Here is a 115,343-nt window from a genome sequence, read left to right as displayed (position 1 = left end):
CCTTTCCTCCCCTACTTCCCTTTCCTCCCCTTCCTCCATCCTCCATCCTCCATCCTCCCTTCCTCCCTTCCTCCCCCTCATTACCGGAAATGACTTCCTCCCGCGCTGGTTTGCAGCTGCTCGGCTGGGAAGCCTTCGGCTTTTAGCTGTTCGAAACCGCCGATGTTGTAATAGGAGTGAAAGCCGAGCGCATGTAATGTGTCGGTGGCCTTGCCGCTGCGGTTGCCGGAGCGGCAATAGAGGTACACGGGTTTGTGCTTGTCGAGCTTGGAGATCTGCGCTTTGAAATCCGGGCTGTTGAAATTGATGTTTTTGGCGTATTGCAAATGCCCGCCGTCGAATTCCTCAGGTGTGCGTACGTCCACGAGGTACGCTTTGCCGGCTTTGATTTTGGCTAATGCCTGGTCGTCGGCTTTTACGATGTTTTTGGGCGCGGTGTGCTGGGCCTGCACGGTGAGGGCCGATGCGAGCAGCAGCAATAGAAAGGTTAGTCTTTTCACAACGATATATTAATATACTATTTTGATAGAATTAATATACAAATATAGGCCACTCCAAATTGCGCCAGTGCATTTCGGGCATAGCGCAGCTGGAAATTCGGAAACCGTACCACTGGTTTCCGAAACTTCCGGCTGCGTGCTTGCTGACGTATTGATCTGGTAGACTTGGCGGAAAATACGGCGGACTATACTTTTTGGTAGTTGTTGGGGCTGCACTTTTTCTTCCTTAGAATGATCTGCTCATCCGGCCTACTACCGGCGCAATGATCGCCGCACTCCCGATTATGTCATTCAACATAGGCGCAAAACAACCGCAGCGCGTATTGGACCGGTATTTTGCAGCGGGTGCAATTCTGCCGAAAACGAATGAGTGATGAGTTTCGGCATCATGGAAGCGGTTCCTTTGCCGGTCGTTTGTACTGGCCTTTCTCATCGACCGGGCGCGCGTCGGCGTAATCCGGATTCACGTAACCGGTCGCTTTCTCCTGCTTGCCCAGCTCGGTCAATAGCTGCTTTTTCAGCTTTTCGCCGCTTTGCGACTGGTAGAGGTTCGTCGTCTCGTTGGGATCTTGGGAAAGGTCATACAGCTCCGACCAGCCTTCTTCGCCGGGATACTGGATCAGCTTGCCCGTTTCGGTGCGGATGGCTTTGATGGTGGGCGTGTTGTACGGCGTTTCGTAGAAATATTCGTAAAGGAACGAGGTCCGCCAATCTTTCGCCTTTTCCTCAATGAGCGGCACCCAGCTTTTGCCCTGGAATGAAGCCGGTGCCTGAACGCCCGCCAAATCGAGCAAGGTGGGCGCATTATCGAGGTTCAGCACAATCTTGTCGATTTTTTTGCCTTTCGGAAAACGGGCCGGGTACCGTACCAGCAATGGGATGCGGATCGATTCTTCATAAGCCGCGCGCTTGTCGCCCAGGCCGTGCTCGCCGAAGAAGAAGCCATTGTCGCTGGAAAAAATAACCACCGTATTCTGATCCAGTTTCAGTGAATCGAGCGTGCGCAGCACACGGCCTACGTTTTCGTCTACACCTTTCAATGCACCGAAATAATTCCGAATCTTCTGATCGTTGTTTTCCGTCCAGGAGGCGGATTGAGTGGCATTTTGAGGTGCATTCTGTCCTCCGTTGCCATTCTGGCGCCGCGGCGTTTCGATCTGGCCCTTGTAAGGCGAATCGAGGATTTCGGTGGCGGGTTTGGTCAGTTTTACATTCGCAAATGTATCCTTATGGCGCACCGGTGGCTGGAATGGCCCGTGCCCGGATTTGAAAGCGAGTGTTACCAGGAACGTCTCGCTTTGGTGCTGCCGGATGTATTCGATCGCGTTAGTGGTTGAAACGTCGTCCACCCAGCCTTTGCTCGGCTCCGGTTTGCCATCGATCTCGATCGGGCAATCGAAATATTGCCCCTGCCCTACGAAGCTGGCCGAATAGTCGAAACCCGGGCGCTTGCCGGTTTCTTTACCCATATGCCATTTGCCGAAAAAAGCCGTGCGGTAACCGGCATTGCGCAGCTCGGTCGCATACGTGCGGGTCGTGTCGGTGAGCCCGGTATGGTTGTTGGCAATGCCGTTCAAATGGTTGTAACGCCCGTTGAGCATCGTCGAGCGGCTGGGCGAGCACAGCGAATTGATCACAAATGCATTCCGGAACCGCACCCCTTCACTGGCGAGGCGGTCGAGGTTGGGCGTGGCGAACCACGGGAAACGTGCTTTATCGCCTTGCTCCTTCTGCACCACGCTCAATGCGTCGAAACGCTGGTCGTCGGTGTAAATGAGGATGATATTAGGCCGCCGGGCTACCTGTGTTTGCTGCGCCTCCGCGTGCCAGAACCCCTGAGCCGCCACGAGCGCCGTTAAAATCAGCTTTTTCATTGCAATTGGTTATTTAGAGTTTCAAAACGTCCTATTGTACTACCACCCCGGGTTCTGATGCCCTTGCAGCTTCGGGTTGTTATCAATCTCCTGCTGCGGGATCGGGTACAGGTAATGCTTGGGCTGGGCGTTGGTTTTTCCGGCGGCGTGCAGAGATTTGATCAGGTAAGCGTCCGGGCCCGTGAGCGGCTTGTAGCGAATGAGGTCGAACCAGCGGGAGTATTCGAAAACAAATTCCAGGCGGCGGTCTACCCGCAGCGAGTCGCGGAACTGCGCTTGCGTGAGGCCTTTGGCGAGATCGGGCAGTCCTGCGCGGTTGCGTACGGTATTGTAGGAAGCATAGGCCGCCGCAGTGGGGCCATTCTGCTCGTTTTCCGCTTCGGCGTGGATCAGCAGCACGTCCGAAAAGCGCAATATCGACACGTTGGCAGCCGATTGCGACAGGTTACCGGCCTGCGCGGGGTCCCACCATTTGTTGAAATGCGGGTTGGGTTTCGTACCGCCCGTGGCCGGGTCCTTCACGGTGAGCTGGTAAGTTTGCCCGTTTGCCGGGCTCACAATAGAGGTAATGAACGAAACATCCCGGCGCTTGTCTTTCGGTGAATACAATTCGTAAATACCCGGAAGCGGCTGCTCGGCGAAGTTGCCGTTCAGGCCCGGAATGCCCGTCGGCGCCTCTCGCATGGCCTGGTTGTTACCGTGGGAATCGGCATTGGATTCGAACTGGGCCGAGAAAATATGCTCGATACCATTTTTGTATGCAGGCAGGAACGCATGCGCGTAGTCGGCGAACAAGGCGTAGCCAAACGGCCCGTCGATCACTTCTTTCGATTTCTGGATTGCGTTGGTAAAGTCGTAGCGCGTCAGGTACACCTTCGCCAGCAGCGACCGCGCCGCGCCGCCCGAGGCCCGGCCTGCATCGCCCGCGGTATATTTCGTGCCCGATTTGGCGAACGGCTCGTTGGGCAATGCCTCGGCGTCTTTCAGATCCTGGATAATCTGCGCGTATACCTGATCCGCGGGCGCGCGCTCCACGTACAGGTCCGCAGGACTGAGCGAGGTAGTCTCGTGCAGGATCAGCGGGACATCGCCATACAAGCGCACGAGGTTGAAATAAAACAATGCACGCAGGAACTTCGCTTCCAGCACAAGCCGGCCGCGCAAAGTTTCATCCATTGGTATTTGGGGGATTTTATCAATGGCGATATTGGCACGGTTCACGGCGTCGTAATGCTGCTGCCAGATCTCGCGCACGCGCTGGCCGGTGGACGAGTGCGAGAGCACCGACTGCGAGCGCACATCCGCATTGGTAGCGCCCGGCCCCGGCTGCACGTCGTCGCTCATCATGTCCATACCGGTCGAAAACAGGACGTGGTAGGGCGTCTGGCCGGATGCGTTGAGGCGGAAATAGATCGCGCTCACGCCGGCGAGGGCATCGGCCTGGGTTTTGAAAAACTGGTCGGAGGAGACGAACGATTTCGGGGATTCGTCCAAATCCACGCAGCCGACGAGCAATGCGGTCAATGCTAGGGTGAGCAGGCTTTTTTGTAAAATATAATGCAATTTTTTCATCGTGATGTTTTCCGTTAACTGATCAGAAAGTGAGTGTCAAACCGCCCAAAAACGTCTTGCTGGCCGGGTACACGCCATTGTCGACGCCCTGCGTGAGGGTCGCCTGTTCGTTGCGGCTCACTTCGGGATCATAGCCGGTGTATTTGGTCCAGGTAACCCAGTTTTGGGCAGTTACGTGAAGCCGCAGCTGGCTGATACCCAGCTTACTCGTAACGGCTGCGGGCAACGAATAGCCGAGGCTCAGGTTTTTCAGGCGCAGGTAAGAACCATTTTCGATAAACCGGTCGGATACCGTCACCGCCGGATTTTCGATGGCGCGGTGGATTTCGTTGCTCGGGTTAGTCGGCGTCCAGCGATCGAGCATCGTTGTAGAAGCATTGATGTAGCCGGTACCCAATTCGAGGTTGGCCTGGTTGGCATTGTACACCTTGTTGCCCGACTGCCCTTGCAGCAGCACATTCAGGTCGAAGTTTTTGTAGGAGAAATTATTGGTTAAACCAAAAATAAACTTCGGCTGCGCATTACCGACGATCACCCGGTCGTAAGCCTGCGTAATGGTGCCGTCGGGCTTGCCATCCGCACCGCTCACATCCACATACCGCTGGCTGCCGGCCTTGTCGTTCGCATTGAATTTAGGCAGGTTGGCGATATCGTCCCCCGTCTGGAAGATGCCATCGGTTTTCAATACCAAAAACGAACCCAGCGGATAACCTACCTGGGCAATGGACACGCCCGAAATCACCGAGCTCACACCAGGCCCGAGGCTCAGCACCTTGTTGCGGTTGGTAGAAAATACAAAATCCGTTGTCCAGCCGAATGCGCCTTCGGTATTCACCGTATTGATAGCCAGCTCGATACCCTTGTTTTCCACGCTTCCGTAGTTCTGGAACGCATTGGGATAACCGCTCGTGTAAGGCAGAGGCACATCCAGCAGCAGGTCAGTCGTCTTCTTATAGTAGGCGTCAAACGTCACATTTACGCGGTTTTTGAACAAACCGAGGTCGATACCGGCGTCATATTGTGCGGTTTGCTCCCAGCCCAGGTTCGGGTTGGCAATGCCGTTGGGCGCATAGCCCGCCACGAGTTTGCGGCCGAACAAATAGCTGAAATAGGCCTCCTGCGCAAGCGAGGTGTAGGGCGCGATCTCCTGGTTGCCCGTCACGCCGCCGCTGACGCGGAATTTGAGATTGCTGATTTCCTGCACATTACGGATAAACTCCTCCCTGCCCAGGTTCCACGAGAACGCCGCCGACGGAAAGAAGCCCCATTTTTTATCCTTACCCAGCCTGGAAGAGCCGTCCGCACGGGCGGTGAGCGTGAGGTTGTATTTGTTGCGGAAAGTATAATTAATGCGGCCCAGGTACGAAAGCAGCGTCCATTTGAAATAATTGGAAGAAGCATTCTGGAAAGTGGTACCTCCGCCGAGGTTGTGATAGCTAAAATCGTCGGTGACAAAAGTGGCCGCACGGGCAACCGTGTTTTCGGTAGTCGAAGCCTGCTGGGTGATCCCAACCACGGCGTCGAGGGCGTGGTCTTCGCTGAATATCTTGTTGTAGCTCAATGTATTCTCGTTCAGCCAGCCGATGGTGTTTTTGTTACCCACAATACCCTGGCCATTGAGCCCGCTGCCTTCCTGCAAGGTGGCAGGCAGGTAGCGGTTCTGCTTGTTGAGCAGGATGTCGGTACCGAGCGACACCTTGGCTTTGAGGCCGTCGGCGATCTGGTACTCGCCATACGCATTGCCGAAGCCGCGGAAAATGTGCGTTTCGTTCACTTGCAGGAACAACGTTGCGATCGGGTTGGCCAGCGGGCTGTCGTAAATACTTCTGAGTGTGAATCCATTAGCAGAAGTCGGGTCGTACACCGGCATGGTAGGCGGCATTTGCAGCAGGTTAGGCACCACGTTTTCGGGCGCTACCTGGGCCGACGATTTGCTGCCCGTAAAGTTGAATCCCAGCTTGAAACGCTTGCTCATATCGCGGTCGATATTGATCCGGAAAGAATAGCGTTCGAAGTCCGTGTTATGCAATATCCCGTTCTGTTTGAAATAGTTACCACTCAATGCAAACCTCGTTTTATCATCGCCTCCCGAAAACGAAAGGCTGTGGTTCTGGATCGAGGCCTGGCGGAATGCCTCATCCTGCCAGTCGGTACCGACGCCCGGCCTCCCCAGGCTGTCGATTTCCGCCTGACTAAACGCCGGCGACTTTTTCGAGTCGGCCATTGCGTCGTTTTTGAGCAATGCCCATTGCTGCGCATTCATTAAAGGAAGCGTTTTCAGCACTTTCTGGACACCATAATAGCCGTCGTAGGTGATCACATTTTTGCCTTGCTTGCCCTTTTTGGTCGTAATAATCACTACCCCGTTCGCACCCCGGGAACCGTAAATGGCGGTGGCGGAAGCATCTTTCAGGATGTCTATCGATTCGATATCGCTCGGGTTTAGTGTGGATAATGCATTGATAGTCGGGCCGTTGGTTACGCCCGCATCGGCGTAGCTGTTGTTGTTATAAACCGGAAAACCGTCGATCACGTAGAGCGGCTCGTTGGCGCCGTTGATCGAGTTGCCACCCCGGATCTTGATGCTGACCGAGCTCCCCGGCTGCCCCGACGACTGTGTTACCTGCACACCCGCCGCACGTCCCTGCAATACACGGTCGAGCGAGCTGATAGGCACGCCTTTGAGATCGCCGGTGGAAATGGATGATACGGAGCCGGTTAAATCGCCCTTTTTCTGCGTTCCGTAGCCGATTACCACCACCTGGTCGAGTACGTTGGCTGTTTTGAGCACTACGTCGATGGGAGCCGAGGACAGTTCATACACCTCGACGTCCTGCTGCTCGTATCCTGTGAGATTAATTTGTAATGTAAATGGAAATTCTTTGCCTGCGGGAATCTCGAAGTTGCCGTCGGGGTCGGTCACGGCATATTTGGAAGTGCCTTTCTGAACGACCGTAGCCCCCGGCAGCGACTGGCCGGTGTTGTCTTTTACAAAACCTTTCACGGTTTCCTGCGCGGATGCCAGCCGGGCAGCCAGCATCAGCATTGTGAACAATAAAACTCGTTTCATGTAATGGAATTAGGTGAGTGAATTGGGTAACGCTTATGAATAAACGCCGTGCGGGCGAGTCAATGCAGAACCGGCCTTAGCGCTTGCAGGCAGTCGTCGGAATTGCTTCCGGAGTTGGGGAATGAAGCTAATGCGTGGTCAGCAACACCAATGGGTGCTCGCGAAGAAGCGGCAGGGTACCACCGTGGAAGAAGCAATAGTTATCCGTACTGAATGTGCATTCATGATAGATACGTTAAGATGCCTGGAAAATAAACCTGTCGGTGGCTGACGGTTATTCTATTAATTTGATAGACAAAGTAAGGTTATAAAAATCGAAGAAAAAAGGATTTGGGCCAGTTTTTCGACATAACCATGCGATGCATTACGCTTTCCCGATCGTCAGTCGAAATTCCGTGCCAAAATCTGCACCGGAATCGACAGCTATCCGACACGCTATCGACCGGGCCAGGTCACGGACCATATGCAAGCCGAATCCGGTTTTGCCGCTCACGACCGCGTCGCTGTTATGCAGGACCTGCAACTGATTTTCAGACAAGCCGGGGCCATTATCCCGGATAATCAACACTACCTCATCTCCCTCCCGCCTGGCCTCCCACGCGATCCGGGCGTCGGGCTGGTTTTGTAGCGCTTTCACGGCGTTACTGGTGAGATTTTGCAGGATGGTGCGCAAATAATCTTCGTCGCTGACAACCTGTAAGTCATCCTGCATTTCGAAGCTGAACTGCACGTGCGTCGCCTCGGCAAAAAACCGTTTCATGTATTCAAACAGCTTTTCAACCCGGATGACTTTGGCCGTTGGCCGGAATTGCTGCATCTGGCTCTTGCTCCATAGAAGCATCAACTCCATGGTATCGAGCAAGCCCTCGGCTGCGTCGGTGATTTTCTGCTGATGGAAACTTACCTGGTCGGAGGTGAGCAGATCGGGGCTGGTCTGTTGCAGGTGCAGGAAGTTGATGAGATTGGCGATGGGGCTCCGCAGATCGTGACTCAGGATCGCGAAAAAACGCGCTTTTACCTGGTTGGCTTCGTCAAGTTCCTGATTCAGATGCAGCAAGGTAGTATTGGTACGTTTGCGGCTGCGGCCCTGCCAATAGAGTAACCCTCCAATGACCAGCAGTAATCCCACACAGACCAGCAGCGCAAGTTGTTGTCGTCGCTGTCCGTCGATGGTCAATCGGTTGATCTGAAGTTGCTTGTCCCGCAGTTCGATTTCCCGTTTCCCTTCCAGTCCGGCAATCTTGTTTTTGGCTTCCTGCGAGTACAGCGAATCCTGCACGGCCTGGTACAACCTGAAATTCTCGTAAGCACCTTTGAAGTTTCCTGCCAGCGCCTGCAATTCAGCCAGGCTGCCCCGGAAATGTGCCTGATCACCGATTTCGCCTTTATCCGCGCTGAGCCGTATCGCCTCGGTCAGGTATTTTTCAGCCAGTTGCAGGCGGGCAGCCCGGGAGGTGGGATAAACCGGGCTCTGCTGCAGCGTATCGCTACGCACTAAATCCAGGTAAGCGATACCGAGGTTTGCCACATTGCTCACCGCAGTCAGGTGGCGCGGATTTATCTCGTCCCATATTTTTTTGGCATTCAGCGCGTACGAGATTTTTTGGCCAAAGTCCTGCTGCATTGCCACGGACAGATTCCCGTAGGTTTTTGCCAAACCGTCTTTGTTATCTATCTCTTTATGAATGCCCAGCGCCTGAAATCCGTGTTGCCGGGCTTTGGGCCAGTTTTTCATTTCGGTGTAAATAGCGGCGATGCTGGTCAGTGCAGCGGCCAGCTCCCGTCGTGCATTGATGTCGGGCGAACTCTGACGTTGCCTGAGCGCGAGCGCACGCTGCCCGAATTGGAGCGCTTTCGGGAAGTTTTTCTGGACGCGATAGATTTCCGAAACATTGTCCAGGCAAAGGCCGATCAGGTAATTATCACCCGTGACTTCGGCATAGGCCAGGCCTTCGAAATAATAGCGCATCGCCGCCGGGTAGTTCGACCGGATGTTCTGTTCCGCAACCCCCAGATTATTGGTCGTACTTGCCAGGTTCCACGTGTCGTTCAGGCTTTTGTAAATTGTGATGGCTTTTAAAAAATAATACCGGCAGGAGTCGTAATCGCCTTTGTCGCTGTGGGCCCGGCCAACATACGCGTTGAACACCCCGATACCCCTCGGCCAGTTCATCCCGGTTGTGTGCCGCAAACCCAGCCGGCTGTAATGCATCGCCTGATCCACATTGCTAAAAAACGACTCATCGGCAATTACGCGGTACAACCGGGCTTTCACCGTATCGTTGCCTTCCGCGGGCAGTCTGGCGACAAGCGAATCGATCAGCGCGCGACCTTGCTTTTGAGCACTGGACAGTACGGGGAACAACAGCAGAAATAGTAAAATACGTCCCATTTTTTGGCAGGATTTCGTCACTTTCATTTTTCGTTCCGTCCATCCGGTCGGACTGCATCCAATGCGGATCGATAACTTCGCCCGACCGGCAGCGCAAACTGACGGACATGAATTTGCTGGGTGTCGATCCGGTCGATGTAGTGCCGCTGGACGGCATAGCTGCGATGAATCCGCAAAAACGACTGAAAAGGTGCCGTCAACAACAGGTTGCCAATGGACGACAACACCGTGTACGGCTGGGTCGTCGTCACGATCCGGGTATAATCCTTCAACCCTTCCAGGTAGATCACCTCGTGCAGGCTCACTTTAATCTGCCGGTGCCCGTCCTTGATAAATATCGTGTCGGCTCCCAGGCTCAGATCAAATAGCCTGGCTTTGCGCCTCAGCTCAAAAAATTGCTGGATACGGCTCATCGTGTGACCAAACCGGTCGGCCCGAACAGGCTTGACCAGGTAATCGAACGCATCGACTGCGAAGCTATCCGCAGCATAGTCGGGATAGGCTGTAATGAATACACAAACAGGAATGTGCATCAATTGCTCCCGCAGTTCCAGTCCGTTCAGCCCGGGCATATCCACATCGAGCAGCAGCACGTCAACGGGGGCGTCTTGCAGACGGACCAATGCTTCTTCAGCCGATTCGAAGACGCCTACCACGTTCAATTCCGGATACTGCCGGGCATGCGCCAGCGCGGTAAGCCGGTCAATCTCGTTGTCATCGACAATCATACAGGAAAACGTGTGGTGCAGCATGGTGAGCCGGTCAGTTGACTCAAATGTAAATCCTTTTGCAGCAACAAATCAACCGCTCGCTCAAAGCAAATCGGATTTAATCGATTTAAACCGTCATTAATCGATTCGGGATTGTAAAAACCTGTTTCCCAGCGCAATTTAGACTTATCAAAGATCATCTTGCGCTATGAAAAAGCTTCTGTTAATGCTCCTGCTGGCAGGCTGTTCGGCCGGAGACCCGCAGCCGAATGCAAACAACCCCTCCGATCCATCCGACCCGGGCGAAACAACTCCCGGTACTACCAATCCCGGCAATGGCCAACCCGGCGTGGTAGGCCTGGCCGGTATCGATGCCTGGGACAAGCTATCTGCCGCGGAAAAGGCGCGGATCAAAAGTTGGAACACGCTTTTTCTGCACCAGTCGGTCGGTCAGGATCTGGAAGAAGGCGCCAAAGCGAACGGCATTGCGTTCGAGTATTTCGGGCCGAACGACGTGGTCCAGGGACTACGTGGCGGTATTTTCGTCGATGTGGGCGGTATCCCCAACGGCAACCCCTACGAAAAAATACGGGTGTTCAAAGAAGCCGCGCTACGCAGCAAAGCCAGCCTGAAAATCGCCGTTTTTAAATTCGGGTACGCCGACATCCTCGACGTTAACCGTGATTCGGTAAAAATGGCGTACAATACTTTTGTGTCTGAACTACGCCAGCAGATTCCCGGCCTGAGATTCGTCCACATCACGCCCCCGCTGGTTTACTCCACCAGTGCGGAAGAAGGGAATACGGCCAAAGCAAATGTGGGCCGGTGGATGAAAGATACATTCAAGGAGGAAGACGTGATATTTGATCTGCAAGCGATCGAAACCAACGATGGAGCTTGTCAGCATGCCAATGTTCCGCGCATTTGCCAGGACAACCGGGCCAGTGCCGCCGACCCGTCGGGCGTGAATGGCATAGATTCCGACGGACAGGGCCATCTGGGCACAAAAGCCAGCCAGCGTATCAGCAAAGCACTTTTATATGCTATTTATCAGGCAGGGAAATAATCAGTAACAGGAAGGAGTCCAATACGCGGCGGAAGATCAGTGGTCGCCGTAGCGCTTTTCGCCTGCCACCACGGCCAGCGCCAGCTTGTTTCGCTTCGGCGGCAGCGGGCAGGTCGCATAAGGGGAAAATGCACAAGGCGGATTGATGGCCTTGTTGAAATCGAGCCAGGCCGTGCCGTCTGCCTCGACGGACGAGTAAAGGAAGCGGCCCGCCCCGTAGGTTTCGAGCTTGTTAGTCTGATCGGCGAAGATCAGGAACAGGTTTTCCGGCTTGCCCACGGCGTCCAGGCTGTACTCCTTGCCATCGACGTCGAACACCAGTTTACCGGGCGAAACCTGCTCGTCGGTACGGCCGGTAATGTCGGTAATGCTCACCGTGCGGCCTTTGGTAGGAACGAATTTCGCCTTAACCCGCCATTTCTCTTGTACCGGATAGCGCTCTATGCCCGTAAAGCCTTTCAGGTATTCGCTTTCCAGGTCGCGCAGGCGGATCGCGTACTTCTCGCCCCGCTTGATCACAAACCAGCGCAGCGGCCCGTGCTTTAACGTTACCGGCTTGCCCACAGGCGAAATGTCGAGCTCCGTCACGGGCTGGTCGCCATTGAAAATCTGTGCGTCGGGTTTCGCTTTGAGGGTGATCTTGTCTTTTTCCAAAACAATTTCACCCAGGAACGGACTGCTTTTTTCTGCCGGGAAAAGAATGTCGTTCCCTTCCGCGCCGCCAAACGTGTTAACGCCTTCTTCGAGCCAGTATAGCCCGGCCAGGTTGAGCCAGCCCGATTCCGCTTTCAGGCCCTCGATGCGCTTTTCGTGCCATTGCCTGATCTCGTTTTCGTAGGGGCTGTCGCCGAATGTAAATGCGGCCAGGAAGAAAATCGCCACCAGCTCCAAAGTGTGATAAAGTTGCCTTTTCATGACAATGCTTGATTAAGTGAGTGAAGTCGCTCCCTGCACGTGCGGTCGCAGGAAGCGGAGTTTAATGGTGGCTGGTGTGCAAAATTAACTAAACTATTTAATCTACCAATTTAGTAGTTTAAAAATTTAAAATAACTTTACTTTGCCCATCAAACAAGTGTAGTTACTAAAAGCATCACCCATGATTCCATTTCTCCGTTCAAATCACATCCGATTGATTTGGGCCCTGTTGGGCGGCATACTGGCTTTGCAAAGCCACGCCCAGTCCGTTTCCATTCAGGGAAAAGTTACCTCCGCCACCGACCAATCGGCCCTGCCGGGCATTAATGTACTGGTCAAAAACACCTCCACCGGCACTACTACCAATGCCGACGGCAAGTTCGAGATCAACGCAGAAAGCAATGCCGTGCTCGTATTTTCGGCCATCGGCTACATTACGCAGGAGCTCGAAGTGAAAGGGCGCTCGCAGATCAACGTGCAACTGAGCGACGATACCCGGCAACTGAACGAACTCATCGTCGTCGGTTACGGCACCCAGAAAAAGCGCGACCTGACCGGCGCCGTGAACTCGCTGGATAGCAAGGACTTCAATAAAGGCGTACAAACATCTGTGGACCAACTCATTGCGGGCCGTTCCGCGGGCGTGCAGGTGACGCAATCGAGCTCGGAGCCCGGCGGCGGCGTAACGATCCGCATCCGCGGCGCCAACTCCATCAATGCCAACAACGAGCCGCTGTATGTGATCGACGGGCTGCCCGTGAACAATGCGTCGGTGGTACCAAACTCCACGCTCGTGAACGAGCAGGCGCCGCGCAACCCGCTGAATGCATTGAACCCGAATGATATCGAGTCGGTGGAGATACTGAAAGACGCCTCGGCCACAGCCATTTACGGCTCACGCGGCGCGAACGGCGTTATTTTGATCACGACTAAAAAAGGGACGAAAGGCAAGCTGAATGTCAATTATTCACTTTCCGGTGCGGTGTCGGAGGTGACCAAACGCGTGCCGATGCTGAATGCCCAGCAATACATGGCGCTGCTCAACGACCTCCGCGCCGACCAGAAACAAGCGCCCGAATTTACCGCAGAGCAGATCGCCGCCGTCGGTAAGGGTACTTACTGGCAGGATGAGATTTTCAAAAAAGGGTATTTACAAAACCATCAGCTGTCGTTCTCGGGCGGGCAGGACAAGTTCACTTACTACGCCTCGCTCAACTACCTCGACCAGAAGGGCGTCGTGATCAGTTCGGGTATTAAAAAGTATGTCGGCCGGGTGAACCTGAACTACACCGGCGACAAATTCAAATTTGGGTTAAACCTCAATTCCAGCCAGGTGAAGGACGATTTTGTACCCAATGGCGTGAGCGTGAATGAAGGTGCCGGGGTGATCAACACCGCCATTTTCCAGGACCCTACCCTGACCCTCAAAAATCCGAACGGCACCTGGACGCAGACGCAGATCGTGAACCTGGAAAACCCCGTCGGCCTGGCCAATGAAGTGAGTGACTTCGCCACGACGAACCGAACATTTGCGAGCGTTTTTGCCGAATATTACTTTCTGCCCGAGCTTTCGGCGAAGATCAATTTCGGTACCGACCGCCAGGATTCGCGCCGGGATATTTTTACCTCGCGCCTCACCAAACGTGCTGAGGGTACCAAAGGCATCGCGAGCGTGCTTACGAGCAATGCTTCCAACAACCTTGTGGAGTTTACGGCGCGTTACAGCAAGGCGCTCAACAAGGATAATCAGCTCGAAATCCTCGGGGGGTATACCTACCAGGAGTTTGTAGTGAGCTCGCTTTCGGCCGGTGCGCAGAATTTCCCGCTCGACGCCTTGGGCACCGACAACCTCGCAGCAGGCGCGCAGACGACGTTTTCACTCGGATCGGGGCGCACCAAGAACCAGCTGCTATCCTACCTCGGCCGGGTGAACTACAATTTGCTCGATAAATACCTGCTCACAGCCTCCATTCGCGCCGACGGCTCGTCGCGGTTCGGGGATAACAAAAAATACGGCATTTTCCCGTCGGTAGCCCTCGGCTGGCGCATTAAGGATGAGCTTTTCCTCAAAAACATCAACACCATTACCGACCTGAAACTCCGCGCCAGCTACGGCGTGACCGGTAACCAGGACATCGGCAGCTACAAATCGCTCGTGCTCCTCGGCCCTCAGGGACAGGCCATTTTCGACGGCGCGCCTTATGTGGGTATTTCAACAACGCAACTCCCGAACCCGGACTTGAAATGGGAAACGACTACCCAGCTGGATATTGGACTGGATTTCAGCTTGTTTGCCAACCGTCTCTCAGGTAGCATCGATTATTTCCATAAACAAACCAAAGACCTGCTGCTGCAACTGCCGATTCCCCGCACCACCGGTTTTACAACTACATTTAAAAACGTAGGCGGCCTGAAAAACACCGGTTTCGAATTTGCATTGACGTCTATCAACGTGACGGCGCCGTTTACCTGGCGGTCGAGCCTGAACTTCTCAGTCGTGAAAAACGAAGTCACCGACCTCGGCGCATTGCCTTACATTCTGGGCGGATCGGCTGGTTTTACCAATGATTTCACCATAATCCGCAAAGGCGATCCGCTGAATGCCTACTATGGCTACGTCGTGGACGGCGTGTTCCAGCAAGGCGAGGACATTGCCAAATCCGCACAACCGCTGGCGCGCCCGGGCGAATACAAATACCGCGATGTGAACAAGGACGGCACTATCAATTCTGCCGACCGGACCATTCTTGGCTCGCCGTTCCCGGACTTCACCTACGGCCTGAACAACGATTTCACTTACGGCGCGTTCAACCTCTCGTTCTTTTTCCAGGGCGTGCAGGGCAACAAGCTCTTCAACCTCAACCGGACCGAATCCGAGAACCCGATATCGTTCCGCCGCAACCGCCTCGCCGAAAGCTACACCGACCGCTGGACGCCTACCAACCCGACCAATGCGAATTCGTCGGGCGTGCCCGTGGCCGTTTCCTATACGAGCAACGTGAACAGCCGGGCCGTGGAAAATGCTTCGTACCTGCGTTTGAAATCGGTGCAGCTGACTTACAATTTCCCGTCGGCCAGATGGCGGCATATCAAAGGCTTGCAGGTGTATCTGACCGGCCAAAACCTGTTCACCATCACCAAATACACCGGCTATGACCCCGAAGTGAGTGCATTCGGCACCTCCAACGTCCGCGCCGATTACAACGCATTCCCGCTCTCGCGCACCTACACGGCGGGCGTGAGTATAAATTTCTAATTTCTTGTGAATCAATGAAAAAACTACTTTATATACTGTTAATGCTCGGCGCTGCCGCCTGCGACCAGCCGCTGGAAGAGAAAGTGTATTCTTCCTTTGGCCCTAACAATTTCTTCAAAACCGCCGACGACGCCGAGGCGTTGCTCAACGCCGCGTACGCCCTCGAACAGAAACAGGGCACCGACGGCTTCCGCAATATCCTCGTGATGGCCGAAGTGACGACCGACCTGCTCATCATCCGTGAAGGCGGGCTCCGCGGGCTCGCACAGCCGCTCGAAGATTTCACCTGGAATGCTTCCCACGAGTTTTTCGACACCGCATGGACCCGCTATTACAGCGCTATTTATCGTGCTAATCTCGTGATAGACAATGTGCCCAACATCGATTTCGATCCGGAACGCAAAAAGCAGATCATTGCAGAAGCCCGCTTCCTGCGCGCGAGCGGCTACATTTCGCTGTACGACCTTTTTGGCCCTACCCCGCTCATTACCAACAGCATCAGCAGCAGCAGCAGCGAAGACCGCCCGGCACGCGCCAGCAAGGAAGATTTTGTCAAATTCGTGACCGATGAACTCACCGCCGTGGCCGACATCCTGCCCGTCACCGCCAAGCAATACGGCCGCGCTACCAAAGGTGCCGCCCTCGCCTTTCTGACTAAATTTTACCTGAACAACAAGGACTGGCAAAAGACGAATGAAACCGCCCAGAAGGTGATCGACCTGAATGCGTACAGCCTTTTCAACTCCGCCAACCGGACCGATTTGTTCAAGCTCGCCAACGAGAAAAACAGCGAATTCATTTATGTAAGGCCACATTTGGCCCAGCCGGGGCTCGGTACTAATTACCTGCCGCACGCCGCACCGCCCAACTACAAATACAAAGGCGCCACCAAAGCCAACTACGCCACCCAGCTCAAAACGCTCTCCGGCTTCTACGATTCCTTCGACCCGAAAGACCAACGCCGAGAAGCATTCCTGACCGAATACGACGACCTGGGTGGCAAACACATCGTCCTCGGCCAGGACGACAAGCGCAGCTTCAAATTCGAAGAGGACCTCCCAGCCACCGGCGCCGACCTCGGCAACGATTTCCCCGTGGTCCGCTACGCCGACATCCTGCTGAGCAAAGCCGAGGCATTGAACGAACTCCAAGGCCCCACCGCAGCCGCTATCGACCTCATCAACCAGGTCCGCGCGAAAGCCGGCGTCGCCGCATTGTCCGTTGCCGCATTCGCCACCAAAGAAGCGCTCCGGGCACACATCCTGAAAGAGCGCGGCTGGGAATTCTTCACCGAAGAACTCCGCCGCCAGGACCTGATCCGCCACGGCAAATTCATCGAACTCGCCAAAGGACGCGGCAAAACCGCATTCGACTACCAGGTGCTCTTCCCGCTGCCACAGAGCGAGATCGACCGGAACCCGAGTTTAGTGCAGAATGAGGGGTATAAATAGTGTTCAATGCGCCGCTACCTGTTGATGTTACATGCCTACGGCATTCAAAAGCCATTTGAAATGTTCCCTGCTACCAATATTTCATCGCTACCGCGATTTGGCGTTTTGTGGTTAGTGCCGTCAGGCACGCAACGTTGGTAGCAAGATGATACCCCCTGGGAGGCCTTAAATCCCAGAGGGATGCGACAGCATTGCAAACGACATTCACGTAAAACGCTGCAATGCCGCCACAATACAACAAAAGCCAGGCAATCGAGCAGATTACCTGGCTTTTGTTTGTATACGGGGAGGGTTACCCCTTCATCCCCTCAACACGCTGGAAGAAAAACACCAGCTCCTTGAATGATGTAAAAACGTCCGCTGCGCGGGGGTTGTAACCCAACTCTTTTTGCGCAAGCATATAACCTGTATAAATGTCCCAAAGGTCATCTATCCAGTTTGACGGGCTGCTCTGGGCTAGCAGCTCTGCAACTTCCCGGCCGAATGCCAGGTGCCGCGAGTCCGGGGACTCGGCGGTGGGTGATAGTGTGGTCATAAAACTTATGTTTTTAGGTGAAAGAAAACGCCCTGTCTAAGGTGTCCTAATGCACATAAGGGCATCCGGGGGGCTTTCGCCGGTCCCGCACCATAACAGGGCAAGTCGTGTAAGATTTTTCATAGTTCTTATGGTTTTATAGGAGGCTGCATATTCGGAAGATGCTTATCCAAATCCAAACCTTTAAAAAATTCACGCCATCCGTAAATTAATTGATTTCCATGAAGCAACCTCGTGTACCTGAATACTGAATTCAAAAACAGGTAGAGCTGTCTCGCAGGGCGAGTACCTATACAATATATAAATTTGGTAATTGCTGCCGCATTTTTCAACTTGCCGCGGTTTAACCTGCGCTATATGATCACCCAAGAAGAAATTGCATTACTCCTGCCAGCATTAGAAACCGACCGGATTGAGAAAACCGTGTCCAGAAATAATACTGACAAATTTGGTGAAGCAATATGTGCGTTTTGCAACGATATGCCCGGACATGGATTGCCCGGATATCTGATCATCGGGGCAAATGACAATGGTAGCCTGAACGGCACGAAGGTTGACGAGCAATTGATGCAGACGCTGCTCGATTTTCGGACGGACGGTCGCATTGTCCCGCCACCCGCGTTAGCGGTAGCGAAATTCTCGTTCGATGAAGGAGAGATCGCAGTAGTTGAAGTTCAACCGTCAAAAGTGCCCCCAGCGAGGTACAAAGGCCGGGTTTGCATTCGAGTGGGTCAAAGGCGTGGGTTCGCGAACGAAGCCGAAGAACGGATATTAAGTGAAAGACGCTCGATCTATTCAAGGACTTTCGACACAAGGCCGGCTTATGAAAGTGATCTAAACGAGCTTAGTGTAGAGCTGTTTAAATTGACTTACCTACCAACCGCCATTGATTCGGAAACGCTCGAAGCCAATGGAAGAGAAATTACTGAGCAGCTTTCCTCACTTAAATTTTTCGATTTAAAAGCTGGTATACCGACAAACGCAGGAATACTGCTTTTCGGGAAAAATCCCCGGTTTTATCTTCCCGGCGCTTACATTCAATACGTACGATTTATCGGACCTGATGAGGTTAGCGACTTCGATTTCGAACACCGGTTTGAAGGCGATTTAACGACTCAAATACGCGTGATAAAGGACTTTATCAAGTCGCAAATCGAAAAGCGCGTTCAAAATGGACTTGGTGAGCCGTATGAGCTGGCCTATCCCGCCTCTGCCGTTGAAGAATTGATATATAATGCAATCATTCACAGGGATTACGAATCGAATGCCCCTATCAAATTCTATGAGTTCAGCGACAGAATCGAAATCACCAATCCCGGTGGTTTGTTTGGCGATGCACGACCGGAGAATTTCCCCAATAAAAATGATTATCGGAATCCAACCCTCGCCGAAGCAGCTAAAAACCTGGGCTTCATCAATGCATTTAATGTAGGAGTTAAGCGTGCAAAGGCCGCTTTGTTGAAAAATGGATCGCCAGACCCTATATTTATAGTCGACCAGCCAACCAGCTTCGGTGTGGTTATCTTCAAAAAACGATAATGAAAACGATTGCTTTTTTCAATAACAAAGGTGGGGTTGGCAAAACCACATTGGTTTATCATTTCACATACATGCTCGCCGAGTTGGGGTATCGATGCCTTGCCGTCGACTTAGATCCTCAAACCAATCTTACTTCTATGTTTCTGAGTGATGAGAGGCTGCAAGAAATATATGAAAATGAAGTAAATAGGCCGACTATTTTGGAGAGTATTAAGCCATTGAATAAAGGTATTGGGGATATAGCTCCTGCCCATATCGAAGAAATAAAGAATAATATCGGACTCCTGGCCGGCGACTTAGAGCTATCGCTTTTCGAAGACAAATTGAGTAGTGGCTGGGGCGCTTGCCTGAATCGAGATGAGGCAGCGTTTCGTGTAGTATCATCATTTTACCGAGTAATGATGGAGGCTGGGCAGAGATGGGAAGCAGATTTCAATATTATAGACATCGGTCCAAATTTTGGAGCAATTAACAGAGCTACTTTAATTGCCGCCGACTACGTTGTCGTACCTATGGCGGCTGACCTATTTTCTCTACAAGGCCTCAGAAACCTTGGAAATCGACTTGTCACATGGCAGGAGGAATGGGAGGATCGTTTGAATAGAAACCCTGAACCTTCGCTCCAACTACCACAAAGATCTATAACGCCTTTAGGATACGTCGTTATGCAACATGGCGTGAAGGAAAGCAGACCGGTAAAATCGTATCTCAAATGGGCAAATAGAATACCTAACGTATTCAGAGAATCTGTTTTAAATGATGCCCCACAAACAGACCTGACCGTCAACGACGACCCTTATTGCCTCGCGCTATTGAAACATTACCACAGCTTAATACCAATGGCGATGGAAGCCAGAAAGCCTATTTTTCTTTTGAAACCTTCCGACGGCGCTATTGGAGCTCATCTTGGGGCAGTTAAAAGCAGCTACGCTGACTTCTTCTCTTTTACACAAAAAATATTGAATCGAATCAGCGGTTAGGAAGCGGCCGATCAAAGCCCCTGAAACGCACCCATCTGATGCTGCGCAGCAGTGGACCGAAACCCAAACCACCCCACCTGCAAAGTCTCCGCATCCATATAAACAAACAAAACCTCCCCATCCACCGAAAAAGTAGTCCGACCGTTATCGGCAGTAATATCTCGCGTTCGCTGGGGATGCGGTTGGGGGAATGACGTGGGGCCCGGAGACCGAACGGTGCTTGCTATACGAATCAAAGATTCCGCTGCTTACGCACAATACTAAGCCGCACCCCGCCAAGCTCAGTCACAATCCGAACGCATTCCCCATCCCGGTAGCTATAAACACTCTCCTTGCCATTCGGCAGCTGCACTACATAGCTCCCGTTTTCAATTTTGCGGATGCGGCACATGGCGCCGAACTTTTCGGAATAGACCGCCTGCACTTGCGTCGGCTCCTGGTAGTAGAGGCCGGTGATGGTGTAGGCGATCGGTTCGGCAATGTCGCGCTTACTGGCGGGAGCGCTTTTTTCCGCCAGATCGAACCGGTAATGCTGCGAAGCAACTCGCGTCGTGACGGTGTGCTCACGCCGCTTCCCATTCACGATCTGTTCCGTGGAAGAGCTGTGTAATGCGCCATTCTCGAAGCGGTTTTCACTCACAAAACTCCCCGTATAAAACGGCACGCTAAACTCCGCCTCGATCCGCTTCCGCAACAACCGCTCCGCCCCATCGTGCTGCAAAACCTTCACAGAACCAATGGTATGGCCCGCCATAACGACGTCGAAAGTCGCGAGTTGAGCGAAGGCGGAGAATGAGGTGGAGAGGGTTAGGGAGATGGTTAATAGTAGGTGTTTCATGGCAGTTCAATTTTGAATGAGCGAATGAGTGAATGAGTGAATAGTTTTTACGCTAACTCAATCAAAGCATCAATCCGGGTCAGTTATTCAATCATTCGGTCATTCAATCATTCAAAATTCACTCATTCACTCATTCACTCATTCCCCGTTCCACGGCGGCTCATTCACTCATTCAAAAAGCTCGCTCCGCTCATCCTTCGACTTAAAAAGCGGGTACCCCAGCTGCACGTACCACGGCTCTTCGTGGTAATCTTCCAGGCCGATATGCTCCGAGAATTGGCGTGTAATTTTGGCTGTACCGAACAGCATATCCCAGATAAAGAACATGTTACCGTAATTTCCGTTGATTACCCCGATGCCGTCGGCGTCCGTAGCGGCGTGGTGGGCGTGATGGGTGGCAGGGGTGGAAATGGTTCGTTCCAACACCCACATCAATGGATGCAGCCATTTGATTTTATACAAAGGTTCGTCCCAGCGGACGCTCGAATGTGCCGATATGCCGATGAGCGCTTTGAAGAAATAGCCGATCAGGAATGCCTGGCCAAAGCCCAGGAAGATGAGGATTGTGGAAACGATGCGCGACGGGAACAGCAGCAGGTAAATCCACGAGTTGCGGCCGGTAAGGAAAACGCTCATTTCGGGCGCGCTATGGTGCACGCGATGGCCTTTCCAAAGCCATGGGTAAGTATGGGCGGCCCGGTGCCACCAATACTGCGTGAAGTCTTCGAGCAATGCGGTGATGAGCACCCCGGCCCATAGCGGCACATTTTCGAATACATTGTAATAATCCGCGAAAAAGTAATTGAGTACATAAGCCGATAGCAGGAAGCTGAGCGGGCGCGTGATGGTGCTGGACAGGAAAAGTCCGGCGAAATTAATGTACCATTCGTTGCGCGACCATTTTTCGCTTTTGTAAAGACCGGTGAATGCCTCGGCAATGCTGATAATGGCAAAAAGGATGAGGATTTCGTAGTAAATATGGCTGTCTGTGAATTTCATGCTGCAAGAAAGTCTGGACCGCTCCGCAGGAAGCGATGATGGGAAATAAACCAGTAACGGAAGCGCCGCGAAGGAAACCAGCGGCAAGAAGACTTGACTAGCAACAACAACATTGCGCCCCGACAGACATCAGGTGCAGGGTGCCGGAACGGCGGAGAAGTGGGGAATGTAGGTTAACCGAACGCATATCCGATGGTATTTGGTAAAAGCAGCTTCGGGTGGTTCTAAGCTCGATTTAGTTTAAGATCAGGACAAAGGTAATGCATGAAATGGTTAAACTCCAAGCGTTTGCATTAAAAAGCATGTAAAGTCTATGGATTTAATAGATTTTACATTAAAACATGCAGTATTAACTGTCCTGCGAAGCTTCTACCGGTTCTGTGATCAACCTTTCGGTATACAACCAGAGCTCTCGCGCCAATTTTCTGCTTCCTGCATTTGCCGACCGTTTGGCTGGTCGCGAATTGGCGAAATACTGGCCGGTAACGCCTTCAAATGCCTCCGAAGTGGCCAGTTCCACGATCTGTGCGGCGGCTTCGGAAGGCGTGCGGAAGAATGGCTTGAACATTTTCATAAACCAGGCCGTAGCCCCGTTGCCATCGCCGCCGAAACTGCTGGAAACCGTTCCCGGATGCACGGCATTGGACGCGATGTTGCAGGCCGCCAGTTGCTCGGCCAGTTCGTTGGAGAAAAGGATATTCGCCAGCTTGGAGCGCCCGTAAATGACCAGGTCGTGGTAATGCGGGGGATTGGCGAGTTTCCTCGTAGCATACCGCAGCGCGAAAAAGTGTGCTTCCGAGGCAAGGTTGACAATGCGGGCACCGTCGGCGGCTTTGAGCAACCCTACCAGCCCGGTCGTGAGGACGAACGGGCCGACGTGGTTGGTTGCAAAGGTGCGCTCGATGCCTTCCGGGGTCGTTTCGCGGCGCTGGACAATGAGCCCCGCATTGTTGATCAGCAGGTCGAGCCGCTGGTAGCGTGTCCGGATTTCATCCACGGCGCGCCTGACGGATGCAATGCTCGAAAGGTCGCATTCGACAAAATCCGTATGGACGCTGTCGCCAATCTCGTTTTGCAAGGCGATAGCTTTGGCCGCATTGCGCGCGACGAGGATCAGGTCGTAACCTTTTTCGGCCAGTTGAATGGCGGTATGGCGGCCAATGCCCGAGGTCGGGCCGGTAATCAGTGCGGTCTTGCTCATGAGCGAAATCTAATCTAAATACAGCATTAATGCTTAGCCCAGCCGAAAAAATGAATGGTCAGAGCGGGTAAAGCGACTTGTCGCCTTGCCTGATCACCTCGTTCAGCTGCGCAGCCAGCTCTTTCGCTTTGGCCGCATCGCCTTTTTTCTTGTACACCTTATACAGCCCCCACAATGCATTAGCGCTGTTGGGCCGTTTTTGGGCGAGATCTTCATACGCTTTGATTGCCAGGTCGTATTTCCCTGCTTTCGTGTAAACCTCACCGAGGCTGATCAGTACGGGCCGGGCGTACGATGGCGGCTCGCTGTAACCGAGGTCGTGCTCCTTTTTCTGGGCGGTTTTGAGGATGCGGATGGCCTCGTCGTCGTTATTTTCCAGGCTTTGGATGAGCCCCTGCAATTCCAGGGAGGCCACATTCAGGTCGCCGAGCCTTCTGATGGCGATCACGTCGTCGCGACTGGATTGCGTGCTATTGCGGTACAAATGCGCGTCGAGGGCGTCGGAGTATTTCCGGGCCTCGTCGGCTTTGCCGCGCTTCACGGCGTCCATGCCCAATGCGAAATAATACAGGCCGTCTTTATAGCCGATGGCCTTGCCGGTAAAAATGCTGTCCTTGTCGTTGATCAGTTTCAGGCGGTCGGCTGCTTTTTTGTAATACCCAAAACAAAGCTCCATTTTGGCCGGCGCAATAATGCCCTGATAGAAGAAGCGGCCTTCGTATTTAGCCTTTCGTTCCCTGGTGACGGGCATATTTTGCAGCTTTTCGGCGTAGTAGAGGGCGGTTTTGTAATGCCCGTTCTCGGCGCTGTTCGAAAGCAGGTAGTTGATATTGTGAATGTAATTCCAGGTATCGACTTCGGGAATGCCTTGTTTTTTCATGTAAACGGAGTCCACCGCCACCGCTTCCAGGAATGCCTCGTGGGCCTTTTGGTATTGGCCTAATTTATAATACACGTGCCCCGGCATATGCACCATATGCGCGGCGCCGGGTGTGAGCAGGCGGATGCGCTCGGAGCTTTTGATAGCTTCGTCCGGACAGCAGTTTTCCATCAAATGGATCCAGTAATGGTGCGCGCCGGCATTGTCGGGATCGGATTTGAGCACGTCGCGCAGCAGGTATTCGCTGTAAATCTGGCCTTCGCGGGGGTTCAGGTCCACGTCGTAGCCGCTCATTTTGCTCAATGCGAGGAAGAGTTTGGCGTCGACGTCTTCCGGGTATTTATGCACGATGATTTCGAGCTTTTGCTGGTATTGCTTCCGGCTGTTTTCGCCCGGCGCGTCGCGGAGGAGAATGGCTTCGGCGTACAGTTTTTCATGCTCGTTGGCCTTATCCCTCAATGCTTTCAGCTTTCTGACGGCCAGCTTTTTATCGTCGTCAAAATCAGGGCCTTCGGTAGCGCCGATGGCGCTGTACAGTCCCCAGTAAGGCATTACCGCCGACGAATCCAACCGAATGGCTTCTTTGAATGAACGATAGGCTTCGAAATCCCAGAAATCGTGCAGCAGCGCCACGCCCTGCGCGAAGTACTTTTGCGCCTGCTCCGATTTCGTGCTGATTTTAAATGTGGAAGTGCCGATACCTTCCAGAAACTGCGCGGGCGGCAGGTTATGCACGTAGGCGGTTTCCTTGCGGTATGCCTGAATGTGGTCCAGGTGGTTATGGGCAAATTCGTTCTCGTCCACATGATGCGCGTGGTCGTGCGCGGTGGCTGGTGCCTGCCCCTGCCTGTCGCGCTGCGCGAAAGTGGAAATGGAGATCAGACAGCATAGTATGAAGGTAATTCTCATGTTTTAATTTAAATAAAAAGCACGACTTCGCATGACACAAAGCGTGCGGGTCGCCTGCATTTACAGGTTCGGGTTATTATTAATTTCGTTGAGCGGGATCGGGAAAAGATAGTATTTGCTGTTCGGCACCAATGGCGTGCCGTCGGGAAATTTGGTAATCCAATGGCCCAGGACACTCACCGTGGCACCGCGCGTATCTACAAACTTTTCCGTCGTTTCCTTTCTGACCGGCGCGGTTTGCAGCCTCAGAATGTCGTACAACCGGAAACCCTCTCCCCAAAGCTCCTTGCGCCGTTCGAGCAGGATCTCTGCGATCAATGCGTCCTTGCCAAGGCCCGATAAATCCGTCAGCCCGCGCTGACTCCTCAGCGCATTGAGCGTCGCCGTCGCGCCGGGCACGTCGTTCAGCCGGGCTTTGCTTTCCGCTTCGATCAATAACTGCTCCGACGACCGCATCAGCACGATATGCGCATCATGGTTCGGATATTTGTTCCGGAATTTTTTGTAGCGATAACCTCTGTACAATGCCTCGGAAGGCTGTTTTGCAATTTCAAACAGCGACTTCCGGACGTCGTCCTTGTCGAACAGCGCGATGAAATTCGGGTCGGGCATAATGCTGTTATATCCGTAATAAAGGTTGGTACCGGCGGCATCGGTGGCGTAAGGCGTAGTTTCAATGTACGCCATGTACGAAGCGCCGCCCTTGTTTTGGGTAATTGTTTGGGGATGCCCCCAGATCCATTCCGGGTTGCTGACGTCGTTGAAACCTTGCGTGTACTGCGTGGCCGACATGATCGGATACCCGTCGCGGGCTTTCACGGCGTAGTCGCGGGCGAGCTCCCATTTTTCCTGCGTAAGGTATGCACGTGCGAACAATCCGTAGACTACATTCAGATTAGGCCGGTTTTTCTCCGCCCTTTCGAACCCGGCGAGCAGTTTTTCCGCCTCCGTGAGATCGGCGATCACCTGGTCGTACACTTCCTTCACGGTTGCACGCGGCTTCGGTACCGTGTTGGGCGTAGTAGGTTCTGTGTAAACCGGCACCGCTTTGGCATTGGCGTCTTTGGCATAGGTAAACTGGTATTGCCGCACCAGGTTCAGGTAATTGTGCGCCCGCAATGCATACGCCTGACCTTTGAGGTGTTTCAAACTCGCCTTGCTGGCATTATCGACCTTGACATTCGCAATGATGTTGTTCGCATGGTCGATCGACGTGTATTGCAATGTCCAGAAAAACAACGCGCGGCGGGTAGTGTTATCGAACGGGTCGCGGTAAGGATATGAGTCACGGAACCCGTACCGGCCGTCGCGGGCGAACGCGTCCTCGCCCATTACGTCATGCGTGAGGAAGATGGTAGGAAGCCCCGGATTGTCCTGGGAAGTGCTGTTTTCGAGCAAAAAACGGATCGAGCCATTGACGAATGCATCGATATTGGCTTCCGAAGAAAACACCTCGGGTGTCGTGATCTGGGTGGCAGGAGAAGTATTGAAAAACTCGTCGCCGCACGAAGTAAGCAGGGTCGCCGCAACGAATAGTAAACTGAATTTCCGTATCATGGTTGGAATGGTATTGTATTAAAATGATACATTAAGAACTGCTGAAAACGATTTCTGCGCCGGATAGCGGTAGAATGTCGATCCTGAAACGGTCTGTTCCGGGTCCATGCCCTTGTGGCCGTAGAAGGTCAGGATATTATCGCCCACGAGGCGAATCTTCACGTCGCTCAGCGTCAGCCGGGAAACCCAGGCCTGCGGCAGTGTGTAAGTAAGCGAAATGTTTTTCAGACGCGCGTAGGTGCCGTCGTACAGGAACCGCGTGGAAGGAATGGTGTTCCAGGCGTCGGAAACGTACGACAGGCGCGGGTAATCGGTATGGGTGTTATCGGGCGTCCAGCGATTGAGCGCTTCCTCCGACCACGCGCGGCCGGGCGCATTACCCAGGTGCGTGACCATCGGCTGGTCGCCGTCGAAAATTTTGCCGCCAATGCTGTACGCGAGGAGGAACGAGAATTCGAAGCTTTTGTAGGCAATGCTGTTATTGAAGCCGCCATAAAAATCGGGCAACGAGCTGCCCTGGAAGTAAGGCGTCGCTTCGGTCTGGTTTTCGGTGGTGGTCCGGCCGGTCACGTTTTTATTTTCGTCCAGCACATCCTTGTACCAGGTTGCCTTGCCGTTCTGCGGGTTTACGCCCGCCCATTCTTTTATGTAAAAGTCATAGACGGAACCACCTTCGACGAGCTTTTTGGTATTGCCGTATTGTCCTATCGAGCCGGTCAGGATTTCCTTCTGCGGCAGTTTGGTGATTTTATTGGTGTAATGCCCAAAGTTCAGCGTGGCGGTCCAGGTGAAATCCTTGCTGCGGAATGGCACGCCGGTAACCTGGCCGTCGATCCCGCGGTTGCTCAATGAGCCGACATTCGCACTGATACCGCTGTAACCGGTGGATGGCGAGAGCGGCCGGTTGAACAGCAGGTCTTTCGAGCGGCGATCGAACAGGTCGATCTGCGCAATGAGCCGGTTGTCGAACAGCGACACGTCCACCCCGAAGTTCAGGTTCAGGTTGGTTTCCCATTTCAAATCCGGTGTAGGGAGGTCGGACGGCAACAGGCCGAGCTTATCCAGACTATTGTAGATCGAATAAAACCCGCCGTAAGCATAATCGCCCACCAGCACTTTGTCATTTCCCTGCGCACCATAGCTCGCCCGCAGATTGAGGTTATCCAGGCGGGAAACGTCTTTCAGGAAGTTTTCCTGCTTGATGTTCCAGGCCGCCCCCACCGACCAGAAGTTCCCCCAGCGCGATTGCTTGCTGAACCGCGAGGAACCATCACGGCGGTAGCTGGTCGAGAAATGGTAGCGTCCCAGGTAGTCGTAATCCAGCTTGGCCAGCCCGCTCGCGAGCTTGTAGTCCGAAGAAGTGCCATTAAACACGCCGCTGACCGTTCCGGCCGAAGGCTCCGTTTTACCCAAAACCTGAAAACCCGTGCGGCTTCCCGAGAGATCGGTAACGTTGTTGACATACACTTCCGGCCCGGCCAGGAGACTGAGCGAATGCCTGCCGCCGAGGTTGACCGCGTAATTCAGGAAGCTGTTCACGGTATAATTAAGTGTGCGGCGGGCGCTTCGGGATGCGGTACCCGCGCCGTCGGTGATCACGCCGGTGCTGTAATAGGAATGCGAATAGGTATGGGACGTGACCGCACGGTAATCTACATTGGCCGTTGTTTTCAGGAACAATCCTTTTGCAAATGTGAGCGTAAAATTCGTTCCGAGCAGAACGGCGTCGGTCTGTTCGCCGGAAATGGCATTCTCGGCAGAACCCAGGATGTTGGAGCCGCTCGATGCGGTCGTGGGGCGCCAGCTGCCGTAGTCCCATTTCTTATTACCCCGTTCGTCCAGAATATAGGTCCCGTCCGGATTGCGTTCGTAAACGGGGTAGATGTCGGAGATCAGCCGCTGGAAATTGGCGAAGTTACCGGTGTTGCTATCACTTTGGTTAGGCGCTTTCTGGAAGCCGGACGACAACGAAATGTTCGCGCCCACATCGAGCCATTTATTGATCTTCGATTGCAAATTGGTACGCAGGTTATACCTTCTGAAATCCGACGTTCTGATCCAGCCTTGTTCGTTAAGATACCCCGCCGACAAGAAGTATCTGGTACTCGCACTCCCGCCGCTCACGCTGAGGTCGTACTGCTGGCGGACGCCCGGCCGGGAAATGGCCTTGCCCCAGTTGTCGTTCCAGACCGGCGTCGCGCCCGGCACCACCTTGCCGTCGAGGCCTACGGGTTTCGGGTAGTTCGGGCCGAAAATATTGACTTTCAATGCACCGTCGACCAGGTAATCGCTGGCATACTGTGCGGCTGCCTCGGCGGTTTTGCCCTGGTCGAGCTGCGTGTTGCGGATCGCCTCCCATTGCAATTCGTAATAATCTTTGGCCGACAAATACTTGTAATCCTTCACCGCACGGCCGGTGATACCATAGTTGACCGAAAAGTTGAATGCAGGCTTCGCATTCAGCGACCCGGATTTGGTGGTGATCACAATCACGCCATTAGCGCCCCGCGAACCGTAAAGCGCACTCGCCGTCGCATCTTTCAAAACCGAAATAGATTGGATATCCCTGGGATTGAGATTGTTGGCATCAGAAACAGGTATACCGTCGACCACATACAGCGGCGCCGTCGAAGCATTCACCGACCCTACACCCCTGACGTACAGGTCGGCGTCCGAGCCCGGCTGGCCTGCGGAGGCAATGGATTGCAGCCCCGGTATAGTACCCTGTAAAGCCTTGCCTACGGTAGTTATTTGCAGTGTTTCAATGTCTTTCGAATTCACCACCGCCACCGACCCCGTGTAGCTGGATCTTTTGGATGTTGTATAACCTACCACCACCGTTTCATCCAGCTGGTTGGTCGATTCGGCGAGGCGAATGCTGAGCGGCTCCTGCACGGAGGTGGCGGTAATTTCCTGGGTTTTAAACCCCAGATAACTGACAGTGATCGTGAGCGGTAGGGCTTTACCGCTGGAAATGCTGAATTTCCCGTCGGCATCGGTAACCGTCCCCGCACCCGCAGCTCTGATTGCCACCGTCGCGCCGGCTACCGGCTGATTGCCGTCGTCCAGTACGGTTCCGCGGATTACATTCTGAGCATGAGCGGTGACAGCTAAGCAAAAGACGATCAGCCATGTGTATTTCAATTTTTGCAAACAGGAGCTGGCATTCCGGCCCCAAAGAGTGAGTAGTTTAATTTTCATAAGCTTTGATTAATGAAGGATTGCCGGCCGGGCATAGCAATGCTGCCGGCCAAAAAGGCCGTTGCAAATGCGGTTTGTTGTATTTAAAAAGTTAGTCGGGGAGCGTCGTGCGGTACTTTTATCTGCTTGCCGCAGTTGCTGCGGGCGGGCCAAGCAGCTCTTCCAGTTTCTTGTGCAGCTCCTCCCCTCTCAGGTTTTTACCAATGATTTTTCCCTGCGGATCGAGCAGGAAATTGGCCGGAATTGCCCTCACGCCATAAAGCGCTGCCGGTTCGCTGTGCCAGTATTTGAGGTCGGAGATTTGCGTCCAGGCAAGCCCATCCTTCCCGATGGCCTTGATCCACGCTTCTTTACTTTTATCCAGCGACACGCCCAGCACATCGAACCCCTTGTCCTTAAATGCCTGGTATGCTTTTACCAGATTAGGATTTTCCTTGCGGCAAGGCCCGCACCAGGCAGCCCAAAAGTCGACCAACAGGTATTTGCCAAAACGGTCGGACAGCTTTACAGGCTTCCCGTCGGGCGTATGGGCCGTAAAATCGACAGCGGGCTTTCCAATGCTCACCTTATTCAGGGTCAAAATCAGGCTATGCAGCGTCTTCACATAGGGCGTCTGGTGCAGCGACGCGTCCAGCAAGCCGATATTCCGCTCTATTTCCTCCGGTGAAAGCCGGTAGGCGAAGTTGCGGTAAAGTACATATGCCGAGACGATCGATGCCGGATTGGCTTTAATGAATTCATCGATTTTCACATCCGGCTTACCCTTGTATTGTTCAAACAGATCTTGTGCAGGCGAGCCTGTCACCTTGGCCTGCCTGTAACGGGCAGCGGTATCGAGTGTGACGGTAACCCTGGACGTGTTTTGCAGAAAGAGGAACAACGGGTCCTTTTTCTTGTCGACCGTCAGTCCGTAAAGCTCCGGTAGTTTCAGTGAGGTTTTTATGCTAAACCTGCCACCCTCGATTTTAGCCGAATCGATCGGATAGAAGATCTTTTCCTGGAATTTTTCGAGATACACATACCCCGAGGAGGCGCCGGGGACGATTCCTTCCACGACTACGGGTTTGTCCTGAGCAAAAGCAGTATGCGCTACTGCAATCAGACCTGCGAGGGCAATTGCTTTGAGTTTCATTTAAGCTATTTATCCTATCTTTTAAGTAGATTTTAATACAAAGATAGAAAATTGGAAAGTCACCGGGGAGCAATAGGGATTATGTTGGCCAGTTTACCACCAACCGGGTCTTTTTTCCATTTTACTATTGGGCTACCTAAAATCCAGAAACCCGCCTACCCTGTCGAATACTTTTTGGGCTTGGCGCCGATGTGCTGCTCGAAAACCCGCGAGAAATGGCTCAGGTTGGTGAACCCCAGCCGGTAGCCGACCTCGGAAACAGAAAGATGTTTTTCACGGAGTAATCGCGCGGCTTCCACCATACGAGCCGACTGGTAATATTCGAAAACGCCCTTTCCGAACGTTTGTTTGAACAACTTTCGCAGTTTGGGCTCGCTCATACCGGCTTCCCGGGCCAGTGCGGCAATGTTGGGCGGCTCGTCCGGACGCGCTTGCAGTTGGTTCCTGATAGCGTAGATCGCCCTGATGTCATCGATATGCATTACGCCCGGCGCTACCTGCTCGCGCTGCATGAGGATAGCGAAGACCTGGCACAGGAGCTCCTCGCACTTCAATCTGTAATATTGATCTTCCAGGGCTTCCGGCAATTCCGTATCCAGCATTTGCCCTGCGGTACCGATGATGCCTGCGGAAATGCCGGTTTCGAGTACAAGATTGTCGCGCGCTTCGAGCACGCTGGCTACCACGGGATGCTGAATGTGCCCGAAAAGCTGGTTCAGATAGCGCTTTGAAACGGCGATTGTCACACTTGAAAACTTCGTATGCGAGGGCATGGCCATTACCGCCGACACCGCGTGCTTGCAGATCAGCACATTGGCCTGCTCGGGCAGCAGCTGCTCTGCCGACTGAGCAAGAGAAGGAAAGATCCCGCCCAGCATAAAAATGACATCCTCCTGCCCTTCCGAAAGCTCGTTGGTGCGCTCTACCTCGACGTCTTCCTTCAAATAATAGTTACGGATCATCATCCTCAGGTCGGTTCCCCACGAAAACCCTGTGATATACCCTGCGCCCTTGTTTTCCGGAATATAGATGAACCGCCCCGCTACCCTGGCCCCGATGGCCCTGGCAAATTTGAGGGCGATACCAGATCCGTCATCGGTAACCGAGATTTTCATTTACGACTATTTTTGTATTTAAAATAGGTATTTTAACTCTCAAAGTGCTAATAATTTTGCATTCATCAAACTTTAAACACAAACAGCACGAAAATGTTATTAACAAATAAACAAGTCGCCATCATCGGCGGCGGTCCGGGAGGGCTCACATTGGCAAGGCTTCTACAAATCCAGGGCGTCAGCGTCAAAGTGTATGAAAGGGATTACAGCGAGCACGCACGGGTGCAAGGCGCCACGCTCGACCTGCATTATGAGTCTGGATTAAAGGTAATGGAAGCGGCGGGGCTGATGGATGCATTCAGAGCTGCGTACCGTCCGGGAGCGGAAAAGGGCCGCGTGGTAGATGAATATGGAAATATACTTTTCGAAGACGGGCGCGAGGAAGCTGCCCTCGGTTTTGGCGATGAAGCTTTCAGGCCGGAAATCGACCGCGGACCGCTGCGGAATATGCTGCTCGCATCGCTGCTGCCCGGTACCGTCATCTGGAACAGCCATTTCAAAAATATGTCACGCACCGATGGGGCCTGGCTGCTGGAATTCCATAACGGCACCACGGCCACAGCCGACATCGTCGTGGGTGCGGATGGCGCCAATTCCAAAATCCGCCCCTTCATCACGCCTGAGCGACCGTTTTACTCGGGTATCACCATTTTGCAGGGTAATGTGCCGGATTCGGCGATGGCAGTGCCGGACATTCACAAGCTGCTGAACGGCGGGAAGCTTTACATACACGCAGGCGGAAAGTTTTTGCACCTATCTTCCAAAGGCGATGGCAGCCTTGATTTCTACATTACCTTCAAGAAAGACGAACATTGGGTAGCGAACGGCGGAATCGATTTTTCCGACAAAAGCCACCTCCACACATGGGCCGCACAGGAGTTCGCCGGATGGAGCCCACTCTGGCTCGACCTGTTTGAACATGCAGAAATACCCCTGTTAGAACGGCCCCAATACTGTATGCCCCTTGACCAACAATGGGAATCCCTGCCGGACCTGACCATGCTCGGCGATGCGGCCCACCCTATGCCGCCCTCGGGCGAAGGCGTAAACCTGGCCATGTTGGATGCGCTCGACCTGAGCGAATGCCTGACCAGCGCAGAATTCCCGGACATCCGGGCCGCCATCAACGCCTACGAAAGCCGAATGCAGGAAAGAGCCGCCAAAGAAGCCCGGGAATCGCTCGAAATGTCTGACTGGATGCTTTCGGAAGGCGCAGCAACCCGGATGGTTGAAATCCTAAGTCAGTGATTCGAACCAAGGCTACCTTATTTCCCTTTCGACTTTTTACTGATAACCTGTTGCTGTACAAACGCGTGTAGTTCATTCAAATCAAACCTGGAAGTATTGTGCGCCTTCGCGTAAGCCACATACGGTAATGCCTCCTCCGGCTCGTTCATTTTAAGCAGTATTACAAAAAGCATCCGCGCGCGTTCGAAACTGTTCTCCATCCTGAATGCTTTGGAAAAATAATTGACTGCCTGCCTGTTTAGTCCCAGGGCGGCACTGAGTTTTCCGGCATTGTCGAAATGCGTAACATTCAGCGGATCGTCCAATGCCAGCGCTTCGGTGACACGCAGCATTTGCGCGGTATCTTTCACTGTCGCGTAATGCTGTTGCAGCCGTGCCATAGCATCCCGCCAGGTAATTTGCTTCACCACCAATGCACCCGCCAGCTGCTCCTCTTCCGTTTTGGCGCGTTTTTCTTCCGCCGGCATGGGCTCATTGAATGGCCAGCCCTCTTTCAGGATCATCATTTCGTACCCGCCTTTCAGGGAATCCACCAATGTGACGGGCATTTGTTTTTTTAGTAAATCAAAAGACATTTCCGTTTGTGCGGCAGGCAGGAGTTTCGCTTTTTGAAGGGCTTGATAAAATGCTTCCGAAAGCAATGCATAACCCTGTAAATTGGGATGCACGTGTTCCAGCAATGTTTCGCTGCCTAGAATGCCGCCGGCAGAATGCTTTTCGAAAAGGTCGCGCGCGTCCACGAGCGTCACGCCCTTATGTGTGTGAGCGATGTCCCTGATGATCGCATTCAATGCTTCCGGCGCCCGGAAACGCAAGGCGTCAAGCTCTTTGGCCAGGACTAACTCCTTTTTAGCGCCCTTATAATCAGCCTTTTTATACAAATCAATTCCCACCTGGTAATGGGCATCGGCCGATTTCCCCTTTCCGTCCGGAATGCTGATGAAGGGCTTCAAATCCTTTTCATTGCTCACCAGGTTGCCGATCAGCAACGGTACGCCCTTTGCGCTTGTCAAGGCGGCCAGCTCGCTCATATTGGTCCTGAACTGATCCAGCCCGGCCTCATACTCCTCCGAAGCGAATGCGATCTGCTGATCGGCGGCCATCCGTTTCATGAGGTTTTCACGCAAATCGACGTTTTTGCCGGAAATTAGCGCACCAATACCGTCGGTAACGGAGGCCATCAGTTGAGTAAGCCGCAGGCCCCGCAGGTTCATCAGCAGGCGCGCCAGGGTGCGGCTGTGACCGATCCCTTTCGTAGCGGCTACGCCCATTGCCCCGTAATATTCATTGTGGCCGGTGTACACCAGCACGGCATCGGGCTCGTGATCGAGCACGGCCTTGCCGAAATCGAGCACGGTATAGGAGTTTACCGCAGTCAGCGAGAGGTTAATGAGCTCGAAATCACGTTCGGGATAGGTCTGCGAAAGCCTGTATTGCAGCCAGCGGTGGAACGAGCCGTTGTTCATGTAGGGATACCCGATGGTCGTCGATTCCCCCAGCACGAAAATACGGAGCGTGCCTGATGCCTTCCTGGCAAGAAACGGTTCGGTATTGCCGTAAGTCGCATTTTTTTGGTTGGCAAAATAGCGTTTCGAAGCATGCGGGTTCAAAACAAGGTAGCCTTTCCGCGACGGATCTTCCGTAAAAACCGCTAGGTCGTGGCCGTACGCGAATAACCGCAATGCCCCTTCCAGCACCAGCAGTACCAGAAAGGGCATTAGTATTACAATCAGTTTAAATAATGATTTGCGTTTCATTGGTTGTTACATGCCTACGGCATTCGGCATCTTTCTCGTCAACTTTGTGCTACCAATATTACATGCCTGACGGCATTTCCTACCATCGAACACTACGGACGAATGCTCGTACCGTCAAATTTACGAACCTGCCAGTTGGATTTGCTGGTGATCGGGTATTTGGCCGCTTCTTTTTCATCGATATCCACGCCAAGGCCGGGCACTTCGTTCACCGACATGTACCCGTCTTTCATTGTGGGACACCCTTTGAAAATTGCCTGCGTTTTTTCGTTGAAACTCACCGCTTCCTGGATACCGAAGTTCCAGACTGCCAGGTCGATGTGCGCATGCGCCGCGTGCCCTACCGGCGAAACGTCGCCGGGACCGTGCCAGGCCGTTTTGACATTGAACCACTCGCCCAGCCGCGCTACTTTCATGGCCGGGGTAATGCCGCCGATCTGCGAAACGTGGCAGCGGATATAGTCGAACCACTGGTTGGCCATCGGATCGCGGAACTCGTTCACATTGTTGAACAGCTCGCCCATCGCGATAGGTACTGTGGTGCTTTGCCGCAACTGACGGAACCAGCCCATGTTTTCGGGTGAAAAAGGATCTTCGATAAAAAACGGCCGGTGTTCCTCCAATGCTTTAATCATATTGATAGCATCCATCGGCTGCACGCGCTCGTGGATGTCGTGCAAAAGCTCGATTTCTTCGCCGCAACGCTTGCGCACTGCTTCAAAAAGCTTGGGTACCGATTTCAGGTAGGCCCTTTCGTTCATATAGTTGTCGGTAGCACCGCCGAAACCGGCCGCTTTGAAATCGGGTTTCTGCTCGGTAGCGCCCACCGCACCGTAGCCGCCCTGCTGGATGCGGATGTATTTAAAACCCCGCTCCATAATGCGCTGGACATCGTCCGCCACAGCTTCCGGCGTGTTGCCATTCGCATGGGTATAGCACGGGATCGCGAAACGGGCCTTGCCGCCCAGCAGCTGGTACACCGGCATACCGGCGCGTTTGCCCTTGATATCCCAAAGCGCCTCATCCAGCCCGCTCAATGCATTGTTCAGCACCGGGCCGTTGCGCCAGTAAGAGCTCACGTAGGTCGAATGCCACATGTCTTCGATATTATCCACGTCCTTCCCGACGCAGAACTCATTCAGGTAAGTGTCGATCGCCGTCACTACCGCAAAGGCCCGCTGGGTGAAAGTAGCGCAGCCAAGCCCGTAGAGCCCGGGTTCGGTAGTCTCTACTTTCACGACGATCAGGTTGGAGCCCTGGGGCGCTGTAACGATCGCCTTCACGCTTTTGATTTTGACCGGCGCCATGCCCTTCGCGTACGCGGGCTGCGAATAATGCGCCTTGCCATGCGCACGGTCGGCGGTGCCCAGGAGGCCCAGCAATCCGGCAGCAGAACCTGCTCCCAGCATTTTCAAAGCATCACGACGATTTTGGTTAGGCTCAAAGGAATTGTTGTTCATCATGTTTGGATTAGGAATGATTGGGTTAATTGTTGGGAATGGTTGGTGGTAGACGATGCGTCATGGACCGCCGACCGCTGACCACCGACCGCCGATCTCAAAAAAATTCCACATTATGGTCTATGGTCAGCCATCGGCGGTCAGCGGTCAGCCATCGGCGGTCGGCGGTCAGCGGTCGGCCGTCGGCGGTCAAATCGCCCCCTCACGGCAGCGCGAACGCAACGTACTTCCCACCCGGCTTGTGCCCGTTTTTGGCGCCGCCGGCTGCGATTACCACATATTGCTTACCGTTGACCATGTAGGTCGCGGGCGTTGCGAAGCCGCCTGCGGGGAGTTGGTATTCCCAAACGGTTTTGCCGGTTTTGCGGTCGAATGCGCGGATCTTTTCGTCCTTCGTGCCCGCGATGAACACCAGCCCGCCTGCGGTCACGATCGGACCACCGTAGTTTTCGGTGCCGGTAATGGGAACGCCCTTTTGGGTCAGTTCCGGGAACTCGCCGAGCGGTACGCGCCAGAGGTATTCGCCCGTATTCAGGTCGATCGCATTGAGTGTGCCCCAGGGTGGTTTGATGGCCGGGTAGCCGTCGGGGTCGAAAAAGCGCGTCCAGCCATTGTTAATGTAAGGCGGAATGTACGGGAAGGCGGATTTTGCCTCGGTAGGCGCTTCGCTCGAACTATGGTTTTCAGATGCCGTCACCTGCTGCTCCGAGTTGGTCAGGAATCCGATGAGCTCGCTCCGCTCCTTGTCGGAAATATGCTGAAACGAAGGCATTCGCCCGCGCCCGCTTTTGATGATATTTCCTATCTCCTCCTTCGACATCCGGTTACCGACCTGCACCAGGCTCGGGTATTCCTGCCCGCTTCCCTGGCGGTCGGCACGGTGGCAGGCGGCGCAGTTTCGCATGTACACAGCCACACCCGGTGATGTGGCAGCTTGCCGGATGCCATTCCTTCCATTGTAGTCCATCATTTTCAGGTCCCACACCATTTCGTTCGCATTTTGGTACAAAATACCTTGCGGATCGGCGGCATTACCGCCCCATTCGGCACCACCGCCAATGCCCAGGTAGAGGCTCCCCTCTTTGCTGGGTGGCATATACTTGTTGCCGGAGCGGGTCTGGGCAAACTTTTCCTTTACAAATGCATGCGCCTCGGGCGTTCGATCGGTAATATCCTTTTCAGTAAAATTCTGCCGGGCGAATGGTACCGGTTTGGTCGGAAAGGGCTGCGTGGGCCAGGGATGTTCGCCGGGCAAATGGTAGTCGGTCAATGCGGGGCGTTCCTCGACGGGGAACAGCGGCTTGCCGGTATCGCGGTCCAGCAGGAACAGGAGGCCGTCTTTGGTGGCCTGTGCTACGGCGTCTATTTTCCGTGGTTTGCCGTTGGAGCCTTTATGCGTTACCGTCAGGAGATTGGGTTGGCAGGAAATGTCCCGGTCCCAAAGGTCGTGGTGCACCGTTTGATAGTACCAGTTCATTTTCCCGGTTTCGGCATCGAGCGAGATCACGCAATTGGCATACAAATTCTTCCCTTCGCGATCGGCACCATAGAAATCGACCGACGGCGAACCGGTACCGAAATACACCGCACCGCGCTTTTCGTCGAGCACCATACCGGCCCAGTTGTTGGCCCCGCCAATGCGTTTCCAGGCATCTTTCGGCCAGGTATCGTGGCCCGGCTCTCCCGGTTCCGGTACTGTGTGAAAGGTCCATTTGAGCTTTCCCGTGCGCACGTCGAATGCACGGATGTGCCCCGGCGCGGCGTCCCCGTACTCGGACACGCGCGAGCCGATCACGAGCATATCCTTGTAAATCACGCCGGGCGAAGTCGCGTCCACCGAAAGTTTGTCATTTTCACGTCCCGGCCGGCCGGTAACCCCCGCACTCAGGTCGACTTTCCCGCCGACGCCGAAGCTTTCCACCAGTTTTCCAGTGGCCGCATCCACTGCGCAAAGGTGGTTACCGGCTGTGTAAAGGATTCTTTTATCCCCGCCGTCTTCCCAAAACATCACACCCCTGCTGGCATGGAAACGCGGCGTTCCCCCTGCAAACGGGTCGAAACGCCAGAGCTCCTCGCCTGTATCGGCTTTCAATGCGAACAGGCTCAGCAGCGGCGTCGTACCATACAAAATGCCGTTCACGACGATCGGCTGGCACTGGATTTCCATCGGGCGCCTTGCGGCAGGCGTTCCTGCGGCGGGAACGCCCTCCGGCCGCTTGTTGGCGTCGTATTCCCAGGCCACTTTCAGCCGGTTTACATTGGTCAGGTTAATCTGCGTCAGCGGCGAATAGCGGTTCCCGGCCTTGTTGCCGCCGTAAGCCAGCCAATCGGTATTGCGGTCGTCGGTTGCGCTCAAAAGCATCGACAAGAGCATTCCCGACACGGCCAGCCCGCACAGTAGTCGTGCCGGCTGGCCGATATGCTTCCGTATTTTTGGATTCATCGGTTATTCAATGGTTTGAATCAATACCCCGGGTTTTGCCGCATGTTTACGTTGGCGGTGATTTCGTTGATCGGGATCGGCTGGGCGTAGTCGGTGGGGTCCCATTGGATGGCTCCGCCACGGATGCGCTGGTAATAGGCCGCTTCCTTGTCGCCGATCTGCCAGCGCCGGACGTCGAGCCACCAGTGGCCTTCGCCGAAAAGCTCGGCCCAGCGCTCGTATTTGAGCGGGTCGTTTTTCAGGACGGCGTCGCTGGCCTTGGTGGCGTCGGTGAGGCTTTTGTAATCCAATGCCGAAGGTGTATTCACCGGCAAGCCGTATGCCCTTCGTTTCACCTTGTTGATGTATTCCAATGCACCCGCATTATCGCCCGAATGCGAGAGCGTCTCCGCGTAGAGGAGGTACACATCCGCCAGCCGGAGCCAGGGGAAATTGGCACCGCTCGACATGTTGATCTCCGCTTCTGTACCCGTCGGGTTCGTGAATTTGCGGAAGCTCCACGCCTCCATATCCAGCTCGGTGATGTCGAGATAATGCGAGATCGGGCGTTTTTTGCCGCTGACGATCATCGAGTCCACGTAAGGCTGGTAGCACGCTACCCAAAGGCGCGGGTCGACGGTCTGCTTCTTCTTCGCTTCCAGTGAGCGGGCAATATAGGCAGGGTCCACATTCGCGATGTTGGCGCTCGTGGTGCCGGGTTTGAAATAATGCCCTTCATTAAAACCGAAACGCGCGATGTTTTTGGCGTGCGGGAACACGTTGGACCAGGCCGAAGCCGCCTGCCCGCCATTGTCGCTCACATACGTAGGCGCGATCACCATCCCGATGCTCGACCCCATCGACTGGTCATCGCCACCGCGGGCGGTCATATCCACATTGAGGTTTAGTTCAAAAAGCGATTCGGAGGTGAACTCATTTTTACCATTAAACATATCCTTGTACACATCGAACGTCACGAGCGCTTTGCCGCTGTTGGTCACTACGTCGCTGAGGTAGGTTTTGGCATTCGCCCAGTCGGCCTGGTAGGTGTAAATTTTGCCCAAAAACCCTTTCACAGCCCATCCCGACACTTTGTACTTATCGGTTGCGCCGGTCCAGTTGGTGCTTTTGAGCAGGCCTTCCGCCGCTTTGAGGTCGCTGATAATAAAATCCCAGCCTTCCTTCACCGTTTTGCGCGGCACCTGCGTTTCGTCGAGGCCCGAAGCCACTTCCGTAATGATCGGCACGCCCATTTTGGCGCCGTCCGTACCTGCATTGAAGCCCTCGCCCCAAATCGACACCAGGTGGAAATAGTACCAGGCGCGCAGGAAAAGCGCCTGCCCTTTGATCAGGTCAATCGCCGCGGCGTCGTTGGGCGCTTTCTGGCGGTAAGTTTCAATGGCCGCCAACAATGTGTTGCTCCGCTGGACACCGCGCCAGAGCTCGCGCCAGTTGTCGTACAGAAAGCTGTCGTTGGGTTGCGAATTGTTCTGGCCCATTTGAATCCACGTCGGGGTACCCTGCCAGCTGAGGTCGGTGGTGTGGTCCCAGAGCCAGGTATTTTTGGCCAGCATGGTATGCCCGTACAGGCCATTGGCATGCTGCGTCGCATACACGCCGGTGAGCAACTGTTCCAGATCGGCCACCGAAGCCGGGTATTGCGAAGGAGCCAGCGCGCCGGGGTTTTCGACATTCACAAAGTCGTCGCTGCACGAAAGCAGGCCGGTCAACGCGAGCAGCAGGAGAAATTGGTTTAATATCTTCATAGCTTGATAGCTGTTAAAATCCATTAGAAATTCAGATCTATACCCATGGAAACCAGTCGCGTGCGCGGGTACGAGTAAATCGTATCGAGCCCGCGGGCGGTGGTACCATTCCTACCCAGCACTTCCGGATCGAGGCCCGAGTAGCCCGTGAAAGTGAGCAGGTTCTGCGCCTGGAAATAAACCCGCAAGCCGCTCATTTTCCATTGCTTAACCAACGCCGAAGGCAATGTGTAGCCCACTTGCAGGTTGCGCAGTTTCAGGAAAGAGCCGTTTTCCACCACGAAAGAGGAAATGCGGGTGTAGTTCGAATTCGGGTCGCGGACATAGTTGCCCGAGGCGTCCGTTGTACCCACGCGCGGCTGATCGGTGAGGCCGTTTCCATTGAAAAACGAGGTATTGAAAATATCGTTGGTCGTATTATAGTCACCGACAAAGAACTGGGTGTAATATTTGTTTGCATTAAAAACATCCACACCCTGCACACCCTGGAACATCGCCTGCACATCAATGCCTTTCCAGCCCAGATTGAGCGAAAAGCCGTAGGTGATCTTCGGCCACGGATTTCCGATGTAAGTCTTGTCGTCGATGGTAATGCGGCCGTCGCCGTTCACGTCACGGAATTTGAGATCGCCCGCGCCGGTACCGGCATTCTGGAAAAACACGCCGGTGGTAGGCTTGCCTGCGGCTGAGGCGGCTTCCTGCGCGCTCTGGTTCAATGCGGCAACTTCCGAATCGGTTTGGAAGAGCCCATCGACGATGTACCCGTAAAATTGGCTCAGCGGCCTTCCTGCCTGCGTACGCGTGACGGTACTTTCGAGGTAATCGCCCGCGGCGCCGTCGTTGATCGGGTTGTTGTTGGTACCGCTCAGCTGTTTAACCAGGTTTTTGTTAAATGCCGCATTCAAGCTTACGGAATAGGTAAAGTCCTTCGCCTTACCCCGGTAGTCGACGGCCAGCTCGATACCCTTATTGCTCATCTGGCCGATGTTCGTGTAAACGCCGCTCGTTCCGTAGAAACCCGCCGAAACCGGCACCGGTACCTGGTAGATCATGTCCTGCGTCTGGCGGCTGTACCAATCGGCGGTGATGTTCAATGCGTTACGGAACAAGCCGATATCGAGACCAATGTCGGTCTGGTTCACCTGCTCCCATTTGATATTCTGGTTGGGAAGCTGGGCCGTCAATGCATAGCCTTTCGAGCGGTCGCCGTTGGGCAGGCCGAGGATATTCGTACCGCCGGTGCCTCCGTAGGAAGCCTGGTAGGTGTATTGCGGAATGCTGCTCGTGCTGCCGAGTTTACCATAGCTCGCCCGGATTTTCAGATTGGATACCTGCGAAAAATTATCCCGCACAAATGCTTCCTCACTCACTTTCCAGCCTACCGAGAACGACGGGAATACGCCCCATTTGTTGGCCGGGCCGAAGCGGTCGGAGCCGTCGCGGCGGACATTGGCGGTAAACAGGTATTTATCCGCAAATGTGTAATTGATCCGTCCGAACTGCGAGAGCAGGCGCGTCTGCGGGAATTCTCCGCCGCTCGTTTTGTAGGTGCTCGGGTTGGTGGTCATGCCCAGGTTATAGGTAATCACCTGGAAACCCTGCGCTTCGCCACGCAAATTGCTCAGGTTAGACTGGTAAGCTTCGTAACCCACCATGGCCTTGACCTCGTGACGCCCGAATGTCTTCGCGTAGGTGAGCACGAAGTTTCCGGTAAAGTTTCGGGTATTGTTCTGCTCGCGGACCAGGAGCGCATTCAGGTTTTTAAGGGTGCCAAAATCGTAGGCTTCCGTGAATTTGTAGTTGTTCAGGGCGTAAATCGAAGCACCGAAAGTGGAGCGGAAGTTCAGGCCCTTGACGATTTCCCAATCGAGATAAACATTGCCTTCCAATGCGTACTGATTGTTCTTCGCGTGGTTGATCAGCTCGTTCGCGACGAGGTTGGGCCCGGTAAAGAAAGTACCGGTCTTCGCCCAGCCGCCCACGGGGTTGGTAGGGTCATATACCGGGATTACCGGCGCCGAACGGAACGGAAACGTAGTCGTTTGCACCGGGTTGGCGCGGGTACTCCATCCGTACAGTGTCTCGCCGACTTTCAGGCGGTTATTGATCTTGAAATCCGCATTCGAACGGATACCGTACCGCTCGAACCAGTTGTCGATCATGGTACCTCCTTCGCGCTGGTAGTTCGCCGAAAGGTAGTAATTGGTTTTCGGGGTGGCACCGGAGAGCGAAAGCGAATAGCTCTGGTCGCTGCCATTCTGGTAAACCTGGTCTGCCCAGTCGTTATCGGGCAATGTCGCCGGATCGCCCCAGCCGCCCACACTTACGCCGGAAGCTGCTTTGGCTTTCACGTAATCCGGTGTGTTCAACATTTTATAGAGGTTACGCGGCTGGCGCACACCATAATATGCATTGAAATTGATATTCATTTTATCCGAACCCACCGTGCCGCGCTTGGTGGTTACCAGCACTACGCCCCCCGCCGCCTGCGCGCCGTAAATGGCCGCTGCGCTCGCATCTTTCAGGATTTCAATGGATTCGACATCCTGCAAGTTGAAGTTGTTCCCTGCCGACATCCGGATTCCGTCCACAATGTAAAGCGGCGACATCCCGCCGATGGAACCCACGCCGCGGATCACGATGTCGGACGATGCTCCCGGCGCACCGTCATTACGCGTTACCTGTACGCCCGCCGCACGCCCCTGCAATGCCTCGTTGACGCTCCGAACCGGCAGGCTTTTGATCTCTTCCGATTTCACCGACGATACCGAGCCCGTCAGGTCCGAACGCTTTTGCGTACCGTAACCCACCACGACCACCTCTTCCAGCGCCTTGTTATCGATCCGCAACGTGACGTCGATCTGGCTCCGGCGCCCCACGATCACTTCCTGGGACAGGAAACCGACAAACGAGAATGTCAGCACCGCGTCGGCATCGGTAATGTCGATATTGAAAACGCCCTGCTCGTTGGTGGAAGTACCGCGCTGGGTGCCTTTCTGGATCACGTTCACGCCCGCGAGCGGCTCCCCTTTTTCGTCGATGACCTTGCCCGTGACGCTGATGTCGAATATCGTTTGCAGGTTGACTTTCTTACGCATCAATTCCGTCATCCGCTCCTTCAAAACCGGGTCGGAGGTGAAGGAAAATGGTTCTTTGAGGCTCGCCTCTTCCTTCGGCTTCCGGGCCGGCTCGCGCTTTTTCTTGACGATAATCGTCTTATCCACAATGTTGTAGGTCAATGGCTGGCCCGCAAAGCAGGCGTCCAGCACCTCCTTCAAAGGCGCATTGGTGACGTTGATGTTGACCTTTTCGGCCTGGTCCAGCATTTCGAGGTCGCAAATGAACAGGTAGCCCGTTTGTTTCCTGACGGTCCTTAGCACTTCCAATAAGGTTGCATCCTTCTTTTTGATCGATACCTGCTGGGCGAACGTGTCTTCGGCCAGCACCTGCAATGTACCAATCAGGAATATCAACACGGTTAATTTCATCGTCAGGAGAACTTTGCCAAAGTCGGTTCGGTGTTTGATGGCGCACAGCTCCCACAGAGAACGGATAAGTATATACGCTCCCCAAAGGACGGTTTTGCCCTTGTATACAAATTTCATAGTTTTGTATGCCTGGTTAAAAGTGAATGTATCGTTGTCCAATGATCTCAGGATTAATCAGGTCGGGCCGGGTGCGGTCGCAACGCATCCGGTCTTTTTCCTCATTATCCTTCCAAATGCTGCTCAGGAGGAGTTCAGGCGTTTCATTGTTGTTTCAGGGTTAAGTTGAAGGTAATCAATCTGTATTTTTTACGGTAATCTTTCTATCGTCGATCCGGAACTGAATGCCACCCGTCATTTCGAGCATTTTCAGCACTTCCGACACATTATTTTTGCGGGAAATGGTCCCGGCAAACGACTTTCGCTCCACATTTCCCTCGTACCTTACATCCAGGTCGTACCAGCGCGAAATCTGCCGCATAATCTCCCGGATATTGCCGTTGAATTCGAACCGTCCCTCCTTCCATGCTACCACACTCTCGGTATCCACCGTTTTTACCGCGATTTCATGCGCCGCCTCACCCATTGCCACACGCGCCTGCTGTCCCGGCGAAAGCACTTTGGTGACCTCGTCCTTCTCCACCCGCACGGAGCCTTCGAGCAGGGTCGTCTGCATGGTAGGCTCGTCGCCATAGGAACTGATATTGAAATGCGTACCCAAGACGGTGATTTCCATATCCTTACCTTTCACATTCTTATCCACCACCCGCACCAGGAACGGCCTGGTTTTATCGGGTTCTATTTCAAAATACACCTCGCCGGACATTTCCACATCGCGCCGGTTACCTGTAAATGCGGTGGGGTATTTCAAACTGGAACCTGCATTCAGCCAGGCTTTGGAACCATCCGGCAGCACGATCTTGTATTGCCCGCCTAACGGCGTCCGCAGCACATTATAGGCCGGAGAACCGTCTTTCGCGATAGTTTTGCCGTAAATGACCTCCCCTTTCGACTTGTCGATCGTAGTACCGGGCTGCACGGACAGGTTACCCTCGGTAATCGTATTCAGGTCATAGGTTTGTCCGTCCGCCAGCGTCAGGCTTGCCTTGTTGCCGCCGGCTGCCGCATCGTCGCCGTAAACGCTTTGCATCACCGCCACGGGCTGTACAGGCGGTACGCGGTTCACCCAGCGATACCCCGCATACATGAGGAACAACACCACCGAAGCCGCCGCCAGCTTAAAAAGCCACATAGGCCTGGTTGCGCCGGGCTCGCCCGGGCCGGATTCCTCCCCGGTAACACTTTCATCCCACCCGGAACCGCGCGCGCCTGCATTGTCCGAATGATGACTGGTAGCCGAAAAAATAGAACTCAGGATATCGTCTGCCGTTTCGTCCGACAACGAATGCTTCGTCCCGTCGCTGCGGATAAACTGGTCGATCAGCCCGTTGATCTGCTCACGGTTATCGTCCGCCAGCAGCAGGGTCATCAGCTCTTCCCGCTCTTCGTCGGTTATCTTTTTTTCACAATACCGGAAAAACAAGTCGTCCAGTCGTCGGTTTTGCATAAATAGTCAGGATTACGGACGGCTGTTACCGACCTTCACCCGTAAAGACTTTTGCCAAACGGTTTCGGGGGACAATGCGACAAAAAAAAGTTTAAAAATTAATTTACCAGGAAAAACAGCAGCCAGGAGATCGAGATTTCCAGCTTCAATTTGCTGTACGCACGGATGTGGCGCAATGCGCGTGCGAGATGTGTTTTCACGGTTTCGGAAGAGATACGCAGCGTTTTCGCGATTTCTTCGCGTTTCAGTTCCTGTTCCCTGCTCATGAGGTAAACCTGTTTTTGCTGTGCAGGCAAGAGCTCCACCGCCTGGTGCACGATTTCCGCTATTTCGATATCGAGCAGGCGGTTATAAGTCGTATTTTCGGCTACGGGTATTTCGAGCTGGAGGTCGTCGACGAGCGCTTGCTGCCGCGCCATTTTTTTGAGGGCGGAAAAGACGTGGTTGCGGGCCATAATGAAGAGGTAATCCTCGAAAACAGCAATCTCGGGCAATGTTTCCCTTTTGACCCACAGTTTTAAGAATACATCCTGGACAACTTCTTCTGCCAAAAAACTGGAATGGGTGAGCCGGAATGCGGCGGAATAGACTTTATCGCGGTACCAATGAAAGAGGGTGGCAAATGCCCTTTCGCTGCCTGCTGCAATATCAGTCAGCAATTCCGCTTCATTATGTAGGGCATCTATCTTCAATGGAATACCAGGCAGATTCGTACAAATGTAAACACCAAAACGGATCGAATATGAAAATACTATTAATAAATGTTTTTAAAAAGAGAAGCAGCGCTAACGCAGCATTTGGAAAAAAGACATTATTAAAACAAAATCTTTCAAACGGAGCCGGAGTATCCGCAATGCACGGGTGAGGTGATATTCTGCTGCTTTGGATGAAACATTCAAGCGGCCTGCGATTTCTTTCAGTGACAAATACTCCTGACGGCTCATTTTGAAAACGGCCTGGGCTGGTTGCGGCAGCTCATCGACTGCCTGGGCCAATCTCAGTTGAAGCTCCTGAAAATCGAGTGTTTCTTCCGTCAGATGAGTTATCTCCGAACCCTGGCTGAGAATTTCCTCATGCACGCGCCGCCGCACCTGCTGCATGTCAATGTAGTCGTATACCATGTGACGGACCGACTGGTACAGGTACGCTTGCAGGGATGTGTGGATGGTCAGCTGGTCGCGTTTCAGCCAGAGTTTGGTGAACAGCTCCTGAACCATTTCTTCGGCCACCGCCCGGTCGCGAACGTGATTGTAAGCAACCGCATACAGGGGCGACCAGAACTTTTCATAAATCTTCCTGAAAGCCGCCTCATTCTCGGCTTTCAGGCCGGCAAGTAACTCGTCGTGGTCTGGCGTTGAGGCGGAAAACTGCATGGAATGGTGGAGACAGATCTCTATAAAAAAGTCTAACAATATTAAGTATTATCCTAGTGAAGCCATCACTTGCGGGTTGGATTTAATTTTTTTAGAACGAATCAAAGATTTTTCTTGACAATAGTTTAGGGAGTGGTTCCTGTGGCCCGTCATACAATAAACCAACTCCATCACATGCATCCGAAGCAACTCCAATACCTGATCCGCTGCTACCGAGAAGGCACCGCCACCCGCGAGGAACGCGAGCTACTGGAAATGCATTGGAAGCAAATGCTCGACGCAGAGGCCGAAGATGGTCTTTCCCAAGCGCAGCGGTCGGCACAAGAGCATGATATCTTTCAGAATATCGTTCACGCCGTGCAGCAGCACGAACCGGGCTCTTTCCGCCCGGTCCGGCCACTTGGCCGGAACCGCTGGGTAATGCTGGCGGCCAGTCTGGTGGGTATTTTGCTGATAGTGGGCACCGCCCGGCTGTGGTTGTATAACCCGGGACCGCTGGAATACCGGACTGCTTATGGCGAGCGGAAGCATATCGTGCTGCCGGAAGGTTCCGAAGTGTGGCTCAATGGCCACTCGACTTTGCGCTATGCCCCCGATTCGCTCGGGAACCGCCAGGTATGGCTCGACGGGGAAGCGCAGTTCTCGGTGCGGCACACGGCCAATCACAACAAGTTCGTCGTGCATATGGCCAACCAGCTGAATGTGGAGGTGCTTGGTACGGTCTTCAACGTCGTAAACCGGCATGGCGACGTCAATGTAGTACTCCGGTCGGGTGCTGTTCGTGTGGTGGATCAATCGCGCGAAACCCCTGACATTGTTCTGAAACCTAATGAAATGATCAGCCGGAGCCGCGCAAAACCCGTATTGGCCAAAGCGGCCGTGCAAGCGCAGCCGCGGCTTGGCTGGAAAGATGGCGCGATGTACCTGGAAAACAAACCGTTGGGAGAAATCTTCGACTGGATTCGGGATACGTACGGCATTACGGTCCAATGCACGCCGGGATTCAGGAATGAAACTTTCGCCGGCACCATCCCGACCGATTCTATTGATTCTTACTTCAACATGATTGAAAAACTCTATCAGGTAAAAGCCCGTAAAGACGGCCAGACCTATGTGATAGAATAAAAATATCCACCTGCGCTTCTGTCCCCGCCAAGGTAAAAAGCAACAGGTGGCATTACGTACTTGAAACCCTAAAATTAGTATTCCAATGAAGAAAAACTTACTGTTTTGTAGTGGCTGGCTAATTTTTAGTGCCGGGGTGCTCACGCATTCCTACGCACGAGCGCAATTAGTGGCCCATGCGCACAGGTATCCTCAGGAAACACCCGCTCAGCCCGGTAAGCCTGCCAGGATAGCATTGCCGCAATTTTTGAAGAGCTTATCGTCCCGATACGGCGTTGCCTTCAATTTCAATTACAGGCAAATGAACCAGAAAACGGTAGACGCATCCATACTGGAACGCAAAACCGAGAAGCTGGAAACCATCCTGACGGAAGCCCTCGCGCCGCTGGACCTGATTTTTGAGCAGTTCGAAAAAAAGTCATACATGATTTACAGCCGCCCCGCCGCGGCCCCCTCACCTGGCTCCCCGGCAGCGCCCGAGCGGAACCAGTCATCACCGGCAGGCGCGGGCGAACAATCGCCGGTGAACAAGGCCGACCGTACTGTGCGCGGGGTAGTAAAAGATGAAAAAGGCGAAGGACTTCCCGGGGTAAGTGTGGTGGTCAAAGGCACGCAGCGCGGAACCAGCACCAATATCGACGGAACTTACGAGCTATCGGTACCGGACGGGTCGGCTACGCTGATTTTCAGCTTTGTCGGTTACGTACCGCAGGAAAAGAGCATTGAAAACGAAAGCGTGATAGAAATTACCTTGCAAACGGATACCAAGGCATTGGAGGAAGTGGTGGTAGTGGGCTATGGTACGCAAAAACGCGCCGACGTCACGGCGGCCATTTCGTCGGTACCCATGAGCGAGCTGCGCGATATGCCGGTTTCGAACGTGGCAACCGCGTTGCAGGGAAAGATACCGGGCGTGGTGGTGCAGCAAAACAGCGGCTCGCCCGGCGCGACGCCGGCGATCAAGGTGCGGGGGTTCGGATCGATCAGCGCAGGTAATGCGCCGCTCATCGTGATCGACGGTAACATCGTAAATGCCAGCATTTTCGCGAATCTCAACCCGAATGACATCGAAAGTATGGATGTGTTGAAAGATGCATCTTCGACGGCCATTTATGGTTCCAAAGGTTCGAATGGCGTTATCCTTGTCACTACCAAGCAAGGCAAAAGCGGGAAGCCCAGTGTGAACCTCGATATATTTACCGGCTTCCAGCAGGTCAGTAAAAAGCTCGACCTGATCAATTCGCAGCAGTTTGCCGAGTTCGGGAAAGATGCTTCCAACAATGCTTACCTGGACAATGTGCCCGGTGCCAAGATCAGTGACCCTAACAGCGCCCGTCCGACGGACTATCTACGCTACCGCTACCCGAGGGGCGAGGTGTTCGAGTGGTTTAATTTCGACGATCCGGCCAAGGTAGCGGCGCTTCCTTATACTGATTATCAGGACGAAATATTCCGCACGGGCAAAATGAGCAGCTACCAGCTTTCGGCCTCCGGTGGTTCCGACAAAGCCCGGTATAGCATCAGCGGCGGCTATCTTACGCAGGATGGTGTGATCCGGCGGTCGGCGATGGACCGGTACACCATGCGTGCCAATGTGGAAGTGAATGTGCTGCCGGCATTGAAAATAGGTTTGAACATCAACCCTTCCTACCGGGTCCAGCAGGAAGTGCGCGATGCGGGTCACTGGGCTGATAATGCGGTGGTCAACTCGGCGCTGTCGGTAATGCCGATGATACCTATTTACGCCGCCGAGGGGTCGTACACGTCGCAAACCGCATTTGCGGCGCCCTACAACTATCCGGGCATCACCAACCCGGTAGCCAACATTACCGAATACAACAGCCAATTCATTACAACCAACCTGCTTGGAAATACCTACGCCGAACTCAAACTTTTCAAGGATTTCACCTATCGCGTGACCGGGAACGTCAATTTCAGCGGCAACCGCCGCAATGCGTACCGTACTTCCCGGATGCCTTTGAACCAGATTTTGCCGCCATCCGTCTCGACGGGTACCGCATACTCCGACCAGGGGCTGAGCTGGCTGTTCAACCAAACGCTCAATTACAGCAAATCACTCCGCGAGGTACATAATTTCGACGTGCTGATCGGTATGGAATCGACCAAATTCCATTACCAGGACAGTCAGGGAACAGGCAGCTCCTACCCGAACGACGTGGTAGAAACTTTGAACGGCAGCGCCAGCGGCACCACCACCACGGCATCATCAGTACGATTTGAAAATGCATCCGCTTCCTATTTCGCGAGGGCCAATTATAATTACAAGGGAAAATACCTGGCGAATATCTCTGTCCGCCGCGATGGTTCTTCCATTTTTGGGTCGGAAAATCGCTGGGGTACTTTCCCGGCGGGATCTTTGGGATGGAGAATTAGTGAAGAAGATTTTGCAAAAAGCATTTCGGCAATTTCTGAGGCCAAACTCCGCGTGAGCTATGGGTTAGCGGGGAATAATGCATTTACCAACCAATATCCCTACGTCGCCACCCTGCGCTCCGAAAATTACAGCTTCAACAACTCGCTGGTGAATGGTCTGGCACCATCGTCGCTCGCCAACCCGCAATTGGGCTGGGAGCGCAGCCAGCAGCTCGACGCAGGTATCGACGTGGGATTGTTCGGCAACCGTGTTTTCCTAATCGTGGATTATTACCGTCGCATTACCAAAGACCTGCTGCTATCCGTGAACGTACCTACGCTGACCGGGTTTGGTACGGCAGTGAAGAATATTGGTAAAATGGAAAACAAAGGCTGGGAATTTGCATTGAATACCCGCAACCTGACCAAAGCATTCGTCTGGAACACCAGCCTGAACCTTTCATTGAACCGCAATAAAGTACTGGCACTCGGTCCCACGGGCGACCCGATCCGCAGCGCGAGCGGCGTGGGCGAAACCAACATCACCCAGATCGGATCGCCGATCGGAAGCTTCTTTGGTTTTAAACAGATAGGCGTATTCAAAGACCAGGCGGATGTGGATAGCCATCCGCACGACCCGACTACACGGCCGGGAGATGTGAAATATGAAGACATCAATGCAGACGGCAAGATCGACGCGAACGACCGCACGATCATCGGTAACAACCAGCCAGACTTCATTTACGGAATGACCAACACATTCACCTACAAAGGTTTTGATCTGAACATTGCGATCCAGGGTTCTCAGGGTGGCGAAATCCTGAACCTGAGCCGTCGCTTTTTTGAAAACCTGGAAGGAAATGCCAACCAGCTGAGTACGGTACTGAACAGATGGCGGTCGCCGGAAAATCCCGGTGACGGCGTAACGCCCCGCGCCAATGCACGGACTACCGGCAACAACAATGCGATTTCGACGCGCTGGGTGGAAGACGGGTCCTACCTGCGCATCCAGAATGTGAGCCTGGGTTACCAGCTGCCCGCCGCGTGGATCAGCAAGGCCCGATTGCAGCAGGTTCGTATTTACGCTTCGGCACAAAACCTTTTCACATTTACCAAATACCTCAATTATAATCCCGAGGTGAGTAACTATGAATCGGCTACCATCGCCACCGCCGGCACACCGCTTCCGGGACCGCTGGCGGCCGGGGTGGATTACGGCTCGTATCCTTTGGCTAGAACTTTCACGCTGGGTATCAACATTGGATTCTGATCGGCATCAAACAGTCCGAGCGATCGGCATTTTTTCAAAACATTGAACACAATGAAAATAGCAAGATCATACATTTTCCTGGCCGCCACCGTCCTGCTCAGCGCATGCAGCGACCAGTTCCTGGACCTGCGGCCCATTTCGACGCCGACGAGCGACAATTTTTACCAAACCGCAGACGATTTCAAAAACGCGCTCAATGGCGGGTATGCCGGCTTGCAGGCGGGAGGATTGGCTGGAAACAGCTACATCTTCGGTGAAATCGCTTCGGACAATACCGTGGCCGTTGCCTCCGGATCGGTGACCGACCAGGACGAATTCGACCGGTTTTATATCCGTACCACCAACCCGTTTATCTCCGGCAGGTGGAACGACGGATACAATGCGATCGCCCGCTACAATACCATTCTGGACAGGATCGGCGGTGTGACGATGGACGAAACTTTGAAGAACAGGTACATTGCCGAGACGAAGTTTTTGCGTGCGGTGGTGTATTTCACATTGGTACAAACTTTCGGCGACCTGCCGCTGGTCCTGAAACCGATTGCTAATCCCGACGAAGGTTACTCATTCGGCCGCAACCCGAAAGCGGAGGTTTATGCGCAGATCGAGAAAGACCTGACCGAAGCGGAAAGTGTGCTGCCACTCACCTACCCCGCTGCCGACAATGGCCGGGCCACCAAAGGCGCCGCGCGCGCATACCTGGGCAAAGTGTATCTGACACAGAAAAAATATGCGCCCGCAGCCGCCAGGCTGAAAGAGGTAATTGACCAGGGCACTTACGCATTGCTGCCTTCCTACGCGGATGTTTTCAAGGTATCGAACAAAAACAACAAGGAGTCGGTATTCGATGTGCAGTACAAATCGGGCGGTGCGGGCGAAGGAAACTCCTGGCCGAATTCCTTTGCTCCCCAGAATTCGGGTAATGCGGTGATCGCATTCGGCGGCGACGGGAATAATCAGCCTACGCTGGACATTATCAATGCTTACGAAACCGGCGATCTCCGAAAGGATGTTTCGGTGGCAGCATCATACGTCAATGCAGCGGGCCAGACAATCCCCGACCGGTTTATCAAAAAGTACTATGACGTGCCCGTCGCCAAAAACGACAATGGCAACAACATCCCGCTGGTACGCTACGCCGATGTATTGTTGATGTATGCCGAAGCATTGAATGAAACAGCCTACCAGGCCAGCGGCGAAGCATTCACTTACCTGAATATGGTACGCACCCGCGCCGGGCTTGCCACCAAAACTGCCGCCAATACCGCTACCCAGCAGGCATTTCGGTTGGCCATCGAGCAGGAAAGACGTGTGGAGCTGGCATTTGAGGGCCATCGCTGGTTCGACCTCGTCCGCACGGGCCGCGCGATACCGGTGCTGAATAGTAAAAAAGAGCAGATCAGGCTGGTGAATGAGCTGACCGAGAACAACCTCGTTTTTCCGATCCCGCAAAGCCAGATCGATATTAACCGCGATAAAATTCAGCAAAATCCCGGTTACTGATCCTATGGACTGAGTTGATAACCATATTAAATTCAGTAGTAAGCATTTTATTAAGCAAAATAAGCAAGCCCCGGATTTGAAGGTCCGGGGCTTATTTGTTTTTGCTATTCATGGCAAGCTATTGAACGTTTCAACAAAGCAGATTGGACTTTTGACCAAACCAGAGAATTAGCCAAACAGCGAATTTTGTATTCGAAAACAATGCCGGAACTACCTGGCGGACATTTTAAAATGGATACAAAAAGTATGGCAGCCAGCGTCTCCCCGCGCATTCTTTACAATCAATACCAGGGACGCGCTATCGAAGGGGAGGCATTTATCGCCGATCACATTTTCAGTTACATCGTCTCGGGTGCCCACGACGTGTGGGTAGGCGACAAACTGTATTCTTTTCAGGCAGGCGACTACCGGTTCTTTCGGAGAAATCAATTGGCCAAATCCCTCAAGAAGCCCCTCGGAGAAGGATTCTGCTCTGTTTCTGTTCATATTAATGAAATTACGTTAAGGGAGATCGGCCGGCAATATGACCTTACTTCCAAAGGCCCGCATTTATCGGAAAATGTCCTGCTCCTGAAACCGGGTCGATATCTGGAATGCTATGTTGATTCCCTCCTACCCTACGTGCATACGGAACACGCGCTTCGCGAACACATAGGCCAGCTCAAGGCGCGTGAGCTCGTCCTGATTCTGCTGGAAAGCAATCCGTCTCTCGCAAACCTGCTCTTCGATTTCAGCGAACCAGGCAAAATCGACCTGCAAGGTTTTATGAACAAACATTACCGCTACAATGTAACGCTGGACCGTCTCGCATTCCTGACCGGCAGAAGCTTGTCCGGATTCAAAAGGGACTTCGCAAAACTGTACGGCCTGACGCCCAGCCGCTGGCTCGTCCGGCAGCGGCTCCTTGAAGCGCATTACCTGATCGAGAAAAAAGGAAAACGGCCGTCGGACATCTATCTGGAAATCGGGTTCAATGACCTCTCCCATTTCTCATACGCTTACAAAAAGGCATTCGGCAACGCCCCCGGCAAACTCGGCAGAGGCTGACAGATTTTAATTATTATTTATTTACTAAAACAAAACCGAAATGGATTTACAATTGAAAGGAAAACGCGCGCTGGTGACGGGTGCGAGTTCTGGTCTGGGCAAAGCGATCGCCCTCATGCTGGCGGCCGAAGGTGCCGAGGTGGTTGTTCATGGCAGAAACGAGCACCGCGCGACGGAAGTTGCCGGGCAAATCAGGGAAGCGGGCGGCATTGCAGCAATCGCGACCGGAGACCTGGCCACCGACGAAGGTGCGGATGCCGTAGCCGAAGCCGCATTGGCAAACGGTAAGATCGATATCCTGGTCAACAATGCGGGGGTGGTCAGCCACAAAAACTGGTCGGATGCCGGTGCAGACGACTGGCTGGAAATTTACAATGCCAATGTCGTTTCCTACGTACGGATGATCCGCCGGATCGTACCGCAAATGAAAGAGCTCGGTTGGGGACGTGTAATCCACATCGGCGGCGGGCTGGCCATACAACCTATCAAAGAGCAGCCGCATTACAACGCCACGCTGGCTGCCCGTCACAATTTATCGGCTTCCCTTGCCCGGCAATTGAAAGAGACCGGCATCACGTCCAACGTCGTCTCGCCCGGCGCGATCATCAATCCGATGGTTGAACAATGGCTGATCGATGCGGCACCGAAGTTTGGATGGGGTACCGATCTGGAAGAAATCAAGTACCGTGCCGTCCAGGACCTGATCCCCAACGATACCGGAAGGTTCGGTTACCCCGAAGAAGTCGCCGGTGCGGTCCTCTACCTGACCAGTCCGCTTGCCAACTACATCAGCGGGGCAATTATCCGGGTGGATGGCGGTACGATAAAGAACGTGTAGCGGTAGTGTTCCGGGCAATGGCAGCTCGTCGCGGAGCGACCGACGAACGAAGGGATGCGACGTGCTGCACACCAGTCGCTGTCCGGCCGGCTTTTGCGTCGCACCAATAATCGATCAAAAGACTGCCAGTGTTTATCCATTTCCGCAATGCCTCCCGGCCGGTAGTTTTGGAGTTGCTCTTAGCCGCCAGTTAACATGGCGCTAATAAAACTCCATAACAATATGACTAACAGAAAATTATCCTACAAAAATCAGCGCGTCGGCGACCTTAGTCTGTTCTATCGGGAGGCTGGCGACCGGTCGAAGGACACGATCGTAATGCTGCACGGGTTTCCGGCCTCGTCGTATATGTACAGGCGGTTGTTGCTCGAACTATCTGACGATTACCACATCATCGCGCCCGACTATCCCGGTTTCGGGAACAGCGATTTCCCTTCGCCGGATACTTTCGCGTACACATTCGCGAACATCGCGCGCATCATGGACGCGTTTCTTGAAGCGATAAATGTATCGTCCTATGTGCTGATGATCCAGGATTACGGCGCTCCGATCGGTTTCAGGATCGCTACCGCCCATCCAGAGCGGGTTCGCGGGATCATTGCGCAGAATGGCAATGCCTATGAAGAAGGATTGAGCGCAGGTTTTGCCGATTCCCGGGTTTTCTGGAAAAACAGGACGCCCGAAACCGAGCAACCGATGCGGGCGCTCTTAACATTGGAAAGTATCAAATGGCAGTACACATTTGGTGCAAAAAATCCGGAGAACATCAGTCCGGATACCTGGGACCTCGACTTTGCGAAGATATCCCGGCCGGGAAACGACCAGGCCCAGCTGGATTTGCTTTTCGATTATCAGACCAATATCGCGCTGTATCCCGTGTGGCAGCAGTACCTGCGTGACAATCAGCCGCCCATGCTCATTACCTGGGGCGTAAATGATCCTTTTTTCCCGGAGACCGGGGCCAAAGCATACCTCAGGGACGTGAAGGACGCGGAGTATCATGCTTATCAAACGGGACATTTCGCGCTCGAAGAAGAAGGCGCCGACATTTCAGAAAAGATCAGGGCATTCATGAAACGCATTGCCTAGCCCCCCGGTTGAAAGCCCATGTCAGATCAGGACATGGGCTTTGGGTTTTACAGGGGCCGGAATTTCGGTTGCGCCCAACGCTTGGAGCAGGTCGATCTCAATTTCGCGACAGATATACAGCATCGGCACATCGGTATGCAGGCCGTCGAAGGGGTTTTCCGAATAATCGCCGATCATTTCCATAGCCACAAATATCCATCCGATGATCACGCCGACGGGGATCGAAAACCAGACGCCCACGCTCCCTAACTTACTGAGCTCACCCACAATACCGAAGGGTAGCATGAAAATGAACACGCAAACGAATATGAAGCTGAACGTGGCATATTTCCGTGGAAAAGGGGATTGTTTGATCCGTTCCATCCTTCCCTGGCTTTCGTTGAAACTCCGGATATTACTCTGGAATTCCATCTGCTGCACCATGTTGATCGACTTGCTTTCGAACAGTTGCTGAATAACCTGCGTCTGTACATTCAGGAGTCGCAGGGCTTTGTTTTTGTAAGCTTTCAACATCATACATTCCTCGGCAGGCAAGTATTGCTCGATTGCTATGCTATCGAGTTCCTGCTGGAAACGCATGTTGAGCTTGTCGCGCCGGTGGCTGGTGTAGCCTTTTCCCCAGAACCCTTCCAGGCTGAGATGGTCCCATTCCGGCGGTTCGAGCAATTGCTGGCGAAGCTGGTAAAGGTAGGCGATGTGACGCCGCACGATCTGTTGCCGCTCCTCGGCGTGTTCGCCGGCATCTGGCTCGCCCGACTTGTAGTTGAGCACCATCGTTACCAGCATTCTGCTCGCGATGGCAATTTCTCCCCACAGTTTTCTCGCTTCCCAAAGCCTTTCGTACGACTGGTTGTTTTTAAAACCGACATAAAATGCCACCGCCGTTCCGATCAGGGGCAGCGGAAACCAAGGGAATGCATTGATTTCCCAATCGGTGTATTGGTGCATGAGCGTTACCGACGATACCCAGGCCGTGAGCCACAGCAAATGGTGGCCGGTAAACTCATAGAGTGAGGCAATCGAAATCTTTTTGGGAACGGTCATAGGAAGGCGGTTGGGGTTAAATTTCAATGATCAGGACATGGGCTTTGGGCTTTCCGCACCCGCCAGTCCTTTCCTGATCCGGCTCAGCGATTGGGGCGTGACGTTCAGATATGTGGCGATGAAGTAGTTGGAAAACATATCCAGCAGGTATGATTCGTCTTTCAGGAACAACTGATAACGCTCCGTAGCAGAGGCGGTTAGCAAGCAAGCGATCCGGTCATAGGCAATGACCAGGCTTTTTTCATGCAGCTTTCTCAGCCACACGCCGAAGCTCCCGGACTGTTTCAGCAGCAAGTCTATCGCTTCGTTTGAAATCCTGACGGCGGTAATATCGGTCAGCGCCTGAATGGACATTCTCGACGGGACACCAGACAAAAAGCTCCGGTAATCCACCGCGAACAGGTGTTTCACCGGCGCATCCGGACGATTATAATGGAAAAACCACGTCGTGCTTTTTCCATTATAATCTGTAAAGTATGAAATGGCTTTTCCTTCATGGATAAAGTAAATATCCTTGCATACCTCTCCCGCATTGAGCAGCAACGCGCCTTTCGCGATTTTGACCGGCCTTGCATTGGCCGCGATCAGCGCCGCCGTAGGGTCGTCCAGCTCGATGTCCTTGCCCAGCAGGTCCAAAAGCGGTTGTACAAATGCAGGCATATCCGAAACCGCTCTATTTAGCCTCAACCGCCTTAAGAATCACCTGCGCTACTTTTGCAGGCTGCGACAGCATTGCCACGTGGCTGGCAGGCAAATGGAACACGGTAGCCTTAATTTTCGCCGCCATATCGGCTTCCAGCCTGGGTGAAATCACCTGGTCGAGGTCGGAGACGATGTAGAAACTTGGCTTACGCTTCCAGGCCGGATTGGAGATTTTGGCTTCCAGGGTACTTACATGAAAGCGCCCCTGCCCGGCGGCAAGCACCAGCGCGTCCTGCCTGGGCAAGTCCTGGGCAAAATGTTTCACGATCGTCTCGTCTTTGAGCCGGATATACCCATCCGAAACAACCGGATCGGCAAATCCGGGCACATTGGGTATTTTTCTCGTTTCATAGGCATCCTTACTGATGCTGCCCAGGCTCTCGCCCTCGTCGGGAGCGTATGCGGCTACATACACGAGCGACTTTACTTTTTCACTGTTTCCAGCCTGCGTGATCACAGCACCGCCCCACGAATGCCCTACCAGCACAACGCTCCCATTTACCTCCGAAATAGCCCGGTTTACAAACGCGACGTCGTCGTCCAGCGATGTCAGCGGGTTTTGTACTGCAATGGTTTGATAGCCTTTTTTCTGCAAAATGGGAATTACCTTGTTCCAGCTGGAACCGTCGGCGAATGCGCCGTGGACGAGGATAATGGTGGGTTTCACATCGGCGGCCGGCTGGTCCTTGCCAGGTCCCGCAATGGCGCTCAACGAAAGATTTACACAAAGAAATGCTGTACTGACCGCATGGGCCAGTATTGGTCTGATCACCTTCATAGGTAGGATTGTTGGTTAAAAAAAGAAATGATTAAAGAACTGTAATGCTTATACGTAACTCACTTACGGCGGCCGAAACCGGCTATTCAATCGGGCAGGAACGCCGGTAATCGGTGAAGTTGCAGCCACACCCGACCTTGAAAAATTTGCTGAAATGCGCCGTATCCTCGAAGCCCAGTTTGTAGGCTACTGCTTTCATACTGATGTTCTGGATAAGGGCTAGCCGCTTGGCCTGGATGAGCAGGCGTTTCCGGATGTTGGCGCTGGCCGTCAGCCCGGTTTCTTCCTTGATGATCTGATTGAGGTAGTTGGGGGTAACGGCCAGTTCGTCGGCATACTGGCTCACCTTTTTATTGACGTGATATTTCCGTTCAAGCAGGTCGAAAAATTTCTTTGTCAGTGTAGTGACCTCGGACCTGGAAGAGGAACTGAAATGAATGGATTTCTGCCTGATCAGATAAATCAGCATAATCCTGAGATACCCGGAAAGCACCTCTGTTTTTTGACTGTGGGTACTCAAAAGTTCGGATTGCATGCATTGAATAGCACTCATAATACTACCCGAGGTCAATGCGTCGACCTGGAACAGTCTGGATGTGCAGTAGGATAAACTGGGGTAAGTCGAGTTGTGGTCCATGGGGATCACACCGGCAGGAAAACGGATCACAATGCCTTCCGGGTCCGATAGCGACCGGAAATAAAAGGCCTGTCCGGGTGCCTGGAAAAATATCATCCCCGCGGAAACTTCGAAGGTTTCCAGGTCGACCATCGCGTGGAACTGCCCTTTCGTGAGCCAGATCATCTCGATCGAATGGTCTTTTCGCGCGGCGCGGGAGGAGAAATAATCGGTGGTAAGCGCATTAATTTCAAACAGATCACCCGCATAGGCGGCATTTTGGAACGGTTTAGGGGCATAGTTCAGGGGTGCCGAATAGTCTTGCATAACTTTGTTGTTTAGAGATTGGGATTCAGGATAATCGATCGTTTCAGGCTCAGCTTCTTTCGTTCAGCCAGCGCAGAATATCTTTGACGATCACGCTGTTGTACTTGTCGTTGAGCAGATCGTGGTAGTAGCCTTCGTACAAATCCAGCTGTTTGTCGGTCGAGGAAGCGTGATCGTGGAAGTATTTGCTTCCCGCCGGATTGGTAGCCTTGTCGGCCGTGCCGTGCAGGATCAGCAGCGGCAGGGTGATGGCGGACATTTCCTTTTGCAAATCCTCGCCCGCCAGCAGCAGCTGTTGCATGGTACGGTTTGGTTGCTTCTCGTTCCGGATCAGCGGGTCTTCGTTCATCTTGTCTACCACCAGCTGATCGCGGGAGAAATCGCTGTTGTTCAATTTCACGAGCCTGGTCCGTGGAATGAGCTTGCCAAGCCACTTCATAAGCTCCAATGCCAGCTTTGGTACCGGAAGTTGAAAGGCGAAACTTTCGGAAATCAGACCGTCCAGCTCGCCCTGGTGACGCAATGCATACACCGCGGAGAACACCCCTCCCGCGCTGTGCCCGAGCAGGAATACGGGCGTGGCCGGGTGTTCGCATTTAGCAACTTGGACCAGCCTGTCGATATCGGCGATCACGTCGTCGTACGCAGAAATGTAGTACCGTTCGCCTTCCGATTCGCCCCGGCCCTGTAAATCCAGCCCATAGCATTCGTAACCGGCTTCAAGCAATTTTTCCGCAAACCCCTGGTAATAACCGCTATGTGAATTTAACCCGTGAACAATAATGACGATCCCTTTCGGTTTGCCGCCGACGATCCAGTTCCTGTAAAAGATGTTATGCCCGCTTTCATTCCTGAAAATCGAAGTCGTTGGTTTTGACTGCATGAGGGTAGTGAGTTTGATAACGCCTTACTTTTACAGCCTTTGTTACCAAACGTATGCCTACATACGCGGGATTGTGATTAATGTAAAAATTAAAAAATAACTAATTGAAAGTCAGCTATTAAAATATTTTGTCGCAAATAAATTAAAAGTACTTTTCCCTTTACACTCCAAAAAAATTGGAGTACAGGTTCCGTCGTCCAAAATAAATGGAGGGACAGGTTTATATTTTTTTAGTAAAATCCTCCCTTTTGATGCCCAGCTTAGCCATTCTTGCTTCGAGCGTGGTGGGTTTGATATTCAGCATTTCGGCGGCTCCTTGCGCGCCCCGGATGATTCCGTTGGCCTTAATGAGAATGGAGGTGATGTAATCCCGCTCGGTTTCGTTCTGGATATGCTTTACATCGCTAAGCGTTTTAATGGTCGGTTTCCCGGTTGATGCTGGCGATCCGCCCGGCAATGCGCGTTTGAGTTCGAGCCTGGAATTCCCTTTGCCAAGGATCACGGCCTGTTCGATCACATTCACCAATTCGCGGATATTGCCCGGCCAGTCGTAGCCCGTCATTTCTTCCAGCATAGCCTCTTCGATTCCATGAAATGCCTTTCCGAACTCCTTGCAAAACTTGTCGGCAAAATAGGAAGCCAATGCTTCGATATCGCTTTTCCGCTCGCGTAATGCGGGCAGGGAAATGGGGAAAGCATTGAGGCGATAGTAGAGGTCCAGCCGGAAGGTGCCGTTGGCTACCTCCTTTTCCAGGTTACGGTTGGTAGCTGCGACGATCCGTACGTTCACTTTTCTGGTGCTGCTGCTGCCCACATATTCAAATTCTTTTTCCTGCAAAATGCGCAGCAATTTTACCTGCATTTCTAACGGCAGTTCGCCGATCTCGTCCAGGAAAATAGTCCCGCCATCCGCCTGCTCGAACTTCCCCTTTCTTTTTTCGCTGGCGCCGGTAAATGCGCCTTTCTCATGACCAAACAGCTCCGATTCAATCAGTTGTGCCGGTATGGCAGCGCAATTCACTTTCACAAACGGCTTATCTTTTCTCGGCGAAAGCGCGTGAATAGATAACGCGATATTCTCCTTGCCCGTACCACTTTCACCCAGTATCAGAACCGAAGTGTTGTACGGCGCAACCTGCATGGTCTGGTCCAGGGCGGTCAGCAAAAGCGGGTGCCTGCCGACAATGCCTTTGAATCCGGGCGCAAAAACTTCATTTGCCGGGGAAGCAGAAGTCTCAATGCCGGCTTTTGGCGCAGCCCCCGGACTGCCGGCCACCGGAGCGACGGCCGCCGGACCGCCGGCCATGTACGTTCCAACCCGTTCCAGCAATGCAATGTGCTGCCGGTGGTATGCGCCTTCCCGGCGACTCAAAAAGTAGTAATTCGCCTGCGAATCCCTTCCGGCGGCAACCGGGAAAGCCAGGTAGGAATGCAGTTTGAAAGAGTCCAGGTATAATTTGGGCAAAGCTTCGGCATTGTTATCAGGCACCGGCGGGCCGCTGTTGTGGATCGCAGGATTTGCGAAAGGCGCGCTGCTATCCATCGCCGCGGTAACGACCGCTTCTTTCAAGCCCGAAACGGTAGTCAGTTGCTGTTTGCCTATCACCTGATATTCATCAAACCCGACCCGCAGATAAGCCAAATGTGCGGAATGCGCGGCATTACCGGGCCAGCTCGCGCAAGCGATCAGATCGAACGGGATATGCGGCTGTAAAAGCCTTGCCATTTTCAGGAGTTTTTGTGCGGGGTCAGTGGCGTTACCGTGCAGTTCCTTCAACTGACTTTCCAGTAACCCTTCCTGCTTCAACCTCGACTCGACCACGTGCTTGTGCCGGTACAACGCAATGTCGATCGCAACCAGCAAGTCCCGCTTCCTGAATGGCTTCACGATAAATCCGTAGGGGTCGGTGCGTTTGGCTTCTTCCAATGTTTCCTGGTCGGAGTTGGCGGATATGTACACAAACGCCAGACTTTCCGCACGCAGCTTTCTGGCAAGGTCGATCCCCGACCTTTTCCCGTCGAGCCTGATATCCAGCAGGACGAGATTTGGCCGGACGGTCAGCAAAAGCGCATCGGCTTCCTCGGCCGACGCCGCCACGCCGCACACCTCATAGCCGGCCTGCGTTAAAATGATCCTTAAATCATTGGCCACAATGAATTCGTCCTCCACAATGAGCATTTTATACCGCATACGACGCCTGCATTAAATTGAGATGTAGTTCCAAATAAAAGGGCAAAATGCATTTTTTCAAAATGCCCCAACGACCCGCATGAGCTAACGAACTGTCTGAAAACGCAAAACAGCGGCGATAAATCGCCGCTGTAACCGGGTATTTCCACCGGAGCCGTCATGCCGGAGCACCTGTCGGCAATGTTATTGCACTTTCCTTCCCAGGAAATCCCTGATCTTGTCCGCAATCTCCTCTCCAACGCTTTCGAGCGCAAAATGGCCCGCATCGAACAAATGATATTCCAGGTCTTTGACATCCCGCTTGTAAGCTTCCGCGCCGCCTACGGGGAAGATGTAATCATTTTTGCCATAAACAATCAGCATGGGCGGGTTGCTTTCACGCAGGTATTGCTGCCATTTCGGGTACAGGACCACGTTGGTTTGGTAATCATAAAACATATCCAGCTGGATCTGGCCGTTTTCCTCGCGTTCCAAGTGCCGTAAATCCACTTCCCAGTTGTCGGGGCTTACCACGACCGGATCGGGTACCCCGTGCGTGTATTGCCATTTCAAACCATCGGGCGAGTGAAATCCCCTCAGTTTATCTTCGGAAACCTTGTCGTTCCGGTCGATCCAGTAGGCTTTAATGGGGTCCCAGAAAGTTTCCAGCCCTTCTTCATAAGCGCAACCGTTCTGGACGATGAGCGTCTGAATGCGATCCGGATTGCCCGAGGCGATCCTCCAACCTACCGGTGCGCCGTAATCCATCAGGTAAAGGCTGAATTTGCTGATACCCAGCTCGTCGAGCAATGCCTGCACGATCTTCGAATAGTTTTCGAATGTGTAGGAAAATTCGGCGATCGGCGGCTGCTCACTCCTTCCATAGCCCGGGTAGTCGGGGGCGATCAGGCGGAACCGGTCGGACAGATTGGTGATCAGGTTCCGGAACATATGCGACGACGACGGGTAGCCGTGCAGCAGCACCAGGACCGGCGCATCCTGCGGGCCAGCCTCACGGTAAAAGATATTCACGCCATTGATCTTGATAAACTGGTGTTTGGTCTTCATTGTGATTGATTGATTATTGGTGAGGTAAGAGTAAGCTGTGGAAGCCTGCGCGCCGGGTGGATTCAGGTTTTCCTCGTTCCACAATGTGTCGCCACACTCGTCGCTGGCGAACTGCGCGTCGCTGAACTGGTCGATCGGGTTCATAATTTTAAATGGTAAGAAGGTTTGTAAAATGAAGGGTAAAATGACAGGCGGGAAGTTTGATGGACAAAATTAGGCAGCCTTCAAAGTATAGCCAATGTGCGCAATACCGGCCTTGCTGTACCTATCGCAGGTAATCAATATTTAATGGCAGCAGTGAAACCCGCCATGTAGATCGGCTTGCCGAGGCCCGCCTGTTGCAGGAAGCTCCCGGTATCAAACCAGGTGAATTCCAGTTTCAGATCCAGGAAGCGGTTCGGCCCGATGCCTATATCGGTACCAAGCTGCCTGCCAATGGATTTGGAATTAATGCCCAGTCCGTTGTGAATCAATGCGCCGTTGACTGCATACAACCCATCGTTCCGGCTCATCCGCCAGAATACGTCGTAATCGACCGACCAGGTAATGCGCCGCGCCAGCCCGAGCTGAAAATAGGGATGAAAATCCGCCAGGTTATAAGGGCCGATGAGCGACGCCAGGCCAAAGTATGCCCCTCTCGGATATAAGGGATTAAACGTATTGAGCGTGCCGTCGCCGTACTGCCTGTCGCCGCTGACGAGCTCCGATTTTATCCCCAAAACAGGTGTTAACCGATTGGTATTTAACCGGTAAGATGCATTCATCGAAACGGTCCAGGCACGGATATGCGTCTCTGCTATCCGCCCGAACTGGTACACGGCTTCGAGGTCGGCCGAGACGCGGTTTTTGTTTTTCCAGATCCGGGTTCCCACGGAATGCCTTTGTTCGCGGCCTGAGACGTCGGTAAAAGTACCATGTTTGCGCACGCCGAGGTAGTAAAGGTCCAACCCCGGAAACTTGCTGATAGGTGGAATTACCATGTAGCTGCCCCAAAGCCGGCTCGAACCATCCCAGAAGCGCTCGTCGAAAATATGCTTCCGCGCATTTACATAAGTGGAATAAAATGCATCGGCCCGGATATACTCCCGCGTGAATACGAGCCTGGCCGCGTCGAACGCCTGGCGACTGTTTGGGCCCTCACGCACGGAAATCAGGCGCTGCGAACCGTAGCTAAGCTCCTGTCTTCCGATCCGTAAAAGCAACTTTTTGTCCTTTTTGGCAGACAAATCAATGTCCGTCATCAGTTGGTGGATATCCAGCGGGTTTTCGTCCACCGGGCTGGCGGCCCCGCTCATTCCGGCTGCCATACTGCTTTGCAACTGCATAAAAAGCCTCACGCGCCCGCCCACGTGGAGGTCGGCGTGGGTAAGGAACCGGCTCAGCACAAATCCGTCCGGGTCGTTCGGCTCGGCGCCCCAACCCGGATTTTTGTACCAAAAATACTGGTAGCGCACCTCGCCGCCCACGGACAGGTACGAGCGCGTGCGCCCCAATGGCCAATGCTTGATCCTGTGGTACAAACCCACGGCAGAGTCGGCTCCGGGGCTGCTGTAATCCTCTTCATACCGCAGCGTTTTGAACCCGGTTTCCTGCCCGGAACAAAACCCCGGCCCCAGGATGAGGACCGTCACCAGGAGCCAGGCTTTGCGAGGCCATTTATTCAGTCTGATAGCCGCCATAATGCTTAACCGGGCTCCATTCAGGAATAACGGGCAGCTTTTGCGGCCCGAAGGAAGCAAATGGTTCGTCCGCCCAAACGATTTTACCGTCCAGGATCGTCAGATGCGAAGTAATGGAATCGATCTGATCCTCGGGTATTGAAAAGTAATCCCGGCTAAGCAGCACAAGGTCCGCCTCGGCTCCGGGCCGGATTATGCCTTTTGCGTCCTCTTTCAGAAGTTTATAACCACCGGAGGTCAATAAACGTAATGCCGTAAAGCGATCGATGACATTGTCCTGATCAGTCACCTGAATGCCGCCGACGGTTTTACCGGTGACCAGCCATTGCAATGCAACCCAGGGATTGTACGACGCGACCCGGGTTCCGTCGGTACCCAGGCCAACGGGCAGGCCTAGTTCCAGCATTTTCTTTACCGGTGGTGCTGCCGACGCGGCTTTCTTGCCGTAGCGTCTTACAAACAGCTCTCCCTGGTACGCCATACGGTGCTGGATCGCGATACCGCCTCCCAATGCCTTGATGCGACGCATATTCGCTTCGCTGATTGTCTCGGCGTGATCGAAGAACCACGGAATCCCCTCGATGGGCACCTGCTTGCTTACCTGTTCAATCACATCCAGGTCTTTTGAAATGCTTTCGTCGTAGGTTGCATGGAGCCGGAAGGGCCATTTGTTTTTCAGCAGCAGCTCAATCACCGGGGCGAGCTGCCCCGGCATGGTAGGCGGCAGGTCCGGACGGGGAAAAAGGAAATTCTCGAAATCCGCCGCTTCCGCCACCAGGTTTTCGCCCCCGCCCGCAACGCCATAGCCTGTTCCGCTTGCATGGGCCGAATGCCCGTGACCTGCGTCGGCCATACCGATCCACCGCGTGTAGTCGGCCAGCTCCGTGCCCTTCTTTTGTGCAAAAAGGTAATGCGGAAGCCGCACGGTGAGCAGCCCTTGCCGGTGCAAAGAATCGGTGATCGCATAATCGTCCGGGAAATTCTGAAACCCGCCGCCGGCATCCATCACCGCCGTAACGCCCAGCCGGTTGAGTTCCGACATGAACTGAATGGTGGAATTGATCTTTTCTTCGGCGGTGAGCTCGGGGAGTTTGGCCAAAGTCGAATACAGGATGAATGCATTCGGTTCGGCCACGAGTAGGCCCGTCGGGTTACCGTTTTCGTCCTTTTCAATCAGGCCGGCCTGCGGATTGGGCGTCTCCGCGCCGATGTTCAGGGCTGTCAATGCGGCTTTGTTGAGCCAGGCCTTTCCGTAGAGGTACAAAATGAAGGTCGGTACATTACCGGTGGCTTCGTTTATTTCGGCCAGGGTCGGCAGCCGCTTTTCCGCAAACTGGTATTCGTTCCAGCCGCCCACCACCCGTACCCATTGGCCCGGTGGTGTGCGCTGCGCCTGCTCGCGGAGGATTTCGAGCGCCCTTTTCAACGTTTTCACGCCGTCCCATCGCAATTCCGCATTGTAAAACCGCCCGCCCCGGATGACGTGCAAGTGGCTGTCGAACAACCCCGGAATGATCGCCCGGCCACCGGCATCTATGATTTGAGTATTTTTTGCTTTCGTTTTAAGCACCTGTGCATGGGTCCCGATGGCGAGTATTTTGCCGGAAGCAATGGCCACCGATTGGGCCGTTTGCCCGTCGGCCCCCATCGTGTACACCTTTGCATTGACGACGATCAGGTCTGCCCGGCTTTGCCCGAAGCTGCACGTAATGCTTCCAAGAAGATAAATCGCGATGATTCTGAAAGACCACATCCCGATCAATGCTTGATCATTTCCCTCGAATACTGGATTCCGATACCGTAAGCACCGCCGTAATCACGGAACAGGTCGGTCACCGCATTGTAGGTGGCGCTGCGGCCCCAGTCGCGTTGCAGTTCGAGTACGTATTGCATGGAGGTCATGGTCGTGGCGCCAGCTTTGATCATGCGGTGAACGGCCATCTGGTGTGCTTCGTCGCTCGCGTCACCACAGGCATCGGTGATCACATACACCTGGTAACCGTCCTGGATAGCCGACAGCACCGGTCCGACGATACAAACACTCGTCCAGAGCCCGGCAAAAACGATTTTCTTTTTACCCTTCGCCACAATGGCCTTGTAGGTAGGGCCATCTTCCCACGGATTCATGGTAGTACGGTCGAGGTAGCCGGATGATGCCTGAGGGTAAGCCGCCAGCAGCTCGGGAAAAACGGGACCGCTAAAACTTTTCTCGGCAACGGTGGTGATCACAGTAGGTACCTTAAAAATTTTAGAACCGCCTGCAATGAGCGCTACATTGGTCCTAAGCTGTTCGATGGTAATGTTTTTGACGGGAAAGGCCATTTGACTTTCGTGATCTACCAGTACCAGTGCATGGTCATCCGGGGTTAGCAGAGACGCCGCAGGCTTTTGTGCAAACGTGTTGAAGCAGATACCCGCGGTGAATGCGAATAGAAAAGCGATTCGTTTTTTCATTGTTTCGATAATAAGTGTTTGAAAAATTACCTCGGACAAAAATCCCGCTACCGGCCGCCATTTTCAATGTCCCAATCCCGGAAGGTGATGTATACGTTGTACAGGATGGCGGGTTCCAATGCATTTTGAGAGGTCCCGCAGAAATTACCATATGTGAATGCTTGCCAAAACCGCGGCCCCGATCTTCGCGCAAAAAATGATTGAGTCCGTTATGAAGTACATCCGAAAAAGCTTGAAGATTATCTGGGTTTTGCCCTTTCTGTTCTCACAACTCTATGCGCAGAAGGCGCATGTAATCCAATCGGCAGACGGCATCCCGCTGCATGTTCGCGAATACGGTCAGGGCAAACCCGTGGTACTGCTGGCCGGTGGGCCGGGGTTTAATGCCGCTTACCTTGAACCCATCTGGAAAGCTCTGCCGCAGTACCGGTTCGTCGTCCCCGACCAGCGGGGAACGGGTTCGTCCGTCGTGGACAGATTAGATTCGAGCGTGATCAATGTAAACCAGTATGTGGAAGACCTCGAATTGATGCGAAAACAATTGCATATCGACAAGCTCATGCTTGCCGGGCACTCCTGGGGCGGCATGCTCGCGCTGGCTTACGCGGCCAGGTATCCGCGCAACGTCGACAGGCTTGTGCTGTTGGGGCCGGGCGGCATTACGCAAAATTTTTTCAAGTATTTCAAAAGCAATATCCGGATGCGCCTGCGCGAGGAAGACGTGGCCGAATCGAAAGCTGCCAATAACTTCGCGCTCAGCCTGAAAGCCATCTGGCCGGGTTATTTCTACAACCGCGATAAAGCGCTGGCCACCAAGATGCTGGTAGATACTAACCTGGCCAACTACCAGTCAGGAAAGGTCAACTCACTGGCACTGAGCGATTACAAAAAGACGGAAAGCACGCGTGTTGCAAGCCTACGGAAGTTTACCCGGCCGGTGTACATCATTCAGGGACGTCAGGACCCGGTGGGCGAATCCACTGTTTACGAGACCAAAAGCATTATCCCGCAAACGGAAATATTATTCATCGAAAACTGCGGGCACCTGCCCTGGCTGGAAAGCGAAGCCGCTGCGACTCAATTCTTCGATCTGCTCAAAGCTTCGCTGAAATAGGCGCTATCCGGTTTCGAGGAAGCCGCATCCATTACAAAAGTGTCGTTCACGGTGTCATTTACCGCCATTCAGGAACCTGACCATCACGTGGACGCCACTTTTGTTCCCTATATGGAAGACGCCGTTCAGCTGCTTGGTGAGCCCTGCTATCAGTTGCAGGCCGAGCGAGTTCTGCTGGTTTATATCCATTCCGGGCGGCAACCCCACCCCGTTATCGGAGACTTCGAGCAGGAGGTGCTCGGGGCCGTCGTGTCTCAACGTGATGCTGATCGTCCCCTTTTTTCCGTTGACGAATGCGTACTTAAATGCATTGACGACACTTTCCGTTAAAATCAAACCTAACGGAACGGCCTGCGAGACGTCCAGGTCTATCGTTTCAACGTGTTGTTCTAGCACGATCCGCTTCCTGTCATCAAAGCTCTCGCGCAGGTACGCGATCAGGTCGCTGATGTACTCGGCCATGCCGACCATGGACGAGGTTTCCTCGCGATAGAGCTTCTGGTGGAGGAGCGACATAGCGTGCACCCGCCTGAGGCTGTCCTTCAACGCCAGCCGGGCGGCATCGTCCTGCAAGTACGCCGATTGCGAATGCAGCAAGCTGACGACCGTATGCAGGTTATTCTTGACGCGGTCGTGCAGCTCGGTGATCAGCCACTCCTTTTCTTTCAGCAGCTCGTCCTGCGCATGGTTAAGCGTTTCCAGAAATGTGTTTTTCTGGTCGAGTTCGCGCTGGTTCGCTTCCAGCTGGTGATTGGTCCTCCGCTTCATGAGATAGCGGTTCAGCAAAAGCAGCAAAATAATGGTGGTGAGCAGCAAACCGGCGATCGTGATGTTCCGCGCCCGGTGCGCCTGTTCGGTCTTGATGCGTTCGAGCTGGTTCTGGCTGTTGAGGAGCTTAATGCTTTTGTCCTTCTTTTCCAGTTCGTACTTCACCAGTAGTTCCTCGGCCCTTTTTCGCTGTTCGTAGCCAAATATCGAATCCATCGACTCGTAGCTCAGGGTCTGGTTCCGGATCGCATCCAGGTACCGGCCTTCCATCGAATCGATCTTGTATAAATTATAGTAGTAATTTTCTTTGGCATAAACATCAAATGTGGAAGCGAAATCATTCCCTTTCAAAAGCAGCCGCCGCGCCTTTTCCGTCTTGCCGATGGTCCTGTAAAACTTTGAAATGCCGAGAAATGCAGCCGGGAACTCGTCATAAATATGCTCGGCGGGAAACTTGTCGGCCATGGCCAGGAACGTCTGGTATTCCGCTTTGGCCTTTTCAAAGTCCCTTACGTTTTCATAGCTCATCCCCAGCAGCAGCGCGAAATGCATTTGCTCGAAATACGATGAAGGCGGGTAGGTCCGGAATGTTTCGCCCAGTAGTTCCAGGGCTTCTTTGGCTTTGCCGGTACGATTGAGCATGCCCACCTTCCCGATCACCGACCGGTACCAGAACAGCCGGGTGTCCGGCGTCAGTTCGGAGAGGGCCTTGTCGTACCAGCGCATTGCCTCTTTGTGCTTATACAAGCGTTCGTAAATCATTCCCCGCCGGGTGTAGAAGAATGGAATGAAAACGGAGTCGGACCGGGAGGAGAGGCATGCGAAGCTTTTGTTGGAGTAAAATAATGCATTGGTCAATGCGCCTTTCCGGTAATTCAGCCAGGATAGCGCGTCGAAAGGATATTGCTGGTGGTGAAAATTCAGCTCGGCTTGCAGTTTCACGATTTCGCGGAGGAACACTTCCGCAGCATCGTACCGCCTGGCGACGAAATTCTCGATGTTCACCAGCGACAGCGCATCAATTTCCTTATCGATCTTTTTATTGGATTTATAAATGGAAAGCGCCTTCTCAAATCGGGCGAGCCGCTCCGGATCGCCGTAATGCAGCACTTCTCCCGCGCTCATCAGCACCCTCGCGAGCACCAATGCATTCCCCGACCGTTCGGCTAATGCCTCTGCCATGCCGAACAGTTTCCGGCTCTCTTCATGGTGGCCATACTGGTCGGTTAAATTTGCTTTGAGCAGGATATTTTCGAGTTTCCACGGCCCGGAGGCCTTCTCGCTCAGGAGCATTGCTTCATCGATATACAGCCGCGCTTCATTCAGATCGGCCGGTTCTGTACCCGGTTTGAAGACGAAATATCCGCCCAGCTCGGTCAGCAGCCGGAGCCTTTCCGCTCCACGGAGCGTTGCCAGAAGCGCCCTGGCGTCTTTGATATTTCCGGCGTTGATCAGCCGGGTACCCGCGTGCTCGCGGCCGTCGTGGTAACCTTCGTTGTAAGGCAGCAGGTAGCTCAGGCCATATACTTTGCAGGGAATACGGGTCGCGGAGTCCATATCGATTTGCCCCTGACTGATGGTATGGATATATTGCGCGGTAATGCGGACCAGCAGGCGTTGCCTTGGGAGATCGTCGTAACCCGTTCGATCCTGGCCGGTGGCCTGCACGCAAATGGCCAGCGCAAAAACGCAGAGCCATGCGGAGCCACCGAACCTCTTTACAAGAATCCCGGGACAAATGCGCTGTAAATGAGTAGCATAGTGCATGGAGCGCTTTTAGCTTTCAGTCGACATTGATTGATTTGGCCTAAATCTATCAAGTAAAACCGGTCCTTTCACGTGCATTACCCGACCCGGTGGGCAACAGTACATCACTAGCGATAACGGATACATCAAATGGGCTGGCGGAGTGTTTTCGATCTGCCATTTTTCCAGTAACATTATCTTCACAAAACCGATAGAATAAGAAGCACCCCCTAATACCAGGATGATAACCAGGATCATTTTCACGGCAAGCCTTTTACTAACCATCGCTGGTTGGGGATATTGCCAGCCTACAACGAGCAATCTGGCGGTCAGAAAGTACCCGTCATCGAGTTTCAATGCCCGCTACCTGCGCCTGCAAAAGACGCGCGAGGATACGGCGAGGGTCAACCTGCTGCTGGAAATAAGCAGTATCTGCCACCGGAAGCAGACGCTGGAATCGCCCGATAGCTCCATTATGTTTGCACGGCAGGCGGTAGCACTCAGCAAACGGCTCCGTTATACCGACGGCTACTGCGAAGCCATTTTTTTGATCACCAAATCACACCTCCGCAAGGACGACCTGCCGGCTGCGGAACGGATGCTGAACGAAGCAAGCGGCGAGCTGTACGTAAGGCTCCTGCTGGTACTGAGCGAGTACTGCATGGATAAGGGCGGCCCCGGGTCCGATAAAATGCAGAAGGCGGCACGTTACCTGACATTGGCCAACCGCATGAGCGCCAACCTGAAATCGAGGCATTGGATGACGGAAAGCGGCATTGCCCTCGGTAAATACCATTTCCGCATGGGCCAGATGACGCTCGGAAGCAGCCGATTTTACGAGGTGATCAACTACCACAGACGAATTCACGACAAAGCGGGCGAAGCGCACTGGTGGCAGGAACTGGGCCGGTATATCCCCGACACCGACAGTACGTATGCGATAGAGATCAACAGCCTGCAGCGGGCGAGAGCGCTCTACAAACAACTCGGAGATGTGAAAGCGCAGGCGGAATGCCTGGATAATGAGGCGTACATCCACTTAGCGCACGGAAAGACCGACCTGGCCGAAAGGCGCGGAATCGAGGAACTGGGCATCCTGAAAACCGCCGGGCTCGATCACAAGTTGCCTTCCTGCTACCAGCGGCTTTCCAAAACCATGCTAAAAAAGAAGAATAACGACAAGGCATTGGAATATGCGCTGCTGGGAATGGAGAGCGTGAAGGCCTTGAAAGACAGCAACCAGCTGATGAGAACCTACGAACTGATCGGAGACCTGCAACGGACGATCGGGAACCCGGCCGAAAGCGCCCGCTACTACAAACTGGCTCTGTCCACCATAACCCAGTCGCCGGACCTGGCGCATAACCTTTTGAAAAGATTGACAGAAGTGCAGCTCGGAATGAACCGTCCGGCAGATGCACTGGCATCTATCCAATGGCTGATTAAATGGCGCGGCGGCCCCCAGACGAACTCCGACAAGCAGCTTTTTGCGCTGATGATGGCCAACTGCTACGCCCAAATGGGCCAATTGGCTGCCGCCGAACGGCATTTTGCAGAAGTAGCCCGGCTGAATGAAGAGATTCAATCGACGCCGGTTTATCATTGGTACACATTCACCAACGTCGTGGGCGCCGAGGCGTACCTGGCGGTTGCTCAATTCTACGCCCGACTGAAACGCTACGATAAATCCAATCGGTACCTTGCCGCTGCATTACGGTCCGCGAACCTCACACCCGACATTGAAAGGGAATCGAGGTATTTGCGCTATAAAAATGATTCGATTGCCGGAATTTTACCGGCCTCGACCGTCGATTTCCAGCGGTATGTTTCCCTCAAAGATTCAATCGACCGCGTTACCAAGGGCGAACAACTGGAATTGCTGAAAGCCAATTTCAAATCGGCGCAGCGCGAAAAAGACATTCAACTGCTGAAAAACGAGGCATTGCTGCGAGAGCGGCAGCTCCAATTGTCGGCTCAGAAGGAAAAGCTTACCTACGCAGGGATTTTTACATTGTTTTGCCTTTTGGGGCTGACATACAACAGTTTCCGCATTAAACAGAACAAGAACCGGCAGTTGGAGGCACAGCAGGATATTATTAATAAAAAGAACGTGGCACTCCTTAAACTGATCGACGAGAAAGAATTGCTCATGAAGGAGGTCCATCATCGGGTCAAAAATAACCTGCAAACGGTGACCAGCCTGCTCACCTCGCAATCATTCCACCTCAGGGACCAGGGCGCTGTGAAGGCCATCGACGACAGCCGCAACAGGATTGAAGCGATTTCGATGCTGCACCAACGGATTTACCAGTCGGGGAACATGGTGGGGGTTGCGCTGAAAAGCTACGTTGCCGAGATGATCTGCAACCTCGAAGAATGCTTCGATACAGTGGGCCGGATCCGGTTCTCGATAGCGGTGGAAGATATGATCCTGGATTTATCCCAGACGGTGCCGGTGGGTTTGATATTAAATGAAGCCATTACCAATTCTTTGAAATACGCCTTCCCTCATGGCCGGAAGGGCAATATTGAGGTTTCCCTTGTAAAAATCGGCCATGACCGGTTGTCGCTCAGTGTTTCCGACAACGGGACCGGGCTTCCGGCCGACTTCGATATCGCCAGCAGTCCTACGTTCGGTTTCCAGCTTATCAAAGGTCTTACGGCGGATCTGAATGGACAGTTGACAATCCGTATCGAATCCGGAACAAAATTGCGAATCGACTTCGATCAGGTTTTGTCACCGAACGTATAGCTAGAATTTACTATTGTGCCCCGCGCTATGGGTGGCTTACTTTGCATGTTGCACAGATCACAGCTATCACCAAGCCCGGATACAAGACATGAAACCAATCTTTACGCACGCCCGCCTTTCGGCCGGCCTGGCTATTTTATGGCTTTTCATTTTTACATTGTTCAGCCAATTTGCTACGGCGCAAACCACCGTTACTTACACCACAGAGACCTTGCCCGCAGCAAACATTCCTCAGAACGCGGCGAGCGTAATCTATGCGCTGAAAGTAGTTGTGCGCTCCGAATCACCCGTCGTCATCACAAGCTTTTCAATCAATACGTCAGGAAACTATACGCGCTCGGACGTCAGTGCATTTTATCTGCTGCACGGGCCCGACGCCTCAGTAGCAAATGCGCAGCGCGCAGGCGAAATACTCAGACCGGGTGGAGGCGGAGAAACGCTGAGCTGGCAAAGCGGTGAAGGCGTGAACAAGTCAATCACGCTCGATGCCAACTCCACAAATTACTTTTTTGTACAGGCAACAATCACCCAGGCAGCAACCGGAGGCAGGACAATAGGCATCAGCGGCCTCGGTAATGCACTCTCTGCCGTTTATTACAGCCCGGGGCCAGATCCGGACCCTGTCACCGTCGATAACCAGAGCGACCAGTCGGGCCTGCAAACGATCCTCGCGCCCTCGGTTACCTACTCCACCGGGCCGGTTTCCGCCGCGAGCGTCGCGGCAGGTACGGCCGGCCATCTCGTGTATATCCTCAAAGTAGAAGGCGGCAATGCAGGGACGGCTATGTTCAACCATGTTTCTGTCAGAACGACCGGCACGTATACGGAATCGGATATCGACGTGTTCAGCATAGCTACGAACACCAGCCCCAGTATGAACGGGGCCACGTCCCTAACCTTCGATGAGCATCTTACAGGTGCGGGCGAAACACTCGATTTCATTGTACCGGTACAAAGCATCCCCGCAAATGAAACCCGCTACTACCTGATCACAGCCAAGCCAAGTTATGATGCCAGCGATGGCAAAACTTTCGGCATCAACGGGGACGCCAATGCGCTCAATATTGGTTACTTAAATAACCCGACCATTACCAATAACCAAACGGACGCGGCGGCATTGCAAACGATCATCGGGCCGCCTATTGCCATTTCTACCATACGTCGTCCTGCCGGAAATGCCTTACGGGGGGCCGAGCATCACGTGCTGTATGTTTTCCAGGTTACAACAAGCCCTTACGCCGACGTTGCGATCGATAAAATTGCTTTGCGGACAACAGGGACTTATACCGATACAGATATATCCTTATTCAGGCTTTTCCGAAGCTCGGTCTCCACCATGGATCCGGGATCGATTGAAACGGCTACACTCGGGTCGCCCGTTACAGGCAATGGGGAACTGATTTCTTTTTCAGACGTACAAATTCTTAGAAAGGGTACTACCACGTTTTTCGGGGTTGTCGCTGATGTGGCGCCTAATGCCACCCCCGGCCGGACCTTTGGTGTAGACGGGGCCAACAATGACTTCGCACTTACTTTTAATCCAAACACACGTATCCCCAGTTTGTTAGACAACCAAACTGATGTGTCGGGGACGCAGACGATAATCGCCCGGGCCGTGACATTTTCGACCGTGCCGCTCGCGCCCAAAAACGTATTACAAGGCGCTGCGCTTCACCCGGTTTATGTTCTGGAAGTGAAGAACGGAGACGCCCAGGTTTTGGCCACAACCGTGACGATCAAAACGACAGGTAACTATTCTGCCTCGGACATAGCCAGTTTCAGGCTTCTCCGCGGCAACAGTGCCAGCATGGCTTTATCAACTGTTGAGGAAGCTTCGTACCCCATACCGGCAACGGGCGCCGGAGAAACGCTTACGTTTTCCATGCCCTATAGTGTAGGTCCAAACGCAACCAAATACTACGGGCTAATGGCCAATGTATCGTCCGATGCCACGACCGGGCGAACGTTTGGTGTAGACGGGTCTGCCAATGCGATGGACATTGATTTTGCTACCCCGGGAACCATTCTGACCAAAATAAACAATCAAACCAACGTAGCGGGCTTGCAGACCATCGGCGTTTCGGGCGTCACGTATTCGACAGAGCCGCTGCCTGCCGGGACCGTCGCACTCGGGGCAGTTGACCAGCCTGTTTACACGCTCAAAGTCACAGTTAACGGAGACGCGGGTGCCACGCTCACGAGTCTGGAAACAGCAACGGGCGGGACCTATCAGGCTGGCGACGTCACTTCATTCAACTTATACCAAAGCGATACACCGACACTGGATAACGGGGCGGAGAATGGCAGGATTTTAGGCGCGCCGATCGCGACGATCAATGCCTCTTCGGGTGCGGGGGAAACACTCCGCTTTGATACCCGCCCCATATCGCTCCCTGCTGCCGGCGATACCTATCTGATCGTCACGGCCAACATAGCGGCTTCGGTCACAGGGATCAAAACGGTCCATATTGACGGGTATTACTCTCCTACCACGCTCGAATTCAGCGGGGCGGCACCATCGCCTGTTACCAACAACCAATCGAATGCGGCTGGCGTGCAAACGATCGATACTGGGATGCCTGTCACGCTGGTGTCATTCAATGCAAAGTCCGAAGACAATGCAAGGCAGTTGACCTGGGAAACGAGTATGGAAAAAGACAATGATTACTTCGAAATCCAGCGGAGCACCGATGCGAAAGATTTTGCAGCTATCGGCCGGATCAAAGGCACCGCAGGCGGATTCGAAACGCATCATTACCATTATACCGACGGTGACGCGCTTGCCGCAAGCACGATCTATTACCGGTTGAAAATGGTGGATCTCGATCAAACTTTCGCTTACAGCCGCATTGCGAGCGTGCAAATGCGAGGTCTGAACAAGGCCCTCGTTTACCCGAACCCGTCGTCGGAAATATTGCATTTGAATGTTGCCGACTGGGCATCTGTGTCAATGGTCAGACTTATTGACCTTCATGGAAAGATCGTCTACCAATCGGACAAGGTACCGGCGAAAACCATTGCCTTGAAAGGATTTCCCGCGGGGGCCTATGTCGTTTCCATTACAGATCAATCCGGCAGTACGACTTCGCAGAGGATCTTGCTGGCCAGGTAGACGAAATCAGGGCGTAGAATGGTCCTGAACGCATCATGGCTGAATAAAACACTTTGCTTTGCAAAATGATTATTCAGCCATTATTGTTATGCAAATGCACTTTTAAGATGCCCTCCTACCGATACAAAACGGATTTAGTATCCTTGATTTTGTACTAAAAACCCTTCTTCGCTGGAAGCTCCGTCTATTGCTCTCTGAGGGATCGGGAATAGGCGCTTATTGACGTTAGCGTCCGTTTTTTCCGTCCATTTGCCCTCGTATTTTCCAAACCGGATCTGGTAATTTCTTCTGAATGCTTCCCAATACAGTTCAAATCCCGACTCGCGGAACAATATATCAAGGTCAATTTTGGTCAGCGCTTTGGGAGTCTGGGCTGGCCGGGCATTTCTGGAAGTTCTTAATGTGTTGACATCCGCCAAAGCCCCGGCATTGTCGCCATTTCTCAGTTTCGCTTCGGCACGCATCAGGTAAATCTCTCCAAGCCGCATCAATACCAGGTCGACACTGCTGTAACTGCAGCAATTGTTGGCGGTATGACTGAACTGATACTTCGAGAACCGGTAGCCCGTGTTATGCAAGCTACCCGGGCCGGTGAAATTGACATCGCGTATGTGGTTTACATAAGTCAGGTTGGCGCCGCTGGTTCTCCTGTTGATCACCGGATAGATTCTCACCTTACCGTCGCTGCATTTCAGGATATTACCGCTGCCGTCTTTTCTGGGCCCCCAGATAACTCCCCGAAGAATTCCCCTGTCCATTTCAAACTGCGTGTCCTGTACGCAAAAATAATGCTCGGCATCATTCAGCGGCGTAACGCCCGTAAGGTCTTTCAGATTCTCGGGTACGATTGTATTCTTCTTGAAGAAACGGGCATCGGCATCGGCCGGGTCCGTGCTGCCGTAGGCGTCCACCCAGGTCTGGTAAAAGTCGGGGGTTACCGCTACTGCGTCCGTCCCGCGCGTATTCGGGAACTCCGGTCTTGGGATCTGGTCACCGGATATCGACCAATATGCCCAGCGCTGTTGGTCGGTTTCCAGTACGCCACGCTGATCAAGCGCAAAAATAAGCTCCTTGCTCGTGTGGTTATCGTCACTGAACAGATCGAAGTATTCAGGCGCCAGGGAGTAAGGTCCGGCGATGATCTCGTTGGTATACTGAATCACCTTATCCATATCCTCCTTTTTGAATTCGGGCGTACCATATGGATTGCGGTATACGGCAGCATTCAAATACATACGTGCCAGCATACCCTTCACTGCATTCTGGTTGATCCTGCCCGGGTCATTGTCTTTGCTGATTACATCCACCACCGATAAAAGCTCGGTTTGGATGTAGTTAATCGCTTCCTGTCCTCTCAGGATTTGGGATACGTCACTCGAAAGCTCTTTTTTGAAAACCAGGCCCCAGTTGTCCAGTACCATCATATTGAGGTACGCCTTCATGGCAACCATCTCGTAATAAGCTGCCTGCGCACTTGCATTACCGTCTTTAGCCGCTGCATTCAGTCTTTCGGCAGCAATCACGGCTCTCGATAAAGTGAGGGTGATGTTCGTCCAGGTATCACCTACCAGGGCATTACTCGGGGTCGTCAAATGCTGGTAAATCGCGATGTACTTGCCTCCATCATACCAGTCGGTGCCTCCGCGGTAAGGGAGGATACCTTCGTCGGAAGAAACCTCCTGAAGTCCGAACTGGGCCGTATGCAGCCACACGCCAGCCCGGAGAAGGCCATATACCGGGGCGATGGAGCCGCTTACAAGTTCCGCTTCGCCCGTTCCGGTGAGCGACTCATCCAGAATATCCTCCTCCAATGTGGTACAACCGAAAAAAGCCAGTAAAGCAACAATGGGCAATACTTTATTCAATCCTATATTTTTCATTACGATTTGATTATCAACGTACTGTAAGTAATCCGTCTATTTTTAATTAAAATGTCACGTTAAGACCAAGCAGGAAAGTCCTTGCCCTTGGATAGGTAAACCGGTCGATACCAAATGTCTGGATCCCGCCGGAAGCCGATCCCGTGTTCACCTCCGGGTCAAAACCCGAATAGCTGCTCAGGACAAACAAGTTTTGACCTGTTAATGAGAGACTTGCACGTTGAATTACATTGCCCAGCTTAGTGCCTGCCAGATTCAGATTGTAAGCCAGCGAAGCATTGTTCAGCCTCATAAAAGAGCCGCTTTCCAGGTACCGGGTCGACACGACATTCGCGTTGCTCAATGCCTCATTGGGATACTTGGTGGCAAAATCAGTCGTGTTGTTCGACTTCGCCAATTGCGCCCTGCTGAACAAAGTCATGGTCGTGTGGTTGTAAACCTTATTGCCCGCTACCCCATTGAAATTCAGACCCAGATCGAATGCCTTGTATTTGAGGTTAACGTTATAGCCATAGATAATCTTAGGGATTGCGCTGCCTACAACGACACGGTCATTGTCCAGTATCGCGCCGTCGCCATTGGAATCCCGGAATTTATTCTGACCAGTTTCCGGATTAATTCCGTCGAATTGGTACATATAGAATGCGCCCAGCGGCTGATCATTGATATAACCGTTGATCGTCGCGCCCGACTGGCCCGAGCCTTGTGCCGCCCCGGTCGCTAAAACCGCGTAAGGTGATTTCTGCACTTTATTTTGAATGTAGGTCAAATTACCTCCGATACTGTATGAGAAGTCACGTTTCACATCGCTGCTGTAATTCAAGGTCAGCTCGATCCCGTTGTTATGGATTTTCATATCCGGGATATTGGTCCAGTAGGTAGAAGTAGGCTGAACAGGATCGGCAGGAACAACTTCCAGAAGTATATTGGAGGATTTCTTATTAAAATAATCCAGGGTACCGGTCAATCTGGATTTGAATAACGCGAAATCTATCCCTAAATCCGCCTGCGTGGACACCTCCCATTTCAAATTAGGATTTGCCAGTCGTGTATAAATAATCCCGTACGGATAGCCTTGCAATGCAGTAGCATCGGTATCGATCGGATAAGTACTTACGCTTCCCGTGCCCGTTTGCAGACGCTGCTCCAAATAACTTGCCTTGGTAATTTTGGAAGGAATCTCCTGATTACCAGTCTGTCCCCAGCTTGCACGAAGTTTCAGGTTGTTGAAAACCGAATGGCGCATGAAATCTTCCTTGCTGATGTTCCATCCCAGGGCGAAAGAAGGAAAATATCCGTATTTGTTGTTCTGTCCGAACTTGGAAGATCCATCGGCGCGGAATGTACCGGTAACCATGTATTTATCGGCATAGATATAGTTTACCCGGCCGAAGAATGATTGCAGCTCGTTTTTCAACGCGTCCGAATTTACGGCAGTCGGCAGTGCGGTTGTGCTGGAATGGTCCTGATAAATAGGATCGATGTTGTTATTTGCAAATCCGCGGTAGGTAGTGTTTCTTCCTTCATCCAAAAACTTTTGGAAGGAATGACCTGCCAGGAGCGTAACATTATGATCCTTACGTGCCCAGTTATACGTCAGCGTATTTTCAACAAGTTGATTGGTATTCGCGCTTATCGTATTGTCCAGCACGCCCATGGAAACATCGGACTCGTTCACAACCGCCGGGAAAGGCTTGTATTGTTGATTTCTGGTTGTAGTCGAATAATCGACGCCGAAGTTCAGCTTGTAGGTAAGGCCGTCGAGGATTTCTACCGAAGGTGAAATATTTGCGAGAATACGGTGATTGATAGCCTTGTCGCTGAACAAATTGTTCCGGGCAAGCGGGTTCAATGCATTGGTGTTCAGCAAGGTAGGCACGCCATTGGTATAAGGAGCGATCGTCGGGTTCAGGCTAAGCATATCACTCATGGTAGAAGTGATATCCGGCCGTAAATTTTCCGTGCGGGAGGCCGTGAGATTATAATCGACCTTTACCCGGCCGTTGAATGCTTTCTGGTTCAGATTCAATTTACCCGAATAACGTTTCAGCCTGCTATTTTTCAGGATACCTTCCTGATTCTGATAGCCTACCGAAGTGAAATAGGAGAAATTCTCGCTATTGGCTCCGCTCATCGACAAGTTGACGTTGTTGGATACGCCGGTTTGCGTCAATTCATCCTGCCAGTTTGTATTGGCCCCGAAATCCTGCAAAGTCCCGCCCGTGGCCACAACTTCCTTGCGAAAAGCGTCGGCGCTGAAAACATCGATTTTATTAGCCATGGACGATATCGCCGTGGACGCCGACAAAGTCATCTGCGGTTTGCCCTTACCCTTTTTGGTGGTAATTACGACAACCCCGTTCGATGCCCTGGATCCATAAACAGCCGTTGCACTGGCATCTTTCAGTACATCGATGCTTTCGATATCGTTAGGGTTGATGAAGTTCAGCGGATTGGTGGGAACACCGGTGGAGGAATTGTCCAGCAAAAAACCATCGACTACATACAATGGCTGCGTTCCGGACCGGAGACTACCGATCCCCCTGATAATGATGTCCTGCGAAGCGCCCGGTTCACCGCTGTTGGCCGCGATGGAAACACCGGCCATCTTACCTTGCAGCAATTCGCCCGGGTTCGTTACGACACCCCGGTTGAAGCCCTCGCTGCTGATGGAAGAAATAGCGCCGGTGATGTCGGACCGCTTCTGCGTGCCGTAACCAACTACCACAACCTCACTGAGTTGCGAAAGGTCCTGGCTCAACTGGATCGTTATCGACGATTGCCCGTTCAGGGGCGTTTGTTTGGAAGCGTATCCGACGAAAGACACTACGAGAATGGCGTCGGTACCGGCATCGATGACAAATTTCCCTTCGGCATTGGTTGTTGTGCCTTTGGTTGTTCCTTTCACAACTACTGTCGCACCCGGCAGCGGCGCCCCGGTTTCGTCTGTTACTGTTCCGGAGATTGACTGCGCAACGGTCCCGGTATTTGAACGAAGGTTTTCTGTTTTTAAAAGGAGGCCCGTATTGAAGTTTCCGGGAAGTGCCTGGGCCGGGTAAGCGCAAAATACCCAAGCTGCCAGACACAGGGAAAGACGTACGAGCTTCGATAAAAATAAATCTGAAAGCATAAAAATTATTGTTTACTGTGATTCGGGGCCAAAAGTATCTTATAGGAAATGGAGTGGGATTTAGTAACCATTACCATTGTATTACCAATAAGTTATATGGGTTCTGACAGCCCTCATGTGGACGTTTGGTGCTCGACAAGATTGGTTTTTGAAATCGAGGCCTGCGAAGCCAGGATCTCTCCTCGTCCGGTCGAATATTTTCGTTAACCGGTTACTTTAAATAAATTATCGGAAAATGTATTTCAGATCGCGGAAACGAATGGTAAGTTGCGGTTATGTCATTTAACACTACCAGCCGACTTGCGAACGCACTTCTTTTAATGCTTCCTGTTATAGGCTGCGTTGTTTGGTTTTTTCTTAAAGTATTTCAATTTCAAACGAGCCCCGAGCAATATTCGGATGGCATGGTGATCCTCCAACTGAGTAAAGGCTGGCTGGAAGGGCGTCCGTTTCTGTTCGACACGATTTACGGAAATCATGCGCAGCAACACAATTACTACTTCATTCCGCTGATCGGAATTTTCACAAAACCCTTAGGGGTTAACGGCCTTTTTCTGGCCTATGTGTGTTTGGTGGGCTTGTTTTTCTATGTGTATCATCGAAGTTTTGCCCGATTCGGTATCACGGAACGCTGGGCAGTTTGGCTTACAGCATTGGTCTATGTGTTCGGGCCCATGGCCTACTTCATGTATCTCGATTATTTTGGCTGGCATCCCGAGCAATATTTTGTTCCGCTGCTGGCATTTCTTGCATTGAGCGCGGCACAACGCAAATGGTCCGCATTCATCATTTGGCTCATCCTTACCTTCTTGCTGAAAGAGTCTTCCATCGTCCTGATATGCTGTCTTTTTGTTTTCTTTTCCGTGGTGGACAGTATTATGCAGGACCCGGCAAAACATTGGGTCAGCTATTTGCTGAGCAAACGTAATGCAACCATCATCGGCATTTCCGTGGCATTGTTCCTGGCTGGCTTATGGTGGCTTTCTCATCTTAACGGCGCAAAGCCCAGCCGACTCAACCAGGCATTTGCCAACACGCAGCTTGACGCAACACTCTTTTATTACATCGCGTTTTCCCTGGTGGTGGGTGCGCTTACTTTTGGCCTAGCTTTAATTCCCTTCATCCCCTGGCTCCGCCTCTTTCCACGCAAAGGATTGATTATCTGGACACTGGCCGGTGGCTATACAATATTGCTCGTGATGTTCGCGACGGAAGCGCTCTACTATTTTCCGACCATTTACCCGGGCATTTCTTATCCGCCGAGAATCAGTGGCCTGTGGGCATTTATGTTCAGCGCATTTATTTATTTGAGCTACCGCGGGGCACAGGCCGGGTTTATGCCCGGCCGGGAAGCATCCGGCTGGATATTGACGGGATGCGTACTGCAATTCATTTTAGCTACGTTTCTGGTCGCCCATCATTTCACTTTTGAGACCAAACCGAGCACGCTAAGCAAAAATGTGTCCTATATGATCCAATCGCGCTTCGGCTTTGATCCATATCCCGACGGCCTGGCCCGGCAGCTTCACGGCTTTGCCAAAGCCATGCCCGCGGGGTCCGAAGTCGTGGTTCCGTTTCATTATTTGCGCTATTTCGAAAGGGTTTACCCCAGTTTCTGGCCATCGGACGGGCAGTTACCTGCTTACATTCTTGGAAAGCCTATGATGCTGGTTTACGAAAAAAACCTGATCGGAAGCGGTGTTTATCCCAAAATCCCGGGCAATGGCTACACGGCTATCCCCAATGAGCATCTATTCATTCTGGCTGATTCCAGCTGGTATAATCAGACATTTAAATGAGCGGGGAACAAAGAGAAAAATGGATCAGGAGAAATGCTTACTACCACCGGTCGCTGGTAAAGTATTTAAAATTTATCATTCCGGAAGGTGCTGCCGTTCTTGAAATCGGCTGTGGGACAGGCTACCTGCTGGAACAGCTCCGACCGTCCAGAGGTGTCGGAATGGATATTTCAGAAGAAATGATCCGTTTTGCCCGGCTGCACCGGCCCGGCTGCGTGTACTATCAAATGAATGCGGAGCAGTTAAGCCTGAACGAGACATTTGATTATGTGATCATTAGCGACACAGTCGGCAGTTTCAAGGATGTTCAGATGGTGTTTGAAGCTATCCATCCGGTGTTTACCCCGCAAACGCGACTAATCATCACTTCCACCAATTTCATCTGGCGCCCCGTACTGAACCTGGCTGAAAGGCTGGGGTTAAAAATGCCTCAGAAAAGGCAAAACTGGCTGGATATCGGTGATATTACTTCGCTTCTCCATCTCACGGATTTCGACCTCATTGATCATCACAGGAAGATGATTTTCCCAAAATATATCCCGCTGGTTTCCCCGCTTTTGAACCAGTACATGGGTAATCTGCCATTGATCAACAGCCTGGGATTAATTACCTGCCTGGTGGCCAGAAGTAAGAAGGCCGAACAAAAACCTGCCGGTGAATTGAGTGTCAGTGTCGTTATCCCCGCCCGCAATGAGAAGGGCAACATCGAAGCACTTATTCAGCGCACGCCGCAAATGGGCAGGCATACCGAGCTGATCTTTATCGAAGGCAATTCCACCGACCAGACCTGGGAAGAAATCCAGCGACTGGGTGCCCATTACGCCGCATCGTATGACATCAAATGGGCGCAGCAGGATGGCAAAGGCAAAGGAGACGCCGTAAGAAAAGGCTTCGACCTCGCCAGCGGCGATATTCTGATGATCCTGGATGCGGATATGACAGTCGCCCCCGAAGAACTGCCCAAATTTTTCGATGCCATCGCTACTGGAAAAGGCGAATATATCAATGGCTCCCGGCTGGTGTACCCCATGGAAAAACAGGCCATGCGGTTCCTGAACCTGCTGGGCAACAAGTTTTTTAGCCTTGCATTTTCATGGCTGCTGGGCCAGAATTTAAAGGACACGCTTTGCGGCACGAAAGTCATTTCCAGAGAAAACTATCTCCGGTTAGCAGCCAACCGGTCCTATTTTGGCAACTTCGACCCATTCGGCGATTTCGACCTCATTTTTGGCGCGGCAAAGCTCAATCTCAAATTCATTGAGATACCGATCCGTTACCGCGCCCGAACCTACGGAGAAACCAACATTTCACGTTTCAAACACGGCTGGTTACTTCTCCGGATGACCGCATTTGCTTTGCGTAAAATCAAGTTTAGGTGATTGTAAAAACTGAGGCGGCAGCCTTCCGGGGCTAAATTCTTCTGCTGCCGAAAACGTGTACTTACTGGTAGGAATTACCCTGCCGTTTGCAAGAGCTATTTCAACCGGCTGATCCTGCTCACGGAAGTAATGCCGCCATTAATTTCCACGCCGCGTTTGAGCGTATTTTTCTCAACGTCGTACTTGGCGATAAACCAGCGTGCATTATCTGTTTTCAAAACGACATACATATCGTTACTATTTTCGGAATAAGTTTCCATCGTTTTCTGAACTGCGCCCAATCCAAAGCTATTCAGGTCTTTGACTACTTTTTTGTTACGGACGTCGATTACAAACGATCCCATAAATGCAAGACCATTCTTCAAATAGGTATGATGGTCGGGACCCGCATAGCCCCCGTTTGACAGGGCGATGTTGCCGATTTCTTTGAGGTCAAATGCGTAAGTAGGGTCGATCTCCGTTGCCCCTTTCTTAATGCGCAGCAAGCCATACTCTCCCTTGTTGTTGATCGTACTGAAATAATAATCGCCGTTGTCATCGGTGAAACTCGACGAGCTGGCATACCATGCGCCCGACACATGGCCCAGTCGTGCATCTTTCAGCAACTTTACATTGGCAAGGCTCGGATAATCGGCTACGAGCATATAAGCGGTGTCGATTTTGGTAGCCCAATCATAATAATAACCGATAAATACCTTGTTGTCTCGGATGGAAAAGCTACTGGGTGTCAATGGCATATCCTCATTTTTCACCTCTTTGCCATCCGTATCGTACAGCTTGTACTTCGGCATCGGAAACTTGATCGGGTTCTTGGATTTTACCGACATCGAGGCCGTTGTATCCACCATGAACAATTTGTTTTCCAACACATTATCCGTCTTGTTATAACTCGTCTGCCAGCTGATGAAATTGAGCCCATTCTCGTTAAAAAGCGTTTTCATCATCCCCAGCTCCCACGATCCAGCCTCTGCGACCACATTTCCTACTTCGCGGTACTTGCCGGTCTGGATCCGTTGCTTGCTGATGATGTTGCCGTCCATCGTGAAATAGAAATTTCCTTTGGAATAGGCACTGTAAATGGTCGCCCAGAACAGGTCCGCATCCGAAACAATGCCGGATTTCACCGGACTGAGCAACGTGTCCTTTTCGAGGTTATCCACCGTGAGCGTGTAGTAGCTTTCGGTCGCATTCGCATTGCCGACCGTCACGAAAATGGCGTAGTCTTTAATCTCCGGTGCGGCGACCGGATCGGGCGTATCTTTACATGCTTGCAGCAATGGAAGCCCGCAAATGGCTGCGAGCATAAGCCGGGAGGTACCTTTGGTAAGAATTGTCTTCATAGGATTGTTTGAAACTACATTATTGAAAATCTGAACTTCACATAGAATGCCCTGCCGGGCTTCTGCAACCGGAAATTGTCATAAGCGCGCTCATCGGTGAAGTTGCGCGCCTCGAAGGAGATGTTGTACAAATCCTTCTTCCAGCTATATGTAAGAATGGCGGTATGAATAGTCTGCGTAGGCACGAAGTTGAGGCTCGACGGGCTGCCGAGCTTCGCCCAGGTCAGGTAAAACCAATGAATGTACTGGTACAGGTAGCTGAATTGCAGCCGGGAATTTTTGCCGGCCAGGTCCCGCTTCGAAAGTGTCAGGTTCGCATTGCCGTAAATCCACGGCCGGTTGGGAAGTTGCTCATTGTAGGTAAGGCTGACCTGGGAGCGGGTCGAATCGGTGTATTTCCAGCTGTCGAGCGCCTTGTCGAGCGTGCCGTTTACCGAGAGGTTGATCAGGTCTTTGTATCCGTACCGGGCCTCGGCTTCGAAACCGTACAATTTTACCCCCGGCACATTCCGGCTTTGCGAATGCACATTATCGCTCAATATCTGCGAAATAATGTAGTTCTGCGAATTCCTGTAAAAAGCACCTGCTTCGAAGTTAACGAAGTGATCACCAATGAAGTGGTTATAATAAAGGCCCGCATTGAAATTATCGCTTCGCTCGGGCGTCAGGTCATAATTAGAGAGGACAAACCGGCCATCTCCGAAAAGCGCGGTGGTTTCCGGCAAATTATACCCTCTTTCCATCGATCCTTTAACGCCCAGGTCGGGAGTAAGCCGGTAACGCAATGCCAGCGAGGCGCTCGGATAGCCGTAAAAGTTCTGGCGGGAGACAATCTGTCCGCCGGTCGGCTTGCCGGTATTGTCGAATGTCCGCTCGTCGACCGACACCTGCATATCCATTCCGTAGTATTTCGCGGAGAGTACGCCGATCAGCCTTTTGTCCAGCCATTGTCCCTGCCAGCTCAGCCCCACGATATGCTTGCCGAGCCTTTTGGGAAGCCCGGAAGTTTCCAGCCGCTCCGGGTCGGTTTCCATCAGATTATAGGTCCGGCGCCGCGTCGAAGCGAAAGTATAGTTCAGGTTCAGGCTATGGTTGAATGCCTTATCCAGGTAGTAGTTGAAGTTTGCCCGGGCGGCGTAGCTGTCGTCGACGATCTTGTTGGAAATTTCTTCCAAAGGCGTTCCGCCCGCATTCGCTACCCATTTTCCGCTCCAATCGTAGACGTAGCGTGCTGTATCCCTGATATTGTCGCGGCCGCGGGAATAGTTGCCGTAAAGGTTCGCGTACAGCCCGCGTACGACGAAATTCTCCTTGCGGTACTTGATCGTCGGCATAATGTACCGGTTTTCGGTCCAGTACCCGCCACGGACGGCGTTGATCGTCGCGCCCGTCTGTATCTGTTTCATGTTCTGCGAGTAGGTTAGCCCGACCGTAAACCAGTCGGCCCATTTTACCTTCTCGAAACCGACCTCGGCCTCCCCCATCGCCGACCAGTACCGGTCGTGAAAGCGCCGGGCTTTGTCGACCGTGACAGCCCGGAAGTCGTTCGTTTCGGGGTCTTTTCGGACTTCCTTTAACAGCACTTCGTACCGCGGGTCGCTGTACATCAGGTAGTTGTTGTCGGAGTGATTATAATACGCGCTCGTCCTGAATTTCAACCCGGTCTTCTTGTCGCGAATGCCGCCTGAGACCGCAGTTTGCCAGGTATTGAACGATCCGTAGCTCTGGCTCACGTCCAGAAACTTGCGGGTACGCTGCTTGGTGATAATGTTCACCGCGCCGCCCATCGCATCCGACCCCAGGTGCGCAGGCACCACTCCCTTATACACTTCCACCCTGTCGACGAGGTTGACGGGGATATTATTGAGGGTCATCGAGTTGCCGTATTGGTCCATCGGCACGTCGTCGATGTAAATTTTGCCCGCCAGCCCGTTGATGCGGAACGAAAAGTCGGAACCCATGCCGCCCGATTCGCGGATCAGCACGCCGGTCGTCCGTTTCAACACCTGGTTGATGTCGGTGGTCATGTTGTTGTAGGTCTTAATGTCGATCACATTCGCATTAAAACCCGACGTGCGGATCTCCTCGATTTTCAGCTGGTTCTCCGACTTTCCGGTAACGGCTACCTCGTCGAGCTGCGTGCTGGTATCGGTCAGCAGGATGTCAAACCGAAGATCTTCGCCCTTACTGACGCTCAATGCGTGACGCTGGGATGCAAACCCTACCGCGCTGACCTCCAAACTGACCTTTCCGGCCGCGACAATGCTTAGCACAAACCGGCCGTTTGGATCAGATACTACGCCGGTTTGAGCCACCCGGACCGACGCTCCCGCCACCGGGTTTCCAAACAAATCCTTCACGGTCCCGGATATGCTTCCCCGTTCCCCGGACTGCGCACGTACGCCTGTCCCGAAGAGCCAAAGCATCAGTGTCAGTCCAAGTACTGCCGCACGCACCGGCTTATATGCATGCGTGTGCCCGTGAGGGAGAAAAATGTAAAAAAAGCAAATCGCGTCGTAAACGTGTTTCATATCTGATTTCCAGCTGCCCCCGATTGATCCGAGTTTTTTGCGGAAGGCGCGGCAAATCTAATTCTTATTTAGATCAATTATTAATAAATTGATAAAAATTAGTTTTACTCAGAACTAACCCACGTTTTCAAATTCTTTCCAAACGCAATGCTACCGCCTGCCAGTTACCGCGATGCGCCGGGACCATACCGGGTGTGACCTGCCACGACGGTGTGAACAAAATGCTGGCCGTACCCACAGCTGTCCGCGGTTTAAGCCCGAATTGCGGGTATGCGCCCGCATACATTCCGGTTTCAGTGATCCGGAGATCGCCAGCGCCGCGGAGCTTGGCCTTGATTGTATATTTGCCCACCGGTACATTCACGATGGTGAGCCCGGAGTAGCCGATCTTCTTGTAAACTTTAAATGATCTGGTTTCACCATAGTAGCCTTCACCGTCGGGTATGAGGTCGATCTCGATCTCGCCGTCCTCCGGAAGGTAATTCGGCACATTGTTGTCCCAATCTACCTGATAGTCGAAGCTGATGGCGCCTCCGTAGTAGTTGGACGGGTTACCTGGCTGCTGTAAAACATTGTCCTTGTTTCCGACGCCGAATGATTGCAGGACGAAGTTCTTCACCATGCCATTTTCGGAAGCGAAGCCGGAAGTATTGTCGTCCGCGGGAGTAAGGCCTACCACTGCCCTGCTGCCGCCGTAATCGATTGTATAACCGGTCGCATAATAATGCACCGCGCCGATCGGCAGGTTGATCTCGTAGTACCCATTTTCATCCGATTCCGCGTGCGCTCCCGAGTAGGCACCGCCTATGAGGGTTACACGTGCTCCTATATACGCACCTTTCACGGGTTTTCCCGCGAGGTCGGCCACGTAGCCGCGCAGGAAACCTTTGCGCACGTCGAGCGAGGGAAATTTCGGAGCTCGTGGCTGCATGTCCCCCATTACATTCGCCACAAACTCATCTCCTGCGACGGAGAAAGTCTCGTGCCCGGTAACCGCCGGTAATTCGGGTTGATCCGGCCAGCCTTCTGCCCCGTCCGGGCCAACGTCCGGATCGGTGGTGGTGCAGCCTGTCCAAAACAATACTGCCCAACACAAATGCTTCATGTTAATTTTCATGACTTATAATCCATTTTTGTTTCGGCATGCAATTTAAAATGCCGGTGGGCGGATTATAAAATTCGGTCGACAGACTCCCATTTCCGACGACCAACGTGATAAAACACGCACGGGCAGAGCCATATGCGATTTTCGTCGCCAAAATCTGCTGTTTGTCGACGCGCTACCGGCTTTGAAGGAATTTAGCAGATTTCAGTATTTCTCAATGTACGCCAGAAATCGCACCCGTTGTCATAAAAATGACCGCCGAACTGGGAGTTCGCCGGTCATTTTGCGCACTTTACTAGTAGCCTGGGTTCTGGATCAGCTTGCTATTCTTATTCATTTCATCCAGTTTGATAGGCAGGAAGTAGTTTCTATCCACCCATTTACGTTCCTGAACTTCGATGATCTTGTAAGTAGCTTTGGCAGCAGTTGTTTTGTCAGCATTCAACTTGTAAGTCGGTTCCACGCCGCGTGCATTGGAATAAACCTGGGGAGCAATCATCCAGCGACGAACATCAAAAAAGCGCTGTTCTTCGTAAGCCATTTCAATGCGGCGCTCATTCTGGTAACGCTTCATCAATGCTGCGCCGGTTTCAGTAATTTCGGGCATTGCGGCACGTTTGCGGATCATGTTCAGGTACTTTTTAGCCTCCGCTTCTTCACCCAGGTTGATACATGCCTCGGCATAATTCATCAGTATCTCCGTATACCTGATAAATCTCCATGGCACCTCGGACCGGAAAAACTGGGCATCCACCGCCGGGTCCATAAACTTTTTCAGGTAATACCCTGAATACGTCCCGTTCCAGTCCTCGATAGGCCCTTTCCGGGTATCAAGCCCCGCCACAACTTCCACTTTTGAGGTAGTCGCGTTCCATTTTTCCCAATAACCTGTTTGAATGATGCCTTTGGGATCTTTGTCGATCACGTCAGCCGGACGTTGTCTCCATGGCGCACCTTCGAATAAGATATCCGAATAGAAACGTGAATCGCGTCCGACATAAGGATCAGCGGCATGCGCCGCGTTCGACCAGGAAAATTTAGTCCCGTCCTTCATTTCGTAATCATCCGCCAGTTGGCCAAGCGGCGTATTACCGCCCCAGTTGTGATAGCCATTAGGACCATTGGAGCGTCCCGGCCAGGCACCGTCGTTGTCCAGTTTCGCCAGGAAGAAACGTACGTGTATATCCTCCGGTGATTGTTTGGAAACGAACATATCAGCCCTGTTTTTAGACGCTTCGGCCAGTGTAGCCGGATTAGGTGCGTTCAGGCTGTAAACGTTCAGGTCCATCACCGCTTTGGCAGCGTCCTTGGCCGCTTTCCATCTTGCGGCACGGTCGCCGCCCTTATAACCGATCAGCTCCGGATTGGCGTACCCGCCCGACCAGGTTGGATTGGCATACAGATCACTGGCAGCATACAGAAGCGTACGGGCTTTAAGTGCCAGGGCAGCCCCCTTGGTGGCGCGGCCCAAATTAGCGGCAGACTGCGTTAAAGGGAGCAACGCGGCAGCTTTATCACATTCATCCGCAATGAATTTGATACACTCTTCATAGGTGTTACGGGGCATAGCATATTCCTCGCCGAGGCCATATGCCTGGGTTACCAGCGGCACACCACCGTAAACCGATACCAGATTATGGTACAGATAAGCCCGTACAAAATGCTCCTCACCCTTGTACATATCCTTCGTAGCAGCATCCAGCGTTGTAGCGCCTTCAATTTTGCTGAAAAACAGGTTTGTCGCACGGATGTTTTTGTAAACATTGTCCCACACAAAATAGCCGGCCCGGTCATAGGCCCAGTCGTTGATATCGCTGGCATTGATAAGTCCTTTGGTCACATTGACAACGGGCCCCCAAACAGCCATAGACTCGTCGCTGTACGTAGAGAACATCACGTTGTTGAAACCGTGGCCCAATCCCCGGTAGGTATTATTGATAAACGTTTGGATCAATGCCGGATCACTCCATACCGCGGTTTCCGAAAACTGGTCCTGCGGCTGCTTGTCAAGAAAATCCTGGTTACAGGAAGTCAAATTGCCAACGCTTAATGCAACTGTTAAAAAAGCTACAATCTTTTTCATATATATTCTATTAAAAAGTCAACGATAAACCGCCATTTACAACCCTGGAAAGCGGGTAGTTGATACCGCCGGTGTTGTTATCCTCAGGATCGAACCCTTTCAGACCAGGGCAATAGGTAGCCAGGTTGTTTCCATTCACATACAGACGAACGTTCTGCAAACCGAGGCGGCCGGAAAGTCCTGCCGGGAGCGTGTAACCAAATTCCAGGTTTTTCAGCCTGATGTAGTTGGTGTTGAAAAGCAGGTGCGTATTTCTCTGCGATCTCCAATATTCGTCACTTCTGTTGCTAGCACGTGGTTTGGAGCCATTGATGTTGTCGGGAGTCCAGCGGTCGTCGAAATCCTCTTTCCAGTAGTTTCCGAAATCGCCGCTTTCCAGGGACAGGTAACGGAGCGCGCCGGTAGCGGCCTGAAACAGGATAGAAAGGTCAAATCCTTTGTAGCTCAGGTTAGCACCAATACCGCCCTGGAAGCGGGGCACATCCGTTTTGTAGTTGCGAACACGGTCACTCGCATCGATTTTGCCGTCATTGTTCACATCCTGGAAAATGACGTCACCCGGACGCGCACCTCCCCAGTGTGGGTACGCATCAACGGCAGCCTGGTCTTTGAAGATACCGATTGCCTGATAGTACAGGTCACGGTCCGGATCGAAAGGTACGTTGGGATCGCTGGGCTTGGTGGGGAGCGGGTGCCCGGTAACCTGTTGATAATCGGGACGACCCGGTGTTTCATCAATAAAGTTCACCTTGTTAATCGCATAACCACCGTTAACGAACACCGTGTATTTCAGGTCCTTCACATTGCCACGGTAGGAAACATTGAAATCAAATCCCTTGTTGGAAGTCTTACCGATGTTTTCGCTGGGCAGGGTCAAACCGGTTGAAGTGGGAACGGATGCGTTCCGTTTCCAAAGCAATCCCGAGCGACGATAATCAAATACGTCGAAAGTAATATTGATGCGGTCATTCAATAAGCTTGCATCAAAACCGATATCTCCCTGGCTGGCTACTTCCCATGTTACGTTAGGGTTTGGAATACGGGTTTCTCCCAGTGTTTTACTTTCAATATTAGTACCGAATACCATGTTCTGGTTCTGGAAACCGTAAGTTCCAAGGTATTGCCACTCTTCGATACGGTCGTTACCGGTTTGTCCCCACGAAGCGCGAAGTTTGAACTGGTTAACAAAGCTTATATTGTTTTTCCAGAAGCCTTCTTCCGAAACGCGCCATCCCGCAGACACACCCGGGAAAAACCCGAAACGTTTGGCTGTCGGGAAAATGTAGGACCCATCTACCCTCCACACAAACTCCATCAGGTATTTCTCCTTGAAGCTGTAATTGACACGTCCGAAGTAGTTCAGCCTTGCACTTTGGTATGCTGTTCCGGCATTGTCCTTCTCCGCATCCCCACCTGCATTCAGCTGATCAAGGGAGGTCGATACGAAATAGCGGCGGAACGCATTGAACTTGTCGCCATTGCCGGTTCTTCTTTCGCTACCCACCAAAAACTTCACCATATGATTGGTGCCAATGGTTTTATCGTAATTGAGATAACCGTTCAGCAAAATATCCTGCTTGTCTTCCGTATACTGGGTAAGGTTAGGATCGCCTACCCCTTTCTTCCCACGCACCAGTATGGGCTCCCCATTCGCATCGCGGCTGGTTCCGTCCCAGGAATTGAGATACCACGGAGTCTGAAAACGCTTTCTGAAATTGAACCCTTTGTCAATCCCGGCATTACCCGTAAATGAAAGTCCTTCTATCCAGGGAATTTTGACATTCAATTGTAGTGTGCTGTTCAAAACATACCACTTATCACGGTCGTATCCGGTTTGGTTGGTACTTACCACAACAGGGTTATTTCCATACTCGATATCCGGCCCGGTAGCGCCGTTCGGCCAATATGCGGGCATATTGGGCTTGCCCCTCATCACCATCCACAATATGTCTCCCGCTGTGCGCGTAGGATAGTTTTTATCTTCCATACGGCCGGATACGTCGAAGCGCAGACTGATATTCTTGGTGATAGTCGCGTCGAGGTTTGTCCTGAAATCATGCTGCGTGTACTTCGTCGCACTGTTCTTATAATATCCATCCTGGGTTTTTGTGCCCAGGGAAACAAAATAGCGCACAGCCTCGCCGCCGCCTGATACAGTGGCATTATAAAAATGCTGGCCTGACCAGTTTTTGTAGATTTCATCGAACCAGTCCGTATCCGGATATTTCCATGGGTCCGAGCCGTCGGCAAACTTCGCGATGTCCTCGGCGGTATACCGTGGCGGACGATTTCTGTACAGGTCCACTTCGTTCAATGCCTGGGCATACTCCGACGAGTTAGTCATTTTAGGCAGGATGGTAGGCTGGCTGAAACCCTGATTCGCATTGAAAGTAATTGTAGGCTTTCCTGTTTTACCGCGTTTGGTGGTGATCAGGATAACCCCGTTTGCGGCCTGCGCTCCATAAATCGCAGCAGAGGCATCTTTCAAAACCGAAATTGTTTCGATGCTGTTGGGGTCTATGCGATCCAGTGAACGCCCTGGAATACCATCGACCACCACGAGGGCATCGTTATTACCCAATGTATTCATCCCACGGATACGGATGGTAGATCCGTCCTGGCCCGGTTCGCCGCTTCGTGAAACCAGGGTTACGCCTGGCAAACGTCCGGCAAGACTGTTACTCACGTTAACGGCCGGGGATTTTACGACGTCGGACCCTTTCACTGTTGTTACGGACCCGGTCAATGTCTCCTTCTTCTGCTCTCCATACCCGACTACAATCACCTCACTGAGGGCCTGTGAATCACCCACGAGCGTCACATTGACCGAACTTCTGGTACCAACCTCTATTTCCTGTTTAAGAAAACCGACGTAACTAAATACGAGGATGGCTTCGGCACCGGGAACTGTAATGCTGTATTCTCCGGCGGCATCCGTTGTAGTACCCGAGTTTGTCCCCTTCAGGAGTATACTTACACCTGGCAGCGGGGTCCCGTTTTCCTCGGTCACTTTTCCCTTCACGGTAACATCTGCCCGCAAAAGGTTCGTATTCATGCCGGGCATCCCGGATGCCAGAAGCGGCAATGGTTGGCTTACGACGAGCGCCATCATAGCCAGGCACACACCTGCGGGTGGGCATAGCCATTTTAAGTAAATAGTTTTGGTCATAAATTTCAATTAATACATGGTTTAGAATACCGTCATGTTAATTTTTGGGCACAAGAAATCTTCCCGATCGAAAAATCGGCCGCGCCTTAAATGAAGTTTGGGTTCAGTTAGTTTTTTTAGTCATAGGCAATTGTTTAGAAAACAGAAATAAATGAATACGCTGTAATACATTCTTAAAATGGGTGATAGGGAGAAATGAAATGCACTGACTCGTGCCTGTGGTTTCGCGAGAACAAAACGTCAGTGGAGATAATAATTAGTGGATATGGAGTGATCTTCTTCCAGCGCAATTTTAAAGTGAAATAGCGCCAAAAATATTTCAATATTTGATTGATTTAGACTGTATTTTGATATTTTAATTAATTAAAGACAATTTTATAAAAAAATACTACCAATAAAACTATCCGTCGGCGTTTATCCATTAAAGCAATTTGCGACATTCGATATACTTCATGGGAAAGAAAAAAGCCTGAATTACTTTTGGTTATTGATTGAAAATGAATTCAGTAGTCTACGATTAAACCTCAGGACAAAATGGCGTTGCTATATTTAAAAACGGTTAATCATATAGGTTAAACGTTGTAATAAGATGTTGCTTGATCCCAGCCTGGTTTTCGGAAATGATTGTTAATCGTTCAGGCCCGAACCCTAACGGTAAGCAATACGCTCCGGATAATTGAAGGGAATTTTGGAACGGCGTTAATGCAAATCCCGGTGCATCGCTCTGCGTCGGGATTTGCTTTGTCCGAAGGAATCTACGCAATGCATAGGGGAAATTTACCCGGTTCGGCAGCGGGTAAATTTACGAAGTTAATAAATTGTACTTTACCGACAAATAAAATTAAACGGCAAGCATTGTTGTTCTAAAAAATGCATGGTTGCTTTGCATCCGTAAAGCGGAATATGACACGTAATTAGCATCAAAATAGAAGATAAATCTATTTATGATTCAAAATAGTATAGCATTATTCAGGTCGCTTTATTTTCCATTCATTTTTTAAAGTATAACAAAACAAATTTTGCCGTCATGAAAAATCTCTTGAAAAGTATCGCAATGCTAAGCTTGTCAATGACCCTGTTCAATTGCAACAACGACCAGGAACCGCTGCCTGGGGGTGGTGCCCTGGCCGGTGAACAGGCCTATGGTTCGGCCAACGACCGTCACTCGGCACTTGTCGGCGGCGGGATCGTTTCGCACTTGCCTACACAGGCAAATGCCTGGCGCCTGACACAAACGCTCACGGTTCCCTATGAAAAAGGGTTCAATCTCCTTAGCCCTTACGCCATCACGGCAGCCGGCGCAGGCGACATCAGTTGGGGTTCCTATGGCTGCTATTCCGCATTGAAACCGGTGAAAGTGGCATTCCATAACCTAGGCATTGTCGAAATCCACACGATAACACCGGCATCACTCGCCGCATTGCCGTTCACGCAGGGCGCCATTGCCAATGCACCCGCAGGCTCCGCTTTCTGGACCAACTACATGCCTGCCAAAACGATCATCGCCTGCAAAACGCCGGCTGGTAAATACTACCTCATCGAAGTGCTGGGCGATGATCCTTTGAAAGTGAATATCTACCACTCCGTCCGAGTGTTGGTACAATAGGCATCAGCCCACAGCAACGCGCTCATCCTGAACACTTTTGAGCACCTCGTAGCTATGTATCCGCGCCTGCGGGTCGTAAATATGGCTGGTCACCATGAGCTCGTCGAGCTGGGTGCGTTGCTGGAAATAGGCCAGGTCCTTCCCTACCCGCTTCCGGTCGCCGATGAATGTGTACTTCATCATTTGTCTTACCGCGGCCTCTTCATATTCGCCCCAAAGCCCGTCCATACTGTCGACAGGCGGCTGCAAAGGCCGGCGCTTGCCCGTAATGATTCCCGTTGCCAGCTGGAAGAATGACGTGGCAAGCCGCTCGGCCTCTTCATTTGTATCGGCGGCGATCACATTCACACAGGCCATCACATAAGGCTGCGCGAGGTGCGCCGACGGCCTGAAATTCCGGCGGTAAAGCTCGATCGCGTCCAGAAAATGGGCCGGCGCAAAGTGGCTCGCGAATGCATAAGGCAAGCCCAGATGCGCGGCCAGCCGCGCGCTGTCCGTGCTCGATCCGAGAATCCAGATCGGGACATCCAACCCCTCGCCGGGAATGGCGCGTACCTTCGCATTTTTATTGTCTGCTGAAAAATAAGTCTGCAAGGCTATGACGTCGTCCGGGAAATCCTGGGCGGACTCCATATAGTTACGCCGCAGCGCACGCGCGGTCACCTGGTCCGTACCCGGCGCACGGCCCAGACCGAGGTCAATGCGGCCGGGGTAAAGCGATGCCAGCGTACCGAACTGCTCGGCCACTACCAGCGGCGCGTGGTTGGGCAGCATAATCCCCCCGCTGCCGACCCGGATCGACTTGGTACCGCCGGCAATGTAGCCGATCAGCACGGAAGTAGCCGAACTGGCGACGCTCTCCATATTATGATGCTCGGCAAGCCAGTACCGCCTGAAACCGAGCTCTTCGACCCGCTGGGCAAGCCTGAGGCTATTTTGAAAGGTAATCCCCGCATTGTTCCCCTCCGTAATCGGCGCAAGGTCAAGAATGGAAAAAGGTATATCCTGAATCAGTTTATCTGCCATGTGTATTCACTATCTTTTTGAATGCTACTAACAAAAAAACATTAAATCAGCGATGGAGTTCCTTGATATTCCGGTTTATTTAAAGCCTTTTCATACCCCATCATTGCGGATCGCGGTGCCAGTAATGAATCTGGCTTGCGGAGAAAGCAGAAAGGACATCAGTTCAACGACCACCGTTCACGCTTTTACCCGGGAAAGATCTTGCCGATCATCCTTCCGATCTCCACAAAATCGTCGTGATTGCTAACCGATCGCTTTTCAGTCTCATCCGCGTTTTGTTGTGAGAATGGATAAATCAGCAGGAAATTATTGTCGAGCGCATACTGGTTGAGAAAATCAGGCAGCTGGCTCATTTTGGGGAAGTAGGATACCATGCCGCGTTTGGCCATGAACAATATCAGGCCCTCGTCGTCGGTAACCGCAGCGGCAGCTTGCTCGGCTTCGCCCCAGTAGTCAATGATATGCAGCGACAGTTCGATACCCGACTTTTTGGCCACTCTTTCGATGATACCGATAATCGGCGCGGTGGCGTAGAAAGCCATTTCCGAGCCCGACGATTTTGCGATGTTCCATACGCGGAGCAATGCGTGGAAAAAGCCCGGCTCCTTATCCGCTTTGGGCGGTATGAGCACAATGTATTTTTTGATCGTGGAAATCGGCTGGGCCGCGTGGTAAATGAGTGTGTTCACATTTTCATTTTGCAGATAACCATTGGTAAGGTTATAAACCAGCGACGGCGTCAAACCTTTATCGGGCTGCAATGCGAGAATGAGGTCCGTTATTTTTTGCTCCTTGATGACATTGCTGATGCCGGAGGCCACATCACTGTCGTACCGGGTTAGCGGCAGTACCTTTACGTCCGCGGCGGCTGCGGTGGTCACTGCCAGGTGCAGCGTTTTCTCGGCATTCTTGACGGACGATTCGTTCTTTTCATCATTAATCACATTCAATGCAAACAGCCTGTCCCTGTTATTTGCGGCCTTGGTAAGTAAGCCAAGGTTCACCGTCGTCTCGACGGTTTCTTCGTAATTAACCGCAATCAGAATGTTTTCCGACTCCGGATTACTACCCGATGCCGTCGCCTCGTTATCCGCTTCCGCGATTTTCGCCGCGCTGGACATCGATACAAATGAAGAAACCGTACAGGAAATCAGGATCAGTAGGATACTGCCATTGAGGACGTGCTCGCTCAGCAAACGCACGGGCTCGCCGCTCTCGGTTTCGGAAATAATAATGTTATAACCCACCATCACCGCCGCCAACGTGGCTGCCGCGGAAGCCGAGCTGAGCCCGAAAATGATCATTCCCTCATCCTTGGTCAGTTTGAAAGTTTTTTGGGTCAAAACGGCTGCCAGGTATTTCCCGCCAATTGACGCAACCAGCATTACCGCCGCTACACCCAATGTTTCCAGGCTTTTGAAAAACACCGTGAAATCGATCAGCATTCCCACGCTGATCAGGAAGAATGGGATAAAAATGGCATTACCTACAAATTCCACCCGGTTCATGAGTGCGGAGGTGTGCGGGATGAGCCGGTTCAATGCAAGCCCGGCAAAAAAGGCGCCGATAATTGCCTCGATACCAGCTAGCTCGGCGAGTACCGCAGCGAGATAGATCATCACCAGCACAAATATGTACTGCGAAATCTTGTCGTCGACCTTTTTGAAAAACCACCTTCCTATTATTGGAAAAACAAATAGTACTACCAGACTGAATGCGAGCACAGAGAAACCCAGGCGTAGCCAGAATGCACTGTTTACCTCCCCCTGCGTCATACCTACTACCACGGCAAGCACGAGCAGCGAGAGCACGTCGGTCAGCATGGTGCCGCCTACGGTAATGTTCACCGAGAGGTTTTTGGCAATACCCATCTTGCTCACCAGCGGATAGGAAATGAGGGTATGCGAGGAGAACAAACTCGCGAACAGGACCGTCGTGAGCATGGAGAAATGCAGGACGTAATAGCCGCCTATCATCCCCAAAATGAATGGGACCGCAAATGTGAACACCGTGAACGTGATGCTCTTGCCCATATTCTTCTTGAAATCGCCCATATCGATTTCAAGCCCGGCCAGAAACATGATGTAGAGTAACCCGGTGGTGCCGGTAACAACCACGCTACTGTCGCGGGAGAGGAGGTTCAGGCCGTTGGGCCCTACTACCGCGCCGGCGATCAGCAAGCCCAGCAAATGCGGGACTTTGATTTTGTTGAGCAGCAGCGGAGCGCCGAGGATGATGATTAGTTCGAGCAGGAACTTCAATACCGGGTCTTCGATCGGTAAACTGCCGATGTGTATGTTGAGCAGCGGCATAGTCTAGCGGTTGGTTAAGCGGGTGAGCTCAATGGAAAATTTCGCGGTACACGATTTGTCGATGCCCGTAGTCTGCATTCCCTTGATGAGGTTCTTATTATTATCCCGGCCCAGCTCGACGGTCAGTTCGATGTTCTTGCTTGCCGACGAGTCGCTCATGTAATGCAGCTGGATGCGCGTGCTGTCGTACCTGGCGGCGAACACGCGCACGACCTGGTTGTTGTTGATCACACGGGTATACAATCCCGTGGAGTCACTCACAAACTCCCAGGTGTTGGAGCGCTGGTCGCCGATCACATATTCGCTGCAATTGGATTCGCGGCAGACGGACTTACTGCTCCACAGGCCGGCGATATCATCCGGCCAGCGCTGAATAATCACTGTGGTATCCGGGGTGGTCAAAAGGCTGTCGCGCATCCGCAGAAGCGACTGATAATCTGCCTCTTTCACCGCAAATCCCTTCTCCCGGGCCAGGATTTGCTGCTCCCGAAGATCAAGCGCGCGCGCTTTCTCCTTATCCTGGCAGCCCCAGAAAACGCTTAGGAAAACGAGTATAACAAGGAGGTATTTGTGTAGTGCCATAGGACGGAGTTGAGAAGTAAATACGCGACAAAATGGACCCGTATTTCTTTGGTTATGGCCTGGCAAGTTAAAAAAGTATTCCTTAAAACAAAGGCAAAATCATCCCGAATGGGCTTGGAGCAGACTGCGGTAACGGTCGAGCAACCGTGATTTGTCTATGAAACCGATGTAGCGGCCTTTCGGATCGGTAACGGGCAAATGCCACGAGCCGGTCTGGTCGAATTTGGTTATAATCCTGGCAACAGGCTCCGTTTCGGCAACCACCGTTACGGGCTGTTGCATGACCGAAGCCACCGACAAAGCCACCTCATCTCCCGAGGCAAACAGGTATGGATATAGTTCTTTTACGAGGATAATCCCCCGCAGCAAACCTTGGCTATCCACTACGGCCATATGGTTGTGCCGGTTTTCGTGCAATGCGTCCACAAAGTTTTCGAAAGGCAGGTCGATATCCACGACTGGGACGTCCTTGTCAATGAAATCCAGCGTGTTCAGTTGCGAAAGCAGGTTCCGATCGTGCTCGCGGGTGAATATTTTGCCCTCGTCGGCCAGTCTTTTTAAGTCAGGAGAAATGGCGGAGAACCATTTGGAAATCAGGAAGGACATCACGCCTACCACCATCAGCGGAATAAACAAATCATATCCCGAACTGGATTCGGCAATAAGGAATATGGCTGTTAGCGGCGCGTAAAGCACGCCGCTCATCACGCCCGCCATGCCTACCAGTACGAGGTTGGCTACCGGAACGTCGCTGATGCCGATGAAGTTACAGAACAATGCGAATACAAAACCCAATGTGCCCCCTGCAAAAAGCGAAGGCGCGAAGTTACCGCCGTTGCCACCACTGAAAATGGTAATCGAACTGGCAAAAGCTTTTAGCAAGCATACAATCGCCAAAAACACCACCACAGCCCAACGCTGACCACCCACAATGCCGAAAAAGCTGTTCTGCATCAGCTCGCCGACCTGCCCGTTCACCAATGCTTTGATGGTTTCGTAGCCTTCTCCGAAAAGCGGAGGGTACAAAACGCAAAGCACCGAAAGCAATGCCCCGCCGATCATCGCTTTCCGGAGCCGGCCGCCTTTCAGATTGGCGAAAAACCGCTCGACCTGGTGCCCGATCACCACAAAGTACCGGGCGTAAAGTCCACACAAAACCCCCAGCACAAGGTAAAATGGCAGGTTGTGGTAATTGAATGGACTACGGCTGCTGAAATGGAACAGCACTTCCTCGTTGAGCAGCATTCTGGAAAGTACATTTCCGCAAACGGCCGCCAGTACGAGCGGGATAAAATCGGTGAAAACGACGCCGGTAAGCAAAATTTCCACGGCGAACATCATCCCGGCAATAGGCGCATTGAATGCCGACGCGATCCCGGCCGTAGCGCCCGCGGCCAGCAATAATGTACGCTCGCGGTAGTCGAGCTTGTAGGCCTGGGCGAAATTGGAGCCGATGGCCGAACCGGTCACCGCAATAGGGCTTTCGAGCCCTGCCGAGCCGCCAAGCCCCACGGTAATAGCACTTTGCACGACCTGCGAATACATTTTTACCGGTGCGACAACGCTGGAATTTTGCGCGATCTCGTGCAGAATGGCGGGAATTCCTTTGCGGTCGTTGCCGCCGAAAAACAATATCACCACAATTGATGTGAGCACGATCCCCAGGAACGGGAACACGGCGTAAAAGAATATCTGCGTCTCGAAATGCACCCTGTGCGTGATCAGGTTGTGGATCGCGTGCACAAGCGATTTGAGGACCACACCGGCTAATCCCGCGCTGCAACCCACCAATATCCCGGACAAGATCAGAAACTGCGAACGGGTCAGAATGCTTTTCAACCAAAAGATAATGACCTCATACAGCTTGAATTTCCTTAAACTGTATGTAGTCAGGCCTCTTTTGAATTTGAGAAATGAATGGAATTTCTTGATAGTCGCTTGTTTCACAATGTCAGCTCAGTCTCCTTTATAATACGCCCCGGTTAGCCGGTTAAAATAAAGGTAAAAATCTAAGCCGGGCAAATCGTAAACCTTCTGTAACCAGTGGAGAAAGAAATAAGTCATCAACAGTAAAAAGTTGGTGACTTATTTCTTTTCGAACGTTATCTTTAACGTTTGGATTTATGATCCGTACCCTCTGTCTTACTGTGTTATCAAATTGAATTGCATTGAAATACCTTTTACCCGTTTTCCTCTTTTTGTGTCTGTCCCTCTGTGCGCATGCGCAAATTCCCGTCGATTTCCAGTTTTGTACCGGTACCGGCGAACTCTGCGTAACTCCGAGCGACTCGACTTACGAACTTTGTCTTAACCTGAAACCCGGTTTTTGTGATTCAAAAGAATATGAAATCCGATGGGGCGACGGCGAAACGGAGCGTATCACGCTGACTACTGAAAAGAAAGCCACGCACGTTTATGACCTCCGGCAGTTTGCCAAGAATTGCAGCGATGCCGAAATCGAATACAACTTCAATATTCGCGCGGTGAGCTGCGGAAACGACAACAAGGGTTATTTACTGATTTTCAAGAAAAGGCCGGAAGCCCGGCCGGTGATAGACGCGGCTTGCGCCGGTACTACCGTGAACATCAGTAACAATAGCTGCCCCACGTATGAGATCGATTTTCTCTGGGAATTCAGCGATGGCAGGACGAGCACCGATACCTACCCTTCGCTTTCATTTACAGATCCCACAAAAACATACAAGGTGAAGCTGACAGCCACTTCCAAAGTTTGCGGTACCAGCACTGCAGAAACGGAGTTCAGGCTCGCCAAACCGCCTGTTCCGGACTTTAAAGTGTCGGGTGTGTCGGTCATTGAAAAGGACACGGTGGTGTGCCTCGCCAGCGGCGGTATCATCGACCTCGACGGCAGCATTTCGCAGGACGAGTCGGGCTACGAGTGGGCCATCGAAGGTGGAAAGTACAGTTACCAGGGCAATACCAAACCCAATGGCGCGGCCGTGAAGGTAAAACTGGAAGAGGCTAAGGAGTACACTGTTACGCTGACTGTAAACAACAGCTGCGGCAACAAAAAGATCACCCGGAAATACAAGGTAATCAGCACTGTGGCACCGTCCATTACGCCACAGCCCGATGTCTGCGAAGAAATTACGTACAAGGTAGGCAATCCCATTCCCGGCGCGGTTTACACGATTAATGGGACCGCATTCTCGCCGTCGCAGGAGATTCCCGTAAAATATGCATCTGCGCCTTACATTGTCGTCGCCAAAGTCCAGAACGCTTGCGGCACCCAAATAGCAAGCGATACTTTCAGCGTGTCACCGGCGCAACCGGTAAAAATCGTTTCCATTCCCAAAGACACCCTGGTCTGTACGAGCTCGGGGCGCATTTTGCTTACCGCCAATCTGCCGGGCGGGGAATGGACCGGGGATGCCATTGAAACCGCTAACGGGCAGAGCTACTTCGTTCCCAAAACGCCCGGCAATTTCACCGTCGCTTACACACGCGGTACGGGCAAATGCATGATGACCACCTCTGTGAAGGTGACTGTCGAAGGCATTGAGGCCACGGCAGATAATAAATCCATTTGCGAAGGCACCGCCTGGATCAAGCTTTCCGGCACGCCCGCAGGCGGTCAATGGACAACGCCTTCCTGTGCAGGCTGCATCAAAGGAGATACCCTGTTTACCGCAGGCCTATCCGGGAACGAATTCGACATCCGGTATAGCGTCGCCAGCAAGACCGGCTGCAAGGCGGAAGCGCAGGCGAAGGTGACCGTCGGTAATCCCAAAGCGGACTTTTCCATTCAGGACGGCTGCGCGGGGCAGGCGTTTAAGCCAGTCAACACGTCGTTGCGGGCAGAAGCTTATGTGTGGATGGTCAACAACAAGGTCATTGCCAGCGATGCCGATCCGGAACTGCAACTCCCTGCCGGCAGACAGACCATTACACTTATCGCGCGTGCCGGTGCTTGTGCCGACACCATATCGCGGGAAGTGACCATTACTCTACCACCCGCCAAAATCAGCTTTACGCCGAGCGCAACAGCCGGCTGCGCCCCGCTGAATGTGTCCTTCAATATCAACGGTACGGCAGAGCCCGGCATTGAATATGTTTGGAAAGTAAATGGTCAGACTGTTTTCACCGGGTTCCGGCTGCCGTCCAGAATATTTGAAAATACAAGCAGAAAGGATTCCGTTTACCAGATCAGCGTAGCATCCGACAATGCCTGCGGAGGGCAGTCCGACACGAAAGAAATAACGGTACGGCCGGGCACGCAGGCGGAGATCGGCGTCGACTCGACCATGCTCCGGTGCACCCCTGCTTCGCTGCTGTTTTCCAATCGGTCCACGGGCCACGACAAGCAATCCCCGGTATGGTCATTTGGCGATGGTACTACGCTGCCATCCGCCGACGCTACCGTATCCCACATATTTTCAACCAAAGACAGCGCCACTACGTACATCGTCCGGCTAAAAGTCACCGGCGAATGCGGACAGGACAATGATTCGGTAGCGATCCGTGTGTATCCGTCGACAGTGAAGGCTTTGTATACCATTTCTAAATCGGAAGTGTGTCCGGGCGAAATTGTGCAATTCAAGGATGCTTCCGTTCCAAAACCTGTTCGCTGGCTATGGCGCTTCGGCGACGGGACCATCGCCACCACCGCTAATCCCTCACACACGTTTTCCAAAAGCAAGGGCGAATATAAAGTGACGCTCATCGCATATACGGACTGCGGTTCCGATTCTACACAATTGACGATCAGGACCACCGAAGCACCCACCGGTTCATTTGAAACCCCCGCGCTGGCCTGCGACAATTCCGCAGTGAAGTTTGCCAACCAGTCAGCCCCCGAGTACGGATTTGTATGGGATTTCGGCGACGGCAGCCCGCCCGATTCGCTCAACCATTCACCCGAGCACCGCTATCCCGGCGCAGGGACCTACCAGGTGACATTGAGCATCTTCCGCAATACCCAGGCTTGTAAAGTAGTGGCCAAAAAAGCCGCGGTAACTGTCGTATCGCCCGCCAAAGCCGATTTCGGTTTCTCCGGTGACTCATTGTTCTGCGCCCCGGGCCCGGTCGTTATCCGCAACCGTTCCGAGCAGGCCGACCGCTATCTGTGGTATTTCAGCGACGGACGTACCGCCGAGGCGCGCGAGCCGGCCCTCCCTTTTGAGCCAGGCATATACGATGTTAAACTGGTTACGGTAAAAGGCGGCGTTTGCATGGATTCGACGGAACGTGCTGCGGCATTTGTAGTGCGGGAATGCCAGATAGACATTCCACAGGCATTTACCCCCAATGGCGACGGTTTTGGCGACCGCTATACGCTGTTTGGCGCGGGCATTAGTGAAATCAGTCTTTTGCGGATCCGGAACCGGTGGGGAGAAATTGTATTTGAAATGAAAAACGTCCAGCCGGGAAGCCAGCAGCCCGGCGAATCCTGGGACGGCACTTTCGGCGGCAAGGAAATGCCCGCCGATATGTATGTGTACGAAGCCGACGTGCGCTACATTGATCAAAAGAAATCCGAAAAATTAAGGGGGAATATTTACCTGACGCGCTGATATATGAAGAGAATTCTACTTTTTTCGGGTGCGATTTGTTGTCTGTTGAATTCCGCCCGGGCGCAGTCGCCGCAATTTTCCCAGTTTTACGCAAATCCTATTTATGCCAATCCGGCACTTGCCGGAGACGCCGGAACGCCTCGCCTGATCGCCAATTACCGTAATCAATGGGCCACCGTGGGTACTGCATTCCAAACCGCCGCGTTCTCGTTCGATACCTATGCCGAAGACCAGCAAATCGGCCTGGGTGTGCAGGTGCTTCACGACCAGCGCGGGAGTGTACTGAAAAGCGATCAGGTTTCGGCCCAGTTTTCAAAAATGGTGTACCTCGACGGTCAGAAGGAGCTCCGGCTAATCGGCGGTGGCCAGGCTGCGTTTGCACTGAACCGATGGAACGGTGCCGACCTGACCTATGTATCCGATTTTCTGGGAAGCCCCGATCCGCTCTCCGGAAGCGCCATCCAGCAAAACCGGTTCACCTTATCGGTCGGTGGCATTCTTGAATACCTGCCCCGGCACGAAGACTACGCATCTTACTGGATCAGCGGCGCCTGGCACAATATAGGCATCAACAGCCCCATAAGCATCGACCACCAGCGGATCAATGTTCAGCTCGGCTCCAAAATTCCGATCGGCATTCCGGCCCTCTTCGGCAACAATCTGGGCAGTGACCTAAGCCGCGAAAGCGCGCTGAACCTTGGAATGCAAGTAAGAAAACAGGGAAGTTCGAGGCAGCTGGAAGCCGGCTTCAACCTGATATTTTCCCCGCTTGTGATAGGTGCATGGTACCGCGGTATGGTCTGGGGAAGCACCCGGCGCGACGCACTGATCGGTACCGCCGGATGGGCTTACGGCAATATCCTTTTCCAGGCCAGCTACGACCTGCCCGTGTCATCCCTTGGCCCGGACACCGGTGCATTTGAAATATCGGTTTGGTACGGCGTGGACGCATTGTTCCGTTTCGCCGGCAGGAGAACGACCGATCGCAGGGCGCGTAAATGCTTGAGATACTGAAACCTACCCCGCCTGAAAACTACCCGTGCGGGTAGGAGATCCTGGGTTATTTGCAATTTTCTTTGCTATCCACCCAAACGCTCCCGCTATGAAACATAATATTCTACTCTTTTTTGTATTTATCACGATCAGCATTTCCCCCGCTTTCTGCCAGTGCCCCACGGGAGACTTTTCTTTTTACACCCAGGCAGATATTGATGCTTTCGGCACCACATACGCTGGCTGCACCAATATAACCTTAGGCAATGTAACGATCAACGGCGTAACCATTGCCAACCTCGACGGACTAAGCAATGTTACAACCATTACAGGGTATCTCGATATTGTTAATAATCCTGGCCTTAGTAACCTTCAGGGATTAAAAAAACTGCGCAAAGTAGACCAGGCTTTTCTTTTGAACGCGAATCCGTCCCTTACCGACCTGACTGGTTTGGAAGATTTAGGCTATGCCGGAGAGCTTTATGTAATAGATAATGCTGCGTTGACCAACCTCGACGGACTCAACGGTTTGTTTATGTTGGGGTCAAACTTAGTTATTGCCCACAATGCTTCCCTCAACGATATATCGGGTTTACAAAACGTTAATGCAAATTCAATAGGAGGATTAGGATTGACAATTTTGGAAAATCCACAACTTTCGGTGTGCACGCTGCCCAATTTATGCAGGTATTTGTCCGACACGGGTAACCCAAGAAACATAAGCGGTAACCTGGCGAACTGTTTAAATGAAGCCGCAGTAGTTGCTGCCTGTGCCACCGCATGCCCCTGGGGAAATTTTAGGTTTACGTATCAAGAAGACGTCGATGATTTCGGGACAAGGTATGCCAATTGCACGAATATCACTTTAAACGACGTAACCATCAATGGCTTCTACATTACCAACCTCGACGCACTGAATGACATTGTTAAAATCGAAGGGAACCTTAATATCTGGTTCAACCCATTGCTAAACAATCTTAACGGGCTAAGCAATATTACCAGTATCGGAACCCTTTCGATTCAAGGTAATGAATCCCTGGACAGTACCGGCCTCAGTGGATTAGGCAATGTCACAAGTGTCGGGCAGCTCAACGTATTTGACAATTCCGTCCTGCCCAACCTTAGCGGATTAGGCAATCTGGCAAGCATTACAGGGCTTCTTGACATTGAAGATAATCCCGCTTTAACCAGCCTTGGATTGAGCAAGCTGGAAAGCATCGGAGATCTTTACGTTTCGGAAAATCCCGCTTTAACTGACTTTGACCTAAGCGGGTTGAAAAGCATTCGAGAAAATTTTTTCGTTGCAAGTAACTCCGCTTTATCCCGCTTCGGCCTAAACAAGTTGGAAAGTATCGGAATATCTTTCCGGGTTTCAGGAAACCCTTCCTTAACCAGCCTCGATAGCTTAACCGCTTTGACAAGCGTTGGGAAGATTCATGTTTCTGGCAATTCCCAGCTGGCAAGTATAACGGCATTGAACAATATCGATCTCTCCGCCATAAGTGCATTAACAATCACCAGCAATCCGGCTCTTTCGCTGTGCAACCTGCCTGGTATGTGCGCCTATCTGGCCGACCCGGGAAACCCAAGGTCCGTATCCGGTAACACGGGCAGTTGCTCGAATGCAACTACTCTTGCTACTACCTGTACTTGCCCGTCGGGACCCTATGCCTTTTACTCGCAGTCTGAAATTGATGAGTTTGGAGCCAAGTATGGCAATTGCGCCAGTATGAACCTGAGCCGTATTGCAATTATCGGCGATATTGATAACCTCGACGGATTGAGCAACCTGAAAGGTTTGGAAGGTCTTTACCTCGGATCTACCCTACTGACTAATCTTGATGGGCTTAGTAAACTTCAAGGGAGTTTGACCTATCTGGAAATTGAAGACAATGCCGAATTGACCAATCTGAACGGGCTGAGCGGCTTGACAAGCATTGGAGAGTATTTTTCAATTCTCGGAAATCCCAAACTTACCAACGTATCCGGATTAAAGAACGCCGACCTCTCTACCTTAACAGGGACCGGTTTACGTATTACTAACAATCCAGCCCTTTCCGTTTGCAGCCTGGTCAATTTCTGTACTTACCTGTCCAATGATGCCAGCTCCCACCCGAGAACGATCAGCGGAAACCTGGGCGACTGCGCGGATGAAGCTGCGCTGCAACCGGCTTGCTGGGTGGCACTACCCATTACCCTGGCTGGTTTCAGGGCAGTTAACGAAGGCAGGGTCAATTACCTGGAATGGCATACTGCTACCGAAGACCAGGGAGATATATTCGAAATAGAACATAGTGTCAACGGAAAGAAATTTAAGAAAATCGGGAATACTCCGGCAAAGGGCATTGCCGGCAGCCATTATTCATTTATGCATACCAATCCGGCAGCGGGGATCAATTATTACCGCCTGCGGTTCGTAAACATGGATGGCAGCCGGGGAAGCAGCAAAATCGTCGGCGTTAAGACAAAAGAAGACGGTTTTGTCATGAATGCCTATCCGAATCCCTTTACCGGTAATGTGCAGGTAAGCCTGGGGCAGGTTAGCGAAAAGGCCGTTATTACGGTTTCCGATGCTTCGGGTAGGATACTGCAATCCGAGACGGTAAATAGCAAAACCCACACTTTGCCTTTGCAGCATCTGCGCAGCGGGATCTATTTTATCCGGTATCAGGACAAAGCCACTGCCGAAACCATCAAAATGGTGAAGTAACTTTTTCTTTAATCAGAGGGTGGTTTTAAACGGTTTTTAAATAAAGGCTTTCGAGTTCGTTGGCCGAAACCTTATCCGCGTCAATCACCGCTTGTAGCACACCTTCTTTCATAATTCCGATCCGGGTCGCTACTTCTTTTGCGCGGAAGATGTCGTGGGTTGCCATGAGTATTGCCGTACCGTCGGCGGCCAGGGTTTGGATGATCTGCGAGAACTCATTGGACGCCTTCGGGTCCAGGCCGCTGGTAGGCTCGTCGAGCAGCAGCACCTTGGCCTTTTTGGCTACGGCAATAGCGATGCCCACTTTCTGGCGCATGCCTTTGGAATAACCGCCCAGTCGCTGGTCAAAAGCCTGGGCTTGCAGGCCGGCTGTCGACAGGAATTTGCGTAGCTCGTCCGCAGAATAATCGAAACCTGCCAGCGATGAGAAATATTCCAAGTTTTCCAATCCCGTCAGATTCGGATACAGCATCACGGTTTCAGGAATGTAGGCCAGGTATTTCTTGATTTCCTGCGGATGCTCGGCCACCGAAACGCCTTCGATCGATGCCGAACCTTCGGTAGGCTCGATAAAGCCCAGAAACAGGTTAATGGTGGTCGTTTTGCCGGCGCCGTTCTGTCCGAGCAAAGCGAATATCTCCCCCGCCCCAATGCTGAGGTTGAGGTTGTTCAATGCAGTGTGGCTGCCGTATCGTTTCGTCAATCCCTTAGCTTCAAGCATTTTGAATGTCTTTAATTTGTAAAAAATTGCTTTTGAATAAAAACAGGGCACACAATGCCAGCAAAATGCCCCAGGTGCCTATCTTAACCACGCTTCCTGCAAGTGGCTCACCCTCGTAAGCGACCGGTTTGTAAGCCGGGTAACCAGCCCAGTCGATGCTTGGGGTGGGTACGTTTTCGAAAATGAACGGGTAAAAATACTCGCGCACTTGCCGGTGATGCGCTTTCACCGATTCCAGATAGCGGACCTGGCTGGACAGATCGGTGTTGGCGATCCGGTTCAAAGCCTGCTGGGCTGTGATCACCGGGTTAAATGCTCCGATCTTCTCCGTCAGCGACTGACGCCGCCCCAGCTTTCCGAACAGCATTTCCGCCGATTGGGCCGATTCCAGATCGCCCGAAAACTGCATGGCGTAATACCATCCCGGTGAATATTTGTCGTCGGGAACTGGGTATTTCCGATATTGAGGGTAAACGGCATAAAACTTCTCCATGGTCGGACCTTTGGGCAGGTCCCATTTTTCATGATAGCCTTTCCGCTGCCGCACCGCCGTCTCGGCCGCCTCGGGAATCGGTACGGCATTGTTGACAGCAATGTTGGCAATGCCCGGAAAGAGGATAGCAAGAAAAATCCAGATACATACGAGCGTCGTTGCATTAAAAGCAGAGCTGCGCCCGAATGCTACCACCAGCGTACCGACCATCAGCCAAAACACCACATACGCGAGAAGCACCAGCAGCAACTGAAATGTGACCGCGGTCAACGGTAATTGTAATGCGATCACTGACAACACAAAAATGACGAACGTTATCAGCACGATAGCGATGTAGCGGGTCGCGAGTTTGCCAGCGATCGTTTGCCCGATACTGCCGGCAGTCGTCCGCACGATCTTCCAGACCCCGTTTTCCTGCTCTTCAGACAATACATTGTACATCAATGCAATGATCAGCAGCGGGAACAGAAAGATAAAGACGAACGAAGCGTCCAGGTTACCGACCAGCAAGGTAAGCGGATTGGTCAGCTCCGAATCGTATAGTTGCCCTTCGATGGCAAGCATTTTCACTTTCAATGTATACGGGTTCACATCACGCTGACCAACGGCGAACCTTGCCCAGGGCGTAGGCGGATTGACGGTGTAAAAAAAAGGATAGTAGGCCGTAGAGCCCACCGTTGCCTTCGCCCCGTGCTCGACGATCCCCTTCAAATGCGCCTGCTGGACAGCGGGCACTTCGTCGATCGTTGCTTGCTGCTGGCCGATCAAACGATTGCCATAGAAAAAACCGTAGGCGGCAAAGAGCAGCAGTGCAACTGCCCCAACCAGTACCGTCCTGCCCAAAATAAAGTTCTTGGCTTCCAGCATGAATACTTTGCGGCTTGCCATCATAATTGATATTTACGTTTAGTGGAAACAAAATGGAGTACTGAAAACCCAGCAACCACCCAGAGCAGCAACGCGATCACGCTGGCGGCACTTGCTGTAAGGTTCTGCCCCACCGGCACGGGCCGGAAAACGAAGTCAGGCATGTCCTGGAAGTTCTTCGCACTCACCCGCTGGGTAGCATTGTTGGCGAACGACACTTGCGTCAGGTGGATTTCGTTGAGCCTTTTCGTCTTCTCGAAACGGTACTGTTCGGTTTGCTTTTGAAACGCGGTAAACGAATCGAAATCGGTACCAGCCAGGTTCATCGAAATATTACGGATCGCCAGGAACGGGTCGGCAAACCCGAAAATCGCCGAAACGGCATTCTGAGATTGATAGGTGCCGATCAGTTGATCGAAATGTTTGTTGAAAATGGCAGCAGTGATATTCTCGCCTTCCTGCATCACCAGCGCCCCGTAGTTGATCGGCAGCACCTGAATTGAGTCGACGCCGTACTTTTTGAGGGTACGTGCTTTAAGGTCTGCGAAATGCGGATCGTCGGGATCATGGCTGTCGCCTTCCTTGCTGACGTCCGCTTCGATGGCCCGCTCGAAAGCAATTTTGCCCGGCGCTTCGAAGAGGCTGCTGCCTAATGTCTGGGCGCTCTTCGGCAGCACCACAAAGAACAACATCCACGCCAATACCAAAAGCATAAGCGCATTTTTGGCGGAAGAACTCATAGCAGATATAATGACTACCATCAGCGTGATAATCAGGAAATACAATGCATATAAAATAACGATTAGTGCTATACGTAATACCAGGTCGGCCGCCGCTGTGCCGGGCGCGTATGCGAAGCCGGCCACCAGGCCGAGTACCAGCAACGGGAGAAACAATGCCCAGGTGACCGCAGTCAGCCCGGCGGCTTTCCCGGCCAGCACATCCAGATACGATGCCCGCTGGCAAAGCAAAATCTTTAGAACGCCGGTTTGTTTCAGTCCGGCGACCGTCTGGAAACCAATAAAGATAATAAACAACGGCACGAGCAGTTGCAGCACCATAGCCATACTTAGCTCGCCGAATCGGAGCATTCCGTTCGAAAACCCGGCTTCGCTCATGTTCACCGTATTCTGGCGGTGCGCTTCGAGGAATACCGAATTGCCGACGTAGCTGTCTAACCCGAAATCAAAGAAACTGAGCGGGGATTTTTCGCGGAACACGAGGTAGCCGTAATGCGCCACACGGTGCGGGTGCCGGTTGGGCTGGCTCATCCATTGCTGATGCACTTCCGAGCTGGCAGCCGCCTGCTGCGCATTAAATTTGCCTACATACTGCCAACCCGTAAACACGGCCAGCAGTGATACGGCCAGCAGCACGAGGAAAAGCACCAGCGTGGTTTTGTTCCTGAAAACAGAATTCCACTCCTGCCGGGCTATGGTCCTGATGTACTTGAAATGCATGTTGAATCCTGTAAAAGACTGTAAAAAAATGCGGGCCCGGTACAACTATGTCTGCATCCGGATGCCTTAGTAATGCAATAATGTTGCAAATAAACCAAATATGCATCAATGTTGCAAGTTATTCGGGATGTGTCGTCGCCATAAATGGTTCTGAGACTGACTTAGCCCACAGGATTAGACTAAGGATTCCAAGGTTGTGATGATCGCCTGAATCAAACCCGTGTTAGTCTTGCCCGAGTCAGACGCGTTGATCACGCGGTATTTGCCCTCTTCATCCTTCTCGAATTTCAACTCCTGGCCGTCTAATACTATCTGAATCTGATAGGAATAACCAATAGGAACAATTGTTAGTGGCAGCTCATAGTTCGAGCCAAGATATTCAACAGGAAGTGAAAATGTGTCAGACATCAACAAATCTAGCTCAACTTTGTGAAGTTTAAAACCTTTTTCTGCCTAAAACGTCCCAAGTAGATCGGCTTTTGAATGCGTGGATTAGCGATTTCAATCGCATTTTCGCGGATCTTCTTTGTCTGGATTTTTGTAGGATGGCGGATACCCGACCGGGAGCAAGCGATCCACATGCCATAAAAGCAAAGAGGGTGTCTCAAAAAGGACATCCTCTTTTCATTTTCAAAGCTTTGCCGATTTCCTGCGATTGATTATCTTTAGATATTAGCAATCCAGGATAGATGGCCCGACGACACCCTACCTTCAAGCCTTATAATCAGCAGCAATTAATGCTGCTTCCTCCAAGGTTAGACGAGTTAATCCCAAAAGACCATGCTTGCCGGGTGGTCAACGATGTGATCAATAGCATCAGCCTGGAACCCCTTCATGCAGCCTATCACACGATCGGATCATCGAGCTATCATCCGCAGATGCTTCTAAAAGTGCTTGTTTACGGTTATGTAAGTAATATTTATTCGAGTAGAAAGCTGGAAGCAGCCTGCAAGGAGAGCATTTATTTCATCGGGGCCGCCCGGCGGTTTTTGAGCTCGATGAGCTACCCCGACCATAATACGATTAACCGGTTCAGGGGTGTGCGATTGAAGGATGCATTGCGGAAAATTTTTGAAGAAGTGGTGCTATTACTTGCCCAGGAAGGTCTGTTGAGCATTGAAGAGGTCTATACCGATGGGACTAAAATCGAAGCGAATGCCAATAAATATACTTTTGTCTGGCGGAACGCGATTGCTACTAATAAGGAAAAGATCAAGAAGCAGTTAGCCCATATCTGGGAATATGCCCAGAGCGTGGCCACGGCCGAAGATAGCCTTCCCGACCCGCCCGACTTCACTACGATCAGCAAGGAAAAGGTCCAGGACACAGTTGATAAGCTTAATCAGGTGTTGGGCAAAAAGGAGAATATTGACAAGAAGATGAAGGCTAAACTGG

72 protein-coding genes are annotated in these 115,343 nt (G+C 52.5%); 22 read left to right on the top strand and 50 right to left on the bottom strand.

Translation table 11 applies throughout. From position 1 onward, the window contains the following. Nucleotides 1-80: 80 nt before the first annotated feature. The 6 genes from BLQ88_RS25005 to BLQ88_RS24980 form a co-directional block, all read right to left on the bottom strand. Nucleotides 81-500 (bottom strand): rhodanese-like domain-containing protein, encoded by a 420-nt coding sequence (locus BLQ88_RS25005; protein WP_090155597.1) that lies wholly within the window; start codon nucleotides 498-500, stop codon nucleotides 81-83. 386 nt (nucleotides 501-886) lie between these two features. Next, nucleotides 887-2,374, bottom strand: a complete 1,488-nt coding sequence (locus BLQ88_RS25000) for a sulfatase family protein (protein ID WP_090155595.1) — start codon at nucleotides 2,372-2,374, stop codon at nucleotides 887-889. Between the two features lie 39 nt (nucleotides 2,375-2,413). Then, entirely contained in the window at nucleotides 2,414-3,946 is a 1,533-nt protein-coding gene (locus BLQ88_RS24995; protein ID WP_090155593.1) for a RagB/SusD family nutrient uptake outer membrane protein, read from the bottom strand. A gap of 22 nt (nucleotides 3,947-3,968) precedes the next feature. Then, complete coding sequence (locus BLQ88_RS24990) at nucleotides 3,969-7,016, bottom strand: SusC/RagA family TonB-linked outer membrane protein (RefSeq protein ID WP_090155591.1); 3,048 nt, start codon at nucleotides 7,014-7,016, stop codon at nucleotides 3,969-3,971. 364 nt (nucleotides 7,017-7,380) lie between these two features. Next, nucleotides 7,381-9,408: a sensor histidine kinase gene (locus BLQ88_RS24985; protein WP_090155735.1), complete on the bottom strand. Its 2,028-nt coding sequence runs from the start codon at nucleotides 9,406-9,408 to the stop codon at nucleotides 7,381-7,383. A gap of 23 nt (nucleotides 9,409-9,431) precedes the next feature. Then, nucleotides 9,432-10,136 (bottom strand): LytR/AlgR family response regulator transcription factor, encoded by a 705-nt coding sequence (locus tag BLQ88_RS24980; protein ID WP_229212849.1) that lies wholly within the window; start codon nucleotides 10,134-10,136, stop codon nucleotides 9,432-9,434. Between the two features lie 190 nt (nucleotides 10,137-10,326). Here BLQ88_RS24980 and BLQ88_RS24975 point away from each other — a divergent pair, with 190 nt between their 5' ends. Continuing rightward, the gene (locus tag BLQ88_RS24975) at nucleotides 10,327-11,184 is read left to right on the top strand and encodes a hypothetical protein (RefSeq protein ID WP_090155588.1); all 858 of its coding nucleotides are present in this window, start codon (nucleotides 10,327-10,329) and stop codon (nucleotides 11,182-11,184) included. A 36-nt stretch (nucleotides 11,185-11,220) separates the two neighbouring features. Here BLQ88_RS24975 and BLQ88_RS24970 read toward each other — a convergent pair whose 3' ends face one another. Beyond that, nucleotides 11,221-12,099 (bottom strand): DUF1684 domain-containing protein, encoded by an 879-nt coding sequence (locus tag BLQ88_RS24970; protein ID WP_090155586.1) that lies wholly within the window; start codon nucleotides 12,097-12,099, stop codon nucleotides 11,221-11,223. A 214-nt stretch (nucleotides 12,100-12,313) separates the two neighbouring features. Here BLQ88_RS24970 and BLQ88_RS24965 point away from each other — a divergent pair, with 214 nt between their 5' ends. Together BLQ88_RS24965 and BLQ88_RS24960 are read left to right on the top strand one after the other, a co-directional pair. Continuing rightward, a complete protein-coding gene (locus BLQ88_RS24965; RefSeq protein ID WP_176885089.1) occupies nucleotides 12,314-15,355 on the top strand; it encodes a SusC/RagA family TonB-linked outer membrane protein in 3,042 nt (1,013 codons plus the stop codon). A gap of 14 nt (nucleotides 15,356-15,369) precedes the next feature. Beyond that, nucleotides 15,370-16,806, top strand: a complete 1,437-nt coding sequence (locus tag BLQ88_RS24960) for a RagB/SusD family nutrient uptake outer membrane protein (protein ID WP_090155583.1) — start codon at nucleotides 15,370-15,372, stop codon at nucleotides 16,804-16,806. A gap of 292 nt (nucleotides 16,807-17,098) precedes the next feature. Here BLQ88_RS24960 and BLQ88_RS24955 read toward each other — a convergent pair whose 3' ends face one another. After that, nucleotides 17,099-17,341: a hypothetical protein gene (locus BLQ88_RS24955; protein ID WP_090155581.1), complete on the bottom strand. Its 243-nt coding sequence runs from the start codon at nucleotides 17,339-17,341 to the stop codon at nucleotides 17,099-17,101. 357 nt (nucleotides 17,342-17,698) lie between these two features. Here BLQ88_RS24955 and BLQ88_RS24950 point away from each other — a divergent pair, with 357 nt between their 5' ends. Continuing rightward, nucleotides 17,699-18,880: an RNA/DNA-binding domain-containing protein gene (locus tag BLQ88_RS24950; protein WP_090155580.1), complete on the top strand. Its 1,182-nt coding sequence runs from the start codon at nucleotides 17,699-17,701 to the stop codon at nucleotides 18,878-18,880. Beyond that, nucleotides 18,880-19,860: a ParA family protein gene (locus BLQ88_RS24945; protein WP_090155578.1), complete on the top strand. Its 981-nt coding sequence runs from the start codon at nucleotides 18,880-18,882 to the stop codon at nucleotides 19,858-19,860. Before BLQ88_RS24950 ends, BLQ88_RS24945 begins: the two co-directional genes overlap by 1 nt. Nucleotides 19,861-19,871: 11 nt before the next feature. On the opposite strand, the gene BLQ88_RS37595 is transcribed toward BLQ88_RS24945, so the two are convergent. The 9 genes from BLQ88_RS37595 to BLQ88_RS24905 all read right to left on the bottom strand — a co-directional run bounded on the left by BLQ88_RS37595 (nucleotide 19,872) and on the right by BLQ88_RS24905 (nucleotide 31,692). After that, nucleotides 19,872-20,096: a DUF6250 domain-containing protein gene (locus tag BLQ88_RS37595; RefSeq protein ID WP_374754771.1), complete on the bottom strand. Its 225-nt coding sequence runs from the start codon at nucleotides 20,094-20,096 to the stop codon at nucleotides 19,872-19,874. After that, the gene (locus BLQ88_RS24940; protein WP_143016924.1) at nucleotides 20,093-20,698 is read right to left on the bottom strand and encodes a DUF6134 family protein; all 606 of its coding nucleotides are present in this window, start codon (nucleotides 20,696-20,698) and stop codon (nucleotides 20,093-20,095) included. Before BLQ88_RS24940 ends, BLQ88_RS37595 begins: the two co-directional genes overlap by 4 nt. Nucleotides 20,699-20,866: 168 nt before the next feature. After that, nucleotides 20,867-21,697, bottom strand: a complete 831-nt coding sequence (locus BLQ88_RS24935) for a sterol desaturase family protein (RefSeq protein WP_090155574.1) — start codon at nucleotides 21,695-21,697, stop codon at nucleotides 20,867-20,869. Between the two features lie 349 nt (nucleotides 21,698-22,046). After that, the gene (locus BLQ88_RS24930) at nucleotides 22,047-22,898 is read right to left on the bottom strand and encodes an SDR family NAD(P)-dependent oxidoreductase (protein ID WP_090155573.1); all 852 of its coding nucleotides are present in this window, start codon (nucleotides 22,896-22,898) and stop codon (nucleotides 22,047-22,049) included. Between the two features lie 58 nt (nucleotides 22,899-22,956). Further along, the gene (locus tag BLQ88_RS24925; RefSeq protein ID WP_090155571.1) at nucleotides 22,957-24,687 is read right to left on the bottom strand and encodes a tetratricopeptide repeat protein; all 1,731 of its coding nucleotides are present in this window, start codon (nucleotides 24,685-24,687) and stop codon (nucleotides 22,957-22,959) included. A 60-nt stretch (nucleotides 24,688-24,747) separates the two neighbouring features. Continuing rightward, entirely contained in the window at nucleotides 24,748-26,244 is a 1,497-nt protein-coding gene (locus BLQ88_RS24920) for a RagB/SusD family nutrient uptake outer membrane protein (RefSeq protein WP_090155569.1), read from the bottom strand. Between the two features lie 18 nt (nucleotides 26,245-26,262). Continuing rightward, on the bottom strand, nucleotides 26,263-29,445 hold the full coding sequence (locus BLQ88_RS24915) for a SusC/RagA family TonB-linked outer membrane protein (RefSeq protein WP_229212848.1): 3,183 nt from the start codon (nucleotides 29,443-29,445) through the stop codon (nucleotides 26,263-26,265). Between the two features lie 118 nt (nucleotides 29,446-29,563). Beyond that, the gene (locus tag BLQ88_RS24910) at nucleotides 29,564-30,577 is read right to left on the bottom strand and encodes a TlpA disulfide reductase family protein (RefSeq protein WP_090155567.1); all 1,014 of its coding nucleotides are present in this window, start codon (nucleotides 30,575-30,577) and stop codon (nucleotides 29,564-29,566) included. 155 nt (nucleotides 30,578-30,732) lie between these two features. Continuing rightward, entirely contained in the window at nucleotides 30,733-31,692 is a 960-nt protein-coding gene (locus BLQ88_RS24905; RefSeq protein ID WP_090155565.1) for a helix-turn-helix transcriptional regulator, read from the bottom strand. Nucleotides 31,693-31,785: 93 nt separating this feature from the next. Between BLQ88_RS24905 and BLQ88_RS24900 the strand changes: the two genes are divergently transcribed. After that, nucleotides 31,786-32,940 carry an FAD-dependent oxidoreductase gene (locus BLQ88_RS24900; RefSeq protein ID WP_090155563.1) on the top strand — a complete coding sequence of 385 codons (1,155 nt, stop codon included), beginning with the start codon at nucleotides 31,786-31,788 and terminating at the stop codon, nucleotides 32,938-32,940. Between the two features lie 17 nt (nucleotides 32,941-32,957). On the opposite strand, the gene BLQ88_RS24895 is transcribed toward BLQ88_RS24900, so the two are convergent. The 8 genes from BLQ88_RS24895 to BLQ88_RS24860 all read right to left on the bottom strand — a co-directional run bounded on the left by BLQ88_RS24895 (nucleotide 32,958) and on the right by BLQ88_RS24860 (nucleotide 46,770). Next, a complete protein-coding gene (locus BLQ88_RS24895) occupies nucleotides 32,958-34,658 on the bottom strand; it encodes an SGNH/GDSL hydrolase family protein (RefSeq protein WP_229212847.1) in 1,701 nt (566 codons plus the stop codon). A gap of 131 nt (nucleotides 34,659-34,789) precedes the next feature. Further along, a complete protein-coding gene (locus tag BLQ88_RS24890) occupies nucleotides 34,790-36,157 on the bottom strand; it encodes an enolase C-terminal domain-like protein (RefSeq protein ID WP_090155733.1) in 1,368 nt (455 codons plus the stop codon). A 202-nt stretch (nucleotides 36,158-36,359) separates the two neighbouring features. Further along, on the bottom strand, nucleotides 36,360-38,600 hold the full coding sequence (locus BLQ88_RS24885; RefSeq protein ID WP_090155559.1) for an outer membrane protein assembly factor BamB family protein: 2,241 nt from the start codon (nucleotides 38,598-38,600) through the stop codon (nucleotides 36,360-36,362). Nucleotides 38,601-38,620: 20 nt separating this feature from the next. Beyond that, nucleotides 38,621-40,345: a RagB/SusD family nutrient uptake outer membrane protein gene (locus BLQ88_RS24880; protein WP_090155732.1), complete on the bottom strand. Its 1,725-nt coding sequence runs from the start codon at nucleotides 40,343-40,345 to the stop codon at nucleotides 38,621-38,623. A 23-nt stretch (nucleotides 40,346-40,368) separates the two neighbouring features. Next, on the bottom strand, nucleotides 40,369-43,950 hold the full coding sequence (locus tag BLQ88_RS24875) for a TonB-dependent receptor (RefSeq protein ID WP_229212846.1): 3,582 nt from the start codon (nucleotides 43,948-43,950) through the stop codon (nucleotides 40,369-40,371). A 175-nt stretch (nucleotides 43,951-44,125) separates the two neighbouring features. Beyond that, nucleotides 44,126-45,397, bottom strand: a complete 1,272-nt coding sequence (locus tag BLQ88_RS24870) for a FecR family protein (protein ID WP_090155558.1) — start codon at nucleotides 45,395-45,397, stop codon at nucleotides 44,126-44,128. A gap of 98 nt (nucleotides 45,398-45,495) precedes the next feature. Next, nucleotides 45,496-46,089: an RNA polymerase sigma factor gene (locus BLQ88_RS24865; RefSeq protein WP_090155556.1), complete on the bottom strand. Its 594-nt coding sequence runs from the start codon at nucleotides 46,087-46,089 to the stop codon at nucleotides 45,496-45,498. Nucleotides 46,090-46,182: 93 nt separating this feature from the next. Then, nucleotides 46,183-46,770, bottom strand: a complete 588-nt coding sequence (locus BLQ88_RS24860) for an RNA polymerase sigma-70 factor (RefSeq protein ID WP_090155554.1) — start codon at nucleotides 46,768-46,770, stop codon at nucleotides 46,183-46,185. A 174-nt stretch (nucleotides 46,771-46,944) separates the two neighbouring features. On the opposite strand from BLQ88_RS24860, the gene BLQ88_RS24855 reads away from it, so the two are divergent. The 6 genes from BLQ88_RS24855 (at nucleotide 46,945) to BLQ88_RS24830 (ending at nucleotide 56,015) form a co-directional block, all read left to right on the top strand. Continuing rightward, entirely contained in the window at nucleotides 46,945-47,895 is a 951-nt protein-coding gene (locus BLQ88_RS24855; RefSeq protein WP_090155553.1) for a FecR family protein, read from the top strand. An 85-nt stretch (nucleotides 47,896-47,980) separates the two neighbouring features. After that, nucleotides 47,981-51,538 carry a SusC/RagA family TonB-linked outer membrane protein gene (locus tag BLQ88_RS24850; protein ID WP_090155551.1) on the top strand — a complete coding sequence of 1,186 codons (3,558 nt, stop codon included), beginning with the start codon at nucleotides 47,981-47,983 and terminating at the stop codon, nucleotides 51,536-51,538. A 51-nt stretch (nucleotides 51,539-51,589) separates the two neighbouring features. Continuing rightward, entirely contained in the window at nucleotides 51,590-53,041 is a 1,452-nt protein-coding gene (locus BLQ88_RS24845; protein WP_090155549.1) for a RagB/SusD family nutrient uptake outer membrane protein, read from the top strand. Nucleotides 53,042-53,242: 201 nt separating this feature from the next. Continuing rightward, nucleotides 53,243-54,088, top strand: a complete 846-nt coding sequence (locus BLQ88_RS24840; protein WP_090155547.1) for a helix-turn-helix domain-containing protein — start codon at nucleotides 53,243-53,245, stop codon at nucleotides 54,086-54,088. A 40-nt stretch (nucleotides 54,089-54,128) separates the two neighbouring features. After that, nucleotides 54,129-54,926, top strand: a complete 798-nt coding sequence (locus BLQ88_RS24835) for an SDR family NAD(P)-dependent oxidoreductase (RefSeq protein WP_090155545.1) — start codon at nucleotides 54,129-54,131, stop codon at nucleotides 54,924-54,926. Nucleotides 54,927-55,148: 222 nt separating this feature from the next. After that, nucleotides 55,149-56,015: an alpha/beta fold hydrolase gene (locus BLQ88_RS24830; protein ID WP_090155730.1), complete on the top strand. Its 867-nt coding sequence runs from the start codon at nucleotides 55,149-55,151 to the stop codon at nucleotides 56,013-56,015. Between the two features lie 21 nt (nucleotides 56,016-56,036). Here BLQ88_RS24830 and BLQ88_RS24825 read toward each other — a convergent pair whose 3' ends face one another. The 10 genes from BLQ88_RS24825 to BLQ88_RS24780 all read right to left on the bottom strand — a co-directional run bounded on the left by BLQ88_RS24825 (nucleotide 56,037) and on the right by BLQ88_RS24780 (nucleotide 67,736). Beyond that, entirely contained in the window at nucleotides 56,037-57,059 is a 1,023-nt protein-coding gene (locus BLQ88_RS24825; protein ID WP_090155544.1) for a bestrophin family protein, read from the bottom strand. 30 nt (nucleotides 57,060-57,089) lie between these two features. After that, complete coding sequence (locus BLQ88_RS24820; protein WP_090155542.1) at nucleotides 57,090-57,719, bottom strand: Crp/Fnr family transcriptional regulator; 630 nt, start codon at nucleotides 57,717-57,719, stop codon at nucleotides 57,090-57,092. Between the two features lie 13 nt (nucleotides 57,720-57,732). Further along, the gene (locus BLQ88_RS24815; RefSeq protein ID WP_090155540.1) at nucleotides 57,733-58,539 is read right to left on the bottom strand and encodes an alpha/beta fold hydrolase; all 807 of its coding nucleotides are present in this window, start codon (nucleotides 58,537-58,539) and stop codon (nucleotides 57,733-57,735) included. An 82-nt stretch (nucleotides 58,540-58,621) separates the two neighbouring features. After that, nucleotides 58,622-59,482, bottom strand: a complete 861-nt coding sequence (locus tag BLQ88_RS24810) for a helix-turn-helix domain-containing protein (RefSeq protein ID WP_090155538.1) — start codon at nucleotides 59,480-59,482, stop codon at nucleotides 58,622-58,624. Between the two features lie 49 nt (nucleotides 59,483-59,531). After that, complete coding sequence (locus BLQ88_RS24805) at nucleotides 59,532-60,365, bottom strand: alpha/beta hydrolase (protein ID WP_090155537.1); 834 nt, start codon at nucleotides 60,363-60,365, stop codon at nucleotides 59,532-59,534. A gap of 220 nt (nucleotides 60,366-60,585) precedes the next feature. After that, a complete protein-coding gene (locus BLQ88_RS24800; RefSeq protein ID WP_090155535.1) occupies nucleotides 60,586-62,556 on the bottom strand; it encodes a sigma 54-interacting transcriptional regulator in 1,971 nt (656 codons plus the stop codon). Nucleotides 62,557-62,739: 183 nt separating this feature from the next. After that, nucleotides 62,740-63,747, bottom strand: a complete 1,008-nt coding sequence (locus BLQ88_RS24795) for an alpha/beta fold hydrolase (RefSeq protein ID WP_090155533.1) — start codon at nucleotides 63,745-63,747, stop codon at nucleotides 62,740-62,742. Nucleotides 63,748-63,881: 134 nt separating this feature from the next. Beyond that, nucleotides 63,882-65,282 carry an alginate export family protein gene (locus tag BLQ88_RS24790; protein WP_090155531.1) on the bottom strand — a complete coding sequence of 467 codons (1,401 nt, stop codon included), beginning with the start codon at nucleotides 65,280-65,282 and terminating at the stop codon, nucleotides 63,882-63,884. Further along, nucleotides 65,260-67,035, bottom strand: coding sequence for an amidohydrolase (locus BLQ88_RS24785; RefSeq protein ID WP_090155529.1), 1,776 nt, complete (start codon nucleotides 67,033-67,035; stop codon nucleotides 65,260-65,262). The genes BLQ88_RS24790 and BLQ88_RS24785 overlap by 23 nt, the downstream gene beginning before the upstream one ends. 5 nt (nucleotides 67,036-67,040) lie before the next feature. Then, nucleotides 67,041-67,736, bottom strand: coding sequence for an isochorismatase family protein (locus BLQ88_RS24780; RefSeq protein ID WP_090155527.1), 696 nt, complete (start codon nucleotides 67,734-67,736; stop codon nucleotides 67,041-67,043). Between the two features lie 211 nt (nucleotides 67,737-67,947). Here BLQ88_RS24780 and BLQ88_RS24775 point away from each other — a divergent pair, with 211 nt between their 5' ends. Beyond that, nucleotides 67,948-68,850: an alpha/beta fold hydrolase gene (locus BLQ88_RS24775; protein ID WP_176885087.1), complete on the top strand. Its 903-nt coding sequence runs from the start codon at nucleotides 67,948-67,950 to the stop codon at nucleotides 68,848-68,850. Between the two features lie 54 nt (nucleotides 68,851-68,904). Here the strand turns inward: BLQ88_RS24775 and BLQ88_RS24770 are convergent, their stop codons facing one another. Beyond that, a complete protein-coding gene (locus BLQ88_RS24770) occupies nucleotides 68,905-71,385 on the bottom strand; it encodes a histidine kinase dimerization/phosphoacceptor domain -containing protein (RefSeq protein ID WP_090155523.1) in 2,481 nt (826 codons plus the stop codon). Between the two features lie 220 nt (nucleotides 71,386-71,605). Between BLQ88_RS24770 and BLQ88_RS24765 the strand changes: the two genes are divergently transcribed. Both BLQ88_RS24765 and BLQ88_RS24760 read left to right on the top strand, forming a co-directional pair. Continuing rightward, a complete protein-coding gene (locus tag BLQ88_RS24765) occupies nucleotides 71,606-74,116 on the top strand; it encodes a sensor histidine kinase (protein WP_090155521.1) in 2,511 nt (836 codons plus the stop codon). Nucleotides 74,117-74,204: 88 nt separating this feature from the next. Further along, the gene (locus tag BLQ88_RS24760; RefSeq protein WP_090155519.1) at nucleotides 74,205-77,228 is read left to right on the top strand and encodes a T9SS type A sorting domain-containing protein; all 3,024 of its coding nucleotides are present in this window, start codon (nucleotides 74,205-74,207) and stop codon (nucleotides 77,226-77,228) included. Between the two features lie 134 nt (nucleotides 77,229-77,362). On the opposite strand, the gene BLQ88_RS24755 is transcribed toward BLQ88_RS24760, so the two are convergent. Next, complete coding sequence (locus BLQ88_RS24755) at nucleotides 77,363-79,108, bottom strand: RagB/SusD family nutrient uptake outer membrane protein (RefSeq protein WP_090155517.1); 1,746 nt, start codon at nucleotides 79,106-79,108, stop codon at nucleotides 77,363-77,365. Nucleotides 79,109-79,154: 46 nt separating this feature from the next. Next, nucleotides 79,155-82,238 (bottom strand): SusC/RagA family TonB-linked outer membrane protein, encoded by a 3,084-nt coding sequence (locus tag BLQ88_RS24750; protein WP_090155515.1) that lies wholly within the window; start codon nucleotides 82,236-82,238, stop codon nucleotides 79,155-79,157. Between the two features lie 404 nt (nucleotides 82,239-82,642). Here BLQ88_RS24750 and BLQ88_RS24745 point away from each other — a divergent pair, with 404 nt between their 5' ends. Further along, nucleotides 82,643-84,037: a hypothetical protein gene (locus BLQ88_RS24745; RefSeq protein ID WP_143016923.1), complete on the top strand. Its 1,395-nt coding sequence runs from the start codon at nucleotides 82,643-82,645 to the stop codon at nucleotides 84,035-84,037. After that, nucleotides 84,034-85,416: a glycosyltransferase gene (locus tag BLQ88_RS24740; RefSeq protein ID WP_090155511.1), complete on the top strand. Its 1,383-nt coding sequence runs from the start codon at nucleotides 84,034-84,036 to the stop codon at nucleotides 85,414-85,416. The genes BLQ88_RS24745 and BLQ88_RS24740 overlap by 4 nt, the downstream gene beginning before the upstream one ends. A 95-nt stretch (nucleotides 85,417-85,511) precedes the next feature. Here BLQ88_RS24740 and BLQ88_RS24735 read toward each other — a convergent pair whose 3' ends face one another. The 5 genes from BLQ88_RS24735 to BLQ88_RS24715 all read right to left on the bottom strand — a co-directional run bounded on the left by BLQ88_RS24735 (nucleotide 85,512) and on the right by BLQ88_RS24715 (nucleotide 95,644). After that, on the bottom strand, nucleotides 85,512-86,756 hold the full coding sequence (locus BLQ88_RS24735; RefSeq protein ID WP_090155509.1) for a DUF4374 domain-containing protein: 1,245 nt from the start codon (nucleotides 86,754-86,756) through the stop codon (nucleotides 85,512-85,514). 14 nt (nucleotides 86,757-86,770) lie between these two features. Next, nucleotides 86,771-89,287: a TonB-dependent receptor gene (locus BLQ88_RS24730; protein ID WP_090155507.1), complete on the bottom strand. Its 2,517-nt coding sequence runs from the start codon at nucleotides 89,285-89,287 to the stop codon at nucleotides 86,771-86,773. Between the two features lie 127 nt (nucleotides 89,288-89,414). Further along, on the bottom strand, nucleotides 89,415-90,404 hold the full coding sequence (locus BLQ88_RS24725; RefSeq protein ID WP_090155505.1) for a carboxypeptidase-like regulatory domain-containing protein: 990 nt from the start codon (nucleotides 90,402-90,404) through the stop codon (nucleotides 89,415-89,417). A 283-nt stretch (nucleotides 90,405-90,687) separates the two neighbouring features. After that, on the bottom strand, nucleotides 90,688-92,475 hold the full coding sequence (locus tag BLQ88_RS24720) for a RagB/SusD family nutrient uptake outer membrane protein (protein WP_090155503.1): 1,788 nt from the start codon (nucleotides 92,473-92,475) through the stop codon (nucleotides 90,688-90,690). Between the two features lie 10 nt (nucleotides 92,476-92,485). Further along, on the bottom strand, nucleotides 92,486-95,644 hold the full coding sequence (locus tag BLQ88_RS24715; protein WP_229212845.1) for a SusC/RagA family TonB-linked outer membrane protein: 3,159 nt from the start codon (nucleotides 95,642-95,644) through the stop codon (nucleotides 92,486-92,488). Between the two features lie 1,027 nt (nucleotides 95,645-96,671). Here BLQ88_RS24715 and BLQ88_RS24710 point away from each other — a divergent pair. Beyond that, a complete protein-coding gene (locus tag BLQ88_RS24710; RefSeq protein WP_090155499.1) occupies nucleotides 96,672-97,250 on the top strand; it encodes a hypothetical protein in 579 nt (192 codons plus the stop codon). 3 nt (nucleotides 97,251-97,253) lie between these two features. Here the strand turns inward: BLQ88_RS24710 and BLQ88_RS24705 are convergent, their stop codons facing one another. The 4 genes from BLQ88_RS24705 to BLQ88_RS24690 form a co-directional block, all read right to left on the bottom strand. Beyond that, nucleotides 97,254-98,276: an LLM class flavin-dependent oxidoreductase gene (locus BLQ88_RS24705; protein WP_090155497.1), complete on the bottom strand. Its 1,023-nt coding sequence runs from the start codon at nucleotides 98,274-98,276 to the stop codon at nucleotides 97,254-97,256. A 185-nt stretch (nucleotides 98,277-98,461) separates the two neighbouring features. Then, nucleotides 98,462-100,588, bottom strand: a complete 2,127-nt coding sequence (locus BLQ88_RS24700) for a cation:proton antiporter (protein WP_090155495.1) — start codon at nucleotides 100,586-100,588, stop codon at nucleotides 98,462-98,464. Nucleotides 100,589-100,591: 3 nt separating this feature from the next. Then, nucleotides 100,592-101,170 carry a hypothetical protein gene (locus BLQ88_RS24695; protein WP_090155494.1) on the bottom strand — a complete coding sequence of 193 codons (579 nt, stop codon included), beginning with the start codon at nucleotides 101,168-101,170 and terminating at the stop codon, nucleotides 100,592-100,594. A gap of 99 nt (nucleotides 101,171-101,269) precedes the next feature. After that, nucleotides 101,270-103,117 carry a chloride channel protein gene (locus BLQ88_RS24690; RefSeq protein ID WP_090155492.1) on the bottom strand — a complete coding sequence of 616 codons (1,848 nt, stop codon included), beginning with the start codon at nucleotides 103,115-103,117 and terminating at the stop codon, nucleotides 101,270-101,272. Between the two features lie 221 nt (nucleotides 103,118-103,338). Here BLQ88_RS24690 and BLQ88_RS24685 point away from each other — a divergent pair, with 221 nt between their 5' ends. From BLQ88_RS24685 to BLQ88_RS24675, 3 genes are read left to right on the top strand one after another with little or no spacing between them, the layout of a single operon-like run. Then, nucleotides 103,339-106,704: a PKD domain-containing protein gene (locus tag BLQ88_RS24685; protein WP_090155491.1), complete on the top strand. Its 3,366-nt coding sequence runs from the start codon at nucleotides 103,339-103,341 to the stop codon at nucleotides 106,702-106,704. A 3-nt stretch (nucleotides 106,705-106,707) separates the two neighbouring features. Further along, a complete protein-coding gene (locus BLQ88_RS24680) occupies nucleotides 106,708-107,718 on the top strand; it encodes a PorP/SprF family type IX secretion system membrane protein (RefSeq protein WP_090155489.1) in 1,011 nt (336 codons plus the stop codon). Nucleotides 107,719-107,743: 25 nt separating this feature from the next. Beyond that, nucleotides 107,744-110,407 (top strand): T9SS type A sorting domain-containing protein, encoded by a 2,664-nt coding sequence (locus tag BLQ88_RS24675; protein ID WP_143016922.1) that lies wholly within the window; start codon nucleotides 107,744-107,746, stop codon nucleotides 110,405-110,407. Nucleotides 110,408-110,432: 25 nt separating this feature from the next. On the opposite strand, the gene BLQ88_RS24670 is transcribed toward BLQ88_RS24675, so the two are convergent. From BLQ88_RS24670 to BLQ88_RS24660, 3 genes are read right to left on the bottom strand one after another with little or no spacing between them, the layout of a single operon-like run. Beyond that, the gene (locus tag BLQ88_RS24670; RefSeq protein WP_090155485.1) at nucleotides 110,433-111,128 is read right to left on the bottom strand and encodes an ABC transporter ATP-binding protein; all 696 of its coding nucleotides are present in this window, start codon (nucleotides 111,126-111,128) and stop codon (nucleotides 110,433-110,435) included. Beyond that, entirely contained in the window at nucleotides 111,121-112,512 is a 1,392-nt protein-coding gene (locus tag BLQ88_RS24665; RefSeq protein WP_090155483.1) for an ABC transporter permease, read from the bottom strand. Before BLQ88_RS24665 ends, BLQ88_RS24670 begins: the two co-directional genes overlap by 8 nt. Beyond that, a complete protein-coding gene (locus tag BLQ88_RS24660; RefSeq protein WP_090155481.1) occupies nucleotides 112,509-113,948 on the bottom strand; it encodes an ABC transporter permease in 1,440 nt (479 codons plus the stop codon). Before BLQ88_RS24660 ends, BLQ88_RS24665 begins: the two co-directional genes overlap by 4 nt. 689 nt (nucleotides 113,949-114,637) lie before the next feature. Between BLQ88_RS24660 and BLQ88_RS24650 the strand changes: the two genes are divergently transcribed. After that, on the top strand, nucleotides 114,638-115,343 hold a 706-nt coding region (locus tag BLQ88_RS24650), incomplete at its 3' end, for a transposase (RefSeq protein WP_176885085.1).

It is taken from the genome of Dyadobacter soli, assembly GCF_900101885.1.
In the GTDB taxonomy this organism is placed as follows: Bacteria; Bacteroidota; Bacteroidia; order Cytophagales; family Spirosomataceae; genus Dyadobacter; species Dyadobacter soli.
This window is presented reverse-complemented; position numbering and strand designations above follow the sequence as displayed.

Bases quoted from the DNA above. Each gene is read 5' to 3' on its own strand.
- BLQ88_RS24945 (WP_090155578.1), top strand. From the start codon at position 18,880: ATGAAAACGATTGCTTTTTTCAATAACAAAGGTGGGGTTGGCAAAACC.
- BLQ88_RS24680 (WP_090155489.1), top strand. From the start codon at position 106,708: ATGAAGAGAATTCTACTTTTTTCGGGTGCGATTTGTTGTCTGTTGAAT.
- BLQ88_RS24860 (WP_090155554.1), bottom strand. From the start codon at position 46,770: ATGCAGTTTTCCGCCTCAACGCCAGACCACGACGAGTTACTTGCCGGC.
- BLQ88_RS24885 (WP_090155559.1), bottom strand. From the start codon at position 38,600: ATGAATCCAAAAATACGGAAGCATATCGGCCAGCCGGCACGACTACTG.
- BLQ88_RS24850 (WP_090155551.1), top strand. From the start codon at position 47,981: ATGAAGAAAAACTTACTGTTTTGTAGTGGCTGGCTAATTTTTAGTGCC.
- BLQ88_RS24705 (WP_090155497.1), bottom strand. From the start codon at position 98,276: ATGGCAGATAAACTGATTCAGGATATACCTTTTTCCATTCTTGACCTT.
- BLQ88_RS24880 (WP_090155732.1), bottom strand. From the start codon at position 40,345: ATGAAGATATTAAACCAATTTCTCCTGCTGCTCGCGTTGACCGGCCTG.
- BLQ88_RS24845 (WP_090155549.1), top strand. From the start codon at position 51,590: ATGAAAATAGCAAGATCATACATTTTCCTGGCCGCCACCGTCCTGCTC.
- BLQ88_RS24935 (WP_090155574.1), bottom strand. From the start codon at position 21,697: ATGAAATTCACAGACAGCCATATTTACTACGAAATCCTCATCCTTTTT.
- BLQ88_RS24920 (WP_090155569.1), bottom strand. From the start codon at position 26,244: ATGATACGGAAATTCAGTTTACTATTCGTTGCGGCGACCCTGCTTACT.
- BLQ88_RS24765 (WP_090155521.1), top strand. From the start codon at position 71,606: ATGATAACCAGGATCATTTTCACGGCAAGCCTTTTACTAACCATCGCT.
- BLQ88_RS24870 (WP_090155558.1), bottom strand. From the start codon at position 45,397: ATGCAAAACCGACGACTGGACGACTTGTTTTTCCGGTATTGTGAAAAA.
- BLQ88_RS24820 (WP_090155542.1), bottom strand. From the start codon at position 57,719: ATGCCTGCATTTGTACAACCGCTTTTGGACCTGCTGGGCAAGGACATC.
- BLQ88_RS24750 (WP_090155515.1), bottom strand. From the start codon at position 82,238: ATGCTTTCAGATTTATTTTTATCGAAGCTCGTACGTCTTTCCCTGTGT.
- BLQ88_RS24795 (WP_090155533.1), bottom strand. From the start codon at position 63,747: ATGAACCCGATCGACCAGTTCAGCGACGCGCAGTTCGCCAGCGACGAG.
- BLQ88_RS24910 (WP_090155567.1), bottom strand. From the start codon at position 30,577: ATGAAACTCAAAGCAATTGCCCTCGCAGGTCTGATTGCAGTAGCGCAT.
- BLQ88_RS24735 (WP_090155509.1), bottom strand. From the start codon at position 86,756: ATGAAGACAATTCTTACCAAAGGTACCTCCCGGCTTATGCTCGCAGCC.
- BLQ88_RS24780 (WP_090155527.1), bottom strand. From the start codon at position 67,736: ATGAAAAAACGAATCGCTTTTCTATTCGCATTCACCGCGGGTATCTGC.
- BLQ88_RS24940 (WP_143016924.1), bottom strand. From the start codon at position 20,698: ATGAAACACCTACTATTAACCATCTCCCTAACCCTCTCCACCTCATTC.
- BLQ88_RS24805 (WP_090155537.1), bottom strand. From the start codon at position 60,365: ATGCAGTCAAAACCAACGACTTCGATTTTCAGGAATGAAAGCGGGCAT.
- BLQ88_RS24740 (WP_090155511.1), top strand. From the start codon at position 84,034: ATGAGCGGGGAACAAAGAGAAAAATGGATCAGGAGAAATGCTTACTAC.
- BLQ88_RS24990 (WP_090155591.1), bottom strand. From the start codon at position 7,016: ATGAAACGAGTTTTATTGTTCACAATGCTGATGCTGGCTGCCCGGCTG.
- BLQ88_RS24895 (WP_229212847.1), bottom strand. From the start codon at position 34,658: ATGCCCTTTCTGGTACTGCTGGTGCTGGAAGGGGCATTGCGGTTATTC.
- BLQ88_RS24715 (WP_229212845.1), bottom strand. From the start codon at position 95,644: ATGACCAAAACTATTTACTTAAAATGGCTATGCCCACCCGCAGGTGTG.
- BLQ88_RS24760 (WP_090155519.1), top strand. From the start codon at position 74,205: ATGAAACCAATCTTTACGCACGCCCGCCTTTCGGCCGGCCTGGCTATT.
- BLQ88_RS24825 (WP_090155544.1), bottom strand. From the start codon at position 57,059: ATGACCGTTCCCAAAAAGATTTCGATTGCCTCACTCTATGAGTTTACC.
- BLQ88_RS24900 (WP_090155563.1), top strand. From the start codon at position 31,786: ATGTTATTAACAAATAAACAAGTCGCCATCATCGGCGGCGGTCCGGGA.
- BLQ88_RS24810 (WP_090155538.1), bottom strand. From the start codon at position 59,482: ATGCAAGACTATTCGGCACCCCTGAACTATGCCCCTAAACCGTTCCAA.
- BLQ88_RS24875 (WP_229212846.1), bottom strand. From the start codon at position 43,950: ATGAAATTTGTATACAAGGGCAAAACCGTCCTTTGGGGAGCGTATATA.
- BLQ88_RS24770 (WP_090155523.1), bottom strand. From the start codon at position 71,385: ATGCACTATGCTACTCATTTACAGCGCATTTGTCCCGGGATTCTTGTA.
- BLQ88_RS24665 (WP_090155483.1), bottom strand. From the start codon at position 112,512: ATGATGGCAAGCCGCAAAGTATTCATGCTGGAAGCCAAGAACTTTATT.
- BLQ88_RS24775 (WP_176885087.1), top strand. From the start codon at position 67,948: ATGAAGTACATCCGAAAAAGCTTGAAGATTATCTGGGTTTTGCCCTTT.
- BLQ88_RS25000 (WP_090155595.1), bottom strand. From the start codon at position 2,374: ATGAAAAAGCTGATTTTAACGGCGCTCGTGGCGGCTCAGGGGTTCTGG.
- BLQ88_RS24955 (WP_090155581.1), bottom strand. From the start codon at position 17,341: ATGACCACACTATCACCCACCGCCGAGTCCCCGGACTCGCGGCACCTG.
- BLQ88_RS24960 (WP_090155583.1), top strand. From the start codon at position 15,370: ATGAAAAAACTACTTTATATACTGTTAATGCTCGGCGCTGCCGCCTGC.
- BLQ88_RS24915 (WP_229212848.1), bottom strand. From the start codon at position 29,445: ATGAAAATTAAACTACTCACTCTTTGGGGCCGGAATGCCAGCTCCTGT.
- BLQ88_RS24890 (WP_090155733.1), bottom strand. From the start codon at position 36,157: ATGAACAACAATTCCTTTGAGCCTAACCAAAATCGTCGTGATGCTTTG.
- BLQ88_RS24695 (WP_090155494.1), bottom strand. From the start codon at position 101,170: ATGGCACTACACAAATACCTCCTTGTTATACTCGTTTTCCTAAGCGTT.
- BLQ88_RS24710 (WP_090155499.1), top strand. From the start codon at position 96,672: ATGAAAAATCTCTTGAAAAGTATCGCAATGCTAAGCTTGTCAATGACC.
- BLQ88_RS24835 (WP_090155545.1), top strand. From the start codon at position 54,129: ATGGATTTACAATTGAAAGGAAAACGCGCGCTGGTGACGGGTGCGAGT.
- BLQ88_RS24840 (WP_090155547.1), top strand. From the start codon at position 53,243: ATGCCGGAACTACCTGGCGGACATTTTAAAATGGATACAAAAAGTATG.
- BLQ88_RS24830 (WP_090155730.1), top strand. From the start codon at position 55,149: ATGACTAACAGAAAATTATCCTACAAAAATCAGCGCGTCGGCGACCTT.
- BLQ88_RS24970 (WP_090155586.1), bottom strand. From the start codon at position 12,099: ATGAAAAGGCAACTTTATCACACTTTGGAGCTGGTGGCGATTTTCTTC.
- BLQ88_RS24995 (WP_090155593.1), bottom strand. From the start codon at position 3,946: ATGAAAAAATTGCATTATATTTTACAAAAAAGCCTGCTCACCCTAGCA.
- BLQ88_RS24930 (WP_090155573.1), bottom strand. From the start codon at position 22,898: ATGAGCAAGACCGCACTGATTACCGGCCCGACCTCGGGCATTGGCCGC.
- BLQ88_RS24725 (WP_090155505.1), bottom strand. From the start codon at position 90,404: ATGAAAATTAACATGAAGCATTTGTGTTGGGCAGTATTGTTTTGGACA.
- BLQ88_RS24785 (WP_090155529.1), bottom strand. From the start codon at position 67,035: ATGTGGTCTTTCAGAATCATCGCGATTTATCTTCTTGGAAGCATTACG.
- BLQ88_RS24800 (WP_090155535.1), bottom strand. From the start codon at position 62,556: ATGCGGTATAAAATGCTCATTGTGGAGGACGAATTCATTGTGGCCAAT.
- BLQ88_RS24985 (WP_090155735.1), bottom strand. From the start codon at position 9,408: ATGGGACGTATTTTACTATTTCTGCTGTTGTTCCCCGTACTGTCCAGT.
- BLQ88_RS24855 (WP_090155553.1), top strand. From the start codon at position 46,945: ATGCATCCGAAGCAACTCCAATACCTGATCCGCTGCTACCGAGAAGGC.
- BLQ88_RS24815 (WP_090155540.1), bottom strand. From the start codon at position 58,539: ATGAAGGTGATCAGACCAATACTGGCCCATGCGGTCAGTACAGCATTT.
- BLQ88_RS24745 (WP_143016923.1), top strand. From the start codon at position 82,643: ATGGTGATCCTCCAACTGAGTAAAGGCTGGCTGGAAGGGCGTCCGTTT.
- BLQ88_RS24790 (WP_090155531.1), bottom strand. From the start codon at position 65,282: ATGGCGGCTATCAGACTGAATAAATGGCCTCGCAAAGCCTGGCTCCTG.
- BLQ88_RS24730 (WP_090155507.1), bottom strand. From the start codon at position 89,287: ATGAAACACGTTTACGACGCGATTTGCTTTTTTTACATTTTTCTCCCT.
- BLQ88_RS24975 (WP_090155588.1), top strand. From the start codon at position 10,327: ATGAAAAAGCTTCTGTTAATGCTCCTGCTGGCAGGCTGTTCGGCCGGA.
- BLQ88_RS24720 (WP_090155503.1), bottom strand. From the start codon at position 92,475: ATGAAAAAGATTGTAGCTTTTTTAACAGTTGCATTAAGCGTTGGCAAT.
- BLQ88_RS24670 (WP_090155485.1), bottom strand. From the start codon at position 111,128: ATGCTTGAAGCTAAGGGATTGACGAAACGATACGGCAGCCACACTGCA.
- BLQ88_RS24660 (WP_090155481.1), bottom strand. From the start codon at position 113,948: ATGCATTTCAAGTACATCAGGACCATAGCCCGGCAGGAGTGGAATTCT.
- BLQ88_RS24905 (WP_090155565.1), bottom strand. From the start codon at position 31,692: ATGAAAATCTCGGTTACCGATGACGGATCTGGTATCGCCCTCAAATTT.
- BLQ88_RS24755 (WP_090155517.1), bottom strand. From the start codon at position 79,108: ATGAAAAATATAGGATTGAATAAAGTATTGCCCATTGTTGCTTTACTG.
- BLQ88_RS24700 (WP_090155495.1), bottom strand. From the start codon at position 100,588: ATGCCGCTGCTCAACATACACATCGGCAGTTTACCGATCGAAGACCCG.
- BLQ88_RS24980 (WP_229212849.1), bottom strand. From the start codon at position 10,136: ATGATTGTCGATGACAACGAGATTGACCGGCTTACCGCGCTGGCGCAT.
- BLQ88_RS24950 (WP_090155580.1), top strand. From the start codon at position 17,699: ATGATCACCCAAGAAGAAATTGCATTACTCCTGCCAGCATTAGAAACC.
- BLQ88_RS24925 (WP_090155571.1), bottom strand. From the start codon at position 24,687: ATGAGAATTACCTTCATACTATGCTGTCTGATCTCCATTTCCACTTTC.